This window comes from Novosphingobium sp., from assembly GCF_040398825.1.
Taxonomy (GTDB): Bacteria; Pseudomonadota; Alphaproteobacteria; order Sphingomonadales; family Sphingomonadaceae; genus Novosphingobium.
Map to the genome: position 1 here is coordinate 57672 of NZ_JBBATI010000001.1, position 115343 is coordinate 173014.

Sequence of the window (115343 nt, forward strand, 5' to 3'; positions counted from 1 at the left end):
ACCGCCAGTGCGGCGAACCCCAGCATGCTGTTCAATTCATCCACTTCGCCGATCGCGACCATGCGCGCATCGTATTTGGGACGGCGCGAACCATCCACCAGGCCGGTGCTGCCATCGTCGCCGGTACGCGTATAAATCTTGTTGAGCTTGACCACCGGGTTCCCTTTTTCGCGAAAAACGCGCGGGGCCGTGGTTACTTGTGACCGCCGCCAACCGCAAGCAGGATCGCCACCACAACGATCGCCAGACCCTGGAATTTGATGCGGTTGAACATCATCCGGTTCTGCAACATCTGCATGTCGCGGATGCCTTCGTCACCGCGATCGATCCCGGCGCGGGTGGTTTGCAGGAACGCGGCAATGCCCCGCACCAGTGACCAGACGACCAGGCCCATCAGGACCAACAGCACGGGAACCAGGACAAATATCATAGTGGAGTATCTAGGTACTCCGACAGGGAAATACCAGTGTCAAAGAGTGCGCAGCGCAGTTCGGCGGCCACCGCGCGGCCATCCTCGCCCGCGCGCCGCCGGTCCCCGATGGGATCGGCGCCGCGCCGCTTGGCCAGCTTGCGCCCGTCAGCCTCTACCAGCACGCGATGGTGGTGCCAGACGGGTTCGGGCAGCCCCAGCAGCACCTGCAACAGGCGGTGGACATGGGTGGAGGCAAACAGGTCGGCGCCCCGCGTCACCACGCTGACCCCATCGGCGGCATCGTCGATCGTCGCCGCCAGATGATAGCTGGCCGGCGCATTCTTGCGCCACAGCACCACATCGCCAAACAGCGCGGGCCGGGCGACCTGCACCCCCCGCCGTTCATCACGCCAGGTCAGGTCGCCCACCAGTTCGGCCGCCTGTTCCATATCCAGCCGCCAGGCCACATCCGGCCCGGGCGGCACCCCGCGACGCAGGCAAGTGGAGGGATAGACCGGGCCATCGGGGCCCATGCGCGTGGCGGCGCGTGCAACATCGGTGCGGGTGCACACGCACGGATAGACCAATCCCAGCGCCATCAGACCGGTCAGCGCATCGCGATACGTATCGATGCGGGTCGATTGCGGCGGGACTTCGCGCCAGTTCAGCCCCAGCCAGGCCAGATCAGCGCGAAACGCATCGGCGAGGTCAGGCCGGCTGCGCGCGCCATCGATATCTTCGATTCGCAGCAGAAATTCCCCGCCACCGGCCATGGCGCGATCGTGCGCGACAATCGCCGCATAGGCATGGCCCAGGTGCAGCGGCCCATTCGGGCTGGGGGCGAAACGGGTGATGGGGGTGGTCACGCCGGCATTATCGGCGGCCTGGCGCCAAAATGCAAAAGGCGCGTCAACACGCCAAACGGCTGCCCGGCGGGGTGCAATATTGCCCCCGTGGGTCAGCCGTCGTGCAGAGTGTACGGTTGCCGAACCGCAGTTCGCGTAAGCAAGGCTTAAGCAAGCGTTGCGGTGAACATCAGACCGCTGACGCCAGCGGCAAACAGAATCGGCAGAACATAGTTTGTAAAGCTGCGCATGGTGTGCTCCTTGGTTGGGTGCACTTTCAGGCAGTCTCTCCCGTTCATCGCGCCGGCAGGGTGTAAGTGCACGGAGCCACTGAACGAGCGTGCCACTACGTCAATCGGCGTATATCGCAATTGAGCAGAGCTCATAAGCAATTGCATTTAATGCACCTGTAATGCGATGCTGCACTGACGTGCAGTCAGACCTCCCGCCCCTCCTCCCCACCCGACCACCAATGATACCATCATGCTGTGGTGGTCGGGCTCGCGAGGCGGGGCGGGAGGTCTGATTCGCGCATGGCGCGAGATGGCAAAAGCCTTGGCGCAACGCTGGACAGTGCGCGCGCGGCCCTTTATCCGCCGGGCATGAGCATCGTTCCTTCCGAATCCATCCTGATCGTCGATTTTGGCAGCCAGGTGACCCAGCTGATCGCGCGCCGCGTGCGCGAAGCCGGGGTCTATTCCGAAATCGCCCCCTATACCCAGGCTGAGGCGGCGTTCCACCGCATGAAGCCAAAGGGCATTATCCTGTCGGGGTCACCCGCCAGCGTGCCCGCCGACGGATCTCCGCGCGCGCCGCAAGTGCTGTTTGACAGCGGATTGCCGGTGCTGGGCATCTGTTACGGCCAGCAGGTGATGAGCGAGCAGCTGGGCGGCAAGGTCGAACCTGGCGATGCCGGCGAATTTGGCCGCGCGTTCCTGACCGTGACCGAGCCGTGCGTGTTGTTCGACGGGCTGTGGCAAGTGGGCGAACGCCACCAGGTGTGGATGAGCCACGGCGACATGGTTACCGCATTTGCCCCCGGTTTCCGCATCGTCGCGGTATCCGATGGCGCGCCGTTTGCGGTCATCGCCGATGACGAACGCAAATATTATGGCACGCAGTTTCACCCGGAGGTCGTGCACACCGCAGACGGTGGCCGGCTGATCGCCAATTTCGTGCGCCATGTCTGCGGATGCCGCGGCGATTGGACGATGGCCGAATTCCGCAAGACCAAGATTGCCGAAATCCGCGCGCAGGTCGGCGATGCGCGGGTGATCTGCGGCCTGTCGGGCGGGGTCGATTCGGCGGTGGCGGCGGTGCTGATCCACGAAGCGATCGGTGACCAATTGACCTGTGTGTTCGTCGATCATGGCCTGATGCGGCTGGGCGAATCCGAACAGGTGGTCGGGCTGTTCCGCAACCATTACAACATTCCGCTGGTCCACCGCGACGCCGCCACGCTGTTTTTGAACGGCCTGGCCGGGCTGACCGACCCGGAGGCAAAGCGCAAGTTCATCGGCAAGACGTTTATCGACGTGTTTGAAGAAGAAGCGCGGCAGGTGGGCGGCGCGGATTTCCTGGCGCAGGGCACGCTCTATCCCGATGTGATCGAATCCGTGTCGTTTACCGGCGGGCCGTCGGTGACGATCAAAAGCCACCACAATGTCGGCGGACTGCCCGAACGCATGAACATGCAACTGGTCGAACCCTTGCGCGAACTGTTCAAGGACGAAGTGCGCGCACTGGGCCGCGAACTGGGCCTGCCCGACGTGTTCGTGGGCCGGCATCCGTTCCCCGGCCCCGGCCTGGCCATCCGCATGCCCGGCGAAGTCACCCGCGAACGCTGCGACATCCTGCGCAAGGCCGATGCGGTCTATCTCGACGAAATCCGCAAGAACGGACTGTACGATGCGATCTGGCAGGCGTTCGCGGTGCTGCTGCCGGTGCGCACGGTCGGCGTGATGGGCGATTTTCGCACCTATGACTATGTCTGCGCGTTGCGCGCGGTCACCTCGACCGACGGCATGACCGCCGATGTCTATCCGTTCGACAGCGCGTTCCTGTCCCGCGTCGCCACGCGCATCGTCAACGAGGTGAAGGGCATCAACCGCGTGGTCTATGACTACACGTCAAAACCGCCGGGCACGATCGAGTGGGAATAAGGCCCGCCGTTTCAAGCTCATAGTTTGATCTCGTAACTGATCAGCAGGCGGGCCTGGCCCCCGGTGTGGTCGCGCGCGCTGCCAAAGGCGCGCAGCCAGCCGGCCTCGATCTCGATTTCGCCGGGGCCGATGTGTTCGATTTCGGCCTTGATCACCGGGCCCACATAGGCGTCCTGCCGCCCGCCAAAGCGCTTGGTGGTGCCCAGATCGCCGAACGCCTGCAACCCGGCCCGCACCTCATCGCCGATCAGCGCCCAGTCGGCCGATCCGGCATAGCTCAATTCGACCGGTTCGCCATTGCGCAAGGGGCGTTCACCAATCAGGTTCAGCCGCGCGTCAAACGGCCCGGCGCGGTGTTCGATCAGCAGTTTGGCCTCCAACGCGTCGTCGTTGCCGCGCAGGCCGTGTTTGTATTCGCCATAGAGCGCGACATCGATCGCCAGCGGTTTGATCCGCCCAAGCGTGTGGATCATTTCAATCGCGGTGGCTTCGACGTGGCGCGCGCCCCCCGGTTCGCGCCCGGTTTCCACCAGGACGGCGGCCGCAAAGCGATTGGAAAAGGCATATTCGCCTTCAAGCACCAGCCCGTCGGTGGCATCGCGCGCGCCCCCGGTCAGCCGGCCAAGCCGCGATTCCAGTTCGAGCGTGCCGCGCTGCAGGGTCGCGCCATAGACCGGGTCACCCACCCCGGGATCGGCCCGCGCCGCCTGGGGCAGGCTGAGCAGAAACAATGTGGTCGCAGCAATAATGACGTTGGCGCGCATGATTCATCCCTGATTGATGAACGCACGGTATTGCGACGCATTCTCATTTGCAACAGTGAATCGTGATGACGCAGTCCGACGGTGCGCGGGCGGCACGACAGCCTGCGCACCGGCTCATCGGCCGAATGGACAATTCAGGGTGATGAAACCTGCCATCCCCCGCCCAGCGCCTTGACCAGCGCAGCATAGGATTCAAACGCGGCCTGGTGCGCCTGCGCCGCGCCGCGCGTGGCGTTGGAAAACGCCGATTGCGCCTGCAACAGCACGACCAGGTCATCCTCACCGGCGGTGTAACGCTGACGCGCCAGGTCGAGCGACTGGCGGCTGGCGGCCAGCGCGGCGTCGCGCTCCGCCAGTGTGGCCTGCCACGCGGCGTAACGGTTGATCGCGGTTTCGCTGTCGGCCAGCGCGTTCAGCACCGCCCGGGTATAGCGTGCCGCGGCCTGATCGGCGCGGGCATTGGCGCCACGGATTTGCGCATGCACACGCCCGGCATCGAACAGCGCCCACGACAGGCGCGGCCCCACGCCAAAACCGATGCTGTTGCCCGACACCAGATCGCCGGGGTTTCGCGCCTGCGCATCCACGCTGCCCGACAGCGTCAGCCGGGGGTAGAGGTTGGCGGTTTCCACCCCGATCATCGCGGTGGCGGCCGCCAGATCGGCCTCTGCCGCGCGCACATCGGGCCGGCGGCGCAGCATGTCTGCGCGCGCGCCCACTGCCAGATTGGCAGGCAGGACCGGCAGCGCGGCGGGGGCATCGATCAGGTCGGTCACCGCTTCGGGCGGGCGCCCGGTCAGCAGCGCCAGCGTGAACGCGGCGGCGCGGGCATCCGCGTCCAGCCCGGCGATCGGCGCCTGCGCGGTGCGCGCCGTTTCGCGCGCGCGGCTGTCGTCAAACGCCGCGGCTTCGCCCGCCTGATAGCGCTGGTGGATCAACTGCGCAGCGCGGCCCTGCGCATCGGCATCGGCACGCGCGGCGGCCAACAGCGCCTGATTGCCGCGCAATTGCGCATAGGCGCGCATGACTTCGGCCACGGTCTGCAACCCCACGCCCTGCGCGCGGGCCTGCGCGGCGGCAATCTGCGCGCGCGCGGATTGCACCGCACGGGCCTGGCCACCCCACAGATCCACTTCCCACGATGCGTCAAACCCCGCATCGTACAGCGAAAAATCGCGCACATAATGCGGGATGCTGGCGGCGGGAAACTGGCCGTTCAGGCTGGTCTGCGTCTGTTGCGCCGATCCGTTGAGCGATGCGCGCGGCAGCGTGGCGGCGCGTGCCACACCCAGCTGCGCGCGCGCTTCGCGCAGGCGGGCCTGCGCCTCTACACTGTCGGGATTGGCCGTCAGCGCGCGGTCGATCAGGTCGTTCAGCACCGGGTCGTGCAGGGCCTGCCATGGCGCCGCATCTGCCGGCGCCGGATCTGCGCGCGCAAGCCACGCGGCAGTGTCGCCCGCCACCACCGGCCGGTGATAATCGGGCCCGACCGTGCAGGCGGCAGCGGCCAGCGGCAGCAACAGGACAACAGGTTTCAGGCGGCGCATCGGGGTCACTCCAGGCGCGAACGGAACAGATAGGACGCGGCAGCGATCGTCACCACCGCGATCACCGCCATCGGCCAGGTGTTGGCGAACACGTCGGCGGCGGGCATGCCCTTCAGAAACAGGCCCTCGGTCACGATCAGGAAATGTTTGGCCGGGTTCGCCTCGGCCAGGATCTGCAGAAACGGCGGGATGTTGTCGATCGGCGCGGCATAGCCCGACAGCAGGAACACCGGCACGGTCAGCGCAAACATCCCCAGAAACGCCTGCTGCTGGGTATTGGCGACCACCGATATCAGCATGCCGATCCCGCTGACCGCCAGCAGAAACACCAGCAACGACGGATAGAACAGCCACAGCGAGCCGGTAAACGGCACGCCGAAAATCAGCGGATTCATCGCCAGATACAGCGTGGCATTGGCCAGCCCGACCAGCACCGGCGGCACCATTTTGCCGGCCAGGATTTCCCAAACGCGAAATGGCGACACCATCAGTTGATCATAGGTGCCCAGTTCCTTTTCGCGGGCGACTGATTGCGACACCACCGCGGTGGACGATACCAGCGAGATGATCACCACCAGCGACGGGATGCTGAACCACAGGTAATCCAGATTGGGGTTGAACCACGTGACATTGCTGGACGATCCCGATGGTGCCGGCGGCCTGGCAGTGTGGATATCGCCCGCCACCCCCGCCACGATGCGATCGATATAGCCGCTGACGATCTGCGCCGCGTTCGATTTGCGCCCGTCGTACACCACGCCGACCACCGCGCCGCGCGCCGCGCTGACATCGGCGGAAAAATGGCTGTCGAACTGCACCGCGGCAATCACCTGCTGGGTATCGATCGCGCGCGCCAGCGCGTTTTCCGAATCCAGCCGGACGATGCGTTTGACATTGGGGCTGCCCGCCAGCCGCTGCACAATCTCGTGGCTCCATTGCCCGCCATCGCGGTCGAGCACGCCGATCGTCACATGGCGCACCTCCATGGTAGAGGCATAGCCGAACACCAGCAGCTGCAGCAGCGGCGGCATCAGCAGCGACAGCCGCGATCGCGGATCGCGCAGCACCGCCCACAGCTCCTTGATGATGATCGCGGCCAGCCGTGGCCCCAGCAGCGCGGCGATCATGCGATGCGCCGCCGCGTGGCACGCACCGCCAGCACAAAAAACACCGTACCAAACCCCAGCAACACCGCGATGTTCGGCAAAAACAGCGCCCAATCATCCCCGACGATGAACACCGTCTGCAATTGCGGGATCAGATAGCGCGACGGCACCAGATAGCTGATCGCCTGAATCGGTTTGGGCATGGAACTGATTTCGAACAGAAATCCGGATAACAGCATGGTCGGCAAAAACGCCGACAGCAGTGCCAGCTGGCTGGCGACAAACTGGTTTTTGGTCGCTGCCGAAATCAGCAGCCCCTGCCCCAGCGCGGGAAACAGAAACGCCGATGCAATCGCCAGCAACGCCAGCGGCGATCCGCGGAACGGCACCCCGAACACGGTGATCGCCAGCACCGTGCACAGCGTCATCGACCCCAGCGCCAGCAGGAAATAGGGCACGACCTTGGTGGCGATGAATTCGGCCATGCCCACCGGGGTGGCCATCACCGCCTCCAGCGTGCCGCGTTCCCATTCGCGCGCGATGACCAGCGCGGTCAGCAGCGTGCCGACCATGGTCATCACCACCGCGATCGACCCGGGCACCAGGTTGTAACGGCTTTTCAATTCGGGATTGAACCAGAACCGCGACACGGTCTGGATTGGCGGCGGGTGCACTGCGCCATGATCAGTGCTGCGTGCGGCGGCCCAGGTGGCGCGCACGCCTTCGGCATAGGCGCCGATAAAGCTGGCGGTGTTGGGCAGCGATCCGTCGGTCAGCACCTGGATGGTGCCGCCGCCGTGCGCCACCGCGCGGCCAAAGCCATCGGGAATGACCACGATGCCGCGAATGCGCCCCGCCACCAGATCGGGCGACAGCGTGCTGACGCTGCCGGTGGCGACCACGTCAAACCAGCGCGATCCCTGAAATGCGCCGGCCAGACTGCTGGCGGCGGCGCTGTTGTCCTGCACCACCACGCCCACCCGGCTGCGCGCGGTATCCAGATTGACGCCATAGCCGAACAGGAACAGCAACAACACCGGCAGCACGAACGCGATCAGAAATGTCGACGGATCACGTGCGATCTGCAGCGATTCCTTGACCAGCATCGCGCGGAACCGGCGCGGATCGAACCCGGAAGTATGACCTTCGCTCATGCCGCCTGTGCCGCCTGGTCAGATGCGGCGATCAGCGCCACAAACGCATCTTCCATCGATGCATCGGCGCTGCCCGCCATCGCCTTCAGTTCGTCAGGCGTGCCGGTGGCAATCTGCCGCGCGCGATAGATCAGCGTGGCGCGGTCGCAATATTCGGCCTCATCCATGAAATGCGTGGTGACCAGCACGGTCACCCCCTGTTCGACCATGCCGTTGATATGCGTCCAAAATTCGCGCCGCACCAACGGGTCCACGCCCGACGTCGGCTCATCCAGAAACAGCACCGAGGGCTGATGCAGCACCGCGCAGGCCAGCGCCAGCCGCTGTTTGAAACCCAGCGGCATCGTGCCAGCATTGGCGTTGAGATAGCGCGCCAGGTGAAAGATTTCGATCGCGCGGTCGATTGCATCGCGCGCCGCAACCCCGCGCAGACCATACGTGCCGGCAAAGAACGCCAGGTTCTGCCGCACCGACAGATCGCCATAGAGCGAAAATTTCTGCGCCATATAGCCCAGCGACTGGCGCGCATCGGCCCTGGCGTGGCGCAAGTCGAACCCAGCCACCGCACCATTGCCGGCACTGGGCGTCAGCAACCCGCACAGCATTTTGAACGTGGTCGATTTGCCCGCACCATTGGGGCCCAGCAGCCCGAAAATCTGCCCGCGCGGGACGGTAAAGCTGATCTGATCGGCCGCGGTAAAGGCACCGAACCGGCGGGTCAGCCGGTCGGCGACAATCGCCGGCGCATCGCTGGGCGGGATCAGGCGGTATTGCACCGCCAGTTGCGATGTGCCCGACGGCCCGCCGCCCAGCAAATCGATAAACGCATCTTCAAACCGCGGGCGCGCCGGGGTGATTGCCGCATCGGCGGCCAGCCCCAGCGCCGCCGCCGACGGCTGTGCGGTATCGGCGCGCAGCATCAGCCGCAGCGCATCACCCTGCACCGTGCCATCGCTGATTGCCGCATTGTCCAGCGCGTGTTGCAGGCTGATGCGGCGCGTGGCGGAGGGCACGACCACCCGAATGACGCGGTCGCGAACGGTATCGGTCAGGCGGTCGGGCGGGCCATCGTACAGCACCCGACCCTCGTTCAGCAGCGTCACGGTGTCGCATTTTTCCGCTTCGTCGAGATAGGCGGTGGACCACAACACGCCGATGCCGTCGTTCGCCAGCCCCTGCACCATCTGCCACAATTCGCGCCGCGACACCGGATCGACGCCGACGCCAGGCTCATCCAGCAGCAACAACCGGGGCGCGCGGACCATCGCGCAGGCCAGCCCCAGTTTCTGTTTCATTCCGCCCGACAGATTGCCCGCCAGCCGATCGGTAAAGCGGTGCAGATCGGTGAAATCCAGCAAGCGTTCAAAATTCTGCGCGCGTTCGCCCGGCGGCAACCCGCGCAGATCGGCATAGAGCCGCAGGTTTTCGATCACCGTCAGATCTTCGTACAGGCCAAACCGCTGCGGCATATAGCCGATCATGCTGCGGTCGGTATCCGTCGCCGGGCGCCCGAACACGCGCGCCGCCCCGGCATCGGGATCGATCAACCCGGCCAGCACGCGGATCAGCGTGGTTTTGCCCGCCCCGTCCGGCCCGACCAGCCCGGTCATCACGCCGGGCACCACCGCCATCGACACCGCGTCCAGCGCCGGTGCGTCTGCCCCGGCGAACCGCTTGGTCAGGCCTGTGACAAAGGCGAGCGGGGCATTTTCGGCGATATCGGCCATATCAATGCGCGGCCGGCCGCGCGCCGGGCACCGCCACGGTCACCGGCGCGCCCTGGCGCAACGCGTCGTCGGGGTCGGTCACGATCACCCGCACCCGGTACACCAGATCGCTGCGCAGCGATTCGGTCTGCACGGTCTTTGGCGTGAATTCGGCCGCGGCCGCAATCGCGCCGATCGTGCCGTGATAGGTTCTGGCATTGCCGTCGGTGCGGACCGTGACCGCCATGCCCGGCGCAATCCGCGCCAGATCAGGCTCTGGAATATAGGCGCGCACGCGCATCGGCCGGTCGATCGTCAGCGTCAGCACGGTTTCGCCCGGCTGCACGATCGCGCCGGGTTCGCGCGCGCGGGTCAGGATCGTGCCGTCGTTGGGCGCGCGCAGCACAGTATCGCCCAGATCGGTGCCGGCCTTGGCCGCCTGCGCGCGGGCCTGCGCCTGCGTCGCGGCGGCGGCGGCAATGTCTTCGCGACGGGCGCCCGCCTGTTGCAAGGACAGCGCCGCTTGCGCGGCGGCGAATTGCGCCTGGGCCGAGCGATACTTTGCCCCGGTGCTGTCGAACAGCGCCTGCGCCACCGCGCCGGTTTTGACGAGGTCGGCGCGGCGGTCGTAATCCTGTTTCGCGGCGGTCAGCGCGGCCTGTGCATCGGCCAGTTTGGCGCGCGCCTGGGCAATATCCTGTGACCGGTTGCCGGCGCGGCGTTTGTCCAGCTCGGCACCGGCGACGGCCAGTTGCGCCTCTGCCGCGTGCAGCTGGTCGCGCAGCGGCGCGGGATCGAGCGTGGCCAGCACCGTGCCGCTGGCGACATGTGCGCCTTCGTCAAACGGGATCGTCGCGATCCGGCCCGCGACCCGCATGCCCAGATCGACCATGCGGATATCGACATTGCCATGCAGCGTCAGCCCGGCGGCCTCCGGCGGTGCCACCAGCCCGAAACCACGCGTGGCAAGTGCGGCCACCACCAGCGCGGCCAGCGCCACAATTCCTGCGATGCGACGACGATTCATGCGGGCGCTCCGGCTTGCAAATGGTCAATGATGGCATCAAGATTGGCGGCGATGGTGCGGGTAATCACCGCTGCCTCATCACTGCCGATATGCGTCCAGCCCATGCCGGTCATGACCGTGGCCCGGGCAATGCGAAACACCATGACCTGCCCCAGCAGCGTGATCGCGCGCATTTTCGCCTGCGGCAGGGTGATCCACGCACCCGACGCCTGCTGCAGCAGCACGGTGATGCGGTCCAGCATCATCGCCATGCACCCGGCATAGATGCGGTCGAACGCTTCGGTCGGATCGGCCTGTTCGCGCACGATGAACTGCGCCATCGCGGCGGTCTGGTCCTGCAACATGACCGCGACCATCCCGGCGATGATTGCATGCAGCGTCGCGCGCGCGGCAATGCCATCGTTCTGGGTGCCATCGTGCTGAGTGCCATCGTTCTGGGTGCCATCGTTCTGATCGCCGTACAGCCGTTCCGCATGTTCCAGCGTCGGCGCAATCTGCGCGCGCATATGCGCCGCGATATGGTCCGCCGCCGCCAGATAAAGCCCCTGCTTGCCGCCGAAATGATATGTGATCGACGACATCGGCGTGCCGGCATCGCGGGCGATTGACCGCGTGCTGGCGCCATCCAGACCCAGCCGGCCAAAATGGTCGACCGCCACATCCAGCAGGCGCGAATCAGTCGAAAGTGGCGGTATGAGTGACACAGTTCCAAATTCATTCAATCGAACGAATTAGTCAACCGATGTTTCGCCTGATACCAGGCCGTGCTCCGCGCGACTCATACCTGCCGCCCCGCGCCCCATCACGCTGTCGCTGCGCCCGGCACGTTCCAGCTTTTCAACGCGCGCAAACCCGGGGTCTTTTTGTGCTGGTTGTCGTGCATGCGCGCCAGCAGCGCCTGCAACTGGTCGATCGCCGTGTTCAGATGCGGCCCCTTGTTCAACATCACGCATTCGGCCCGCGCCGCCATCGCCGCATCGGTCATTTCGCCGCGCGATGGCATGCCATGGGCGATCAGATCGCCCAGCACCTGCGTGGCCCAGATCACCGGCACATCGGCGGCTTCGCCCAGCCACAGGATCTCTTCCTGGATTTCGGCGGTGCGCGCAAAACCGATTTCCACCGCCAGATCGCCACGCGCGATCATCACCGCGGTCGGCTGTCGGCCCGCCGCCTGCACGATGATTTCGGGCAGATTGGCAACGCCGCGCGCGGTTTCGATTTTCAGGATCATCGGCATTGTCTGCCAATCGTCCGGGCGCAGCACCGCCATCGCCGTCTGCAATTCCACCACGTCATCAGCCGATTGCACAAACGAAAACGCCACGGCATCGGCATGCGCGCAAACAAACGCCAGATCGTGGCGATCCCTTGGCGTCAGCGCCGGAATATCCAGCTGGCGGTCGGGGAAATTCAGCCCTTTTTCGGGTTTGATCGCCACGCCTTCATCGGCCACGGTGGTCACGCGCGCGACCACGCCCCAGTCGGCAACGCGTTCGATCGTGGCGACCAGCCGCCCGTCGTCCAGCATCACGCAATCACCTTGGTGCGAAACGCGCAAGGGCTCCGCCTCGGTACATTCGACCGCGAAATGGCGGCCTGCGACATCGGCCCTGTGCAGATCGCCAATGGCGGTCAGCGCGATCAGGTCACCACGATAGGCGCGGCGATGCCGCTTGGCAGAAGCATGCGATCGTCCGGGCCGGTGGACCTGCCCGGTGCGGATTTTCGGCCCGGCCAGATCCATGAATATGGCCATGCGGTGGCCGGTTGCGAGCTCTGCCGCCTTCACATAAGCGATCATGCTGGCCCATTTTTCCGGGGTATCGTGGGCGCAATTGATGCGCACGGCGGTCACGCGCCGCTTGGCCATGGCCATCATGAATTCGCCGCTGTCCGCCGCCTCTGCCGGGCAGGTCACCAGCAGCGCGATGGCGGTGGCGCTGCCAAAGATTTCGCGCGTGTTGGCGTCGAGCCGTGTTTCGCCCGCAAAGAATTCCCACGACGGCACCGGATCGCCCGTCGCGGTTCCGGCCAGGCCCGCCAGCGCATGGCTGACCGCGCCCAGATTGGGCAGCACGCGTCCCTCCAGCCGACCCAGCGACGACAGCCCCAGCGCCATCAACGGGCGCTGCAACGGGCGCAGATCGTGGCGGCGCACCGCGAGATAGCTGGCCAGATTGTGCGCGCTGGGGCGAAACGCGGCGCGGTCGATGCGCGGGTTCCACAATCCGGCCTGGGCATCGGCCGCGGCCCTGACCGTGGCGGTCAGCGCGTCGATCCGGCCTTGCAACTGCGCTGGACTGTCGATCATGGCGGGCCTTTGCGGGTGGCGGGGCGGGTAGCAGCCGTAGCAAAACGGGTGATACCGCCGTCGCCCGGCAACCGGCACCATCGGAACATACCCAAACCCGGCGCGTCCGACCTGCGCCAACAACCCGTGTTCAGCCCGCGCCGGTCACGCGCTGGCCATCGACATAGCCCCGGCCCATCGCCAGCACCGCCAGGATCAGCCGTTCACGCTCTGCCCAGGGAAATTGCGGTTTGCCGATCAGCAGCGAGGTCAGGCCATGCACCGTCGCCCAGATCGCCTGCGCAATCACGCCGATTTCATCATCATCCACCCCGCGGATCTGGACAATCTGATCGCGCAGCGCCGAAAACGCGCGCAGACCGGCCACCATGCCGGGATCAGATTGGGCCAGATCAGATTGGGCCAGACCAACCACCGCGCTGGACTGAACCGTTTCCACATGCGTCGGCATAAACGCAATGCGGTACATGTCGGGGTGTTCCAGCCCGAATTCGATATAGGCCCGCCCCAGCACATCCAGCCGCGCGCTCGGATCGGCGACAGCGGCCAGCATCGTCGCAAACCGGCCATGCAGTGTGTCGAACGCGCGCACGCACAGTTCATCGGCAATCGCATCGGCCGAGGGGAAATGCGCATAGAGCGTCGGCTGCGATATGCCCACCGCCTGCGCAATCTGGCGCGTGGTGACATTGCCCACGCCCCGTTCGGCAAACAGGCGCAGCGCAACGGTCAGAATCTGTTCACGGCGTTCCCCTGGCCGGGGCCGCCTGGCGATATCATCCATGACGCCGGTTTCGCGCGGAACGGCCCGGACGTCAACCAATCAATGATAGGTAGTTCTTGAATACCTATCATTGATTGGCTATTAGGGGCGTGTCACATGTCCCCGGGGGGAATCGCCGTCATGACCAATCGTCGTCTGCTTGTCTGTGCTGCGTTCGCCACCGTGGGTGCGGGGGTGCTGGGGCTGGCACTGGCCCAGCCGCAACACGCGCAGGCAGGCAGCGCCGCGCCGCCGCTGGCCGTGCGCGCGGTAACCGTGGGGATGGCCGATCCGGCGGGCGACGGCAGCGGCGCGCGCTATGCCGCAACCATCCGCTATGACCACGAAGCGACGCTGTCGTTTCGCCTGCCCGGCCGGATCACCAGCCTGCCGCTGCGCGCGGGCGATGTGGTGGCGGCGGGCGCGCTGGTCGCCGCGATCGAACCCGATGCTTATGCCGCGGCTGCGGCCATGCGCGCCGCCGATGCCGCGCGCACCCGCCGTGATGCCGATCGTATCGCCGGCCTGGTTGCCGATGGCGCGACCAGCCCGGCCGCCGCTGCCGCCGCACAGGATGCCGCACGCAGCGCCAGCGCGGGGCTGAACGCCGCACAGTATGATCTGGCCTCTACCCGCCTGCGGGCGCCGTTTGCCGCGCTGGTGCTGGCGCGCCAGGCCGAAGCGGGCGAAACCGTTGCCGCGGGCGCGCCGCTGGTGCGCGTGGCCGATCGCGCATCGCCGCTGCTGGCAGTGGCCGATGTGCCGGCAGACATGGCCGCGCGGCTGACGCGCGGGACGCTGGCGCAGGTGTGGCCGGCCGGCGCCACCGCGCCCCTGACGGCAACAGTCTGGCGGGTGGCAGGCGGGGCCGATGCCAAAAGCGGGCTGGTCGCGGTGCAGGTGCGGTTGACGGCGCCGATCCGCCTGGCCAGCGGCAGCCCGGCAGCGGTCGGTTTTGCCAGCGCCCCGGCATCCACGGCCGCGACCGGGCCGCGCCAGCGCATCCCGGCAGAGGCGCTGATCGATGCCAGCGCCAATTCCGCCGATGTCTGGCTGATCGATGGCGGCGGACGCGCACAGCGACACACCTTGCGCTTTTACGGGTTTGACGACCGCGATGCGCTGGTCGGCGGATTGCCGGCGGGTGCGCGGGTGATCACCACCGGTGCCGGCTTTGTCGCCCCGGGCCAGCAGGTTGCGGTGATCGGCGAATGAACCGGATCATCGCCTTTGCCGTCGAACGCTGGCAATTTTCGCTGCTGGCGACCGTGCTGGTCACCGCGCTGGGTGTGCTGACCTTTGCCACCCTGCCCCAGACCGAAGACCCGCAGCTGACCTTTCCGCTGTATATCGTGACCGCAGTCCTGCCCGGCGCCAACCCGCGCGATATCGAAGCGCAAGTGACCAAACCGATCGAAGATGCGCTGGCCGGGCTGGATGCCACGCGAGAGGTACGCTCGGTCAGCAGCGATGGCGTCGCGGTGGTCCAGGGCGAATATATCTGGGGCACTGAAACCGACCGCAAATATGATGAAGTGGTGCGCGAAGTGAATGCGCTGCGTGCGCGCCTGCCCGCCGGGATCACCCGGCTGCAAGTCGAACGCGCGCGGCCCAGCAACGTGCCGGTGGCGCAATTCGCGCTGACCAGCGATGTGCTGCCTACGCGCGCGCTGGACAAACTGGCGCGCGATTTGCGCGACCGCTTTGCCCGCATTCCCGGCATCCGCCTGGCCGAAGTCTATGGATCACCGCAAAATGAAGTGGCGGTTGCGCTGGACAGCGCGCGGCTGGCTGCGATCGGTTTGAACCCCGGCGCGGTGGTGGATGCCCTGCGCGCGGCCGGGGTCGATACCCCGATCGGGTCGGTCAATGCCGGCGACCGCCGGTTCAGCGTGCGTTATGGCGGGGCGTTTCCCGATGCGGCGGCGGTGGCTGCGGTCCCTTTGCCCACCCCTGGGGGTAAATTGCTGACCGTCGGCGATGTCGCGCATGTCGCGTGGGACAGCGCCGAACCCACGCATGTCATGCGCTTTAACGGCCACCGCGCGGTCATGGTTACCGCATCACAGGCCGATCATCAGGATATCGGCACGCTGACCAACCGCATCACCGCGGTCACAGACCAGTTCCGCCAGACCCTGCCCGGCAGCGTGCGGCTGGAAACCGGATTTCTGCAAGGCCCCAATGTGCAGCATCGCATGCACCTGCTGGCGCGCGATTTCCTGCTGGCGTTCGTCATCGTTGGGATCACGCTGCTGCCACTGGGCTGGCGCGCGGCGGGGGTGGTGATGATCGCCATTCCGGTGTCGCTGCTGATCGGGGTGCTGGTGCTGTCGGTGGCAGGGTTCAATATCAACCAGTTGTCGGTGGCGGGGTTTGTGCTGTCACTGGGGCTGCTGGTCGATGATGCGATCGTGGTGATCGAAAACGTGTCGCGCTGGCTGCGCGATGGCGCCAGCCGGACCACCGCGGCGATCGCCGGCACCAACCAGATCGCGCTGGCGGTGATCGGCTGCACCGCTTGCCTGATTTTCGCGTTTCTGCCGCTGATCGCGCTGCCCGAAGGATCGGGCGCGTTCATCCGGTCAATGCCGGTGGCGGTGCTGGGCACGGTGGCCGGGTCGCTGATCGTCGCGCTGACGCTGATCCCGTTTATCGCCAGCCGGCTGTTGCCGCGCGATGCCGACCCCGAAGGCAACGCCATGCTGCGTGCGCTGCATCGCGGGATTGAGCGGGTGTACAGCCCGCTGCTGCACCGCGCGCTTGATCGGCCATGGCCGGCACTGGGCCTGATCGCGCTGATCGCGTTGCTGGCGGTGCCGCTGACCGGGGCGATCGGCAGCAGCCTGTTTCCCAACGCCGACCTGCCGCAGTTTATCGTGCGGGTGGAAATGCCGCGCGGCACCGCGCTGGCCGCCACCGACCGCGTGGTCCATGCCGTGGCCACCCGGCTTAAACGCGAACCATCGATTGCCTGGACAGTTGAAAACAGCGGGCGCGGCAGCCCGCAGATCTATTACAACAACCCGTCCACGGCCGAAGACCCGGCCCTGGGCGAAGTCGCCGCATCGTTCCAGGCCTGGGATGCCCGCACATCGCCCACCGTGCTGGCGCGGTTGCGCAGTGATTTTGCGCAGATCCCCGGTGCGCGGATCAAGGTCATCGAATTTGTCCAGGGCCCGAATACCGAGGCGCCGGTGGCGCTGCGCATGGTCGGCCCCGACCTTGCCGTGCTGACACGGCTGGCCGATGCGGGCGAAACCGCACTGCGCGACCTGCCGCAACTGCGCGATGTGTCCAACCCCTTGCGCGCGGTGCGCACCGACCTGCACCTGACCGTCGACGAAGACCGCGCCCGCGCCATCGGCATTGCCCCCGGGACCTTGCGCAGCGCGGTGCAACTGGCGATCGGCGGGGCGACCCCGGCGATCGTGCGTGACAGTGATGGTGATCAATATCCCGTAACCGTGCGCCTGCCGATGCAGGGCCGGCGCGAAATCGCCGCGCTTGACCGCATCTTTGTGCCCACGCTGAGCGGTGGCAGCGTGCCACTGTCGGCGCTGGCGCACGTCACGCTCGACAGCGGACCGGGATCGATCCAGCGGCACCAGCGCGAACGCGCGGTCACGCTGACCGCCTATGTCGCAAAGGGCGTGCTGGTCGCCGATGCCACCAGCGCGGCCATCGCCCGGTTGAACCAGGCGGTACAAATGCCGCCGGGATACCATCTGGATGTGGCGGGCGAAGCGGAAAGTTCCGCGCGCAGCTTTGGCGGGCTGCTGCCCGCGATCGTGATCGCCACGGTCGGCATTCTGGCCGTGCTGGTGCTGGAATTCGGCAGTTTCCGCAATGTGCTGGCGGTGGCGGCGGTCATCCCGCTGGGCATTTTCGGGGCGGTGCTGGCGCTGTGGCTGACCGGCAACAGCCTGTCGTTCACCGCCGCTGTCGGCATGATCGCGCTGGTGGGGATCGAGATCAAGAATTCCATCCTGCTGGTCGATTTTACCGAGCAGCTGCGGCGTGACGGGATGCCGGTGCGCGAAGCGGTCGAACGCGCCGGCGAAACCCGGTTCATGCCGGTGCTGTTGACCTCGATCACTGCCATCGGCGGGCTGCTGCCGCTGGCGATCGAGGGCAGCGGGCTCTATTCGCCGATGGCCATCACCATGATCGGCGGCCTGGTCACATCGACCCTGCTGGCGCGGATTGCGACGCCCGCGCTGTATTTGCTGCTGGCGCACGGTGGCCGCGCCGCGCCAGCCAGCGCGGCTGTCACGCCCGATGCAGGAGTTCCGGCATGATGCGCACCACCGCCAAGGCCCGCACCCTTGCAGTATTGCTGCCACTGCTGCTGGCGGGCTGCGCCGGGGCGGGCGACTATCGCCCGCCGCAATTGCCGGTCCCCCCCGCGTGGACCGCCGCCAATGCCGCGCCGCGCAGCGCACCCACGCCCTGGTGGCACGATTTTGCCGATCCGGCGCTCGACCAACTGATCGCGGCGGGTCTGGCCGACAATCCGGATGTGGCCGGCGCGCTGGCGCGGCTGGATCAGGCACGCGCGGTCGCACGGCAAACCCGTGCGGCGCAATTGCCCAGTGCGCAGGCACAAGGCACCATCGCGCGCCAGCGGCAGTCAGTGGAAAGCGGGCTGGGGCGGCTGACTCGCTATGTGCCAACGCTGTCACGGGTGCAGAACCAGGGCGATATCGGCATTTCGGCCGGTTGGGACATCGATTTTGCCGGCGGGCTGGCGGCGCAGGCGCGTGGCAGCAGCGCTGATGCCGTGGCCGCACGCGCGGGGGTGGATGTCACGCGGCTGGCGATCACCGCCGAAATCGCCGATGCCTATATGACCTGGCGCAATGCGCGCGCCGATCACGCGCTGTTGCTGCATGAACGCGATCTGATTGCCCAGCAGGCGCAGATCGTGGCGGCGCGCGTTGCCCGCGGCGATGCCGCGCAACGCGACAGCGATGATGCCGATGAACTGCGCGACGCGATCACCGCCGCGCTGCCCGACAGCCAGGCCGCCATCGCCACCGCGCAGCACCGGCTGGCGATCCTGACCGGGCGCCCGGCGGGGGCAACGCTGCCCGAACTTGCCGCGGTCACCGACATCGCGCCGCTGCCGGTCGCGGCCGAACCCGCCGCCGGCACCCCGGCCGATCTGTTACGCGCGCGCCCCGACCTGGTGGTGGCGGAGGCGCGGTTGCGCGGCAGTCATGCCCGCATCGGCGCTGCGCTGTCGGAATATTGGCCCAAATTCAGCCTGTCGGGGCTGTTCGGGTTTTCCAGCAATGATCTGTCATTGCTGGGCACGGGCGGGGCGAATGTGATCACCGGCGCGGTTGGCCTGCGCTGGCGATTGTTCGATTTCGGCCGGGTCGATGGCGAAGTGGCGCAGGCGCGCGGTGCCGAGCGCGAGGCATTGGCCGCCTATCGCGGCGCGGTGCTGTCGGCCGGGGCGGATGTCGAAAATGCCTTTGTCGCGCTGGCAGCGGCGCGTGCAACGCTGTCCGCGCGCGTGGCTGCCGATGCCGCGGCGGCAGCGGCGCTCGACCGCATCCGTGCCAGCCAGCACGCGGGCGACATCAGCCGGATCGAACTGGTCGCCGGTGAAACGCGGCGGATTGACAGCGCGCGCGCGCTGGTGGCGGCGCGCACCGGCCTGGCCCGCGCGCTGATCGGATGCCACCGCGCGCTGGGGGGATAACGCCGGCCGCCCGCCCATTGTCTAAAACGGGACAGCAATGCGCTGTCATGCGGATTGTGGTAAAGCCGGTTTTAAGGCATTCCTTTGCGCGCCCGAGCAAAGCTCCGCGAGGGGGGGGGGCCTGCGAGGGGTGGGTCCGGCCGGGCAAAGGGTGCAGATACGTGCCGCACACGCGTCGTCATGTGGTTGCCGTGTACAGTCCAAAGGGCGGGGTCGGTAAAACCACCCTGGCGATGGATATGGCATGGCGCAGCGCGGCGCTGGGCAATGCCCGCACGTTGCTGTGGGATCTGGATGCGCAGGGCGGCGCGGCCTATCTGCTGGACCTGAAAAGCCGCGAATCCGGCAATGTCGCAGGGGTTTTCCAAAAGGAAGGGCGCCCCGAACAGCTGGTGATGCCGACCCGCTATGACCGGCTGGATGTGCTGTGCGCCGATGATTCGCTGCGCACGCTGTCGTGGCAACTGGCGCGGCTGGGGCGGCGGCAGCGGCTGGCCGAAATCACCGGGCGTTTCAAACGGCAGTATCAGCGGATCATCCTGGATTGCCCGGCCCTGCAGAACGAGGTCAGTTATCAGGTCCTGCTGGCCGCCGATGTGGTGGTCGTGCCCCTGCCGCCATCGCCATTGGCGGCCCGCGCGCTGGATCTGATGATGCGCGATCTGCGGTCGCTGACCACGCGCCATCCGCCGATCCTGCCCGTGCTGTCGATGTTCGATGGCCGCCGGCGCGAACACCAGAACGCCCGCAACGGGCATATGGCCGATTACCCCGTCGTTCCGATGTCGGCGGAAATCGAACGCATCGCCTTTCGCCGCGCGCCGATCGGCACGTTTGCCGCCAATTCGCCCGCCGCCCAGGCGCTGGACCGGGTGTGGCGCGGGGTTGAACGCAAACTGCGCGAATGCCCGTCGCTGGCGCAGGATGATGCCGCCCCACCGGTGCCAGGCGACATGGCGAAACCGGCCCGGCTGGCCGGATGGTTCAGACCGGGCTGAAAGCGGACGCCCGCGGCGTCGCACCGCCCGCGCATGAGCAAATGGTCATGTTCTTGCGCCCCGGCTGTCCATTGCCATCGGGTCGGTGCTATAGGCCGTGCGTACCAAGTCGCGCTATGGCGCGATTCATACCTCCCGCCCCGCCTTCCTTCCCGACCGCCAATGATACCATCATGGTGTGGTGGTCGGGAAGGGAGGCGGGGCGGGAGGTATGACTGCACGTCAGTGCAGCTTCGTATAAGGCCAATCCGGGAACCACAGTGCAACGTCCGATTTTCTTTGATCCCACCGGGCAGCGCCGCCGCTGGATTCGCCGCGCGCTGTTTGCCGGCATAGCCCTGCTGATTCTGACGGCGCTGGCCTTTGCCACCACGGTCGCCACGGTGCCGACGTCGCAACCGCTCAAACTGGGGTTTGAACGGCCGCAACCGTTGCCGCTGCGCACACAGGTCGGGCGGATTTCACGCCAGCTGTCATCGCTGTTCGGGCGGCGCGCCGTTCCCGCCGAACGCCAGGCGCAGAACCTGACCGTGGGGTTTTACACCCCGTTCGGCGAAGGCGCGGTTGAAAGCCTGAAGCACAAGGTGGGGGAACTGGACTGGATCGCCCCGACGCTGATGTCGCTGGACCCGCAGGGCAATTTTACCGCCGGCGATGATACGCGGATGCGCCGCGTGCTGGCCGGGCAGATCCGCCGCCCGCTGGTGATCGATGTGTTGCAAAACGCATCGAGCGGGGTGTGGGATGGCGCCGGCACCACCCGCGCGCTGGCCGACCCCGCCCGCCGCGCGTCGATCGTGCGCGGGATAGAGGCCGCGCTGGATGCCAATGGCGATGCCGGGGTGATGGTCGATTTTGAAAACCTGCCCCCCGCCGGGATCGGTCTGGTACGGCGGTTTGTGGCCGATCTGCACGCCCGGCTGGCGCCCAAACACAAACTGGTGTCGGTGACCGTGCCGATCGATGATGAAAACTGGAGCCCGCGCGCCTTTGCCGAAGTGTCCGACAAAGTCGTGCTGATGGCCTATGACGAACATTACATGACCGGCCCGCCCGGGCCGATCGCATCGAACAACTGGTTCGTCAGCCATGTGACCGATGCGCTGAAAGGGGTGCCCGCCAGCAAGGTGATCATGGCGCTGGGCAGTTATGGCTATGACTGGCACGATGGTGCGGCCGACCCGATGACCATCGAAGAAGCGTGGCTGGCCGCGCTCGATTCGTCCACCCGGCCAACCTGGGACAAGACCAGCGGCAACGCCGGTTTCGCCTATGGCGACGATACCGATGCCAATCCGGCCACCCCCGGCGTGCGCCACGATGTGTGGATGATCGATGCCGCCACCAGCTGGAACCAGCTGCAGGTGCTGCGCCAGTTGGGCGTCAGTTCGATTGCGCTGTGGCGGCTGGGGTCCGAAGATCCGGGGTTCTGGACCGCGCTGGACAGCTGGCGCAAGGGCGGCACGCGATCAAACCTGGGCCCGTTGAGCGAACTGACCAACGTCGATATCGAAGGCAATGGCGAAATCCTGCGCGTCGATGCGGTGCCACAGGCGGGTGCACGATCGCTCAGCTATGACCAGCGTACTGGTCTGATCACGCACGAAACCTATGACCAGCTGCCGATGCCCTATGTCGTGCGACGCACCGGCGACAAGCCAAAGTTGATCGCGCTGACCTTTGACGATGGCCCCGATCCGCGCTACACCCCGCAGATCCTGTCGGTGCTCGAACGGTATCATGCCCCGGCCACGTTTTTCGTGATCGGTGAAAACGGGGTGCAAAACCGCAGGTTGCTGCAGCGGATCATCGCCGGTGGTTCGGAAATCGGCAACCATACCTATACCCACCCCAACCTGGCCGACGTCAGCGATACCGGCGCCAGGCTGGAACTGAATGCCACCCAACGCCTGATCGAGGCCTATACCGGCCGATCGACGCGATTGTTCCGCGCGCCGTATTTTGGTGACGCCGAACCGACCACGCCGGACGAACTGGGCCCGGCGCTGATCGCCCAGCAACAGGGCTATACCATCGTCGGGCTGCATGGCGATCCGGGCGACTGGCAAAAACGCGGCGCCGACGATATCTATCGTCGCACGATCGATGCGATCGAACAGGCCACGCCCGATCGCACGGTCAATGTCGTGCTGCTGCACGATGGCGGCGGCGACCGCAGCCAGACCGTAGCGGCGCTGCCCCGGATCATCGAAAAACTGCGCGCCGATGGCTATACGCTGGTGCCCGCATCTCGGCTGGCCGGGCTGGACCGCGATGCGGTCATGCCCCGCGTCGAAGGCTGGGACCTGGTCGCGGTGCGGCTGGATGTCGGCATATTCGTGTTCCTGGCCGCGCTGTTGTCGGGGCTGAACTGGATGTTTTTCTTTGCCATCGCGCTGGGGGTGATCCGCGCGCTGGGGATGACCGGCCTGGCGCTGTTTGCCGATCGTGTGGCCAGCATGCGACCCCCTGCGGAGCCCGAAGGCGCGCCGTGGCGCCCGCTGGTGTCGGTGATCATCCCCGCCTATAACGAGGAACGCGTGATCGAAACGTCGATCCATCGCATCCTGGCCAGCGATTACCACCCGATGGAGGTCATCGTCGCCGACGACGGGTCAAAGGACCGCACCAGCGAAATCGTCGCGGCGGCGTTTGGCAATGACAGCCGCGTGCGGCTGATGACCATGGTCAACGGCGGCAAGGCCAGCGCGCTCAACCGTGCGCTGGCAGTGGCGCAGGGCGAAATCGTGGTCGCGCTGGATGCCGATACCCAGTTTGAAACCCCGACGATCACCCGGCTGGTGCGCTGGTTTCAGGACGAAACGATCGGCGCGGTGGCCGGCAATGCCAAAGTCGGCAACCGGGTCAACCTGGTCACCCGCTGGCAGGGTATCGAATATGTCACCGCGCAAAACATCGAACGCCGCGCGTTGACGCAGTTCGATGCGATCATGGTGGTGCCCGGCGCGGTCGGTGGCTGGCGGCGCGCGGCGCTGGACGATGTCGGCGGCTATCCCGAAGACACCCTGGCCGAAGACCAGGACCTGACCATCGCCATCCAGCGGCACGGCTGGAAAGTGGCCTATGATGAAGAGGCGGTGGCCTGGACCGAAGCGCCCGAAACGCTGCGCGCACTGGGCAAGCAGCGATTCCGCTGGGCGTTCGGCACCTTGCAATGCCTGTGGAAACACCGCGCGGTGCTGGGCCGGCGTTCGCCATCTGGGCTGGCGTTTGTGGGCATGCCGCAGGCGTGGTTGTTCCAGATCGTGTTCGCGATGATTTCGCCGCTGATCGATCTGGCGCTGGCGGTGTCGATCGGCGGCACGGTGGTGCGGGTGATGCAGCACGGCTGGGCCCAGACCCAGACCGATGTGGTGCGCATGGGATTGTACTGGCTGGCGTTCACCACGATTGATCTGCTGTGCGGATGGATCGCCTATCGGCTGGACGTGCGCGAAAAACGGTTCCCCGGGCTGCTGCTGCTGTCGCAACGGTTTGTCTATCGGCAGTTGATGTACGGGGTGGTGATCCGCGCGATCGGCGCCGCCACATCGGGGCTGGGCATCGGCTGGGGCAAACTGGAACGCACCGGCCGCGTCAATTCGCTGCAGACCCCGGCGAAGTAATGGTCTGATAGCGCGGCTGGCGGTCTGACTGCACGTCATACCAAAGTTCACTGACGTGAACTCATACCGCCCGCCCCGCCTCCCCATCCGACCACCATAACCTACTGGTATCGTTGGTGGTCGGGTGGGGAGGCGGGGCGGGCGGTATGAGTCGCGCTTTGCGCGAGTTGGTATCAGTGCAGTTCCATCTAACGCGGCAACCGGATGATCGCCTGTAATCCGCGATGGGTGGGACCAACGCCATCGGTCAGCGTCAGGGTGCCACCGTGCAGCCGGGCGACCACGCTGACCATGGCCAGGCCCAGCCCGCCGCCGGGCAGGGTGCGCGCATTGTCCAGCCGTACAAACCGTTCGACCGCGCGGGTCCGCTGATCGGGCGGAATGCCCGGGCCATCGTCGGACACCGCGATTTCCGCATATGTGGCGGCCTCGCGGGTGGTCAGCAGCACTTCGCGCGCGCCGTATTTCAGCGCATTGTCGATCAGGTTGGCAATCGCGCGCGACAGCAATTCGCGGTCGGCGATGACCACTGCCGTCGCCAGCCGGGTCTGCAGCAGCACGCCCGACATTTCGGCCAGCGGCTCGTACAGTTCGGACATATCCTGCATGACCTGCGCCAGATCGATCGCCACGCGCCGGTCGGGCACTGCGCCGCCCTCCAGCCGGGTAATTTCCAGCGCGGTTTCCAGCATGCGGTGCAATCCGTCGGCGTTTTCGCGCGCCGCCTGCAACGCGTCGATCGCACCGGGGTCGTCCACCCGTTCCAGCGCCGTGTCGATCGCCGCCGACAACCGCGCCACCGGTGACCGCAGATCGTGCGCCAGCGACACCGACACCGCACCCAGTTCCGACACCAGCGCATCGATGCGTTCGGCCATGCGGTTCATCTGCAGCCGCAGATGATCAAACCCGTCGCCGCTGCGCCGTTCGGGCAGGCGCGCGCCAAAATTGCCCGCCCCCAGCGCTTCGGCGGTTTGCGCGATGGCATGCGTGCGCCGGCTGATTTCCACCCCCAGCAGCAGCGCACTGGCCAGCGCCAGCGCCACCGCGACCACGATGGTCAGCCCGCCGGCGGTGGCAAACGCCAGATTGAACCGGCTTTCGGTGGCGCCCATCACGCCCACCACCAGCTGTTCGCCATCGGGCATCCGCCGGGCGATCGCCATGCTTTCGATATCGGCAATGCCGTGGCCCAGATGCACCATGACCGGTTCCGGGCGCGGCGCCACCGGTACCGCCGGCACGGTTACCACATTGCTGAACAGCGGGGTCGCACCGCCGGTCAGCGCGATAAACACGGTCGGATCGGCGGCGCTGCCCTGCTGGCCCGTGATGACCTGCGCCAGCGCCGCGCGACCGCCGCGCTGATAGGTCGCCAGCAGATCATCGCGCACGTCCAGCACCTGGCGCACCCGATCGGCGCGCACCACATCCACCATCTGCCCGCGCAGGAAAAAGATCGCCGCCGCAGATGACATCAGTTGCAGCACAAACACCGCCGCCACCAGCCACAGCATTGTCGGCGACAGGCGCCGCGAAGGCCGGTTCAGCCAGGGCAAGGCAGGCGCTTTCGCATCATGGTGCCATCAGCCTCTAATCCGCCGCCAGACGGTATCCGGCGCCGCGCACGGTATGGAACAGCACGTCGCCCTCACCATCGTCAATCTTGCGGCGCAGGCGGCTGATATGCACATCGATCACGTTGGTGCCAGGGTCGAAATGGTAATCCCACACCGCTTCCAGCAGCATGGTGCGCGTCACCACTTCGCCCTGGTGCTGCATCAGGTATTCCAGCAGGCGAAATTCGCGCGGCTGCAGCGCGATCTTGCGTTCGCCGCGATGCACCGTGCGGGTTAACCGGTCGAGCTGCAGATCACCGCACCGCAACACCGTGTCCTGCGCTTTGGCCACACCCCCGCGCCGTCGTGCCAGCGACTGCACGCGCGCCAGCAGTTCGGCAAACGAGAACGGTTTGCCCAGGTAATCATCGGCCCCCGCGGTCAGCCCGGACACGCGATCCTCGGTACTGCCCAGCGCGGACAGCATCAGCACCGGGGTATCGATATTCGCCGCCCGCAACGCCTTCAACAGCGACAGCCCGTCCATCGCCGGCAGCATGCGATCCAGCACGACCACATCAAACTGGCTGTCGGTTGCCATGAACAGCCCATCGCGGCCGTTGTCCGCACGATCGACGGCAAAGCCTTCGGCATCAAGCCCGCGCGCGATATAATCGGCGATCTGGCTGTCATCTTCGACCAGCAGGATTTTGGCTGACACCGTCGTTGGTTCCATTCATCGTTTCCGGACCATGCGCCCGGCCAAAAATCTGGGTGCGCGCCCGACGCACACCATGCCGCCCCGCCCACGTCGCCGCAAGCGGTTTGGCCCGCATCGTCACGGTGCGTGGCGGCGCTCCGCCTCACCCACCGCGACCAGATCACGCCATGCCACCGCCTGTGTGGCCAGCACGCCACGCAATTGACGCCGCGCGCGAAACAGCAGCGATTCCATCGCCTTGATATGCAGATCCAGCAGTTCGGCCGCCGCCGCGTTCGACAGCCCCTGCAGATAACACAGCACCAGTGCGGCGCGATAGCGTTCGGGCAAGGCCGACAGCGCAGCGGCCACTTGCGCATGCGCCTGGTCCGCCTCGATCTGCACGTCGGCCAGCAGCGCGGTATCGGCCATGTCGGGCAGATCGGGAATGGTCACCACGCGAAACCGGCGTTTGCGATCATAACACAGGTTGACGGTGACGCGGTGCAACCATGCGCCCAGCCCGGCGCCGCTGGGCTGCCACCGCGCGGCATGCTGCCACAACCGCGCAAAACAGTCCTGCACCACGTCTTCGGCCTCGTGCGCGTCGGCCAGCATGCGCGACGCCACGCGCAGCAGCGCAGGCCGGTGCCGATCGACCAGCACGCCAAACGCCGCCACCGACCCGGCTGCGACCGCCCGCAGCAGCGCGACATCATCGATGCGCGCGCTGTCGGGCGGGGGGGTCGCGCTGCGACCAGCGCCCGCGCCACAGGTGCCGCCGGGCATGGTCACCGGTTTGGCGATCATCGTCATGGTTGTCGCGGTCATGGTTGTCGCGGTCGTTGTCGATGTCATGGATTGTCACACACGCAGTCTGCTCCGTCAGTCTCCCCCCGTAATGTCCTGCCTGACTGGCACCACGGGCACGGCTGGCCGTGCCCGGTGGTCCCCTTTCAACCCCGCGATCGGGGTGCGGTCCGGGCGATGAACGCAAAATTTACAGGATTGCCGGCGAAGTTCTTTTTTTGACTGGGTTGCCTTGCATGGTTTAACGACTATCCACGTTTACCGTTCCGATGCCCCCATTGCGACACGACCTTGCGCAGCGGCGCGGGTTGGGCATGGCGGGGCAACGATCTTTCGACGGGCGGGCGGCAGGTCAATCCAGCCATCCGTCACCCAGACCACGGACCGCCCGGCACCCGCCGTGCGGGCCCCAATGCCGGATGACAGAATGCTGATGCAGCGCAAAATTTCGCAGTTCCTGGCTTCGACGGCCGCCATCGGTCTGGGCCCGGTCGTTGTTGGTTGCGCGGTGGCACTGGTTGCCGCCAGCCCCGCGCAGGCCGACACCACCGTTTCCACCGGCACGACCGGTGCGCTGCTGACATCGACCGCCGGCGCCGTGACCATTACCAACACCGGCACGCTGGCGGCGACGCCGGGCGCGGTGATCACCGTCGATTCGGCCAAAAACGTGTCGATCAACCCCGGCGGCACGATCAATGCCGGCAGCGCGAACAGCGCGGTCAATGGCGCGACCGGCATTCTGATCAATCCCGGCAACACCACCACGGTCACCAATTCCGGCACCATCAACGTGCTGGAAAATTTCACCCCGACCAACGTCAACAGCGGCTTTGTGTTCAGCCCGGTGTCGGGCGTCAGCGGTCGCTATGGCATTTATGGCGCAGCGGGCGGCACCATCAACGCAACGATCGCCAACACCGGATCGACCACCACCAACGGGGTGACCGCAGTAGGCACGATCAATGTCGATGGTGAAAATTCGGCCGGCATCCGCATCGATGGTGCGCTCAACGGGTCGCTCAACACCCAGGGCGCGATCAATGTGCTGGGCGATCACAGCTATGGCGTGAAACTGGCCGGCGTGACCGGCAATGTCACGATCGGCGGCACCGTAACCGTCACCGGATCGGGTTCGCAGGGCTATGTCCAGTCGGGCGATGTGACCGGCGCGATCGTGATCGATGGCGCAATCTCCAACGCCACCAGCTATACCAGCACCAGCGGCGCATCGCTGACGCTGGCGGATACGCTGCTCAACACCGGCAGCGCGGTGACCGAAATCGACGGCAATGTGACCGGCGGGATCCGCATCAACGCGCCGACCACGTCCACCTCGACCGACGCCAACCGTGGCTCGATCACCGCCTATGGCAACAACCCGGGGCTGCAGATCGGCGGGGCGACCGCGATCACCATCGGCGCGGGCACCACCAACAACGGGTCGTTCGCGCTCGGCATCGACGGCAATGTCACTGCCAATGCCTACAACGCGTCGACCCCGGCCTATGCGGTCGTGATCGGCGGACGGGGTGGCGCTGTCACGCTGACCAACGGCATGGAAAACTATGGCACGATATCGGCCAAGACCATCAACGACGGCGCTACCGCGCTGCTGGTCAACACCGGCGCGTCGGTCCCCACGATCCTCAACACCGGCACGATCAGCGCCACCAGCAGCCTGCAGGCGCATGGCAACATCTATGGCGTGCAGGACCTGTCGGGTTCGGTCAAGACACTGACCAACCAGGGCTATATCACTGCAACGGGCGCCACCGGCGGTACCGTCGCGGCGATCGACCTGTCGCACAGCACGACCGGGGTCACGCTGACGCAAAGCTATACCGCGGCCAATACGACCAGCGAAACCACCGACAAGGCCGCCACCGGCTATAACCCGCTGACCGCCACGCTCTATGCCGGGATCACCGGCGACATCTATCTGGGCACCGGCGCCAACACCGTCACCATCCAGGGCGGCAGCCTGACCGGCAAGACCTGGCTGGCAGCGGGCAGCACCAACACCATCGCCGTCAGCGGCGTTTCGCGGTGGGGCAGCACCAGCAGCGCGATCAACGTCGGCAATTCGGGCGGCACCGCGGCGCTGACCATGACGTTGAAGGATTATGCGCAGTTCAATGGCGCGCTCAATCTGTACAACAGCACCGGCAGCCTGACGCTGAACGACAAATCGCAGTTTCTGGGCGCGATCACCAACGGCGGCAATTTTGATGTGACCGTGACCGGCGGCACGTTTGGCGCCAATGCGGTCGGCGACAGCCTGGTACGCAACCTGAACGTGGGGGCGGGCGGCACCCTGCGCGCCTATATCGACGCATCGACCGGGACCAGTTCGCATCTGGTGGCCAACAGCGCGACCTTTGCCAGCGGGGCGAAAATCCTGGTGTCGGTCAACGCGCTGAGCACCACCGCCGCCAGCCATTCATACAACGTGCTGACCGCGACCACGCTGACCGGCGCCAGCACGCTGACCAGTTCGTCGCTTAACCTGCCGGTGCTGTTCAGCGGCAGCATCACCACCGATGCCAACAACGTCACCATCAACGTGGGCCGCGCCACCGCGACCCAACTGGGCCTGACCGGTGCGCAATCGGCGGCCTATGGCGCGATCCTCAGCGATGCCGCCGCCAACGCCTATCTGCAGAACACGCTGTTGCAGATCTACGATACCAAGACCTTGCGCACGCGGTTCAACGAATTGCTGCCCAACTATGACGGCGGCACGTTCGATGTGGTGACGCGCGCCTCGCGGCTCGCCGCACGGCACCTCGACGATGATTCGACGATGTATTCGATCAGCGATTCGGCCGCCTGGCTGGAACCGATCGTGTTCCGCGGCACGCGCAAGTCGGGCGACGGCCCGGGCTACAAAACCAGCGGCGGCGGTCTGTCGATGGGCGTTGAAAAGGTCACCACGCTGGGCAATGTCGGCCTGACGCTGGCATACCTGACGGGCACCGCGAAAGTCGCGACAACCCTGGCGAACAGCACGACCGCCGCGACCGGCCAGTCGATAAAGACCAGCGCACTGCAGATCGGCGCATTCTGGCGCAAATCCGCGGGCCCGTTCTATATCTGGGCGCGCGGTTCGGTGGGCAAGGAAACCTTCAAATCCACCCGCACCTTCAACGGGTCGTTTTCCACCGACACCGCCAGCTCGGTCACGGCAACCACCTTTGCCTATAACGCGGCCGGCAAATGGAAAGGCTGGTCGGCAGCGCTGACCGGCGGGATGTCCTATACTGCGGAACTGGGCGAACATTTCAGCCTGCGTCCGCGCGCGTTCATCGAATACGACCGGTTGAAGGAAAACAAGTACGTCGAAACCGGCGATACCCCGATCGCGCTGACCGTGGCCGGCAAGACCAGCAGCCAGACTGTGGCCACCACCACGGTTTCTGCGCTGTGGAGTTCGGGCAAGAGCACGCATGAAGGCCGGCCGTTCACGGTCGAGCTGGAAGCGGGGCGGCGCAGCTGGATTTCCGGCAACCTGGGCACCACCACCGGCACCTTTGGCACCGGCGATTCGTTCAACCTGGTCGGCAGCCACCTGCCATCGGCGTGGGTTGGCCAGTTCAGCATCATGCAGGGCGGGCTGGATTACACCTGGAAGATCGGCACCGACATCGAACGCGGCACCGACAAGGGCATGGCGTTCGGCGTAAAAGCCTCGCTCAGCATCGCGCTGTAAGGCTCGGTCCGCACTTCCCCCCTCCCCTTCAGGGGAGGGGCCGGGGGTGGGGCCTCTCAATATAGCTCGGCGCCTGGGGATAGGCCCCACCCCAACCCCTCCCCTGAAGGGGAGGGGCTTGAACGAAATTACACCCCAGATCGCGCCGCAAACCACGGGATCAGCCGGGCAATCGCGGCCTCCACCAGCGGGGTGGCCACGGCAAAGCTGATGCGGATGAACCGGTGCCCCAGCACCGGGTCGAAATCGACCCCCGGTGCGATCGCCACCCCGGTATCGGTCAACAGCCGCATCGCAAAGGCCAGGCTGTCATCGGTCAGATGGCCGACGTCGGCATAGATATAAAACGCGCCATCGGGCGGCGCGATCCGGTCCAGCCCCATCGCCGGCAGCGCGGCCAGCATCAGATCGCGGTTGCGGGCATAGGTCGCGACATGCGATTCCAGCTCATCATCGCAGTCAAACGCCACCAGCGCGGCCCGCTGGCTAAGCACCGGCGGGGTCAGAAACAGATTGCCCATCCGCGCGCGCGCCTGCGCCACCAGCGCTGGCGGCACCACCAGCCAGCCCAGCCGCCAGCCCGGCATGCTGAAATATTTGGAAAAGCTGTTCACCACCAGCGCATCGGGCGCGACCCGCAGCACCGAATGTGCCGCCGCGCCAAAGGTGATGCCGTGATAGATTTCATCGGCGATCAGGCTGATCCCCCGCGCGACGCAGACCGCCGCGATCCGCGCCAGTTCATCGGGCGCAATCACCGTACCGGTCGGATTGGCGGGGCTGGCCAGGATCACCGCATCGGGCGCGGGATCGATCGCGGCCAGCGCGGCCGCATCCAGTTGATACCGCGTGGCCGGGCCGCAGGGCACCTCCACCGGTTCCATGAACAGCGCGCGGGCATTGTTGCGATAGGCGACATAGCCGGGCCGGGCAAACGCCACCCGCGCGCCCGGGCCACCGATCAGCGACAGCGCCATGACCAGCGCCGGCGATGCCCCGCAGGTCAGCACGATCCGCGACGGATCGATAGTCACACCATCTTGTTCAAGATAGGCGCGCGCGATCCGTTCCTTCAGCGGCTGGCTTTCCCAATAGCCCATCGCATCGGTATCGAGCACATGGTGCGCGCATGCGATCGCCGCCGCCGGCGCGCCGGTCGATGGCTGGCCAAATTCCATGTGGATGACATCGCGGCCTTCCGCGCGCAGGCGATGCGCCAGGGCCGAAACAGCCATGGCATGGAACGGTTCAAGCTGTGCAATCATGCCCGGATCACTGGGCCGAATGCCGGGAATTGACAAGTGCGCGTTGGGGTGTGACCCCTGCACCAAGGCCGGGCGGCACGTATCGCCCTGCCAGCCACGGAGAGGTCAATGTCCACACTCACCCCGCCGCCCGGCACGCCCCCGGTCGTGCCTCTAAAAACCGCGCTGGTGATCACCGCGATCGCGGTCGCACTGATTGCCGGGTTCGTGGTGATCGGCGCCGTGCTGCATGTCGTACCGGTCTATGCCGGGTTCCTGCTGCTGTGGTACTGGACATCGGTCACCCATTCGGACTTGCGCGCGCTGGCGCCGGCGGTGGTCGGCGGAGTGACCGGCGCGGGATTGAGCTATCTGCTGCAGACCGGCGCCGCGCATGGCAACGTGCCGCTGATCCTGGCCGCGCTGGGCCTGATGGTGGTGGCGCTGTTCCTGGTCATTTCCGGCCGCCTGCCGCTGTTCTGCAACGCCGCCACCATGCTGTATGTCACCGTGTTCAACGCGCCGGTGATCCAGCAGGGCGAAGATTTTCGCGGCGTAATCATCGCCACGGTCCTGGGCATGGTCTGGTTCGGAGTGTGCATCGGCGGGCTGAGTAGGCTGGCGCCGACACCGGCGTCAGACCCAGCCTCTGCCCCGGCCTAAGCGAACGCCGGCATGCGGCGCAGATGCTGGTAGGCCTCAACCACTTCGCGCAACCGTTCCTCGTGCTCGCGGTCGCCGCCGTTGCGATCGGGGTGATAGCGGCGCACCAGTTCGGAATAGCGCGCGCGCAGGGCGCGGCGGTCGGCATCAAACCCCAGCCCCAGCGCATCATAGGCACGCGCGTCGGTGGGGTTGAGCCCGCGCTGTGCCGCCTCCTGACTTTTGCGATAATCACGCGCCTTGGCCCGCGCGCGGGCGGAAATCGCATCGAGCGGGTCGGCAAAATCGGCCCAGCGCGGCGCTTCATCAATCCCCGCGGTGGGCCGGAACGCGCGCGTTTCCGATGCCCAGCCGGCCAGCGGCGATTGCGCGCGTTCGATCTGTTCGGGCGTCATCCCGCGAAAAAAGTCATAGCCGCTGTTGAACGCGCGCACATGGTCCAGGCAAAACCAGCGATAGGCGCCCGGCCCGTCAAACCCCGGCGCGCGTTCGCCCGGCGCACGGAATTCGCCCGGTTCGGGGCATCCCGGTGCGTCGCAAGCGCGCGCTGTGCCTGCCATCCGGCCATGGAATCGATCGTGCGCCATAGGGTTTACCCCATGCCGCGACATCGGCTAGGATGGAAGCCATGACAGGACCCATTGCCCACGAGATCACCACGCTGCTCACCGCCGCGTTCACCCCCGATCACCTGGCGGTGATCAACGACAGCGCCAGCCACCATGGCCATGCCGGTCACGACGGATCGGGCGAATCGCATTTCACCGTAGAGGTGACCGCGGCCGCGTTCGCGGGCCAGACGCGGTTGCAACGCCAGCGGATGGTGATTGCCGCGCTGGGCGATATCGCCGGGCAACGCGTGCACGCGCTGGCCATCCGCGCACGCGCGCCGGGCGAATAGCCACGCGGCGGTCACGCCACAAACAAAGATAAAACCGGGGGAACAGGGATGGCAGGGGCGCAGACGGTCGCATGGATTACCGGCGCATCATCGGGCATTGGCGCGGCACTGGCGCGCGCCTGGGCCGCGCAAGGCACACATCTGGTGCTGTCGGGGCGCAACCATGACGCGCTGACCGCAGTGGCGGACGATCTGGCCGCGAAAGGGGTGGAAACGCTGGTGCTGCCGTTCGAAGTGACCGACCACGCGGCCCTGCTGGCAGCGGCGCAGACCGCATGGGACTGGGCCGCGACCCGCAGCGGCGGGATTGATGTGCTGGTCAACAATGCCGGAATTTCGCAACGATCGCTGGCGGTGGATACCGATTACGCGGTGTACGAACGCATTGTCGCGGTGGACCTGATGGCGCCGATCGCGCTGACCCAGGCGCTGTTGCCGCGCATGGTGGCGCGCGGCGCCGGCCGGATCGTGATGATGGCCAGCGTGGCCGGCAAAGTCGGCGTGCCGATGCGCACCGCCTATTGCGCGGCGAAATTCGGGCTGGTGGGCTATGCCGATGCGCTGCGGTCAGAGATCGCGGCGGCGGGCCTGTCGGTGCATGTCGTGGCGCCGGGTTCGGTCCGCACCAATGTTTCGCGCAATGCCTTGACCGCCGATGGCACGCCGCGCGCCACCAGCGACAGGGCGATCGAAAACGGGCTGGACCCCGATGTGGTGGCGCAGGACATCGTTGCGCGCGTGGCCGCCGGGGAACGCGAGATCATCATCGCCGAGGGGCTGGAACGCGATATCGCCGAACTGCGCCGCACGCCTGACGCGCTGTTCGACAAGATCGCAGTCCTGGCGCAGGGCTATGCCGAACGCATGGCGCGAGAGGCATGAACGCGCTGCCGCTCACCCGCATCGCGCTGGGCAACGGCATCGAGCTTGATGTGGTGGATGTGGGCCCGCGCGATGCGCCGGCGCTGATCTTTCTGCACGGCTTTCCCGAATCGCACCGCACCTGGCGGCACCAGATCGCGCATCTGGCGGGGCGTTTCCGCTGCATCGCACCCGACCAGCGCGGCTATCGCGGATCATCAAAGCCGGTCGGCGTGGAACACTATGCGCCCGCGAAAATGATCGGCGACGTGTTCCGGCTGGCCGATGCGCTGGGGGTGGAGCGTTTCACCGTGATCGGCCATGACTGGGGCGGCGCGATTGCCTGGGGCGTGGCGCTGACCGGTCAGCCGGGCGCAGCGGCCGCCGGGCGCGTGACCCGTGCGATCATCGCCAACGCGCCGCATCCGGCGATCTTTCCGCGCCTGTTGTGGACCAGCCCGGTGCAGCGCCGCGCCAGCCAGTATTTCCGCACCTTTCGCGATCCCGCGATCGATGCCGATCTGGCGGCGCATGGCCTGGCGCCCCTGCTGGCGCGGGTGCTGCCCGGCCCGGCATCGTCGCGGATGGAGCCTGAGGAGCGCGCAGCGCTGCTGGCCGACTGGGCCGATCCCGCCGCTGCACTGGCCATGATCAGCTGGTATCGCGCCAGCCCGGTCATGGTGCCGCCGCTGGATGCCCCTTATGCCCTGCCCGACAGCTTTCTGGCGCTGCCGGTGCCGCCGCTGACCGTTCCGACGCTGGTGATCTGGGGCATGGATGATCACGCGCTGCCACCCGAAAACCTGGCCGGGCTCGACCAGCATATCACCGACCTGTCGCTGGTGCGCATACCCGATTGCGGGCATTTCGTGCCGTGGGAGGCACCCGATGCGGTCAACGCCGGCATCGATGCCTTTCTGGCCACGGCGGACTGACGCGCATGGCACGGGGCCTGCTGCGCCGCGCCGGCAGCCACGCGGCGGTCAGCAACCTCGAACTGTTTTTCGACCTGGTTTACGTGTTTGCGATCACGCAGATTTCGCAATTCATGCGCGCACATCTGGGGCTGGCGGGGCTGGTGGAGGCCGCGCTGCTGTTCCTGGCGATGTGGTGGGCGTGGATCTACACCTCGTGGGCCACCAATTGGGCCAATCCGGAAACCGTGCCGGTGCGGCTGATGCTGATCGCGACGATGCTGGCCAGCCTGATCATGGCGACGGTGCTGCCCCACGCGTTTGATGGCAACCGCCAGGCGCTGGTGTTCGCCGGCGCCTATTGCGCACTGCAATTGGGCCGCACGCTGTTCATGGTGTGGGCGATGGCGCACGAAAATCCGTCCGGCAGCCGCAACCTGCTGCGCATATTCTGCTGGTTTGGCTATGCCACACCGCTGTGGCTGGCAGGCGCGCTGGTGGCATCGCGCGAAGCGCAAGTCATGCTGTGGGCGGTCGCGCTGGCCATCGAATATGCGGGGCCCTTTGCATTTTTCCGCGTGCCGGGCCTGGGCCGGTCAACCGCCGGCGACTGGGCGATATCGGGCAGTCACATGGCCGAACGCGCTGCGCTGTTCGTGCTGATCGCGCTGGGTGAAGGCATCGTGGTCACCGGCGCGGCCTTTGCCGAACGCGCGCCCGATGGCCCGCGCGTGCTGGCGCTGCTGGCCTGTTTCGCCGGGTCCGTGCTGATGTGGTGGATCTATTTCGACACCGGCGCCGAGCGCGGCGCGCGCCACATTACCCAAAGCGCCGATGTCGGCCGGGTCGCGCGCAATGCCTATACTTACATGCACCTGCCCATCGTCGCCAGCGTGGTGGCCTCTGCCGTGGCCGATGCGCTGCTGATGGCGGCGCCAGAGGCGGTGGCCAGCCCGGCACAGATCGCGGCGACCGCGGGCGGGCTGATCGGGTTTCTGGGCGGGCTGTCGCTGTTCAAACGTTTTTTCAGCCTGCGCGGCCTGCTGCCGCTCAGCCATGTGGTGGGGCTGGTGCTGCTGACCGGGCTGATTGTGCTCACCCGGTTCATCACCATGTCTGCAGTCGGCTTTTCGGCCTGGTGCAGCGCGGTGCTGCTGGTGGTGGCGGTGTGGGAATGGGGATCGTTCCACGGCGGCTGGCGCGAACGTTGGTTGCGCTGGCGCAACGCCAGCGCGAGCTGATCAGCCCATCCATTCCACCCACGCGCCGTGTGCATGCGCATTGCCCAGCACCACGTCCTCGTCCGGGCCGGGCCAATGACGCACGGTCAATTCGTGGCGGAATGTTTCGCGGTTGGTTTCCAGTCGCACCCAGGCCAGCCGGCGGCTGGCGCTGGCGCGCGCCCCGGTGGCCAAAATCCCGGCGGTGATGGCCGCACGCGTTGCCTCGGGCAGGTATTGCCACACGATCGAATGAAAAATCACCCGCGTGGTATCGGTATCCTGCGGCGCGGCCAGCCGCGCCCCGACCCAATCACCGGCATCGGCATGATCGACGCGCGGGCGCGCAGCCCGTGCCAGCGCGATCGCCGCATCCAACCGGTCCAGGCGTTGGGGGTTGTCGGCCCAGACATAACCCTTTAACCGCTGCGCGGCGTGCGGGTCGGTCAGATCGACCGGCGCGCGGTCACACCCGCGAATGGCAGTGATCACCACCGGAACTGCGGGCGGCGGCGGACCGATCCATTGCGGCACGATCCGCATTGGCGATGCTTCTGGCCCGGTGACCACGCCGCCGAGATCAAAGCGGAACCGGTCCAGCATGGTGTTGACCCCCGCACTCGCGCCCAGCTCGTTCAGTTCAAAGCGCGGTCCCAGCCGGTCGGACAGCCACAGCAGCGCCGCCATGATACTGGCCGACCGCCCCGCCTCATTGGTTTGCGGCGGGCCGTCCAGCCAGGGCAACAGATCGGCATCATGGTCGGCCACCACCGCGCCAATCACCGCATCGATCGCCGCCTGATCGGTCACTTCGCCCCGGAACACCGCGCCCAATCGATCGTCGCGCGCGGTAAGGTGCAGGTGGTGCAGCCCGCCTGTCAGCCGCAGCGGCAGCGCATCCTCCATCACGGTGTCGCCCCAGTTGGCCATCAGCCGGCCCACTTGCGTCGGCCCGGTCAGCAGCGCCAGTTGCGCACGCACCACCCGCGCGGTGATCGGCGCGTGGTTTTTATCGCCATGATCGGCCTGCCATGCGATCGCGCGGACGACGTCGGGATTTGGCGCAGGATTGGGCAAGGTGCCTGTTGGGGATGGGGTGATCGGTTCCACCTTGGGTTGCCCTTTCCGGCCCTTTGCCATAGGGCGCGTGGCAGCCATGACCGCGCCCATGATCTTTGCCCTGCCCAAGGGCCGCATCCTTGATGAAGCCCTGCCGCTGCTTGAACAAGCGGGGGTAGTGCCCCATGCGGAGTTTTTCGACAAGAGCAGCCGCGCGTTGAGCTTTGCCACCAACCGCGCCGATATCCGCCTGATCCGCGTGCGCGCGTTCGATGTGGCGACGTTTGTCGCGCATGGCGCGGCGCAGGCGGGCGTGGTCGGGTCGGACGTGATCGACGAATTTGACTATGCCGATCTGTACGCGCCGGTCGATCTTGACATCGGGCATTGCCGGCTGAGCGTGGCCGAGCCGGTCAGCCTGGTGGAAAGTGGCGCCAGCGCCAATGAAAGCCACGCGCGGGTCGCCACCAAATACCCCAACCTGACGCGCCGCCATTTTGAACGGCTGGGGGTGCAGGCCGAAGTGGTAAAGCTGAACGGCGCGATGGAACTGGCGCCGATGCTCGGGCTGGCCAGCCGGATCGTCGATCTGGTGTCCACCGGCCGCACGCTGAAGGAAAACGGCCTGGTGGAAACCAGCCCGATCATGGCGGTATCGGCGCGGCTGATCGTCAACCGCGCCGCGCTGAAAACCGACAGCGCAAGGCTGGGCGCACTGGTCGATGCGTTTCGCGAACTGGTCGCGCGGCGAAAGGCGGCGTGATGTTGCGGCTCCATTCCTCCGACCCCGATTTTGCCCTGGCCTTTGCCAAGCTGGTCGATGACCGGCGCGAAAGCGATGCCGATGTGGCGCGCGATGTCGCCGGCATCATCGCCGATGTGCGCACGCGCGGCGATGCGGCGCTGGCCGAATACACCGCGCGGTTCGATCGCTTTGTGCCGGAAACCGACGATGACTGGCGCGTGGGTGCCGATCTGTGCCGCGAAGCCTATGACGCGCTGACCCCCGATCTGCGCGCGGCGCTGGAACTGGCGGCGCAGCGCATCCGCGCCTATCACATGGCGCAATTGCCCGAAAACCGCGATTATACCGATGATCAGGGCGTGCGGTTGGGCGCGGTTTGGCGCGGGGTCGATGGCGCCGGGCTGTATGTGCCGGGCGGGCGCGCGGCCTATCCCTCATCGCTGTTGATGAATGCGATTCCGGCCAAAGTGGCGGGGGTGGAGCGGCTGGTGATTGCCACGCCAACACCCGATGGCGTGATCAACCCGCTGGTGCTGGCCGCGGCGCACCTGGCCGGGGTGGACGAAGTGTGGCGCATTGGCGGGGCGCAGGCGATTGCCGCGCTGGCCTATGGCACCGATCGTATCCGCCCGGTCGACGTGATCACCGGCCCCGGCAATGCCTGGGTGGCAGAGGCGAAGCGGCAATTGTTTGGCGTGGTCGGCATCGACATGGTGGCCGGCCCATCCGAAATTCTGGTGATTGCCGACGCGCGCAACGATCCGCACTGGATCGCCGCCGACCTGTTGAGCCAGGCCGAACATGATCCGGCGGCGCAATCGATCCTGATCACCGATGATGCTGCGTTTGCCGATGCGGTGGCGGCGGCGGTCGATGCCGAACTGGCGCTGCTGCCCCGGCCGCAAGTCGCGCGCGACAGCTGGGACCGCTATGGCACCATTATCGTGGTCGGCTCGCTGGATGAAGCGCCGGCGCTGGCCAACCGCATCGCCGCCGAACATGTCGAGATCGCGACCGATGATCCCGACGCGCTGTTTGCGCAAATTCGCCACGCCGGATCGGTATTCCTGGGCCGGATGACGCCGGAGGCGATCGGCGATTATGTCGCCGGGCCCAACCACGTGTTGCCCACCGGGCGCCGCGCGCGGTTTTCATCCGGCCTGTCGGTGCTGGATTTCATGAAACGCACGTCGTTCATCGCGCTGGGGGATGCTGCGCTGGCCGCGATCGGCCCCGCCGCAATCGAACTGGCCAATGCCGAAGGGCTGACCGCGCACGCGCGATCGATTGAAGTGAGATTTGAACCATGAGCCGCAATGACAGTCGCATCGAAGCGCGCGCGCGCTCTGCCGCGCGGCTGGCCGCCGTACAGGCGCTGTACCAGTACCAGATGGAATCGCCAGATCTCAACGCGCTGATCGATGAATTTCATCGGCATCGTCTGGGCCGCGAGATCGAGGATGTCGAATACATCGACGCCGATGTGGTGTTTTTCGATGACGTGGTGCGCGGCGCAGTGGCGCGGGCCGAAGAAATCGACACCCGGCTGACAGCGCGGCTGGCCGAAGGCTGGTCACTGGCGCGGCTGGACAAGACCATGCTGCAAATCCTGCGCGCCGCGACCTATGAACTGATCGCGCGCCCCGATGTGACCGTGGGCACGGTGATCAACGAATACCTGGACGTAACCCACGCGTTCTTTGACGCGCGCGAGGCGAAGTTTGTCAACGGCGTGCTGGATGCGGTGGCGAAGGACGTTCGGTAGAGGGGCTGTTGCGGCACCCGCGATCTGCGAATTGATCGATAAAACACCACGCCCGCTCGTCCGGAGCCTGTCGCAGGGCACGCGCTGACATTTGCCCCTTGACCAGAAACGCCCTGAATTCAACCGTATCGCGCATCCTTCGACAGGCTCAGGATGAGCGGGGGATGGGGGGTATAGTTGGCATTTGGGGGTGTAGCCGGCAATTGGCCCCCCTCACAACCGCGCGGCGTGCCAGCGGATGTGGTCTTCCATGAAGGTTGAGATGAAGTTGTAGCTGTGGTCGTAGCCCGGCTGCAGGCGCAGTGTCAGTTCGATGCCGGCCGTGTCCGCTGCGTCACGCAGCAGATCGGGGCGCAGCTGTTCGGCCAGGAAATTGTCTGCACCGCCCTGGTCGACCAGGATGTCGCCCGCCGGTCGGTGGCCATCGGTGATCAGCGCGACGGCGTCGTGCGCGCGCCACGCGGCCTGGTCATCACCCAGATAGCCGGCCAGCGCCTTGTGCCCCCAGGGTACCTGCCCCGGCGCGACGATCGGCGCGAAGGCTGACAGCGATTTGAAGCGGTCGGGATAAGTCAGCCCCAGCGTCAGCGCGCCATGGCCGCCCATCGAATGCCCGGTGATCCCGGCGCGCGCCGGATCGACGGGAAAATTGGCGGCGATCAGCGCGGGCAGTTCGTCGGCGATGTAATCCCACATGCGGTAATGCCGCGCAAACGGCGCGACCGTGGCGTTGACATAGAACCCCGCGCCCAGCCCGAAATCATAGGAACCGGCCGGATCATCGGCCACGCCATCGCCGCGCGGGGAGGTATCTGGCGCCACGAACACAATGCCCAGTTCGGCACAGGCGCGGCGGTATTCGCCCTTGTCGGTCACATTGGCGTGGGTGCAGGTCAGCCCCGACAAATAGAACAGCACCGGCAGCTTTGCACCCGCACTGGCCTGTGGCGGCACGAACACCGAAAACGTCATTTTCGTGCCCGTCGCGACCGAATCATGGCTGTGAACGCTCAGCGTGCCGCCGTGGGCCTTTGTGGTCGAAACCGTTTCCATGTCGTGTGTTCCTGCAGGGCGTGATCTGTATCGCGAAAAGCGCTGGGGCAGGATGCGCGGATGGTCAATCCCGCATCCTGCCCCAGCCAGCAGTTTTTCAGACCGGCGTTACGCGCCGATGACGTTCAGCGCGCACAGCTTGTTGCCGCTCGGATCGCGCAAGTATGCCAGGTAGTACGGGCTGCCTTCGCGCGGCCCCGGCGGATCTTCGCAGGCGGTGCCGCCAGCAGCCTGGCCGGCCGCCCACCAGGCATCGGCCTGTTCGGGGGTCATCGCAAAGCCGATCGTGCCACCGTTGGCACCGCAGGCCGGGTTGCCGTCGATCGGCTTGGTGACGATGAAAATGCCGCCGTTGTGCTGATAGACGACCCGGCCATAGGGGTCGACAAAGCCTTCCGGACCGCCGAACGCAGCAAACGTAGCATCATAGAACGTTTTGGCGGCGTCGATATCGGTCGCGCCGATCATAATGTGACTGAACATGCAGGCCCTCTCCCATAAAAGCATGGCCCGCACGGTGTGCCCGCTTGGCCGGGGTGTGGTCAAGGGGGTGTGGTCGAGACCGTTGCGACGGTTGTCTTGCCCATGGGGCCATGTTTGCCAAGCTGCCTTGACGATAATAAGCACTGCTATTATCATCACCGCATGACAGACAATGTGGCCTTTCTTGCGACCGACGTGGGGCGCCTGTTCCGCAAACGGTTCAACGTGGTGGCGCGCCAGTTGGGCGTGACCGGCGCGCAATGGCGCATGTTGGCGGCGATCCGCCGCACGCCGGGGATCAACCAGTGCGCAATTGCCGGCTGGCTGGAAGTGGAGGCGATTACCGCCGGGCGGATGATCGACCGGCTGGAAAAGGCCGGGCTGGTGGTGCGCCGCGACGATCCCGATGACCGGCGCAGCTGGCGGCTGTTCCTGACGGCAGAGGCCGATGGCCATATGGACCGGCTGGCCGGGTTTGCCGCCGGGGTGTTTGATGAAGCGCTGGCCGGGTTCAGCCCGGCTGAACACGCCACGCTGCTGGCGCTGCTGGACCGCGTGCGCGCCAATCTGTCCGCCAATATGCCCGATGACGCGGTTCTTACCCACGAAAGCATGGCCCATGGCTGAGGCCGATCCCTTTCGCGCCCAACCGGACGCCGCCACCACCCCCAGCCCCGCCGCGATGGCGGTGGCCGACCACGTGCAACGCACCCGCACCCGGCGCTGGCGGACGATCCTGATGCTGGCCGGGCCGGCACTGCTGATCGGCGGCGCGCTGTGGTACTGGTTTGGCCGGCCGGGCCAGGTCGATACCGACAACGCCTATGTCAAACAGGATATCGTGTCGATGGCGGCCGAACTGACCGGGGTGGTGACATCGGTGCGCGTGCATGAAAACCAGCATGTGCACGCCGGCGATGTGCTGTTCACGATCAACCCTGGCAATTTTGAGGCCAATGTCGATTCTGCCGATGCGCAGATCGCCTCGGCCCAGGCGCGCATCACCGCGTTGCAGGCCGAAGTCAGCGCCAACACGGTCGATATCGCCAGCGCGCGCGACGATCTGGCGCTGGCGCAGGCCAATTACGCGCGCGGCAAGGCGCTGATGGACCGTGGTTTCAACACCCGCGCCAGCATGGACGAGGCCGAACACGCGGTCGCCGCTGCGCGCGACAAAGTTGCCTCGCTGGAAGCGACGGTCACCAAATCGCGCGCCTTGCTGGCCACCGGGTCGCAAGTGCCCGGGCAAAACCCGGCAGTGGCCGCCGCGCGTGCTGCGCGCGCGCGCGCCGCGCTGGACCTGGCGCGCACCGTGATCCGCGCGCCGGCCGATGGCGTTGCCACCCAGCTTACCCGGTTGCAGGTGGGGCAGATGGCATTTGCCGGCGTGCCGATGGCGTCGCTGGTGAAGGATCAGGGCGCCCGCGTCGAAGCCAATTTCAAGGAAACCGATCTGGGCCAGATCCGCCCCGGGCAACGCGCCGAGGTGACCATCGATGCCTATCCCGGGCTGGTGCTGAAGGGTCATGTCGATTCGATCGGAGCGGGCACGGGATCGGAATTTTCGCTGCTGCCCGCGCAGAACGCCACCGGCAACTGGGTGAAAGTGGTGCAGCGCGTCCCGGTGCGCATCGCCATCGATGGCCAGGGCAACGGCAAGCCAGATCGCCCGCTGATCGCGGGATTGAGCTCCAACGTCACCGTCTATACCGGAACGCGATAGTCGTGGCAGGCGCCGGAACCGCAGCAATGCCCGGCAGGCCCGAAGTGCCTGCGCTGCTGGTAAAAAACCGGCCGCTGCTGCTGACCGGGGTCATGGCCGCCATGATCATGCAGACGCTGGATACGACGATTGCCAATGTCGCATTGCCGCACATGGCCGCGTCGCTGGGCGCGACCCGCGATACGATTTCTTGGGTGCTGACCAGTTACGTGCTGGCATCGGCGGTGGTGCTGCCGCTGGCCGGCTGGTTAGTCGACCGGATCGGCATCCGCACCATGCTGCTGGGGTCGGTCACGCTGTTCACGCTGGCATCGATGCTGTGCGGCGCGGCGCAAAGTCTGGACCAGATGGTGCTGTTCCGCGTGTTGCAGGGGATTGCCGGGGCATTTCTGGGGCCGCTGGCACAGACCGTGATCCTGGATAGCAGCACCACCGCCGAACGGCCGCGGATGATGTCGATCTATACGCAAGGGGTGATGATCGGGCCCATTTCTGGCCCGATCATCGGTGGTTACCTGACCGACAATTTCAGCTGGCGGTGGGTGTTCTATGTCAATCTGCCGGTGGGCATCGCCTGTGCGATCCTGCTGTGGCTCTATCTGCCGAAAACCCCCTTGCGCGAACGGCGGGTTGATCTGTTTGGCTGGCTGCTGATCGCAGGCACCGTCGCAGCCTTGCAACTGGTGCTCGATCGCGGGATGGACCGCGACTGGTTTTCTTCGGCCGAAATCGTGGTGGAGGCGATCGTGGCGGGATCGTGCGCGTGGATGGCGGTCGTCCATCTGACCACCACCGCCATGCCGCTGTTTCCCGCGGCCATGTTCCGCGACCGCAATTTTACCATCGGGCTGGTGTTTACCGCGCTGATCGGGCTGGTGATGATGTCGGTGATGGCGCTGCTGCCCGGGCTGCTGCAACAGATCTATGGCTATAGCCCGTTGCAGGCCGGGCTGTTGCTGGCGCCGCGCGGGATCGGCATGCTGTTGTCGATCACGCTGTTCGGGCGATGGATGAACCGGGTTGATCCGCGCCTGCAACTGGCAATCGGGCTGTGCCTGATGTCGCTGTCGTTGTGGCTGATGGCGCACTGGTCGATCGACATGCCGCGCGTGCCGATCGTGGTGAGCGGGATCATCCAGGGGGTCGGGCTGAGCTTTTCATTCATGCCGGTCAACCTGATTTCGTTTGCCACGTTGCCGCCGCGCTATCGCACCGATGCATCCGGTTTGACGATGCTGTTCCGCAATGTCGGGGCCTCGGTCGGGATTGCCAGCGGCACCGTGCTGCTGGCGCGCAATATCCAGATCAGCCATGCCGAAATCGGCAGCCATGTCACGCCAATGCTGATCCCGTTTGCCGGCGACATGAATTCCACCTTTGCGCCCGCCAGCGGTGCGGTGCTGGGGATTGCCGACGCCATGGTCAACCAGCAGGCGGCGATGATCGCCTATCTCGATGATTTTCTGCTGATGAGCGTGGGGTGCATCCTGGCGGTGCCGCTGTTGCTACTGGTCAGGACCGGCCAGCGTCCCACCGGCACCGACACAATGGCCGCCGCTGCCGAAGCGGCGCACTGATCTTCATACCCGCCACGCGCCGCTGTCAGGCGATGACCAGCCCAGCGCCTGGTACACCGCATCGACCAGACCCTGCCCGCGCGCATTGAGCAGGATGCCAGGTCCCATGCGGTTCATCGTATAGCCAAAGCCGATGCCCGCGGCAGGGTCGGCAAACCCCACGCTGCCACCCATGCCAACATGGCCAAACGCGCTTTCGCCGATCAGCAGGCTGTCGCCGCCGCTGGCCCGGTTGTCGATGCTGGCCATGAAACCCAGGCCAAACCGCATCGATTGCATCAACACGGCATCATCCAGCGTGGCGGCGCACACCCGGCCCAGACGGGCCACCGTGTCCGCACGCAGCACGCCGGCGCCGCCCCTGGCCAGCGGGGCATAGAGCCCGGCCAGGCCGCGCGCATTGGTCATGCCGTTGGCGCTGGCGATTTCGGCGGCATGGACGTCGCGCGCGTTGAAATCGGCGCCGCCCTGGTTGGTCAGAAACAGATTGGGCAGACTGCCCGATTCGCGCGTGGCGGCCTGAAAAAACCGCGAGGCGAAATTCACCTCGGCCCGATCGGGGGCAATCATCGGCGCAACGCGGCTTTCCAGCGCTGCGGGCAGACCAATATGGAAATCGAGCCCGAGCGGCCCGGCAATTTCGTCGGCGAAATAGCGCCCCAGCGGCTGGCCCGCGATCAGCCGCACCAGATTTCCGACCGTCCAGGCATACGTCAGTGCGTGATAGCCCTGGCGTGTGCCGGGCTGCCAGAACGCCGGTTCGGCGGCGACCCGATCGACCATATAGTCCCAATCGGTCAGCCCGCCGGCCGCGATCGGTTCGCGCAAATGCGGTACCGGCGACGTGTGGCACAGCATCATCGCCACCGTGGTCGCCGCTTTGCCGCCAACCGCAAACGCGGGCCAGATGTCGGCGACCAGATCGTCGTAACCGATTTTTCCCTGATCGATCAGGTGGTGCAAACACAGCGCCGCGGCGCCCTTGGTGCAGGAATAGACGATGCCAATGGTATCGTGGTGCCACGGCACCGGCGCGGCATCTGCAGTGCCGGCCTGCGCGATCCCGCCCCACAGATCGACCGGTGCATCATCGCCGCGCACCAGGCAGACGCTCGCCCCCACTTCGCCGCCGGTCAGAAAATTGGCGCGAAAGGCATCCAGCACGCCGGAAAATTCCGGCGCGCACACGCCCATGATCTGGCCCTGCGGGCCCAGATCTTCGTAAATCACGGTCATGTTATGGTGTAATCTTCCGGGGCGAAGGTGCGGGTCATCTGCCAATATTCGACCAGGCGATAGGGCAGCAACGCAAACACCCGGCCGTGATCGTTGCGATACCAGTTGGTCAGGCCCTTGTGGGTCCACACCATCCCGGCATGCAACCGGTCGACCTCGGCAATATGGTCGGCAAACACCGCCGGCTTTACATCGACCGATTGCGCGCCCTGTTCGATCACCTGCCGCAGCGCGCCCAGAATATAGCGCACCTGGCATTCGGTGATAAAGATCACGTTGCCGCCGTGGGCCAGCCCGGTGTTGGGCCCCATCAGCATGAAAAAATTGGGAAATCCCGGGACCATCGTGCCCAGATAGGCCGCCGCGTCATCCGGGCCCCAGAATGCGTGCAGGTCCTTGCCGCCGACCCCCGTGATGGTCATCGGTGCCAGCACTTTGCTCGCCTGGAACCCGGTGGCATAGATCAGTGCATCCAGCGCGATGTGCTGGCCATCGGCCATTTCAATGCCATCGGGCACGATGCGCGCGATGCGCCCGGTTTCCAGATCGACATTGTCGCGCTGCAACATTTCGAACCAGTTGTTGTCGATCAGGATGCGTTTGCCATAGGGCGGATAACCGGGCGTGACCTTGTCGATCAGCGGCGATCCTTCCCCCAGTTTGCTGCGCAGATAGCGCACCATGAATTCGCGGTGGCGCGCGTTTTTGGCATTGATCGACAGGCCGCCATCATCCCAGGCGGGATCAACCTTGAGCGTGGCGTGCAGGCCATCGGCAAAGGCCCAGAACAGCTGAAAACGGTACCACCGCGCAAAATAGGGAATATGCGCCAGCGCCCATTTCATCCCGTCGGACACTTCGGCAAAATAATTGGGGTTGGGTACGACCCAATGCGGCGAACGCTGAAAAATGGTCAGCTGCGCCACATCGGGTGCGATCGTCGGCCCGACCTGTTGCCCCGACGCGCCGGTGCCGATCAGCCCGACGCGTTTACCGCGCCAGTCAAAATCATTGTTCCACGCCGCCGTGTGCAGCGCTGGCCCGGCAAAGCTTTCGCGCCCCGGGATGTCGGGCAGTTTGGGACGATTGAGCACGCCCACTGCCGAAATCACCGCCTTTGCACGGATCTGTTCGTGCGTTCCATCGGCGCTGGCCAGCGTCAGCAGCCAATCGCTGTCACTGTCCGACCAGACCGCCGAAACCACCTCTGTGCCAAAGCGGATATGGTCGCGGATACCGAAACGATCCGCTGCCTGTTCAAAATAGGCCCACAATTCATCGCGTTTGGCGAAAAAATGCGACCAGTCATGGTTCAGGAAAAACGAATAGGAATAAAAATGGTTGGGGGTGTCAACGCCGCAACCGGGGTAGAAATTTTCATACCAGCTGCCGCCGACCGCCTGGTTCTTTTCCAGGATCACAAACGGCAGCCCCGCCTGTTTCAGGCGGATCGCGGCGCACAGCCCCGACATGCCGCCACCGATAATCGCCACCGGGAATTGCGCCAGACGCGCCGGATCGGGGGCGGCGCGCCAGACCATGCCGCGCGGATCAACCCCGGCCGGTTCCAGATCTTCGCGCATCATGGCGGTGTAATCTTCGGCCACATCCTCACCCGCCGCAGTGCTGAGCATGGCGCGCAGCGCATCGCCGGCGGGGATTGGCGGCAACGGGCGTCGCCCTTGCGCATAGTCGATCAGCACCGTGGCCAGCCGGTCGCGGATTTCGCTGCGCAGCACGTCCGGCATGGTTTCGTGGTAGTTCAGCGGGCCGGAAATATACGGTCTGGCGCGGTCGAGCAGATCGTGATCACCGGTAAACTGCACCAGCACCAGCAGCAGCGTCGCGGCATCCGCGCCATCGAGCGCCGCGCGCAACTGCACGGGATTGTGCGCCAGTTCGGCCAGGTCAGGGCCAAGATTGTCTGAAACCGGCCCGGCGGATGGCGTGACCTCACCGGGGTGGTCGGCCCTGCCCGTTGCCCTGTGCGTGTTCAATCCCACTCTCCGTCCTGCCCAAACCGTCAGCGGTGACGATTGCGACTTGCAAGCTACCTAAGATACAATATATCTACGCGATAGTATAAAAATGACGGCGCGGAAAAACGCGTTCGATCACTGGCGGGGGAGAACGATGATGGGGTTTTCGACAACGGGTGCGGCTTTGCGGGCGGCGGTTTCCTGGCATGGGCTGGTCGTAATGGGCCTGTCCGGCGCGGCGCTGATGGCCAACCCTGCCCAGGCGCAACAGGCGGCCAAAACGGATTCGGCCGCGCAACAGGGCCTGGGCGATATCGTCGTTACCGCCACGCGCAGTTCGTCTGCCTTGTCAAAGGTCGCAGCATCGGTCACCGCGGTTCAGGCCGGTGATCTTGGCGCGGGCAAGATCAAGGATGTCCAATCGCTGGCATCGTCGATCCCCAACCTGTCGGTGGGCGACCAGTTCGGGGTCAACCGCATCTTTATCCGCGGCATCGGCCTGACCAGCATCGATCTGGGCGCCGATGGCGGCGTCGCGTTTCTGCAGGACGGTGCGCAGATCCCGCGTCCGGCGGCACAGCTGGCCGGTTTTTACGATCTGGCCCAGGTCGAAGTGCTGCGCGGGCCGCAGGGCACGCTGTATGGCCGGGGCGCGACCGCTGGCGCGATCAACCTGATTACCAAGCGTCCGACCAGCGAAGCCGATGGTTATATGCGCGTCACGTATGGCAATTACAGCGCCGTGTCGGTCGAAGGCGCAGCCGGGGGTGCGCTGGTCAAAGACCGTGTGATGATCCGCGTTGCCGGCAAATATGACGTGCGCGACGGCTATGGCGTCAACGAATTTACCGGTAGCCAGATCGACAACCGCAACGCCTATGCCTTTCGCGGCAGCCTGCTGTTCAAACCGGCGACCGATGTCAGCATCCTGTTGTCGGCGGAAACCTTCCACGAAAGCGACAACAACTATGCGTTCCATTACTTTGGGCCAACGGTTGCGCCGGAAAACAAGCTGGGTGCGCTGCTGGGCGGGCAATCGATCTTTACGATCGCGGCGGCCAAGGGCGTAAAGGCCAATCTGCGCAATCTGTATTCAGGCACCGACCCGATCAACCACCGCAATGGCACCAGCGTGATTGGCACACTGGAATGGACCCCGGAAAACTGGTCGATCAAATCGATTTCATCGTATCACTATTTTGACCGGTTCAACCGCGACGATCTTAACGGTTCCAACGTCGACATATTTGGCCAGAACAATTACACCGAAACCAGCAAAAGCTACAGCCAGGAATTTGTCGGCAACTACAAGAAAGACCGCATCGATGCCGTGATTGGCGCGATGTATTTCCATGAAGACCTGTCGGGCGAAGTGCGCGTGCCCTTGACCAACCTGGGCATTCTGTTTGGCCTGCCGGCCGATACATTCAATGCGAAAAGTTATTTGCAGCAGGGCACCGTCAAAATCGATGCGATCGGGCTGTACGCGCAGGGGACTTATGCCTTCACCGACCAGTTGAAACTGACACTCGGCGGGCGGTTCAGCCATGAAAAACGCCAGGGCAGCGGCGTGTTCGATTTTCTGGCCACGCATGTGCCGACCGACAAGCAAAAGGCCTGGGACGCGTTCACCCCGACCGCAACGCTGAACTATCAGGTCGATCCCAACACGCTGATCTATGCAACGATCACGCGCGGGTTCAAATCCGGGGTGATCAACGTCGGTTCGGCCAACGCCGTGATCGATCCCGAATATGTCTGGAGCTATGAACTGGGGGTCAAGACCGCCGCGCTCAACAACCGGTTGCAGGCCAATCTGTCCGCCTTTTACATGAGCTATTCCAACCTGCAGGTCGGTTTCGTCAACGCCGCGAGCATTGTTTCAACCGTCAACGCCGCATCGGCGCGCAACTATGGGGTAGAGGCGGAATTGCGCGCGCGTCCGGCCACCGGGCTGACGCTGGAACTGTTCGGCACCTATCTCAATGCCAAATACCGCAAGTTCGAGAACGGCTATTACCGCGCAAACTTTGACCCGGTCAGCCTGGCCGGCAACACGCTGGACAATGCGCCGGAATTTTCGTTCCGGGCGGGCGCAAACTATGATCTGCCGATTGATATGCCGGGCAAGATCAACCTGCGCGGCGAAGTGAACTGGCAGGACCGGGTCTATTTCACCGAATTCAACAATGCCGACGCCACGCAGGCGCCCTATGCGCTGATCAACGCCGGGATCAGCTATACCTCGGCCGACAAACGCTGGAGCCTGGACATCTGGGGCCGCAACCTGACCAACCATTTCGTGTTTTCCAACAACATCATCACCGCCCCGCTGTACAACAGCGTGCGGGTTGGCACGGTCGCGCCGCCGCGCACCTATGGCGTTACAGTCGGCGTAAAGCTGTAACGGCCAGTTCAATCATGCTCCGGCGTCATGTGTAAACGCCGACAGGCATTGTAATACCAAAGTTCACTGACGTGAACTCATACCGCCCACCCCGCCTCCCCACCCGACCACCATAACCTACTGGTATCGTTGGTGGTCGGGTGGGGAGGCGGGGCGGGCGGTATGAGTCGCGCTTTGCGCGAGTTGGTGTAAGGCACTGAAACAAAAACCCTCCCCCTATGGGGGAGGGTTTTCAGGCTCTCCTCAATCCACTTTGATATCAGGACCGGCGTTACAGCTTTTCCTTGCGCAGCTTGATCCCGCTGGCTTCGCGATCCCAGGTTCCGGCATCGATGCCAACCTTGCGCAATTCTGCCTTCATGACTTTGGCGGTCGGTGTCTTGGGCAATTCGTCCAGCACGCGGATATAGCGCGGCACCATGAAATAGGGCAGCCGCGCGACCAGAAATTCCACGAGCTCAACCATTTCGATGGTCGATCCCGGCACTGCCGCCACCACCGCCATCACTTCATCTTCAGAATATTCGCTGGGTACGCCGATCACCGCCGCCTCACGCACCGCGGGGTGCGCCATGACCTGGCTTTCCACTTCGAATGACGAAATGTTTTCGCCACGGCGGCGAATGGCGTCCTTTACCCGGTCGACAAAATAGTAAAACCCGTCGGCATCGCTGCGAAAGGCATCGCCGGTGTGGAACCAGCCGTTGCGCCAGGCCCGCGCGGTCGCCTCGGGATTTTTGTAATAGCCGCTGTTCATCGTCCACGGCCGGTCGGTGCGCACGATCATTTCGCCCACGGTGCCCAGGGGAACTTCGCAATCGTTGCCATCCACCAGCCGCACTTCGACCCCGGCGCGCACCCGGCCACACGTGCCCGGTTTGACCGGGTTGGGTTCCGACACGATCGGTGACGAAATCTCCGTCATGTTGAAAATGGTATAAACATCAATGCCGAACCGGTCATGAAACGGCCCGGCATCGGGGGTCAGCGGCACCATGAAGGCCAGCCGCACGCCATGGTCGCGGTCGTCCGGCGCGGGCGGGCGCTTCATCAGGAATGTCGCCATCACCCCCAGCAGAAAGATCGCGGTGCAGCGGGTCTGCCGCACAAACGGCCAGAACCCTTCGGTCGAAAAATTTTCCATCACCGCGATCGAACCGCCGCGCGCCAGCATCACGAACGGAATGCCCAGCCCACCGATGTGAAAAATCGGCATATTGACCAGAAACCGGTCGTCGCCCGTGACAAAATGCCAGCTGTCGGGACCGGCATTGGTATAAAGGTGCAGGTACGATGCCAGCACACCCTTCGACGGGCCGGTGGTGCCAGAGGTATAGATGATCGCCTGGTTGTCCCACGGTTCGATCGGCCGGGTCAGCGGTTGCAGCGCACTTTCCGCGCCGATCACGGTGTCATAGGCGATAGCTTTGACCATGAGCGTATCGGTCAGGCCGTCGGGCATGTCACCCACCACCACCACGCGATCGATCAGCGCCAGTGCGATGCCCTGCAACCGTTCGATCAGCCCGGCATGCGCAATCAGCAGGCGGGCATCGGAATTGGCCAGCACATGTTCCAGGATCGCCCCGCGATAGGCAGTGTTGAACGGCACGAACACCGCACCCAGGTAATTGATCGCAAAAAACACCGTCAGCGCATCGCGGCCGCTGGGCAACCACACCGCGACGTGATCGCCCTGCCCGATGCCCAGCTGTTGCAGGCCCGCCGCCCGGGCAATCACCCGCGCGCGCAAGCCATCATAGGTCCAGCTTTCGCCGTCTTCGAACACCGCATAGACCGCATCGCCCTGCGCCGCCGCCCAATCGTCGATCAGATAGCGCAACACACACAGGCGGCGGTCGGGCAATGCCGTGCCGGCCAGCTCAGCCACGAAACGGGCGCCCCGGCGCGACCATTTTCATCACCATGGTCAGCGCATCCATCACCACTTCGGTTTCTGACCAGCTGCCGCCTTCATGATACCACAGCGCGATCCACGTCAGCAGACCGCTGACCCAGATCGCCGCGCGCGACGGGTCCTGAATGCCGAATTCCCCCGCCTTGCAGCCCTTTTCCAGCAGATCGCCCAGCAGTTCGTCAAAATGATGGCGCATCACGCGAATGGCGCGCGCGTCTTCGGGTTCCAGACTCTTTTCCTCACGCAGATAGATGCTGATATAGCGCTGGTTTTCGATGATGATCCGCGCCACCCGCTCCACCACGGCTTTAAGCTTGTCGGTGGCCGATCCTTCGACTGCCAGCGACTGTTCCAGCACCGACAGCGACAGCCGGATTCCGGTCTGGCAGATTTCGTAAAGCAGCTCACCCTTGTTCTTGTAATAGCTGTAAATAAATGGTTTTGACACGTTGAGCCGATCCGCCACGGCGTCCAGCGTGGTGGTTTCATAGCCCTCGGTGAAGAACAGGTAACTGGCCTCTTCCAGGATCCGCCGGCGTTTAAAGGCGGCGATTTCCTCTTTCAGCTGAACCGGCCGCTTTCCGGAAATTCTGGCTGGCACGTGTGGTTCCCCGATCAAGACGGCGGCGGATGCGCGTCGGCTGGTCTTGCGTCAGCCCAGCGCGGTGCGCAAGATGGCCATGACATCGTCGGCGCAGGTGATCGGGCGCGGGTTGGTCCGCCCCCAGATATCTTCCAGCGTATATTCGGCAATCTGCTGCAATTGCGCCTCGCCCACGCCCACCTCTTTCAGCGATCGCGGCATGCCCAGCCCGCGGATCAACCCGTCCAGCAGTTCCGACGCCGGGCGTGACGCATCGCCCAGGCAGGCGCTGATCCGCGTTTGGCGATCGGCATTCACGACCAGGTTATAGGCCTGCACGAACGGCGACATCACGCACGAGGTGTAGCCATGCGGCACATCGCATGTGCCGCCCAGCGTATGGCCGATGGCATGGCTGGCGCCCATCGGCACCCCGGCAATGATCGGGATCATCGATTGCCACGCGCCAACCTGGCATTTCAGCCGGGCATCCAGGTTTGACGGGTCGGCCTTTACCTGTGGCAGCCCTTCGGCCAACAGCCGCAGCGCCGAATCCGCCAGGCCATCGGCAAAATAGTTCGACTGGAACGACGCCAGTGTTTCGGTGGCATGATCGACCGAACGCACCCCGGTCGACAGCCACAGCCATTCCGGCGTGTGCACGGTGATGGCGGGATCGAGCACCACCATCACCGGCACCATCAGCCGCTGGGTATAGGCCTGCTTCTGCTTGTTGCGCTGATCGGTGGCACCCGACAGCGGGTTGAATTCACCGCCCGACAGCGTGGTCGGCACGCACACGCAGCGGATATCCGGCGCGGCATACTGCGGGATCACCATGTTGCCGGCATCGTCCACGCGCACGCGGTAATCATCAAAGTCTTCAACCGTGGTGATATTGTGCTTCAGGCAGATCAGCATGATCTTGCCCGCGTCGGTGACCGAACCACCGCCCACCGTCACCACCAGATCGGCGTCCACCGCGCGCGCGGCCGCCGCCGCGGTCAACACGTCTTCGCGCGGGGCATGCGGTTGCACGCCATCATGCGTGGCCGCATGGCGCGCGCCCAGCGCCGCTTCGATCCGGCGGATTTCATCGGTGTTGCGGTTGAGATGGCTGCTGGCCAGAATGAACACCCGGCGCGCATCGTGTTGCGCGGCCAGGCCTGCCACTGCCTCTGCCGCCGGCACTCCGAGCGACACCGCCTCGGTTGCGGTCAACACCACTTGTGTACCCTGGGTCACGATATCTCTCCCGCCTGGACGCTACCGCCCTTATCTACCCAACGGTAGCACGGGCATTTTGCGGGTCAAGTTTTCTGCCCGAAATTGCCAGGGCCGCCACAGGACTGCAGTCAGCCGGCCTTCAGCCTGACAGTACGGATTTCTGCGGGCTTCAATGATGCTGGTGGATGCCGGTGGACGGCAAGGTGGTGAAGGGAAGCCAATCCATTAATCAACGCTATGAAATTTTTAAGATATTATCCATTTTGGCCAGTAGTGGCCCCCAATCTGGCCCCCGAATGGATCGGGTGTCTGTGGAAAACCTCGGATTGTGTGGAGCAGCCGTCTGAAACGGGTAATCGTTCAGAAATCGGCCGATCACCTTATGCCGTCATCGGAATATTTTGCCAGATAATGATCGAGATTCTCCTCAGAACGTGAATGAGCTGACATCAGCGCACTCATAGCAACTCGCGCAAAGCGGGTGCGCCAATTGATCGCATTGCCCCGGATCGCGTGATCCGGGGCGAGGGCGTGCTATTTCCAGAAAACACCCGACCGCCCGATGTGCTTTCGCCTGCGGAACATGTCGAAATACATCCACATGCCAGAGACTGAAAAGAACAGCATGGCCGCGCCAAGCAGTGCGGAAATCACTTTGCCGACCGGGCCGAAGTAATTGCCCGAGTGCAGGTCGATAATGAGGTGATAGAGGTCCGGGGGGCCGCCATGGTGTCCGGGAGGTCCGTTGTGATCACCTTCACCCAACGGCGGCCCCTGGAGCTTTGGTATACCGGGCGCTGCGCCAGGCGGTGGGCCTTCGTGGTGTTCGCCACCTGCCAGGCTTACGGCTTGGCCGACCAGACCGGTCGCCGCGACCCAGACCAGGAATACACCGGTAAAAATGACCAGCCAGCGATGCCATTTGCGCATCAATCGGTCTCCCTTTGTGGCCGCACATTGCGCACCACCAGCGCGAGCGGCACCGCGAAAAACAGATGCGACATCACGCCACCGATCATCACATTGGGATCAAGATAGTTCGGGTGTTCATGACCGGCGAGCGTAATCGCGGCATGCATCACCACCCACAACACCAACGCAAAGGGCAGCGCCAGCGTGGTCGCCTCCCACCCGCGCCGCGCGAACGGCGGCCAGATCGCGGCGAAGCCGATGCCCCACACCACGGCAAAACCGAAATGGGTCAACGTGCCAAGCACGCTCGCCCATATCCCCAGCCCCTGCTGGACAGTCTTACCAAACATCAGCCCCGTGGCATTGGCTGGGATCGCGGCGAGCGGCAGCAGGTGCTGCACGCCGGCCCAGACCACCGCCTCATAGACCCAGATACACGCCCCGCCGGCCAGACCGCCGGCCAATCCGGCCCGGACGATCCTGTGCAACGGGTAGTGTGCGATCATGGCCGCGCGCCAGCCCAGTCGCTGATCCCGTTCACCGGTGCCGGGGTCACCGCGCGAAAGCTGGCGGCGTCATCCACCGGGCCAGACCCTGCGTATTGTGCGATAGCAGGATAGGCAAAGACCGGGCGACTGCGCGGGCCAAGCTGCGCCAATTCGGCCGCGTGCGCGCGCATTCCGGCAATCATTTCCGGCGGTGGGCCATCGTGGGCACTGGCGGGACCGGGAGGAGGCCCCATCGGTTTCGGCGTGGTGCGATGCGCCACGAACACCGCCGGCGCGGTGCCGCCTTGGACCCATGCCATCAGCCCGGCCAGCAGCGGAAACGCGCTCGGTCCGTCGCCGCCGCCACAATGGCCCATGCCGGGCAGCAGGAACATGCGCACGAAACCGTCGCGCGTGGTGCTGCCCATCTTGCGGCCGACGCGTTCGTAATAGTCTATCGTGTTGAGCGGGCTGATGTGCGGGTCCGACCAGCCGTGATAGAGGATCAGCTTGCCCCCATGGCCGGCAAAAGCGCCCAGATCGGGATTGTCGGCGCTGTAGAGCGCGCGCGCGGGTTCTTCGCTGGCCAACATGTCCTCTGTGAACGGAAAGCTGGCGATGGTGTAGCTGCGGTTGGGCGTGAACAGCAGGTTGTTGATGGTATCGAGCGCCATGCCCTCGCTGCCGATCCGCCCGGTCTTTTCGCGCGGCACGAACACGCCGATCCATTCCATTTCACTGCCCGGCTGCAACGGCCCGACTTCGAGCCGTTTGCCGGATGGGCTGCGCGCGCCATCGTAAATCGCACGCACGGCGGCGATCTGCGGCGCGGTCAGGCATTCGCCGGGGCGATAGTCGCTCTTGCATGCCAGCACGACCGGATCGAAATGACAGGTGCGCGGGTCGGTAATCTGGCCATCGACCAGCCCGTCCGCCCCGTCGCAGGCGGCCAGCACGGCAGTATGAAGCGGCTTGATATCGATAGCGGACAGGATCGCATGGCCATCGGCGCCGGTGTTGACCCGGGCCAGCCAGCCATGGTGGAACGAATTCTGCACGGTGAAATTCAGCGCCGGCGCACCGGCGGCAATCCCGTCAAAGTCAGCGGGATACCGCTGCGCCGCGATCAGCGCCTCACGCCCGCCATCAGAACAGCCAGAAAAATAGGCATACCGCTGCGGCTGGCCATAAAAAGCCCTGATCAGCGCCTTGGCCGCCAAAGTGGTGGCATGGTTGCCGCGATACGCGAAATCGATGCGCTGAGCGGCATCTGCGCCCCAGCCGCCGCCCATGCCGTGATGGCCCATGTCATCGCTGGCCAGCACGATGCTGCCATCGGTCACGGGCGTACAGCCTTCGTCATTGTCGGTATGGATTTGCAGATTGCCGCACAGCCCGCCGCAGCCGGTCTGCAGGAACCGCTGCGTCCAGCCTGTCAGCGGCAGGCGGACTTCGAAATGGATGTCGCGCGCGATCGTGCCGGTCACCTGGCAATAGGAATGATCGCCGGCAACCTCGCTGGCCACTTGCGTGGTCGGGCTGCCGACCGCGCCCGACAGATCGACCGTCGCCAGACTGGCGCACGATACCACCGGGGAAACCGGCGCAAGCGCGGCAAGCGCGGCAAGCCCGGCTGCCGGACCGGTCTGCGCCAGCGCCGGACCAGAGCCAAGCGCACCCAGCAAACCCACAATCGCAATCAGCAGATGTTTCAGCATGGCTCATTCCGTTTCATGGTTCAGGGCTATCATCAGCGAATCGGGTTCACTTCGCGTGACCTGCGCCGGCAAACGCCTGTCGCAGAAAGGTCGTCATGATCGCGAGATTAGCGGGCGCATCAAACGCGCTGTCAGCATGGACGGCGCCTTCGCGAAACTGCAGCACGGCGCGGCCCGGTGCCACGGCATTGACCCGGTCGGCCAGGATGCGGCTTTGCAGCGGGGGTACAATGCAATCGGCGGTCCCATGCTGAAGCAGCAGCGGCGGCGTGGCGGCGCTGGCATAAGCCAGCGGGTTGGCCCTTGCCACAGTTGCCGGGATCGTGGTGATATGCGCGCCCAGATAGCGCGATTCCGGGCTGTCGGCGGCGTTATGCGTTTGCGCCGATGCCCCGCAACCGGCCACACCCAGTTGCGCATCCATCGCCAGAAAATCGGTCGGACCATACATCGACACCACCGCGCTGACATGATCATCGGCGCCGGGGGCAATGGCGGCGGGATCATTGAACAGTGCAACCCCCGGGCTCATGCCGGTCACCAGCGCGATGTTCGCCCCCGCCGATTGACCCCACAGCGCGACCCTGGCCGGATCGATACGGTACTCTGCCGCATTGGCCCTGACAAAGCGCAGCGCCGATTTCATGTCTTGCACTGCGGCGAGAAACTTCGCCTCTCCGCTCAGCCGGTAATCGATGCTGACCAGCGCGATGCCTGCCGCGTTGAACGCGGTGACAGCATTGCGCAATCCGCTGCCCATCCCGCGCTTGTCACCAAACGCAAAGGCGCCGCCATGGGCAAACAGCACCACCGGGAACGGCCCGGCCCCGTGCGGCACATAGATGTCGAGATGCTGGCTAGGCGAAGTGCGGCCATAGGCCACATCGGCAAAATCGGGTGCACGCGCCGCCTGCAGCCAGGACCAGCCCAGCGCCCCCAGCCCCGCCAGCAGCACCAGCGGCAAAACAATGCGAATGGTCCGCACGATCATGTCAACACGCCCTTGTTCAGCCGCACGGCCATCGCGGCACAGCCGGTGGCCAGCATCGGCACGCAGAATATTCCGAATACGATGACCAGCGGCAGCCCCGCGCTCATCGCCCATCCGCCAATCAACGGCCCGAGCAACGCGCCGATCCGGCCAATGCCCATCGCCCAGCCCAGCCCGGTGGCGCGCATTTCGGCGGGGTAGATGGCTGCAGCCAGCGGATAGTTGCCGTTGACGCCGCCCTGCAAGGTCACGCCGATGAAAAAACACACCCACAACAGCGGTGTCAGCCCCATGTGCACGCCGCCAAACACCACGAACAGCGCGCTGGCGATGGCCAGATTGGCAAACACCAGTTTGCGCAAATCGATGCGCATAGCGGCAAAGCTGATCAGGATCGTGCCGACGCAAGATCCGACCGAATAGATCGCGCTGGCAATGATCGCCTGGCCTTGCGGCAAACCCGCAGCGATGGCCAGTTTGGTGATCCAGCTGGCAATGAAATAGAGCGCCATGAACCCGCCCACGGTCGCCACCCACAGCAGAAGCGTATTGCGCCGCCGCCCGCCGCCGATCGTTTGCGCAATCGAGTGATGCGCACGCTGGGCCGTTTCTGGCGCCTCTGGCAGCAGAAACCAGCACACCGGAACCAGCAACAAAGTAAGATAGCCGGCAGTGGTAAACACCGCCGCCCAGCCATGCCCCGGCAGTGCCCAGGCCGTGGCAAAGCCGGCAATCGTCGCCCCGATCGGATAGCCCGCCTGCGGCACGCCCGTCGCGACATGGCGCCAGCGTTCGGGGGCAAAACCGGCCGACAGCGCGGTAATGCTGGCCAGCACCGTGCCGATGCCCAGCCCGACCAGCAGCCGGATTGCCGCCAGGCTCCAGATATCGGGCGCATGGGCGCTGGCAATCATCGCGCCGGCCATCAGCGCCAGCGCCAACAGGATTACCGGACGGCGCCCCAGCCGGTCGGCCAGCGGCGCCAGGAACAGCCCGCCCAGCCCCATGCCAACCAGGCCTGCGCTGAACACCACCGAAAAATGCGCGGCATCGGTGCCGAAATGCTGCTGCAGCACGGGCGCGACATAGGTCAGCGTGAAAATGTTCACCCCGTCGAACATGTTGAGCACGAAGCACAGCGCCATCACGGCGATGCCGCGTGCGTCGTAGGTCTCGTCTGGCAGAACCCGCTTGATATCCATTGCTCAGCCATCAAAACGATGGCCCGCCGTACGTGGGGCACGGCGGGCCATTCAGGGAGGGAACGGAAATGGGTTGTCTTTAGAACTTGGCGCCGAGCCGCACACCAAAGAAGCGCGGCGTGTTGACACCAAAGGAAACCGAATTCGGGATCGTTTCGGTTGTCGGCACAAAATTGCCGTTGGTGCCGCCATAGCCACCGGCATAATTGTTCGGCCCGCTGGTCTTTTGCAGTTTGTTTTCGATGTTTTCGACAAATGCCTGAACGGTAATGCGATCACCCGCGGTCGCATAGGTGATGCTGGCATCGCTGCGGGTGTACGAGCTTTGCTTGAACTGCACCACGTTTGACAAATCGCTGATCAGATAGCTGGAGCTGTATTTGATCAGACCGCGCAATTTGATTTTAGCACCATTACCGATTTCAAAGGCGTGATTGATCACGCCCGTCGCCGTGAATTCGGGGCTGCGGTCGATCGGCTGGCCCGCATACTGAAACTGCGACGTGCTGACCCGGCCCGTCAGGAGATCTCCGACCTTGGAATGGCCGACCGTGAAGTTGCCGCTGATGCTGGTGGTTGGCGCCACCTGATAGCTGAATTCGTTTTCCCAGCCATATATCTTGGACTTGCCGATCGCGGTGTAGAGCACGCCGGGGGGCGTTCCGCCTGGCCCGAAAAACACCAGCGAATTGAACTGCTGCTTGGAATAATCGTAATAATAGACATCGCTGCTGAAGGTCAGGCCGGGCAGCGGCTTGCCCTTGTAGCCGATTTCATACGCCGTCAGCGTTTCCGGGCCATACGGCGCGGTTGCACCGGTTTTGGGATCAAAGTCGTTGAAACCACCGGCCTTGAAACCGGTCGATACCGAAACAAACAGCAGGTCCCTGGGCGTGATCTGATAGTTCACGCCCACGCGCCAGGTGACTTTGCTGTCACTTTCGTTGCCGTTGTTGGGGTTGCCCACGCAGTCGTTGGGATAGTGGCAAGGCTGGCCGGCGGGATCGAGCCAATAGGTCGCCGGCGAAAAGGGTGAACCCAGCGCAGGATTGAAAAAGGGCACCGCAAAGGTCCCGACCCGCACAGTCTTGTCGTTGGAATAGCGAGCACCGGCCACAATCGCGAGTTCCGGCGAAACATGATACGTGCCTTGGGCAAAGAACCCATAGGATTTGTGGCTGGTGGTGTTCAACGGATCGATGCCGTTTTGCCAGGTCGCGGTATTGGCATAGCTTCCCACCGGCGCGTTCCAGTTGTGGTCGCTCTCGTGGGTCTTTTCAAAATAGTAGTTGGCCCCCACCACGTAATCGAACGCGCCCGGATTGACGTTGGAGAGCCGTGCCTCCATCTGCGTGGTGTTGAATACCGCCTGATAATCGGCAAGCGTGAAGGCCGAACTGCCGGGAAACACCGGGCTGGGCCCCGCGCCCGTGGACGTTACCAGCGGATTGCTGGTTCCGGTTGTCTGCGTGTGATCCTTGAAGTGCTGGTGGCTGCCCAGCAGGTCAAACTGTGTACCGCCGAATTTGACATTCAGCGTGCCCACGAAATTCTGGAAATTGGTATCGACAAAGGCCGGGACCGGATTGGCCGGAATGTTGAACTGGGCCGAGCCGCCGGCATTGAGCGAATCGAGCACTGCCGCGCCAGGGCCGGTGCCACCCTGATGGCCGATCGTGGCGATGCCCGTAAACGTCACATCATCCGAAGGCTTGATCAGGATCGAAAAACGACCGGTTTGATCGGACTGATCGTTCTTGGCCTTTTGCGAGCCCGGCGTGAACGTATAGCTGCTGGTGGGCGGTACCGCGTTGGTATCGATGATGCTGAAGCCCGTCGGTTTCAGATACCCGTCGCGGCTGTTGGCATTGCCGGCAATGCGAATGGCGATAGCGCTGCTGATCGGAATATTGATCGCCGCTTCACCGCGCACGGCATTGTAATTGCCATATTCGAACTTGCCGTAACCCTCGAGCTTGCCGATCACCGGCTTCCGGCTGATCACGTTGATCGCGCCGCCGGTGGACGAACGTCCATAGAGCGTGCCTTGCGGCCCGCGCAGCACTTCGACCCGTTCGATATCGAAATACGACAATCCCTGTTCCTGGCCCCGACCGACAAACGCGCCATCAACGTTGTAGGCAATGCCAAGCTCGCCCTTGCTGGTCTGGTCGGTCGAAGTGATGCCGCGAATGCTGATATTGGTTCCGAAACCGCCAGTGCCAATGTTCAGACCGGGCACCAGGTTTTGCAGATCGATCACGCTGTTGACGCCAACGGTTTTCAGATCGCCACCACCGATCACCGACAAGGCCGCCGGCACCTTCAGCGACGATTCAGCCTTTTTCATCGCGGTCACAATGATTTCGCCGGTACCGGCATCAGCTGGCGGGCTGACGGCAGACGTCGCAGCCTGCGCATACGCTATGGCAGGCATCAGAAGCGCCAATACCGAGCTCGCGCTCAAGGCACGCAGCCGCATTGCGGTGTTCGAATTCAGCATGATTTCCCCCTTCATCATCCATCCCGGATGGTCCGGTTTTGACCGGCTCTCGCATCCAATACCTTCGGCCACCGGCAAAAGCGCCTAGACGTACGTCGAGCCGGGGCGGCTTGCCCACATCTCCCGGTACGGTATGGTTCGCCCGGTGCGAAAAACTGGAAATGGCAGGGGATGATGCGGGTTCTGCTGGTCGATGATCATCCGCTGTTTCGGCAGGCTTTGGCGGCAACGGTCAGCCAGATCGGCGTCAATGTGCAAATCGAACAATGCGATACACTGGCTGCGCTGCGCGAACGTCTAACCGACATTCCAGCGGCGGCGCTTGTGCTGCTTGATCTCAACCTGCCCGACAGCGCCGGGATTGGCGGGCTGCTAGCCATAAAGGCGCATTACCCGCGGCTCGCCGTGGCGATTGTTTCGGCGATCGACGATGCCGAAACCGTGGCGACCGCGCAGGCCTGCGGCGCGGCGGGATTTATCTCCAAGGCGGCGGGGATTGAAGAACTCTCAGCCGCCGTGCTCGCCCTGATCGGCGGCGAGACCTGGTTTCCCGAGGCCGATCCCGACGAGGCCCGCAACGGTCTGACACACACGCAGGCGCGCATCATGGATGGTGTGCACCGGGGCCTGATGAACAAGCAGATTGCCTATGAGCTTGGCCTGTCCGAAGCCACGGTCAAATATCACCTGACCGGCCTGTTCCGCAAAATGGGCGTGCAGACCCGCGCTCAATTGTTGGCGCTGGCGCGCGATCGATCGGCCTGATCGGGGCGTGTCAGCGAAAGGGCCGCCTCTGCCAGTACGGCACGCAGGGCCAGCGGCGCGACGGGTTTGTTGAACAGGCCGATCCCTTCTGTCGCCAGAGATTCTGCCCAGTCTTCTTCGCTGGTTGCGGTCACCAACAACCGCAATTTTGCACGCCCCGCCAATGCGCGCAGCGCAGCAAGGCCATCGCTGCCGCCAAGATGATAGTCAGCAAGTGCAACATCCCATATCCCGTCGGGCACGCCCTCAGCACTTTCAGCGGGGGTCACCATGCCGCCCCACCGCTCGATCAGCGCAGTGGTTCCCAAAAGTACATCGGCTTCATCATCGATGCAGAGCACGCGGAGCCCCGCCAGATCGACCGACGGACTGATCAGGCGCGGGCGCTGCGCAACCGACGGGGTGCTGCCGACAATCACGCAAAACGTGCTGCCCGCCCCGGGCCGCGAACGCACCGTTAGCGGGTGATCGAGCATCTGCGCGATCCGCGCCACGATCGATAGCCCCAGACCAGCACCTTCGGCCAGACGGCGGCCCTCGGGCAGCCGGCTGTATTCACCGAACGCCGCCGGCAGTTTATCGGGCGCGATGCCGACACCGCTGTCGCGCACTTCAATCCGGACGCATTCACCCATCGGGCGCACCGCCATAACTACCCGTCCGCTCGGGGTGTAGCGCAAGGCATTGACCAAAAGGTTTTGCAACATGGACCGCAGCAGATCGCGATCGCTCAGCACCCATGCTTTGGTTGGCAACACGATCAGTTCCAGCCCGCGTGAAACAGCCTGCCCGATAAATTCCTGTCCGAGCGACGCCAGCAAAGCGCCCACATCGACCGACTCCATACGCGGTTTAAGCGCGCCGGTTTCAAGTTGCGACAGGTTGAGCAGCGCGCGCAAAAGGCGGTGCGCGCCCTCCACTGCCTGATCGGCGCGTTCGAGCAGACCAACTTGCCCCGGATCCGCCTCTGCCCCGACCAGGGCATTGCCGATAAACAGGCGTGCAGCGTGAAGCGGCTGGACCAGATCGTGGCTGGCGGCAGCGACAAATCGCTTTTGCGCGCCGGTGGCTTGCTCGGCCAGATGCCGCGCCGCCGTGAGTTCGGCGGTGCGTTCGCTGACCAGAGCTTCAAGTTCCTCATTGCTGCGCGCCAGCACCTGTGCCGCGGCCTTGGCATCGGTGACATCGGCCAAAGTGATGAGATAGTCGGTCTGACCGAGCAACCGGCCTGCTACCTGTAATGTACGCCCGTCGACATTGCCGTGAATTTCATCGAGCAACGGCCGGCCCGATCCGATCGCATCCAGCCTGCTGGCCAGATGTGCGCGAAGCCCGGCATGTTGCGCCGTGCTGCCAATCAACGCGGATAACGACTTGCCGATATGCACATCGCTTTGCCCCAGACCCATCAGTTGCAGCCAGCGCGTATTCCAGGCGACCAGTTGCAGATCGCTGTCAACCACGCTGACCCCTTGCGCCAGACTGTCGAGCGTGGTCTGCAGCAACTCGCGGCTGAAATGCACGGCATGACCTGCCTCATCGAGGATGCGGCTGATATCGCCTGCATCCTGGCTGTCTGCGGCCAGTGCGATCGCTACCACATTGCGCGCCGATGGCGCCCCGATCACGCCTGCGAGCAGACGTTCGGCTGAACGGGCCAACGTCGGGCTGACCGGCGCGGATTCGGACAGTTCACCGGCGCGGGTCGAAATGCGGTAGTCGAGCAGTGCCTTGTCGGCCTCTGCCGCTCCCAGGAACTGTGCCAGCAAGTGCCGTAGATCGCCAATCGTCGCGCTGATTCGGCGTGATGCTGCCAGCGGCGTCGGCGCGGCACTCGCGACAAAAGTATTGGCCTGAATCGTGTCAATCAGCCGCGCCTGAGAACGCCAGGAAACCAGGACGAACAACGCGGTGTTGATGGCAAGGCTGGCCAGCACCGCGCCATACGGCATGAACCGACCAGTGTTGGGCCACAGCCCGTTGATGCCCGCTCCACCCCCGCCGCGTGCAAAGATCAGATCGGGGCCTGCCAATGTGAGTGCCCACACCGCCATACCCGCCACGATCCCGGCAATCGCGCCCCGCGCGTGCCCGCGCCGCCAATAGATTCCGCCAAGCAGCGCCGGGCTGAGCTGGGCAAAGGCCGTCAGCGCCGTCAGGCCAAGCTGCATCGTGCCTTCAAGTTCGCGGATACCAAGAAAATAGAGCCACGCCAGCAAGGCAATGCACAAAGTCGTCACGCGCCGGATTGTCAGGATGGCGCGGCCAAGATCGGCCCCTGGCGTGCCTGTACGCATCCACCTGCCGAACAGCGGCAGCACGATCTCGTTCGATACCATCGCGGCAATCGCGGTTGTTTCGACGATCACCATCCCGCCCCCCGCCGAGAGACCCCCAATCAAGGCCGCCATCGCCAGTAGCGGCCCGCCCCGATGCATCGGCACTGCCAGCACTTGCAGATGGGTTTCGACATCCGCCGCCCCGAAACCGGCGCGAATAGCGGTGGCGATGACCAGCGTGGCCACCACCCAACAGCCGAAATAGACTGGCACCGCCAGCGCTGCGACGCGGATGTCGGACACATCCTCAAGCGTCACAAAGCCAAGATGAAACTGGCGCGGCAGAGTAAAGGCAGTGACTGTGCAAAGCAGGATCAGCGTCAGGAACGACAGATCAAGGTCCCTGTCCACTGGTGGAACCGCCTGAATTGCTGCACTGGGCAGCCCGGGCAAACGCATTAACAGCACCCCGCACAGCACTGCCACGCCAAGCAAACCCGCCAGTTTGACACAAGATTCGAGCGCAATGATGCCGACAAAGCCGCGGCTGTGCTGAGTCAAGCTCGGCCGACGCGCGCCAAACACGATAGCCACACCGACCAGCACGAGCATCATGGCCAACGCTGTACCGGCGCCCGCCGTGCCGCTGGCGATTGCCGCAGGCCCCCGTACTGTGCCGCCGATCGAAAAATTCCAGGCGCTGGTCAGCACTTTCAACTGTAACGCCAGATAAGGCAGCGCACCCAGACTGGAAACGCATGTAGCCAGAATGCCCAGCGCCCGGCTCTTGCCATAGCGCGCTGCCAGAAAGTCGGCGAGCGACCCGACATTTTCCTGCTTTGACAGCACCGCGATCCGGCGCCAGACGGGATACAACAGGGTAACCGCCAGGATCGGCCCCATGGCGTTGGCCGCAAACAGCCAGCTGCCCTGGCTGGCATCGCCAACCCCGCCAAAATAGGTCCACGCCGAACACAGCGTGGCCAGCGATAGTCCATAGCGAAGCCCGCGCCAGCGCGGCGACGCCTTGCCACCACGCCGTTCCGCCCGCCAGCCGACATGGATCAGCAGCGCCAGATAGACAGTGACCGATGCCAGAATGAGCGTTGGACCGAGCATCGCGCAAGGCTAGGCGATTAATACAAGGATGTCAGCAGCCACCCGGCGTAACCGGATCATCGGCTGATTTTCGGATCAGGCAAGGCAATGGACGAGGCCCGGTTCCCGGCTCAATTGCCTCTCGACCGGTCCGCCGCAGCGGGCCACGGCAATCCCTCGATCCGGATTGCTTGCGGGCACCCGCTGGGTCCCTGCCGGACCGGCAGCAGCCCTCCGTTCCACTTTCTGCATTCCCCCAACAGTACTCCCCCGATCAAGGGATAACCGAAGATCGCGATGACCGCCTGCGCTACTGCCCGGCCGCTAGAGCGCGATATGAAAAGCGCGCGTCCGGCCAGCAGCGCTATCCTCGGAACCCACAACCACGTGCTGGGCACGATCTCAACCAAACCGGCAAACTGGTCCGTATGCTATGCGCAGTTGCGAATTAGCCGGGTTTGCGGATCAGGGCTTGGCCATCTGTATCACGGACGGGCGCGGAGCCTCCCGTCAGGCCCAACGGACGGATGACGCCTAGCCTGAGCCACCCGGCAAGCCGCTTGCGGCGCGACGGCGCGGACCTGTCCGCGGGTACGCCACCAGGCTCCGCTTAAAGCGGCTGGAGCGGGTAAAGGGAATCGAACCAACCAGCGGAGCGGCTTGCCGCGAAGCGCCACAAAACACTCGAGGGGTTCCATGCCGATGGGCAAAACCCATCGCAAGTGCCAAACCTCGCAGAAAAACTGGAGCGGGTGAAGGGAATCGAACCCTCGTCGTAAGCTTGGGAAGCTTCTGCTCTACCATTGAGCTACACCCGCAAACCGTTGTGCAATCAGGGTTTCCTGATCTGGCTTGCGATTGGTTTTCAGGGGGGTTTGCACCATTCCCGCAACGCAGCCGGCAACTGCCACAGCTGCATGACTTTGGTCAATGGATGTTTTGCGATTGTTGGCTGTGGTTATCGGCGCAGGGCTGTTGCTGGTCCCTTCATCCTGCCAGCGTGGCCAGACGCGCCACGGTTACCGGGTCGCCAGCGCCATCATCGTCCAGCGTGTCGCACACCAGCGCGGCGCCGGTGAAGTCATGCGCGGCGGTATAGTGCGATCGCGTGATCACCGTGGCGATGCCGCAGGCGCGCGCGGCAGTGAGGCCGGCGTGTGAATCCTCGATCGCCACACACGCAGCCGGTTGCAACGACAGGTTGGCCAGGACCTGCCGATACACCGCCGGATCGGGCTTTTTGGCGGACACATCCTCACCCGTGACCATGGCCGCAAACCAGCCCGCCGCGCCGGGTGCGAACGTATGATCCAGCAGGGCGATCAGGTTGGCGCGGCTGGTGGTGGTGGCGATGGCCATGGTCACGCGGCTGTCGCGGCATGCCTGCATCAGGCGGGTGACGCCCGGACGCGGCGCGATCGCGCCGGCGGCCACGGATTGTGCGTAAAGCGCGTTTTTGCGCCGGTGCAGCGCCTCCACCGCCGCTGGATCAGCGGGCAGGCCCAATTCCATCCTGTACCGCGCGATCCGTTCGCGACCACCCGTGGTGGTCAGCAGCGCGGCATAGTCGCGGTCTGACCAGTGCCAGGGCTGGCCCGCCTCCGCAAAGGCCTGGTTGAACGCGCGGCGGTGCGCCTGTTCGGTTTCGGCAAGCGTGCCATCAACGTCGAAAATGATTGCGCGCAAGGCCATGGTGGCAGACCGGTGTGTCAGGCGGACGGTTCGGCCGGATCGGCAAAGACCCGGCTGGCGCGAATATCCTCAGCCTCGATCGTAGACAGCTGGTCGGCGGTCACCACGCCATCATCGCGGTCGAACAGCCGCACCGCCTGGCGCAGCCGCGCCCGGTCCAGCGCATTGCGGATCGACCGGGCATTGGCGAAATGCGGCTGAGACCGCCGCCGCGCGACATAATCGCCCAGCGCGACTTGCGCGCCCGTGGACAGCCGATAGCCCATCTGCCCCAGCAGCGTACCGGCGATCGTCACCAGTTCACCATCATCATAATCGGGAAAATCGATGTGATGCGCGATGCGGCTGCGAAAACCCGGGTTGCTGGAAAAAAACGTGTCCATACGATCGGCATAACCGGCCAGGATCACCACCAGATCATCACGCTGGTTTTCCATGATCTGCAACAGGATTTCGATCGCTTCCTGCCCGTAATCGCGTTCGTTTTCCGGGCGGTACAGATAATAGGCCTCATCGATGAACAGCACGCCGCCCATCGCCTTTTTCAGCACGTCGCGCGTCTTTGGCGCGGTATGGCCGATATATTGCCCGACCAGATCATCGCGCGTGACCGACACCAGATGCCCGCGCCGGACATAGCCCAATTTGTGCAGGATGCCCGCCATGCGCAGCGCGACGGTGGTCTTGCCGGTGCCGGGGTTGCCGGTAAAGCTCATGTGCAGGGTGGGCGGTTCAGTCGCCAGCCCCAGCGTTTGCCGGGCGCGATCGACCAGCAGCAGCGCAGCAATTTCGCGGATGCGGCGCTTGACCGGCGCCAGCCCGACCAGATCGCGGTCAAGCTGCGCCAGTTCCGCATCCAGGCCGCTGCTGGCAAAATCGCGTTTCAGGTCGATCGCACCGGACATATCAGCATCCATATCAGCCGGAATACCGTTCACCTTCCGGCTTCATCGCCGAATAGGCGCGGGTGGTATAGGCAATCTGGCGGCCATTGCGTTCCTGCCGTTCCAGCGCAAAGCCGGGTTCATTCGCCGGCCGATCGGTGATGAACGACAGCCGCAGCGATTCCCAGCCATAGCTGCTGTCGAACGCCGACATCCGGATATAGTTCGATCCGGCATGGGCCTTGCGGCATTCGGCCAGCGCCAGCATCACGCCAGCCGCATCGGGCACATCGAACATCGGGATGCCCCACATTTCCCAATAGGTGTTCCGCGGGTGCGGGTCGTCGGTATATTCGATGTTCACGGCCCAGCCGTGATCCAGGCAATATTGCACCTGGGCGATGATCTGCTCGTCGGTCAGATCGGGCAGGAACGAAAATGTCCCCTGGGTGATACGCATGGCGGATATCCTTCAGGCAGCGGTCGGGGTGGGGACGAAATCGGCGGTGTCGGTGCTGGCATAATTGAACGACACATCTTTCCAGGTGTCGATCGCGGCGCGCAGCGGCCCGCACCAGCGCGCGGCGGCGGCCAGGATGTCGGGACCTTCGGCCAGATAGTCGCGGCCTTCGTTGCGGGCCTGGATCATCGCTTCGAGCGCGACGCGGTTGGCGGTGGCGCCGGCCTGAATGCCCTGCGGATGGCCGATCGTACCGCCGCCGAACTGCAGCACCACGTCTTCGCCCAGATAGTGGATCAGCTGGTGCATCTGGCCCGCATGGATGCCGCCTGATGCCACCGGCATGACCTTGTTGAGCGAAGCCCAGTCCTGATCAAAGAACAGCCCGTGTTCCAGGTTCATCGGCGTGCGCCCTTCGCGCAGGGTGTCATAGAACCCGGCGATCATCAGCGGGTCGCCCTCCAGCTTGCCCACCACGGTGCCGGCATGGATGTGATCGACCCCGGCCATGCGCATCCATTTGCAGATCACGCGGAAATTCATGCCGTGGTTTTTCTGGCGCGAATAGGTCGAATTGCCGGCGCGGTGCAGGTGCAGCATCATGTCGTTGCGGCGCGCCCATTTGGCCATCGACTGGATCGCGGTATAGCCGATGACCAGGTCGATCATGATGATGCATGACCCCAGTTCCTTGGCAAATTCGGCGCGTTCGTACATTTCCTCCATCGTCCCGGCGGTGACGTTGAGGTAGTGGCCCTTGACCTCACCGGTCGCGGCCTGCGCCTTGTTGACCGCCTCCATCACATAGAGGAACCGGTCGCGCCAGTGCATGAACGGCTGCGAATTGATGTTTTCGTCATCCTTGACGAAATCCAGCCCGCCCTTCAGCGCTTCATACACCACGCGGCCATAATTGCGGCCCGACAGGCCCAGCTTTGGCTTGGTGGTCGCGCCCAGCAGCGGCCGGCCGAATTTGTCCAGCCGTTCGCGTTCGACCACGATGCCGGTCGCCGGCCCCTGAAAGGTTTTGAGATAGGCGACCGGGATGCGCATGTCTTCCAGTCGCAGCGCCTTCAACGCCTTGAACCCGAACACATTGCCGATGATCGATGCGGTCAGGTTGGCGATCGATCCGCCTTCGAACAGATCGAGGTCATAGGCGATCCACGCAAAGAACTGCCCCGGGGTGCCCGGCACCGGATCAACGCGATAGGCCTTGGCGCGATAGAGTTCGCACGCGGTCAGCCGGTCGGTCCACACCACGGTCCACGTCGCGGTAGAGCTTTCGCCGGCTACCGCGGCGGCGGCCTCTACCTCATCCACGCCGTCCTGCGGGCTGATGCGGAACAGCGCGATGACATCGGTATCCTTGGGCACGTAATCCGGTTCCCAATAGCCCATCTTGGCATATTCCATCACGCCCGCGGCGTAACGCTGTTTGGGGTCGATCATCGGTTCCATGGTCATGGCGGTGGCTCCTGATTTCAAGCGGCGGCAAGAATGGCGGGCTGCGAATCCAGCGCGCCCGATGCGTAACGTTTCGCCATGTCGGCGATCGGGATGACTTTGATGGCGGCGGCGTGGCCGGCGGTGCCAAACGCCTCGAACCGGGCGCGGCAGATCGCCGCCATCGCATCCATCGATGGTTTCAGGAATTTGCGCGGGTCGAATTCGGCCGGCTGGGTCACCGCAATCCGGCGAAATTCGGCCGCGGCGGCCAGGCGCAGATCGGTATCGATGTTGACCTTGCGCACGCCCATTTTGATGCCCTTGACGATCTCCTCCACCGGCACGCCATAGGTTTCGCGCATTTCGCCGCCGTATTTGTTGAACAGGTCCTGCCATTCTTCGGGCACCGACGATGACCCGTGCATGACGATATGGGTATTGGGCAGCCGCGCGTGGATGCGTTCGATCACGTCCATCGCCAGGATATCACCGGTCGGCTTGCGGCTGAATTTGTACGCGCCGTGGCTGGTGCCCAGCGCGATCGCCAGCGCATCGACTTTGGTCAGCGCCACAAACCGTTCCGCCTCTTCCGGGTCGGTCAGCAGCATGGCGTGGTCAAGCGCGCCTTCGAAACCGTGGCCATCCTCGGCCTCACCCTGGCCGGTTTCCAGGCTGCCCAGGCACCCCAGTTCGCCCTCTACCGATGCGCCGACCATGTGCGCCAGCCGCGCAACCTCTGCCGTGATGCCGGCGTTATAGGCAAAATCGGCGGGGGTCTTGGCGTCTTCGCGCAACGATCCATCCATCATCACGCTGGTGAAACCGTGCTGGATCGCGCTCATGCAGGTGGCGACATTGTTGCCGTGATCCTGATGGATGCAGATCGGGATGGCGGGAAACATGGCCTCCAGCGCCTCCATCATCTTGGCCAGCATGATGTCGCCGGCATAGCTGCGCGCGCCGCGGCTGGCCTGCAGGATTACCGGCGCGTCGCAGGCCTGCGCCGCCTGCATGATCGCCAGGCCCTGTTCCATATTGTTGATGTTGAACGCGGGCACGCCGTAATCATGCTCCGCCGCATGGTCGAGCAATTGTCGCAGGGTGATCCGGGCCATTGGACTGTCCTCATCCTCAAACAAAACAATATGAAATTACATCAATCGCTTCTTGCGCTCGATCAGCTGCAGGATCAGCGGGGTGAGGATCAGCTGCATCGCCAGGTCCAGCTTGTTGCCCGGCATCACGATCGAATTGGGCCGCGACATGAACGATTGCGGCACCATCGACAGCAGATAGGGAAAATCGATCCCGCGCGGATTGGCAAAGCGGATCACCAGCATCGATTCATCGGGGGTGGGAATCCACCGCGCCACAAACGGATTGGACGTGTCGACAATCGGCACTCGTTGAAAATTGATGTCGGTCAGCGAAAACTGCGGGGTGATAAACCGCACGTAATCGGGCATCCGGCGCAGGATGGTATCCATCACCGCCTCTGCCGAATAGCCGCGAGTGGCGCGGTCGCGGTGGATTTTCTGGATCCATTCCAGATTGATGACCGGGACCACCCCGATCTTCAGATCGGCATGCCGCGCCACATTGACCGTGTCGGTCACCACGCAGCCATGCAGCCCTTCGTAAAACAGCACATCGCACGGATCGAAATCGACCCACGGGGTGAAATTGCCCGCGGCCATGTTGTGCTGCGTGGCCTCTGCCTCATCGTGGATATAGGTGCGCGTCTGGCCGGTCCCGGTTTCGCCGAATTGCGCAAACACCGCCTCCAGCCGTTCCAGTTCATTGGCGTCGGCATGGAAATGGGTGAAGTTGGGATTGCCCAGCCGCTGTTCTTCGGCGACTTTGGCGGCCATGTCGGCGCGGTTGTAGCGGTGGAACGCGTCACCTTCGATATAGGCGGCCTCGACCCGTTCGCGCCGGAAAATCTGTTCGAAGATCCGTTTGACCGAGGTTGTCCCCGCGCCCGAAGATCCGGTGATCGAAATGATGGGATGGCGTGCAGACATCGGCGTCAGGCCCGGAACAGGCCGCGCTTGCCAAACAGTGGCGCGCGGTCAGCCATTTCGCCAGGCAGGGCGTTGTATCGCCCGATCCGCGCGACTTCGTTGGCAGAACCAAACACCAGCGGCGTGCGCTGGTGCAGCTCTTTGGCGGCAATATCCAGGATCGGCTGGGTGCAATCGGTGGCCGTACCCCCGGCCTGAACCACCAGCATGGCAATCGGGTGCGCCTCATACACCAGCCGCAGCCGGCCCTGGGCATAGCCGCGCCGGCGATCACCGGGATACAGAAACACCCCGCCGCGCACCAGGATACGGTGCGCCTCTGCCACCAGCGATGCGATCCAGCGCATGTTGAATTCACCCTCTCGCGGGCCGTGCCCGCCTTTGATGCAATCGTCGAAATACAACCGGATGCCTTCGTCCCAATGCCGATGATTGGACGCGTTGATGGCGAATTCGCGGGTCTTTGGGGAAATGGCGACGCCGGGCATCACGCAATGGAATCCATCCCGCGCAGGCGAATAGACAAACACATGTGTCCCTGCCCCCAGCGTGATCACCAACGCGGTCTGTGGCCCGTAAATCAGGTAACCGGCGGCAATCTGGTCGTGCCCTGGGCCCAGAAAACTGCCCAGCGGGTCTGCCACCGGGTCGCCGATGATCGGCCGGATCGAAAAGATCGTGCCGATCGGCACGTTGGTATCGATGTTGGAAGACCCATCGAGCGGATCGATCGCGAGCGCCAGCGGCCGATCGACACCGATCAGCACCGGATCGGCCAGTTCTTCCGACGCATAGAGCCCCACCGGTGAATTGGCCGCCGCTGCCAGAAACAGTTCATCGGTCAGCAGGTCAAGCCCGCGCTGGCTGTCACCGTCGCTGTTGGTCGCCCCCACTTTATCCGCCAGCGCACCGCCGAACGCGCCTTCGGCAATCGTGCGGGCGATGGTTATGCCGGTTTGTGCCAGCAGTGCGATTGTCGCAGCAACCTCATGCGCATGGCGTGCGCCAGAGGCTGCATGACGTGCGAGATGCGCGTCAAGACCACGCTCGGTCATTCCACTCTCCCCACCGTCGCCGTCATCAGCGCTCTGTGGGATCAGAAAAGCCACTACGAGGACATTTGGTAAAGTTCATTAAGTTGACATTCGAAATAAAATTAATTTACTTTGCTGAATGATGCACATCACGCTCCGACAGTTTCACGCGGTGCTGGCGGTCAACCGGCTGGGCAAGATCAACCTGGCCGCGCGCGAACTCGGGCTGACCCCGTCGGCGGTTACGTTGCAGATTCAGCAGGTTGAGGCAGAGCTGAAGTCTGCGCTGTTTGACCGCACGCGCGACGGGTTTCGCGCCACCGCTGCCGGCCTGGCAGTGGTGGCGGCGGCACAGGCGATCGACGCGCGGATGAACCAGCTGGCCGATGATCTGACCGGTCTTCGCGAATCCGGGCGGGGAATCCTGCGGTTTGGCGCGGTTTCGACGGCAAAATATTTCGCGCCCGCGTTGACGGCGGCGTTCATGGCCGAATTTCCGGGGATCGAGGTATCGTTGCGCATTGGCAATCGCGCGGCGATCAGCGCCGATCTGGCCGAACGCAATGTCGATGTCGCACTGATGGGCCGCCCCCCGTGGCAGGTCGCGGTGCAATCGTTTCTGCTGGGCGAACACCCGCTGGTGATCATCGCCGCACCGGGCCATGCCCTGGCCACGGCACAGCGCATTTCGAAATGGCGGATTGCGCAGGAAACCTTTCTGGTGCGCGAACACGGTTCGGGCACGCGCAGTTCGCTGGAACTGTTCTTTGCCGATATCCCCGGACGCACCGACCGGCTGGGCCCCGAATTCGGATCAAACGAATCGATCAAACAGGCGGTGATGGCCAATCTGGGCGTCGCGTTCATTTCGGCGCACACCATCGCGACCGAGGTCGAACTGGGCCGGCTGGTCATCCTGGATGTGATCGATACACCGGTACGGCGCCAATGGTTTGCCGTGAACCTGCTGGACCGCACCCCATCGCCGGCGGCGCTGGCGTTCCGGGATTTCATCGTTCGTCGCGGCGCCGAATTCCTGCCGACGGTGGCACGGATGGAACAGCCCTTGATCACGCCAGCGTGATGGTGGTTTGTCTGACCAGACACTGTCGCGTCGGGTCAGGCGTTCAGGTCCGCGATCGGCGCTGTTCGATCAACCCGGCCAGCCGGATACTGGTCCCGACCGCGCTCAACCGCGCGTGATCGGCGGAAACCGACGGCGCGGTTGCCGCCGCTTCGGCAAACAGGCGGCCACCGACCGACACCACCAGCAGTTCGTCAGGCGAAGCGGCGCGGCACTTTTCAACGGTTTCCGCCAGGCGCATCAGCGCGTGATGGCGCGGCACGGCGTCTGACAATGCGATATCGACCGCATCGGGGCGTTGGCTGCGCAACTGGTCCGCCAGCTGTTCGTTGGTTTCGGGAAACGCGATATCGACCGACCATCCGGCATTGTTGAACAGGTCGCCCAGCAGGCTGGGGCCCAGCAGATGGCGTTCGCCCGGCGCGGTGACCAGCAGGATGCTGTACCGGCTTTTGCGGATGCTTTCGGCGCACGTTCGCGAATGGACGGCATGGCCGGCCAGCTGCAACATGCTGAGCGCGATGGTCAGATCGACCTCGCTGCACTCTTCGGCCAGCCAGGCATCCCCCAGCACGCGCGCCGTCGGTTCCAGCAGGTTTCTGACTAGGGCATTGCCCACCCACCCTTGTGCCACCAGATCACCGATCAGCGCGTTCAACTGCCGGTCATCGCCATTCATGGCAAAGCGGGCGGTGGCGGGAATGTGTTCGATCAGCGGCGCGCGTACCGTCGCGTTGACAGGCCCGGCGTCGGCAAGCATGCCCGCGGCCCGCGCCTGGCGGTGCTGCCCGGCGCGTTCGTCGACCAGCTGCATGTCCCAGCCCGAAAACAGCCGGGATGGCACGATGTGCTGGCTCAGAATTTCGATCCGACCGTGCCGCGGGTCACGCTGTATCGATGACCACACCAGTTCGACCGCTTCTGGTGGGCCTTCGATCGTTTGCAGATAGCGGCCGTCATCATACAGCAGCATGCCGGTCACGCCCATCGTGCGGTTGCGTCCGCGCGCAGATGTGACCATCGATTGCAGATCAGCCGGCGACGGCGCCACCGCTGCCTCACTGCGGTAGGTCAGGCTGGCCAGCCATTCGGACTGCATGGCTCCGTTCGATTCCGCGTGTGCCTGCATCGCATCACCCTTGCTGTGTTCATGGGCGGCCGGGGCAACGCGCAACCGGCAACCAAGGCTGCCACCGCAACGCATACCCGCAGGGTTGCCCCATCGCAGATTGCACTTTAAACGATTAACCCTGCGCCGCGGATTGCGAGCCGTCATACCGCCCGGACCCCGCCGACACATTTTGTCGGAGCATCTCTTACCCAGTAACCGCATCTGGCAGGCGTTGGCGTCAGGCCGTTGCCGGCGATCACCCATCGTCATCCATCAACAGTTTGCCGCCGTTCTTCCACGGCGTTAACCCCCGCATTTTTCCGGCAAGCTGAACGCCGGCTGACTGCAGGCCGTAACATTCCCTGATGTTTTACGGCGCGTCAAGCACGAATCCGACAGGCTGGCAGCACGCCCGGGCCCGCCGCGACGGCTTCACCACTGGGCAATGGCTTGACTCGCAGCGCCCTCCTATGCTGTCACGTGGCAGGGTTCAAAACATCCGGAAACGCTGGCTGCGTGCGGCAAGCGGCCCAATTGTTTGGATATCTTGAACACAAACAGGATTGGACAATTCGTTTTTGCGGAGTGATAATATTCCTCCCGCAAAGAGGACCTCAGTGGAGAGAACATGATGATGCGATCTGGTTCGAAGGCTCATTTTGGTCGGTTGGTGCTGTGCCTGGCGGTATCCGGGCTGGCGCTGTCGGCCTGTGCGAAAAAGGACGAATCCGCGACGACCGACACCACCACCACCACCAGCAGCACAACAACCGAAGGTGGCGCCCAGACCGCAGACAGCGCAGCAGCCCCTGCCGCTGCAGCGTCCGCACCCGCCGCGGACAACACCGACACCCTGACCGGCGTAAAGCTGGCCGCGTACACCGGTGATGCGACCGCCGGCAAAGCGGTGTTCACCACCTGCCAGACCTGCCACGCGATCGAAGTGGGCGTGAACAAGATCGGACCGTCGCTGCACGGTGTGGTCGGCCGCGCTGCCGGATCGATTGCCGGTTTCACCTATTCCGCGGCCAACAAGGGCAGCGGCATCACCTGGACCCCGGAAAAGCTGTTCCAGTATCTGGAAAAGCCGCAGCGCGTCGTTCCCGGCACCAAGATGAGCTACCCCGGGCTGACCGACCCGCAAAAGCGCGCCGATGTCATCGCCTATCTGAAAAGCGAAAGCTGATCAGCGCCAGCAATGGTGTTATGACGATAAGGCCCGGCGGTTTCGAACCGCCGGGCCTTATCGTTTGTCCCGCGTGCGCAGCACCAGATCGGCCAGGTTGAGGGGGAACGACGCCAGCAACAGCAGCGCGATCCAGCGCCAGTCCAGCCCGGTCAATGCCGCGCGCAGCGCCAGCAGCATCAGCGCGCCCGGCCCCAGGCACAGGCCTGCCCGCAGCATGGTCCAGCCGGCGCGCAGCACCAGCCAACCCATCTCGATGCCGATGACCAGCAGCACGATATCGATCGCATGGCCGCTGGAAAACAGCCAGGACATGGTAGCGGAAACCCCGGCAGACCCCATTTTCAGCCAAACGGGCCATTCAGATGAACAATCGTCATGTTGAGATAGCCCGCAAACGTGGCCCACAGCAAATAGGGCACCAGCAGCACCGCGCCGGTCATTGACCGCGGCCAGATCGCCACGATCAGCGCCGCCACCGACAGCCACAGTCCGATCGCCTCGATCATGGCCCAATCCGGACGATGCAGCTGAAAAAACAGCACGCTCCACATCGTGTTGAGAAAGCCGTTGATCGCAAACAGCCCGATCAGCCATTCGCGTTCACGCCGATTGGGCGTGGCCAGCCAGGCGTAAACCCCGGCGATCGCGGTAAAGGCATAGATTGCCATCCAGGCCACGCCATACAGCGCATCGGGCGGTGCCCAGCGCGGCTGGTTCAGCGCGTGGTACCAGGGCCCGATGTCGGTGATGGTTGCCCCCACCACGGCCACCAGCGTTGCCGCGATCGAGGCGATGAGAATCGGAAACAGCCCGGCGCGACTCATTTGCCGGCACCCGCAGTTTGCAGCAAGTGGCGCATATCCTTGAAAAAAATACGCAGGTAGGCCAGCGGATTGGAATAGACGAGCTGCTTGTTCATATAGGCAGGCCAAAGCATGTTCTGCACGTCCCGATCGTCACACATCGTCACGAAACGTTCGCGGCGGCGGTCATTGTGATACCAGAAATATTGCATGACCCCAAGAATCCAGAATACCGGGCCATGCGCCCGCATGAAGCGGCGGCGGGCCTGGCCCAGCGCCCGTGGATTGCCCGACACCAGGAATGCCCCGACCGCACGCGCGGCTTCGCGCCCGGCCAGCATTGCATAGAAAATGCCTTCGCCCGATGCCGGCGCGACCACCCCGGCCGCGTCACCGGTCACCAGCACATCGCGGCCATTGTCCCATTTGCGCAACGGCCGCAGCGGGATCGGCGCGCCTTCGGACCGGATGGTTTCGCATTGTTCCAGGCCTTCGCGCGCGCGCAGCTGGCTGACCGCGTTGCGCAGGCCAAAGCCCTTTTGGGCACTGCCGACCCCGATGCTGGCGGTATCGCCATGCGGGAACACCCAGGCATAGAAATCGGGGGACAATGCTTCCTGAAAGAACACGTCGCAGCGGTCACGATCGAACCGGGGGTGCGACAGCGCGGGCGACCGGATCACCTCGTGATAGGCGAACACGCATGGCATTTTTGCCGCATCGGGCAGCGTCGCGCGTGCCACGCGCGACCGCGCGCCATCGGCACCGATCACGCATCGTGCCGGCACACGGTGTTCGGCGCCAGTGTCGATCGCGGTATAGACCACCACCGCACCGCCCTGGTCATCGCGATCGATCCGTTCAAAGCGGCCGGTGCGGCGGTCGGCGCGTGCCGACGCAGCCCGTTCGCGCAGCCATTCGTCAAAGCTGTCGCGGTCGACCATCCCGACATAGGCCTCTCCGCCGCCGCGGTTGACCGGCATATCGACCTCATGGTCGGATGGCGCGATCATCCGCGCATTGGTCACCCGGCCCACGATCAGGTGGTCGGGAATGGCAAAATCCCGAATCAGCTTTGGCGGGATGGCGCCGCCGCAGGGCTTGATCCGCCCCGCGCGGTCGAGCAGCAGCACGCGATGCCCGGCCTGCGCCAGCTCGGTAGCGGCGGTTGCGCCGGCCGGTCCACCGCCGACCACCACGCAGTCATAGCCAGCCTGGGCAGCGGTCTGGCTCATGCGATCGACGGCACCGATTGCGCGCGCCGCGATACCCCGCGCAGCGCCAGCGATGCCGCGACCAGAAACAGCAGCGCCTGCAGCCCGAACACGATCATGAACGTGCGCGGGGTCGATCCGATCAGCGCGCGGCCCAGATCCAGCCCGACCGCGCCGGCCAGCCCGCCGCAGGCAAAGGCAATCGCCTGCGCGGCGCCCCATACCCCCATGCGAATGCCTTCACGGTTGCCGCCATCGGCCCCCGCCAGCCCCATCATCGTGCCGATTGCGGCCACCGCGAACACGCCATTGGCCAGGCCGAGCACAGCGATATTCGCAGTCAACGGCCAGCCCGGCCCGTTGGCCGACGCCGCCACCAGCCCGGCCAGCGCCAGCGCGGAACCGATGCAGCCACCAACGATCCACAACCGCATGCTTTCGATCGTGCGTTTGCCCAGCGTGCTGCCGCCAACGCCGACCACGATCATCCCGGCCAGCACCCCGGCATGCAATATACCACCCAGTTTGGTCGACTGGCCCGGGGTAAACGCGAACAACAGCCCGGCAAACGGTTCCAGAATCAGTTCCTGCATCGAATAGGCAAACATCGACAGGAACACGAACACGGTAAAACGCCGCGCATCATCATCGGCCATCATCTGGCGCAGTGCGGCGCTGAACTTTGGCGCGGCCGCCTTTTCGCTGGTGGCCGGGGCGATGGGCGCGTGGCCCTCGATCCCCCACACCCCCAGCATGGCGATCACGAACGCGGCGGAGGCCACGCCGCCCGCCACTTTCGCCAGCCGGGGCAGCGAATAGGGATCGATCAGCGCGCCGGCGATGCCCGCGGTGATAACGATGCCGGATATCATCATGATCCAGGTGATCGACGCCGCCGCCGCGCGCCGTTCCGGCCGGACCCGCGTGGCCAGCAGCGCCAGCAGCGATGTGCCCGCCGCGCCGACACCGCCGCCGATCATCGAAAACGCCAGTATCGCCAGCACGATGCCCCAGGGCGAATGGATCGCCAGCAGGCCGAGCGCGGCAATCGCCAGCATCGCGCCAGTGCCCAGCAGGGCCATGCCCATCACGATCCACGGCGTGCGGCGCTGGCCGCGATCAGACCCGTGTCCCCACACCGGGCGCGACAGCTGCGCGGCATAATGCCACGCCACCAGGCCCGCAGGCAGCGCAGCCGGCAGCGCATATTCCACCACCATCACGCGGTTGAGCAAAGACGTGACCAGCATCACGATCGCCCCGATCGCGGATTGCACCAGCCCCAGCCGCACGATCCCGAACCAGCCCAGAGTCTTTGAAATTTGGGGGTTTGTCGACAATGCTGCGGAATTCACAGTCCCGAAACTCCACCCAGCCCGAACGCCGACGCCAGCATGCCAAACACATACAGCGTCGTGCCGGTTGCGTTGTACCATGGGGTATGTTTGCGCGGATCGCTCAGCAGCCGGCGCATCAGCACCAGTTGCCCGACCAGCAGCAGCGCCACCACGCCCGGCGCGATGCGGTGACCCCAATGCACCAGCAGCGCGACCACGATGATTTGCGGCGCGGCCATCACCACGCAGGCCAGCCGCGCCGCCGGGCCGACCCCCAACACCACCGGCAACGACCGCAGGCCAGTGGCGCGATCGCCCTCCACCGCCTTGAAATCATTCAGCGTCATGATGCCGTGCGCGCCAAAGCTGTACAGCGCCAGGATGATCAGCACATGCACCGCCGGCAGTGCGCCGGCCATCACGCTGGCGCCGGTGAACCACGTCAGCCCTTCATACGTCAGCGCGACCACCGCCGGGCCCCAGATCCCGCTGACCTTGAACCGGAACGGTGGCGCGCTGTAGCCCCAGGCGCAGATCAGCCCCAGGCTGGTCGCGGCCACCACCCATGGTCCGGTGGTCCACGCCACCAGCAGCGACAGCACCGTGCCGATCACCGCAATCCACAGCCCCCAACGACCGGCGATCCGGCCAGAGGGAATCGGACGTTCGGGTTGGTTGATGGCATCGACATGGCGGTCGAACCAGTCGTTGACCGCCTGGCTGGTGCCACACACCAGCGGACCAGTGAGCAGGATTCCGGCGATCAGAAACGGCCAGCGATGCGCGATCGGCACCCCCGATGACACGACGCCGCACATGAACGCCCACATCGGTGGAAACCACGTAACCGGCTTCAGCAATTCCAGCACGTCACGCGGGTTGGGCAACGGGGTCGCTGGTCTGGAGGTGTCCGAAAAAGCCATGTGTGTCAGGCTAATCAACACACCCTGATGCGTCAAATCGAATTTACAGTGCGCACTTTGTCCAAATTTCAGGAATCGCCAACGCCCTGATTGCTCAGCCCGTGGCGGTGCAGTTTGGAATAGAGGCTCTGCCGGCTGACACCCAGAATTTCCGCGGCCGAGGCGCGGTTGTTGGAGGTATATTCCAGCGCCGCCTCGATACACAGCCGCTCGATCATATCGGTGCTTTCGCGCACGATTTCCTTAAGCGACATGCGCCCGACCAGTTCGGTCAGCTGGTCAACCGAACGCGGCACATCGCGTGCCTCGACCGGGGTGTCGCGCAGGCGGCGGGCGACATTGCGGATGGTAAAGCCGTAACAGTCCTTGCCACCCATGGCGGCGATCACACCCGAAATTTCGATCTCTTCCTCGGCGCCGGCGGCGCCGCGCAAAATCGTCGCAACATTGCGCACCGATCCATGTTCGCGCAACTGGCTGACGATCAGTTCCAGATCAATGCCCGGACGACCCAGCCACGAACCAAGCCGCATCCCGACGATGCGGTCGGTCGATGGCATTTCGGCCAGTTCGACAAACGCAGCATTCGCGGTCAGCACGTTCAGGTCGCGATCGACCAGCACAAAGGCGTCGGGCATCCGTTCCAGCACATCGCTCAACGTGGCGTCATAGCGGTGCGCCGCAACATCGGTGGCGGTCGGTTCGATCCGCACGATCAGCATGGGCGTGCGCGACTGGCGGAACAGGCGCGCGGAAAACCGCGCTTCGCCGCGCCGGTCGCTCAATTCCAGCACCACCGGATCGATGTCATCGGCGGCTTCGGCAGCACCCAGATAGGCGACCAGATCGTCACGCTGTTCGCTAGCCACGACCACGCTGGCGGGTGCGCCGACCAGCGCCCCTTCGCGCAGATCGAGCAGGCGATGGGCCGCAGGATTGGCCTCGCTGATACGGCGGGTCTGACCATCGATGATCAGCACCGGTTCCGATGCCATATCGAACAGCAACCGGTAGCGTGTTTCCGCTTGGCGCAGCCGGATATAATCGCGCTCCAGCGATTGTTGCGTCTGCAACAACCGTTGCTGCATCGCAGCAGCCGCGCGCATGTCGCGGCCGACCGCAATCAGGCGTTCGCTGTCACCCAGCGCCATGACCATGTAACGGACCGGAACATCGCCGCCGGCCACCGTGTGATTCACCTGGCGCCAGCGCAAGGGCCCGCCGGTACGCGCAGATTGCAGCATTTCGATGGCCTTGGAACGGCTTTCCACCGTCATGGCATCGACCCAGGATTCACCGACCCAGGCGGAAAATCCGTGGTTGGCCAGATCGCCCTGCGGCACCGCAACATCCAGGATTGTGCCGTCGTCGGTCAGGATAAAGGTAATGTCGCCAACCGCTGCCAGCAATGACGCTGCCACGCCCGCAGGCAACAACCCCGGCAAAACGCCAGGGGTCGAAAAGGCCGTGTTCCGGGACGGGGCAACATGCTGGGTCATCGACGAGCGACGCACTCCATTGAAAAATCAACTAAATGGTGCGTTGGCTCGTTCGCGTTCGCGGACAAGTTCATCAGCAACCTTCGGCGCTAATTTGGCATCCCGTGCGGTGCCATCGGCACCGACACGCATGGCGAGATCAGGATCCTCGCTAAAAATTCTTCCCCCGACCATCACACAGACCCGGGGGTTTCGAGAAACACTCCGCACTGCAGCAATGGTCGAACGCAGTGGCCCAATATGGCAGTCACAACTGACGGTCAATCCGATTATGTCGAACCAGTCATGCTCCACCCGTTTCAGCAGTTCAGACGTATCCGCCATGCCAATCCGATCGGTCTGCCATCCGTCGCGCCGAAAAATATCTTCAATCATGACTGCGCCGAAACTGTGCTGATCGCCTGGCATAGGGGAAAACAATGCGCGCCGACCGCCATTGGGGCCCGACCGCATGGCTGGCAGGCGTACCGAAATTTCGTGCACCACTTCCTGCAGCCGCCACAGCCCCATCGTCACATCGACAAAATCACAGATCTCTTCGTTCCAGAATTCGCCCAGCCGGCGCGCGGTCGGCGCCAGCAGATCGACCAGCACCGTTTCAAACGACACCCCGCGGGCCAGTACTGCTTCGACATGGGCCAGCAACGCGTCTGCCTCTACCTGCATGACCAGCGGGGCAAATGCCTCAACCTCGTCAGCACCGATTGCGCCATAAGGTCCATGCGCAATCGGCGCCGGCATGCCGGTCGCATGCGCCACCATCAGCCGCGGAATGATTTCGCTTTCGATCAGCGTGGTCAGCGACCGCGCGTAATCGGCATCGACATGGGCGCGAAACGCCGCGAGACTGGCCGGGTCGGGGGCGAACGTGCGTGCCCCGTTGCGGTTGTCACCTGAAACCGTGTGTGCGTCGTATTGCAGCATCGATGCCACCTCCGGCTCTCCCAGCCTGATCGACATTATAGTCATTATTGTTCTGTCGCGCCGGACCATTTCGGGTCTTTTGCGAATCACAGCGTATGCCGCTTGGCACAATGTGGCAACAGCCAACCGTGTGCAGCAGGCCAAATGTGTAATCTTTTTTGGACGTCAAATCTTGTTGACACTCTGCGAAGGCGGGCTAATCTTCCCTCATGTGGTCAACGGGGCAGGAATCGATGCGGGCGATAAACCCCAATTTCTCAATCAGCTTAACTGACAAATCGCTCGATTTGTCGCCGCCGCTTTACACGCCCGCAGAACGCGCGCGCCGCGACTCGACAGTCTGGACACTGGTGCAGGGCATCCTGGCGCCGATCCAGTTCCTGGTCTTCCTTGTCAGCATGGGCCTGGTGCTGCGCTATCTGGCGACCGGCCACGGTGCGACCGCCGCGACAGTGTCGATCATCGTCAAGACCTTTACGCTCTACACGATCATGATTACCGGCTCGATCTGGGAAAAGGTCGTGTTCGGCAAATGGCTGTTTGTCCCGGCGTTCTACTGGGAAGACGTGTTCAGCATGCTCGTGCTGGCGCTGCACACTGCCTATCTGGTGGCGCTGATCGGCAGCTATGGCACCGAACGCGGGCGCATGCTGCTGGCGCTGGCGGCCTATGCCACGTACGCCATCAATGCGACGCAATTCGTGCTGAAACTGCGGGCGGCCCGGCTGCAGGCCGCAAAGGATGCGCCGATCGCCACCGCACCGAACGCCGCCGTACCGAACGCCGCCGTACCGAACGCCGCCGTACCGAACGCCAACGTGGCCGCGAACAAAATCGCCGCCAATGCGGCCCCCCATTTGAACGATGCCATGGCGGTGGCAGGATGACCCCCGCAGCGCCCGCAGCAGCACCGACCGCGCTGGCGGGCTGCGCAACCGCGCCGGTATTGCGCGAACGCGGGCAGCGCGAAGTGTTTTGCGGCCTGACCGGGATCATCTGGCTGCACCGCAAGGTTCAGGACGCGTTTTTCCTGGTGGTCGGATCGCGCACTTGCGCCCATTTGCTGCAATCTGCGGCGGGCGTGATGGTGTTTGCCGAACCGCGTTTCGGCACCGCGATCATCGAAGAACGCGATCTGGCCGGGATGGCGGATTGCAACGAAGAGCTCGACCGCGTGGTCGACCGGCTGCTGGCGCGGCGCCCCGATATCAAGCTGCTGTTTCTGGTCGGATCGTGCCCGTCCGAAGTGATCAAGCTGGACCTGTCGCGCGCTGCCGCCCGGCTGTCGGTCAAGCATGCCGGTGCGACCAAAATCCTCAACTATTCGGGTTCGGGCATCGAAACCACGTTCACCGAGGGTGAGGACGCCTGCCTGGCAGCGCTCGTCCCGGAATTGCCTGCCGACCGGTCGGGCCGGCCCAGCCTGATGATCGTGGGCACCCTGCCCGATGTCGTCGAAGACCAGTTTTTGCGCCTGTTTGCCGAAATCGGCATCACCACCGTGCATTCGCTGCCCGCGCGCCGGTCCGATGCGATGCCGCCGGTCGGGCCCGACACGCTGTTCCTGCTGGCGCAGCCGTTTCTGGGCGAAACTGCACGCGTGCTCGAAGATCGCGGTGCGACGCGGCTGGATGCACTGTTCCCGTTCGGCGCCGAAGGCACCACCAGCTGGCTGCACGCTGCGGCGCAGGCCTTTGGCATCGACGAAATGCATTTCCGCAGCGTGATTGCACCCGGTCGCGAACGCGCCAAGCGCGCGATCGCCCACAGCCGCACCCGGCTGGAAGGCAAGCGCATCACCTTTTTGCCGGATTCGCAGCTGGAAGTGCCGCTGGCACGGTTCCTGTCCAACGAACTGGGCATGCTGCCGGTCGAGGTGGGATCACCCTATCTGCACCGCCGCCACCTGGCGCAGGAACTGGCGCTGCTGCCCGCCGGCACACTGATCAGCGAAGGCCAGGATGTCGATCTGCAGCTGGACCGGGTGCGCGCCGCGCGGCCCGATCTGACCGTCTGCGGCCTGGGTCTGGCCAACCCGCTGGAAGCCGAAGGGCTGACCACCAAGTGGGCGATCGAACTGGTTTTTTCGCCCATCCATGGTTTCGACCAGGCGGGTGATCTGGCCGAACTGTTTGCCCGTCCGCTGCGGCGGCGTGATGTGTTGAGGGTCTGATGCAGCTGACCGTCTGGACATATGAGGGCCCCCCGCATGTTGGCGCGATGCGCATCGCCACGGCGATGGAGGGCGTGCATTACGTGCTCCACGCGCCGCAGGGCGATACTTATGCCGACCTGCTGTTCACCATGATCGAACGGCGCAACAAACGCCCGCCGGTGACGTACACCACGTTCCAGGCGCGCGACCTGGGCACCGACACTGCGCAACTGTTTCAAAAGGCAGCGCGCGATGCCTATAACCGCTTTGCCCCGCAGGCGATGCTGGTGGGCGCATCGTGCACGGCAGAGCTGATCCAGGATGATCCGGCCGGGCTGATCGAGGCAATGGGCCTGCCCTGCCCGGTGGTCGCGCTGGAACTGCCCAGCTATCAGCGCAAGGAAAACTGGGGCGCAGCCGAAACGTTTTACCAGCTGGTGCGCAAGCTTTGCACCGGTACCACCCCCGCTCCCAAGGGCGATCGCACCCAGCCGCTGGTCAATATCCTGGGCCCCACCGCGCTCGGGTTTCGCCACCGCGACGACGTGATCGAAATTACCCGCCTGCTCACCACGCTGGGCATTGCCGTCAATGTCACCGCGCCGCTGGGTGCGACCCCGGCCGATCTGGCGCGGCTGGGCGATGCCGATTTCAACATCTGCCTCTATCCCGAAATCGCCGATACCGCCTGCCGCTGGCTGGAACGCACATTTGGGCAGAAAACCGTGCGTACCGTGCCGATCGGCCATGCCGCGACGCGCGATTTCATCACCGAAGTCGCAACGCTGGCCGGGATCGATGCCACCGCCGCGCTCAATACCTCAAACCTGCCGTGGTGGAGCCGGTCGGTCGATTCGACCTATCTGACGGGCAAGCGCGTGTTCATTTTCGGTGACGCCACGCATGCCGTGGCGGCTGCCCGGGTGGCGCGTGACGAGCTGGGTTTCGAAGTGGTCGGCCTGGGCTGCTACAACCGCGAATTCGCGCGCGATGTGCGCGATGCCGCGAAGCTGTATGGCATCGAACCGCTGATCACCGACGATTATCTGGAAGTTGAAGACGCGATCCAGGCGCTGCAGCCCGAACTGGTGCTGGGCACGCAGATGGAACGCCACATCGCCAAACGGCTGCGCATTCCCTGCGCGGTGATTTCCGCGCCGGTGCATGTGCAGGATTTCCCCGCGCGCTATTCGCCACAAATGGGTTTCGAAGGCGCCAACGTGCTGTTCGACACCTGGGTCCACCCGCTGGTGATGGGGCTGGAGGAACATCTGCTGACGATGTTCCGCGACGATTTCGAATTCAGCGATTCGGCCGGCGCATCGCATCTGGGTCACGGTTCGGCGCCGGCCCACAACGTGCCCGCCAATGATCTTCAGCCAGAGCCGATCGCCGCAGTGGCAACCTTGGCCGAAAGCGCCGCCGAGCCAGCCGGCTGGTCGGCCGAGGCTGAAAAGGAACTGATGAAAATCCCTTTCTTCGTGCGTGGGAAAGCACGACGGAACACCGAGCGCTATGCCACCGAGCAGGGCATAGCCGCCATAACGCTCGCCACGCTCTATGACGCGAAGGCGCATTATGCCCGTTAAATCTGCCTCAAGCGCCCGCTCCACTCCGGTCAGAGTCGTGATCATCACGCTCGACAATCACCTGTCGGGTGCGGTTGCCCGCGCGCAGGAACAGTTTACCCGCAGCTACCCCGGCGTCACGATCGGCTTTCACGCTGCGGCCGACTGGGAAGAACAGCCCCACGCGCTGGAAGCGGCGCGCGCCGATATCGCGCGTGGCGACATCATCCTGATGACCATGCTGTTTCTCGAAGACCACATCCGCGCCGTGCTGCCGCAGCTGACCGCGCGGCAAAACGATTGCGATGCGATGATCGGGCTGATGTCGGCCGGCGATATCGTAAAACTGACGCGCATGGGCGATTACCGCATGGACAAGCCCGCCAGCGGCGTGCTGGCCATCATCAAGAAACTGCGCGGCACCAACAAGGCCGGCGCCAGTTCGGGCGCAGGCCAGATGGCCATGCTGCGCCGCCTGCCGAAACTGCTGAAATTCGTGCCCGGCACCGCCCAGGATGTGCGCGCCTATTTCCTGACCATGCAATATTGGCTGGCCGCGTCGGACGACAACGTGGTCGACATGATCCGCGCGCTGGTCGATCGTTATGCCGATGGCGAACGCCGCCATCTGCGTGGCACCATGAAGGCGGTGCCGCCGCGCGACTATCCTGAAGTCGGCGTGTACCACCCCGCGCTGGCGCAGCGCATGGCCCACACCGTGACCGAACTGCCGCGCCGCCGTGACGCGCGCGGCACCGTCGGGCTGCTGATGCTGCGGTCCTATGTGCTGGCCAAGGATGCGGCGCATTACGATGGCGTGATCGCCGCGATGGAGGCACGCGGGCTGGACGTGATCCCGGCATTTGCCGGTGGTCTGGACGGCCGCCCGGCGATTGAGGCGCTGTTCATGAAGGACGGCGTGCCCACCGTCGATGCAGTGGTCAACCTGACCGGTTTTAGCCTGGTCGGCGGCCCGGCCTATAACGACACCGCCGCGGCAGAGGCCATTCTGTCCAAGCTGGACCGGCCTTATATTGCCGCACATCCGGTGGAATTTCAGACGCTGCAGGCGTGGGGCGCCAACCGCCAGGGTCTGCTGCCGCTGGAATCGACGATCATGATCGCGATCCCCGAACTGGATGGCGGCACCGTACCGATGGTGTTTGGCGGGCGTTCCGACGGTTCGTCGACGCCCTGCACCGGGTGCCAGCGCGGTTGCACCTTCCCGGCAACCGGCGCAGTCCGGGCCATGGAATCCTGCGCCGAACGCGCCGAAATGCTGGCCGCACGCGTGCTGAAAATTGTCGAACTGCGCAAGGCTGCCAATGCTGACAAACGCATCGCCGCAGTCCTGTTCAACTTTCCGCCCAACGCCGGCGCGGCGGGCACGGCGCAATTCCTGGCCGTGTTCGAATCGCTGTTCGCCACGCTGCAGCGGCTCGATCGTGAAGGCTATACGGTCGAAGTGCCAGCCTCGGTCGATGTCTTGCGGACACGCATCCTGGGCGGCAACGCGGCGCGTTACGGCACAGAGGCCAATGTTCACGCGCGTGTCAGCGCCGATACCATCGTGAGCCGCGAAACCTGGCTGCGCGAAATCGAGGCGGCATGGGGCCCGGCGCCTGGCAAATTGCAGGCCGACGGCACCTCGGTGCAGATCCTGGGCGCACAATTCGGCAATGTGTTCATCGGCATCCAGCCGGCGCTGGGCTATGAAGGCGATCCGATGCGCCTGCTGTTTGAGGGCCGGTTTGCCCCGACGCATGCCTTCGCAGCGTTCTACCGCTGGCTGAAAGAGGATTTCCGCGCGCATGCGGTGCTGCATTTCGGCACTCATGGCAGCCTGGAATTCATGCCGGGCAAACAGACCGGCCTCAGCGCCGAATGCTGGCCCGACCGCCTGATCGGCGATCTGCCCAACATCTATCTCTATGCCGCCAACAACCCGTCCGAAGGCGTGCTGGCCAAACGCCGTTCGGGCGCCACGCTGGTCAGCTATCTGACCCCGGCGCTGACCAATTCCGGCGTTTACAAGGGCCTCGCCAATCTGAAGGCATCGGTCGATCGCTGGCGCCAGGCTGAGCCGGGCAGCGACGAATTGGCGGATCTGGCCATTGTGATCGAGGATCAGGCCAGTGCGCTCGATCTGGATGGCACCGACATCACCGCACTCGCCGCCAAGCTTTACGAAATCGAACGCGAACTGATCCCCCAGGGGCTGCATGTCGCCGGTGCCGCCGCGACCCGCGAAGAACGCATCGACATGATCGCCGCGTCTGCCAATGCGCGTGGCGAAGCGCTGTCGCCGATCGTGATCGAAGGTATCGTCGATGGCACGATCAAGCTCGACACGCCGCTGTTGAAAGAGATGGCCGCGCTGAACACCGCGCTGTCGTCGAATGCCGAAATCGACGGCATCGTGCGCGCGCTCAATGCGCAATATATCCACCCGGTCAGCGGCGGCGATCTGCTGCGCACACCCGAAATCCTGCCCACCGGGCGCAACATCCACGGGTTTGACCCGTTCCGCCTGCCATCGGCCTATGCGGTGAAGGACGGCGCGGCACAGGCGCAACGGCTGATCGATCGCAGCATGGCGGATTCGGGCCATATCCCCGAAACCGTGGCGATGGTGCTGTGGGGCACCGACAACCTGAAAAGCGAAGGCGCGCAGATCGCCCAGGCGCTGGCGCTGATGGGCGCGCGGCCCCGGTTTGACAGCTATAACCGGCTCGCCGGCGCCGAACTGATCAGCCTGGAAGAGCTGGGCCGTCCGCGGATTGACGTGGTGGTCACGTTGTCGGGCGTGTTCCGCGATCTGCTGCCCTTGCAGACGCGGATGATGGCAGAGGCCGCGCTGCTGGCATCGCAGGCCGATGAACCGGTGGAGCTCAATTTCATCCGCCGCCACAGCCTGGCACACCAGGCCGAACATGGCTGCGAACTGGAAATTGCGGCATTGCGTGTGTTTTCCAATGCCGAAGGCGCCTATGGCGCCAATGTCAATCTGATGATCGACAATGGCGGCTGGACCGATCCCGACGAACTGGCCGACAGCTTTGAACGGCAAAAGGGCTATGCCTATGGCGTAAAGGGCACGCCCGTGCGCCAGAGCGCGCTGCTGGCATCGGCGCTGAAAACCGTCGATTGCGCCTATCAGAACCTGGAAAGCGTCGAACTGGGGATCACCACGATCGACCAGTATGTCGATGCGCTGGGCGGCATCAGCCGCGCCGTGACCCGTGCCAAGGGCGGCCAGACCGCACCGGTGTACATCGGCGACCAGACGCAAGGATCGGGCAAAGTCCGTTCGTTGCAGGAACAGGTCGCGCTGGAAACCCGTACCCGCGTGCTCAACCCGGTCTGGACCGAGGCGCTGTTGCGCCACGGTTACGAAGGCGTGCGCCAGATCGAGGGTACCGTGACCACCACCATGGGCTGGTCCGCCACCACCGGCGAAGTTGACCCCTGGGTCTATCAGCGGATCGGCGAGACGTATGTGCTCGACGCCGAAATGCGCGAACGGATCGCCACACTCAATCCCCGGGCGGCGGCACGCGTCGCCAACCGGCTGATCGAGGCGAGCGACCGCAATTACTGGCAACCGGACGCGGCGACACTCGCCGCTCTCCATGCCGCCAGCGATGAGCTCGAGGATCGTCTCGAGGGTGTCGTTGCGGTGGCGGCATAAAGGAATTGATGATGGCCCTGTTTGATCCCCCCGCCCGCACCCGTGACCGTATTGGCCTGGATGGAGAGGGCAGCGTGCAAGTTGCGCTCGATCCCCAAGACATGATCGAAACCGCCAAAGTGTTTGCCGTCTATGGCAAGGGCGGCATCGGCAAATCGACCACATCGTCCAACCTGTCGGCGGCGTTTTCGCTGCTGGGCAAACGCGTGCTGCAGATCGGCTGCGACCCGAAGCATGACAGCACCTTTACCCTCACCAAAAAGCTGATGCCGACGGTGATCGACGTGCTGGAAACGGTCGAATTCCACAGTGAGGAACTGCGGCCCGAAGATTACATGTTCGAAGGGTACAACGGCGTGATGTGTGTAGAGGCGGGCGGTCCGCCGGCCGGCACCGGTTGCGGCGGCTATGTCGTGGGCCAGACGGTCAAACTGCTGAAACAGCACCATCTGCTCGAAGAGACCGACGTGGTGATTTTCGACGTGCTGGGCGATGTGGTGTGCGGCGGGTTTGCCGCCCCGCTGCAGCATGCCGAACGCGCGGTGGTGGTTGCGGCCAACGATTTCGACAGCATCTTTGCGATGAACCGGATCATGGCGGCGATCCAGGCCAAGGCCAAGAATTACAACGTGCGGATGGCGGGCATGATCGCCAACCGCTCTGCCGCCACCGACGAGATCGACCGTTTCAATGCCGCGACCGGGCTGAAGCGGCTGGCACATTTCCCCGACCTGGATGCGATCCGGCGTTCGCGGCTGAAAAAATGCACGTTGTTTGAAATGGATTCGACCCCTGAAGTCGATGCCGCCTGCCTGGAATACAAACGCCTGGCCGCGCAACTGTGGGCCGGGTGCGAGCCGCTGGACGCCCTGCCGATGAAGGATCGCGAGATCTTTGAATTCCTGGGGTTTGAATGACATGGCAACGGCAACTTACGACCGGTATCGCGGCAATCTTGAAACCTATTTTGACCGCACTGCGGCCAAGGCCTGGGAACAGCTGACATCGGACGCGCCGGTCAGCGGCATCCGCGCCACGGTCCGCGCCGGTCGCACTGAAATGCGCAACACGCTGTTGTCCTGGTTGCCGGCAGACATGCACGGCGTACGCCTGCTTGATGCCGGATGCGGCACCGGCGCGCTGGCGGTCGAAGCAGCGCTGCGCGGTGCCGAAGTCGTCGCGATCGATGTGGCGGGCAGCCTGGTTGCGATCGGCCGCGATCGTGCCCCCGCAGGCCTGAACATCGATTGGCGCGTGGGTGACATGCTTGATCCCGCGCTGGGCCATTTCGACCATGTCGTGGCAATGGATTCGCTCATTCATTATAAAGCAGACGATATCGTCGCTGCGGTAACACGGCTGGCGGGCAACACGCGTGGGTCGATCGCGCTGACCTTTGCCCCGCGCACCCCGCTGTTGATGGCCATGCTGGGCATGGGCCGGCTGTTTCCGCGCGCAGACAAATCGCCGGCGATCCTGCCCGTGCGCGACCGCCATCTGCGCGATCTGATCGGCCAGGCGATGCCGCAGGCCCGCATCGGGCGCGACCGCCGCATCTCCGCCAGTTTTTACACCAGCCATGCCCTGGAGGTGATGACCAGATGAGCTATCTCCCCGCCCTGAAGGCATCTTTGGCACGGCAACCCGGCGCACCTGCGGCCGGCCGTATCGAAAGCCTGAAGACCGGTGCGTTCTGGAACCGTGTGGGCACGCGCTTTTTGCCGTTTGCCGATGCCGCGACCGCAGAACTGCCGCTGGGGCGGTTGTTGCGGCTGTCGCTGTTCCAGGTGTCGGTGGGGATGGCGGCAGTGCTGCTGACCGGCACGCTCAACCGGGTGATGATTGTCGAATTGGGCATGTCGGCCAGCCTGGTCGCGCTGATGGTATCGCTGCCACTGCTATTTGCGCCGCTACGCACGCTGATCGGGTTCAAGTCGGATCACCATGCCTCGCTGCTGGGGTGGAAGCGCGTGCCCTATATCTGGTTTGGCACGCTGATGCAGTTTGGCGGGCTGGCGATTCTGCCGTTCGCGCTGCTGGTGATGACCGGCGGCGGCCGGGGACCCGCGTTTGTGGGCGAACTGGGCGCGGTCGCAGCGTTTTTGCTGGTGGGTGCGGGCATGCATACCACCCAGACCGCCGGGCTGGCGCTGGCCACCGATCTGGCGCCCGATGATGCGCGCCCGCGCGTGGTCGCGCTGCTGTATGTCATGCTGCTGATCGGCACGATGATCAGCGCGCTGGTGATCGGGCGCCTGCTGGCCGATTTCACCCCGACCAAGCTGGTGCAGATTGTCCAAAGCGCGGCGGCGCTGACCATGGTGCTGAACGTCATCGCGCTGTGGAAACAGGAACCGCGCGATCGCCGGCCCCGCGCCAGCCGCGAAGCACAACCGTCGTTCAGCGAAGTATGGGCGATTTTCATCGCGCGGCCAAAGACGATGCGTCTGCTGGTTTCGGTCGGGCTGGGCGCGGCCGCGTTCACCATGCAGGACGTCCTGCTGGAACCCTATGGCGGGCAAGTGCTCGGGCTTTCGGTGGGTGCCACCACCTCGCTGACAGCGCTGTGGGCGGTGGGCATGCTGGCCGGCTTTGCCTATGCTGCGCGCCGTCTGGGCGATGGCGCAGAACCGCACCGGCTGGCGGGATTTGGCGGCGTTGCCGGGATCGGCGCGTTTTTGCTGGTGCTGTTTGCCGGGCCACTGCGGTCGGTGCCGCTGCTGGAACTGGGGGCAACGCTGATCGGGCTGGGCGGCGGGCTGTTTTCGGTCGGTACGCTGACCGCGGCGATGGCCATTTCCGATACCGAAGAGCTTGAAGGCCGCACCGGGCTGGCACTTGGCGCCTGGGGCGCGGTGCAGGCCACGTGCGCGGGCCTTGCCATCGCCATTGGCGCGTTCGCGCGCGATCTCGTCTCCAGCGCCGCCGTGTCGGGGCGTCTGGGTCACACGCTGGCCGATGCGTCGACCGGCTATGCCTTTGTCTACAGTTTTGAAATCCTACTGCTTTTGGCCACACTTGTCGCACTGGGGCCGCTCGTTCGGAGCGATCACAGGCATACCGTTCCTGGCGGCACGCGCTTTGGCCTGACGGAATTTCCGATATGAAAGGGGAAATCTCATGCATCCCAATGTGACCGCCGGGATCGATGTCGCTCTGCTGGTGTTCTATGCCTTTGTGCTGTTTTTCATCAGCCTGGTGTTTTACCTCCGCCGCGAAGATCGCCGCGAAGGCTATCCACTTGAAGACGAAATGAGCGGCCGGGTCGATACGCTCGGCGGGGTGCTGAGCACTGCCTCGCCCAAGTTTTTCAAGCTGCCGTTTGGCCATGGCACGGTTACTGCGCCGGTCGGCCGGACCGAAGGCCGTGAACCGGTGAACATTGCCGCACGGCGCTTTGAAAACCACGGCGGTTCGCCATATATCCCAACCGGCAATCCACTGGCCGATGGTGTTGGACCGGCCGCCTGGGCCAACCGCGCCAAGCGCCCCGATCTGGACATGGAAGGTCATCCGCGCATTGTGCCGCTGAGCACCGCGACCGGGTTCAGCGTTGCGCGTGAAGATTCCGATCTGGCCGGCTGGCCGGTGGTGGGCGCCGATGGCGCCGTGGCCGGGCATGTCAGCGATCTGTGGATCGACAAGGCCGACCGGCTGGTCCGCTATATCCAGATTGCCGGCGAAGGCGGACCGCTGCTGGCACCGATCATGATGGCATCGGTCCAGCGCAGCCGCCGCCGGGTGGTGATCGACGCGCTGAACGCGGCGCAATTTGCCGGCGTGCCCCGGCTTGAGGCAACCGACCAGATCACGCTGTATGAAGAAGAACGCGTGCAGGCCTATTTCGGCGGTGGCTATCTGTATGCCAACGCCGAACGCCAGGAGCCAATCCTGTGACCGAATATGACGACGAGCCAATCCGGGGCCTGCCCGGCATGCTGCCGGCAGGGGAAGAAATCCTGTGGCAGGGCGCGCCCGACTGGCGGGTACTGGCCCGCACCGCGTTCAGCACGCGGCTGGTCATCGCCTATTTTGCGGCCCTGTCCGCATGGGCCCTGGCATCGGCATTGACCACCAACGTGGGCTTTCTCGGTGTCGAAATGACCGTCGGGCTGGGCGCTGTCAGTGTCGTGCTGTTGCACGTGCTGGCCTATGCCTCGGCGAAATCGACGGTCTATACGCTGACCAACCGGCGCATCGTGCTGCGTGTCGGCATTGCGGTGCCCAAATGCATCAACCTGCCGTTGCGGATGATCGGTTCGGTTGACCTGGCCCAGCGCGCCGATGGCACGGGTGACGTTCCACTGGTGATTGCCGGTCCGGCAAAGCTGGGAATGATGGCGCTGTGGCCGCACGCGCGGCCATGGAAGATCGTCACGCCGCAACCGATGCTGCGCGCGATCCCCGATGCGCAGGCCGTGGCGGCGCTGGTCGCGCGGACTTGTGCTGCACAAAACCCCGAAGGCCGTATCACGATCACGCCGACCGTGCCGCAAGGCGCCGGCCAGCGCGGGCCCACCTTTGCCGAAGGAGTGGCAGCATGACCGCACACAGCCACGCCGACATGCTGCCACGCGGCACGCTGATCACCGCCGGGGCATTGGTGCTGTTCGCGCTGACCGCCGCGGCGACAGTGCGGATCGCGCATATCCCCGCAGAGGCATCGCCACTGGCGATGCGCCAGACGAACCATGTGACCGCGGTCGCATCGCGCAGCCTGCGCTTTACCGATCGCGCCGACGGGGCAGTGGTGATTATCGATGCCGACAAGGGCGACGATGCATCGATCATCCAGCCCGGGCAGAAAACCGGGTTTATCCGGGGTGTGATGCGCGGCCTGGCACGTGAACGGCGCGCACGCGGGATTGGCAATCAACCGCCGTTTACGCTGTCGCTGTGGGGCGATGGCGAATTGACGCTGACCGACAGCGTGACCGGACGGTCGATCGAAATGACCGCCTTTGGTTCCACCAACCGTGCATCATTCCTGGCGCTGTTGCCCAATGCCGCGGCGCCGGTTGCGTCGGTGCCCAGCGCCCCGCAGCACAACGACCAGGTGGCCAGCGGTCATCCGGCAAAGGGCCAGACATCGTGATGGCATTCCGCACCACCCGGTTTGATACGCCATGCACGATTGAAATCGAACATAGCGACACCGCGTTGTGCGCGCATGTCGAACTGGCAGGCGACGTCGCGGTGGGCCCGGGTGACCGGGTGCAGGTCCATGGCGCGCCGATCACCGTGCGCTTTGGCGAACGCCGCGTGCTGGAACGCATGGCCACGGTCGAACGCGCGAGCGCCGTCGGGCGGTTGTGGACAAAATTCATCGGCCATTTTGATCTGGCCGAACTCTATGAAGTCAGTTTTACCAACAGGACGATGCCATGAACGCGATCTCTTCGATCAAAGCTGCGCCAAACCGCGAAACGCTGGCCGCGGCTACCTCTGACACCGTTCTGGCCCCGCGGTTCTACACCACCGACTTTGCGGCGATGGACCGCATCGACGTGTCACCGGTGCGGCGCGAATGGGATGCGCTGATCGCCGAAATGGTGCGCGACCCCAACAAGCTGCATTTCAAGCGGACGCAATCGTTCGACGGCGTGATCGAGGCACTGCCCGATGGCCTCCGCGAAGAATTCATCGATTTTCTGGTCAGCTCGCTCACTTCCGAATTTTCGGGCTGCATCCTCTATGCCGAAATCGCCAAGCGGGTGACCAATCCCGATATCAAACAGCTGTTCAAACTGTTGAGCCGCGACGAAAGCCGCCACGCCGGCTTTATCAACGAAACGCTGAAGGACGCCGGGATCGGCATCGACCTCAGCTTTCTGACGCGTGCCAAGAAATACACCTATTTCCGGCCGAAGTTCATCTTTTACGCGGTCTATCTCAGCGAAAAGATCGGCTATGCGCGCTATATCGCGATCTTCCGCCATCTGGCGAAGCACCCGGAGCTGCGCTTCCACCCGATTTTCAACTGGTTTGAACAGTGGTGCAACGACGAATTCCGCCATGGCGAAGCGTTTGCCATCCTGCTGCGCACCGATCCCAAGCTGCTGACCGGGGTCAACAAGCTGTGGATCCGCTTCTTCCTCGTTTCGGTCTATGCCACGATGTATGTGCGCGATCACAACCGCCCGGCATTTCACAAGGCGCTGGGGATCGACCCGACCGAATATGACCACCGTGTGTTCCAGATCTGTTCGGACATCACGCGCCAGGTTTTCCCGGTCGTGCTCAATTCGGATGCGACGGCGTTCCGGCGCGGGCTGGAACAGTTGCGCCAGGTCTCTGCCCGGATGGACGCAGCACGGGCGCAGGGCGGGGTGATCGGTGCGATCAAGCGCGTGGGCCTGATGGGTGCGGCGGGCCTGGCGTTTGCGCGGCTGTACTTCACCCCGGTGCAGGCGAACGTTGCGCCGGCCAACGTGCGCATGGTCCCGGCCTGGTGAACACTCTGGTCAACCATATGGTGATCATTCCGCCGCTCGTCTTCGCATTCCTGATGTGGTTTGCGGGTACGGCCGCCATCGTCTGGCTGGACAGCCGATCGCGCGCGACTTACGCGACCAGCCTGACCCTGGCCGGGCTGGTGGCGATCTCCGCCACCGCGCTGGTGTGGAATATCCGCGATGATGCCAGTGCGGCGGGCGCCTATGTGGGCTTTGCCGCCGCGATCGTGGTCTGGGGCTGGCACGAAATGAGCTTTCTGATGGGCATGGTCGCCGGGCCGAACCACGCGGAATGCCCGGCCGATGCCACCGGTTGGCGGCGGTTCAGCGCGGCCACCGCCACGGTCATCCACCATGAACTGGCCATTGCCGCCACCGCCATCGTGCTGTTTGCGGTGACCTGGGGCGCGCCCAACCAGGCCGCGCCACTGACCTTTCTGCTGCTGTTCGTGTTCCGGCTGTCGGCCAAATTCAACCTCTACCTGGGTGTGCCCAACCTTAGCGATGAGGTGTTCCCGGAACATCTCGCCTATCTCAAAAGCTATTTTCGCAAAGCACGCTGCAATGCGCTGTTCCCGTTTTCGATCGTGCTGGGCAGTGCGCTGACCGCGTGGGCCTGGATGGCGGCGCAGGCCGCACCGGCCGGCAGCGGCGTGGCAGCGTCGGGCACCTTGCTCGCCGGGCTTGCCGCGCTGGGCGTTGTCGAGCATCTGTTTTTGGTATTGCCATTGCGCGATGCCAAAATGTGGCAATGGGCCTCTTCATCCTCAACCAGAACGGCAAAAGCCGCCGTCATTTTCGAGCAAGCGGGGAAGATCAAATGAATTTCGAAGCATTTTTTGAGACCGAACTGGCAACGCTCAAAGATGATGGCCGCTATCGCGTTTTTGCTGAACTGGAACGCCGCGCCGGCGCCTTTCCCGCGGCCGAACAGTTCGTTGACGAAGGGACCCGCCCGGTCACCGTATGGTGTTCAAACGACTATCTTGGCATGGGTCAGCACCCCAAGGTGCTCGAAGCGATCCACGAAACGCTTGATCGCTGTGGCGCCGGTGCCGGTGGCACGCGCAACATTTCGGGCACCACGCACAGCCATGTTCAGCTGGAGGCCGAACTGGCCGACCTGCATGGCAAACAATCCGCACTGCTGTTCACATCGGGCTATGTGTCGAACTGGGCGGCGCTGGGCACGCTGGGCGCGCGCATTCCCGGCTGCGTCATTCTGTCCGACGCGCTCAACCACGCATCGATGATCGAGGGTATTCGCCACAGCCGCGCCCCGGTGCACAAATTCGCGCACAATTCGCCCGAAGATCTTGATCGCCGGCTGGCCGCGCTCGACCCAGCCCTGCCCAAACTGGTGGCATTTGAAAGCGTCTATTCGATGGACGGGGATATCGCCCCGATCGCCGAAATTCTGGACGTCTGCGAAAAGCACGGCGCGATGTCGTACCTTGATGAAGTGCATGGCGTCGGGCTGTACGGCCCGCGCGGCGGCGGCGTTGCCGAACGCGAAGGGCTGATGGACCGGGTCACCGTGATCGAAGGGACCCTGGGCAAGGCGTTTGGCGTGATGGGCGGCTACATCGCTTCATCAACCGCGCTGTGTGATTTTGTCCGCAGCTTTGCCAGCGGGTTTATTTTCACCACCGCGCTGCCACCTGCGCTGGCGGCGGGCGCCACCGCCAGCATCCGCCATCTGAAGGCCAGCAATGTCGAACGCGAACGCCACCGCGACCGCGTGGCCCAGGTCCGTCGCCGGCTGCACGCGATGGGCATTCCCACCATCGACAACCCCAGCCACATCATCCCGATCATGGTTGGCGATGCGCACAAGTGCAAACGCATCAGCGACTGGTTGCTGGAACACCACGGCATCTATTTGCAGCCCATCAACTATCCGACGGTTCCGGTGGGCACCGAACGGCTGCGGCTGACCCCATCGCCCGTGCATACCGATGGCGATATCGACCGCCTGGTCACCTCGCTCAGCGAAATCTGGTCGATGTGTGAACTGGCCCGTCACGCGATGGCGGCATAATTCCTATGCGGGGCGGCGGGCCTGTGCGCCCGCGCCCCCGTTTTTCGCGGGCCAGTCCTTTGGGCCACCTTGCATGATCGCAAAATTCCACGCATCGCGCTGGCGAGATGTGTGGAGATTAAGCGTATGTCGGACAAAACAGCGGTTGTGATCGGGTCGGGCATTGGCGGATTGGCCTGTGCGATCCGTTTGCAAAGCCTGGGTTTTGCCACCACGGTTGTCGAAAAGCTGGATGATGCCGGCGGCCGTGCCTATGTGCGGCGCGAACAGGGCTTTACCTTTGACATGGGCCCGACCGTGTTGACGGTCCCGCATTTCATCGAAGAGCTGTTTGCGCTGGAACCTGGCAACGCGATGCTCGATGCTGCGGATTTTCCCGCGGAGGTTGTGGCCAGCCCGCGCATTACCAGCGGCATCAGCGGGGGCCCGCATACCAGTCGCTATCTGACCATGGTACCGATCCTGCCGTTTTACCGCATCTATTTCGACGATGGCACGTGGTTCGATTACGACGGTGATCCGGACAGCGTGCGCGCACAGATTGCCAAACTCGCACCCGAAGACATTGGCAGCTATGACCGTTTCCACGATGCCGCGCAGGCCATCTTTCAGCGCGGCTTTCTGGAACTGGGATATACCTATTTCGGCAATATCGGCGCGATGGTGCGCGTGGTGCCCGATCTGCTGCGGCTGGGGGCGGTGCAACCGCTGTTCTCGCTGGTGAAAAAATACTTCAAAAGCGACAAGATGCGCCAGGTATTCAGCTTTGAGCCCTTGCTGGTCGGTGGCAACCCCATGAATGTGCCGGCTATTTATGCCATGATCCATTTTGTCGAAAAGACCTGGGGCGTGCATTTTGCCATGGGTGGTACCGGCGCACTGATCGCCGCACTGGTGCGCAAATTTGAAGAACTGGGCGGTACCATCCGCTTCAATGCCGAAGTGGCACAGATCAACGTGGCCAAATCTGGCCGCCAGCGTGTCGCCACCGGGATCACGCTGGCCAGCGGTGACGTGCTGGCCGCCGATGTGGTGGTGTCAAACGCCGATTATGCCACGACGTATCTTAAACTGGTGGACAAGGCGTTCCGCCGCATCAACCGCGATTCTGTGGTGAAGTTCCGCAAGCACAGCATGTCGATCATGGTGATCTATTTCGGGTACAGCATGCGCGAAGGCGACCCCGATCTGCAACACCACAACATCATCCTGGGGCCCCGTTACGAAGACCTGTTGAACGATATTTTTGAACGCAAGATCCTGGCCGACGATTTTTCGCAATATCTGCACATCCCGACCCTGACCGACCCGAGCCTGGCACCCGCGGGCCATCACGCGGCCTATACCCTGATCCCGGTGCCCAATACGCTGGGCAATATCGACTGGGACGTGGTGGGTGAGGGCTATGCCGACAAGATCATCACGTTCCTGGACGAGCGCGGTTATATTCCCGATCTGCGCGAACGCATCGTCTATCGCAGCTTTGTCACGCCGGACTATTTCGAACAGACGCTTGGCTCATACGCCGGCAACGGGTTCGGGGTGGAGCCGCGCCTGACCCAGACTGCGTTTTTCCGCCCGCACAACCGCAGCGAAGATATCGCGCAGCTGTATCTGGTCGGCCAGGGCACCCAGCCGGGCGGTGGCACGCCATCGGTGATGATGTCGGCCAAGATGACTGCACGCGAAGTCGCCCGGGATTTCGGCCTGGCGTTTGGCAGCCTGCCCGACGCACCAGCCGCTTTGGCTGGTTGAGGCGGTCACACGCTATTGCAGAACGTGGCGTCGCATCCAGTAGAGCCCGGATGCGACGCTGACCAGGATGACCGGCACGGTAATCGCCATCGCCAGTTCGTGCGGGACGATGGTGACCGCGCCGAGCACATGGCCGATCAGTGCCACCAGGTAATAGCTGATCGCGACCACTGACAGGCCCTCAACCGTTTGTTGCAGGCGCAATTGCAAATGTGTGCGTTGGTCCATCGATGCCAGCAGATCGCGGTTCTGGCGGGCCAGCGCGATATCGATGCGCGTGCGCAACAGATCGCTGGTCCACGCTGCACGTCGAGAAAGATCGTCCAGCCGCGCCGAAAACGAATCACACGTGCGCACCGCCGGCATCAACCGCCGCTCGGTAAAATCATCAAGCGTCTGGTACCCGCGCACCGCGCCGATATCGAGCCGGCCAAGGCGGTCGACACTGACCTGGGCATAGGCCCGCGTCGCACTCATCCGGTAACGGGTTTCGGCCACCAGGCGCGCAAGTTCTGCCGACAGGAAGCTCAATTCATCAAGCAGGCCGTCATCCTGCGAAGAACGTTCGGACACCGCATGCGTCAATTCCGCCAGCCGCGCTTCCAGCCTGCTGACAGCGGGTGTCAGCCGTTGGGCCAGGGGCAACCCCAGCAGCGCCATGTTGCGATAATTGCCCAGTTCCTGCATGCGCAGGACCAGTTGCCCGGCCTCATCATGCAACAGACCACGATCGTGGATCAGCAAGCGGCCATAGCCATCGGCATTGAGCCGAAAATCGGACGCGATCCGCGCCAGGCCGCCGGCGACATCGCAAACAACGGTCGCTTCATCGGTAAACCAGCGTCGCAGATCGAGCGCGGCGGGGTCCCAGGCCTCACCCGCCACCAGCGCGATCTGGGTTGAACGGATGATTTCACCGGGCATATCGGCGTACAGCACGCCGCGCACCGGATCAAAATCACCGGGATCGAACAGTTCGGTGGTGTCCCCGGGACGCACCAGCGTATAGGTCGCGAATTCGGTGTGGCGTTCCCACACCAGGGTTATCCCGTCGATCAGCAGCACCGCATATTTGGCCGACAGCGGCACGATGACGGTCGCCAGCCGCTTCAGCGCCTCAATATGCGCGCGCGCCGCATCGGTGCCGGTTTCGCCCATTACCGTCACGACCTGCATCATGCGGCAGGGCGCCTGTAGCCGGGGCAGGCGGCGGACGTGCATTTCCGCCGAAAGGGCGCCGCGCAGAGGATGATCATGGATCGTCATGCGCGCATCGCCGGGAATGGACAGTTGCCCGCGCCGCCACTGTCGGCGGCGCGGGCAGTGGTCATTTGTGGCCGATCATGGCCGGCGCAACATTGTACGCCAGCGGAACCGGGCCAGCGCCAGTGGATGCCGCGGGATCTTCCTGCGGGCGGGCGGCCGGTGCTGCTGCCGGCGCGGGCATCGATGCCGGCGTCGGGCCCCACAGCGCAGGTGCCTGGTCCATCATGCTCTGCCCCGCCAGCGGCTTTGACTGGCCCTGGTGGCAGGTGGTGCAGTTGACCTTGTACGGGTCACCCTGTGGTCCCTTGCGATAGGCCGGGAACACCGACTGCAGCGTACCGATATAGTTCACGTTGGTGTCGCGAACCATGCGGATGCCGTACCAGGCCGTTGCGCGCTGCGGACGGCTGAGGTTCCAGGCGCGGAACGACTGGGTGTTGTGGCAATACGTGCAATTGACCCCCAGCGCGGTGCTGAGATGCATCATCAGACCATAGGTCTTTTCCGCTGTCTTGATCGACACCACGTGGTTGGCCGAGGGATGTTCGTCATCCGAAGCAACGCGGATATTGTTCCCGCCGTTCAGATAATCTGCATACATGTTTGATGGCAGTGAGGCATAGGCCACCTCTGGATTGGGGGTATTCTGCCCAAACTTGTTGCCCAGGATCGAATTCGGGTGCGGCGTATCGGGCAGATTGGCCCATTTGTTGGCCGGCACCGCATTGCCGCGATGGCAGGTATAGCACGTGACGCCGACCTGTTTGACGTGCGCAGACCATTTCGAATTGATGTTCTGCGTCATCTGCAACATTTTGCGCGCGACGACCTTGGTATATTTTTCGTCCGACGCCATATTTTCAGGGTTGTGGCAATAATTGCACCCCTGTTCGGGTGGCGCGATCCACTGGTTGATTTCCGCCATCAGGTGGTTGAACCGTTCGGTGCTGACCCCGCCCAGGACCTGCACGTTCTTGTACGATTCACTCGCCTTGGGTCCGCCATCGGCGGGCAGCGGATAGGGTGCCGGCGGGATCGCAGCGGTTTTGACCATGTGCCGGACATCGACAATCTGGTCGAGACCGGCGCCCCGATAACCGACTTGCGTGGTCTGCTTGTGTCCCGGCTCGCAGCCACCGAGCAGGGCAATGCCCAAAACCCCGATCGAACCAACCGTGACGCGTGCGGCGAAGTGTGTGATGAAGCGGCTCATTTTGGCGCCCCCGGCAAAGTTGCGGGATCGATGACACCGGTGCCGGGATAGCCAGGCGCATAATGGTGCATCACAGCCCAAAGATACCAATTGTCGACCACGGTGCCGGTCAGCAGGATGCCGATCGCGCCGGTCAGCGGGGTCAGCACGGCGAACCACCAGGCCCAGCGATGGATCGATTCCATCGTGGCGTTGAAACCCATCGTCCAGCGCCAGAACAGCGCGGCGCGTTCAGATGCGGTACCACGATCGGTAATCTGTTCGATTTCGCGTTCGCCGCCATAGCGACCAACCGCCAGGATCGTCGCGCCGTGCATCGCAAACAGCAGCGTCGATCCGTACAGGAACACGATCGAAAGACAGTGGAACGGGTTGTAGAACAGATTGCCATATCGGATCGAGAACGCCGCGGTCCAGTCAAGGTGCGGGAAAATGCCGAATGGCACCGCTTCTGCCCAACTGCCCATCAGCATCGGCCGGATGAAACCCAGCGTGATGATCAGGAAAATGCCGGCAAGAAAGGCCCAGGCGACGTGCGTGCCCATCCCGAGCGACCGTGCGCGGCGCAGGGTGCGCAGGAACCACAGGATCAGCGAACTGGTCATGCAAAACCCGGCGATGATCCACCAGCCACCCTTGGCCAGCGGCACGAACGGTGAAAAGCCATATTCCGGCCCCGGCGGTTCCAGCGCCAGCCACGGCAATTGCCGGACGAACTGGACCGGATTCCAGTTCACGCTGGCTGCCATGTTCAGCCCGATGATTTCGAAGGACAGAAAGGCGAGCATCAATGATGCCATGCCCAGCGTCCCAAGATAGATCGGGCCGATCTGGGCATTGCCGAACTTGCCCATCCAGTAGTTGTAGAATCCCGTGCCGGTGCGGGTAAAGGTGGCATCGCGCAGGGGGGGGCCAGCCTCAAGCGGCCCACGCAACTGCACCTGGGTAAACATGTTTTGATAGCGAGCCATGGCGCGCGTCCCTCCTTATGACCAGATCGGCAGGTTGAGCCACCACGTCCACCATTCCGGCCAGCCGCGTGTCCACAACGGGCCAGAGATGATGATGCAGATGGCGCTCCAGAAACCCGCGGACAACGCCAGAAACAGGCCGAGGCGATGGATCCCCAGCGTGCCGACCGAATAACCGATCGTATCGCGGAAGAAGCCGTCTTCGTACTCGGGTGACTTCACGTCTTCGCCTGGCGCCGGATTGACCGACGACAGCACCAGCGCGCCGTGAAAGGCGAGCGCACCACCGGTGGTGAAGAAGAAGCTGACTGCAAGCATGTGAGCGGGGTTGTAGTGGAAGTGCAGGTATTGATAGCCCGTGTTGGAAACCCAATCGAGATGGCTGAAGATGCCATAAGGGAAACCAAAGCCCCAGGCGCCGAGCAGAAACGGCCGGATCACTTCCAGGGAGACATAGGCAAAGATGGCAAAACCATAAGCAAACGGCACGTGATAGCCGATGCCCAGTTTGCGGCAGATCTCAACCTCTCGCAAAGCCCACGATACGAACGCGGCAATCGCGCAGATCGTGATAATCTGCCAGAAACCGCCTTCGCGCAACGGTGCAAGCGCCAGGCCGTAACTGATGTCTGGTGGCGCGATGCTGATCAACCAAGGGTTCCACGTCGGCCCGAGCGAGGCGGCGTAAAAGATCAACAACGTACCCAGGGTTGCGGATATCGCCGTCGTGACGCCGAAGAACCCGACATAGAAAGGGCCGACCCAAAAGTCGAACAGGTCACCGCCGATCAGCGTGCCCCCCCTCACCCGATATTTTCGCTCGAAGCTCAGCAGCGCCATAGCAATTCTCCGCATTTCCCGCAGTCCTGGCATGCGCCAGGAATTGTTCTTATGCCCCGGCTAGCGCCGGGAATTGTTCTTATGTCCCGGCGAGTGCCGGGAATCGTTCACGCCAGCATTGTAACGAGCGACGAGCCCGGGCAAGAAGTCCGGCCTCGTCCGCCCGCAATCGCGCGACAGCGCGACAATCAAACCAACTGGCAAACCAACTGGCAAACCAGCTGGACCACCCAGTCAGGTGCCCGCTGGTCCCGCCATAGCAGCCGCCACCGGCTTCTTGTGCGGGCCATCGAGCCAGTTGAACCGATCGGTGCTGAGCAGGATGAAATGAATCAGCAGTGCCAGCACAAACAGGAAGACTGCCAAGGCGACCAGCGCGCGGCGCGGATCGAATACCAACCAAATTCTCCACATAGCGTGGCTCCTTATCAATTATAGCCCATGTTCCGGGTGATCTACCCGGACGCCGGATATCAAAACCAGGGACGCCAGTTCCAGACCAGCACGTGGGCAATAACCGCCACAACGGTGAACAGCAGGAAGCTGGTCATGAACAGTTTGTGGAATTCCTTGGCTTCATCGGGGGTCAGGTAGGTGCCTGGTCCCATCTTTTCGTTTGGATCGCTCATTTTATCGTCTCCATTGTTCCCACGTGGACAGGAGCGCACAGCGCACTACCCGGCGGTATCCGCGCGGGCATGACGCCCGTGAGGATTGGTGAACCCGCGACCCGTGGGGATCAGAGCGGGAAAGGCTGACCGCGGTCATTGATCGCGGCTTTCTGTAATGGCGAGCGCCAGGCGCTCGGGAGTAACCGATGTTTCGCCGGCCCGGCGCGCGGCGCGTTCGGCCGCATCGCGGATGCGTTTGGCCATCGAAATGCGCACCAGCACCGGCGCACGTTCGACCACCGCATCCAGTTCGGACTTTGCCGCTTCTTCCCACAGCAGTTCGCGCAGGATGCGGGCGGGTGTTGCCTCTGCCTTGTCGAGCTGGCCGGCGAGCGGCAGGATGTGGAACAGCGCGTCGAACAATGCGTTGCACACTTCCTGCACCAGATACGTCGCGCCGGAATAGCCCATGAACGGCGTACCGGTGTGGCGGCGGATGACTGCGCCGGGAAAGCTGGCCGGGATATAAACGCTGCGCCCGCCGCATTCGGCCATGTACATGCGTTCGTTAAAGCTGCCGAACAGGATCAGCGGCGGATTGGTGGCGATCATGTCCTTGATCGCCTGGTTGTCGGTCTTGGTCCCCGCGCTGCGCGATACGCTGAAATTGCAGGGCAATCCCATGTCATCTTCCAGAAATTTGCGAATCCCGCGCGCATAAGTGTCGGTGGCAACGATGCCAAAGCTGGCGGTGCCAAAGAAATCCTGCGTGACCGAACGCCACAGATCCCACAGCGGTTTGATCGTCGTGTGTTTTTCGCGGGTGATGAACGGTTCGGGATCAAGCCCGGTCAGTTCACCCAGTTTGCGCAGGAACAGCGTGGTCGATTCCAGCCCGATCGGCGCCTGCAGAAAGGGGCGTTCCAGCGCTTCGCACAGGCCACGGCCAAATTCGCGGTACATGCACACGTTGACGTGGGCGTTGGCCAATTTGCGCACGTCGGCCAGATGGCTGCCCAGCGGGAAGACCATGTTGACCTCTGCGCCCACGCCTTCGATCAGCCGGCGGATTTCCGCGAGGTCGGACGGCATGTTGAACGTGCCGTACATTGGCCCGATGATGTTGACGCGCGGTTTTTCGCCGTCTTTCAGCGGGCGCAGCGCCGGCACTTTCTTGGGCCCGAACTGGGTCCACAGCCAGGTCAGCGCGCGATCGCCCGATTGCCACTGATCCTCGTCGATCGTGCGCGGCAAAAAGCGCTGTATGTTGGTACCTTCGGGGGTGACCCCGCCACCGATCATTTCGGCGATCGATCCGGTCACGACGACCGCAGGCAGATCGGGATCAAGTGTTTTCCAGGCGCGTTTCATTGCGCCTTCGGTACCGTCGCGCCCCAGTTCCTGTTCACCCAGGCCCGTGACTACGATTGGCAATTCATGCGGCGGCAGGCCATCGGTGTAATGCAGGACCGAGGTTACCGGCAGATTTTCGCAGCCCACCGGGCCATCGATGATCACCTGCAGGCCCTTGATGGCGGTGAACGCATAGACCGCGCCCCAATAGCCGCCGGCCCGGTCATGATCGAGGATCAGCGTCATGAGCCAACGCTTTCTTCGGCCTTGGCCGCAGCGATGCGTTTGGCGGCGTAGCGCGCCTTGAATTCTGGGTGATCGACCGGCGTGTCTTCCCACACGCCGGCGGTGGCACCGCTGCCAACCCCATCGAAAAATGCGGTCATGCGATCAAACCGGTGCTGGTTGGCCAGCGCGGCATTGACCACCATCGCCAGGCTGCCGGCACCGGCCGGGCCCATCAGCGGGCGCGCCGAGATCAGGTTGGTGAAATAGAGCGACGGGATCGATTTCTGTTTGGCATATTGCACCACCGGGGTGGTGCCGATTGCCAGCGCCGGGCCGAATTCTTCAACCGCAGCAATGTCCTGTTCCAGGCTGGCGCGATATTGCACGCGCGCGCCATGCGCCTCCAGCCATTCGCGGTCGGGATCGGACCACACCGTGCGCGGGCAGGCCGTGCCCACATAAGGGACATTGGCGCCGCTTTCGATCAGCAACCGCGCGACCAGCAATTCCGACCCTTCATAGCCCGATACGGTAATCCGGCCGTTGATCGGCCGTGCCGCCAGCGCCGCCGCGATCGCCGGCAGGAAGCGGTTTTTGGATTCGTCGATCTTGCTTTGCGCGATGCCACAGGCATGGCCGATGGCATCGAGCCAGGCCGCCGTGCCATCACGCCCCACCGGTGCGGAGCCGACCACAGTGCGCCCGGCCGCCTGGAATTCGCGGACGCTGGCGGTATAAAACGGGTGGATCGCGCCCACCACCGCGCAATCGAGCGCGGAATAGAGCTCACGCCATTCGCGCGTCGGCACCACTGGCCCGGCAGCCAGGCCGAGCGGCGCCAGCATCAGGCCAATGCCGGGCGGATCAGCCGGAAACATTTCGCCCAGCAGGGTGACAGTCGGCCGGTCGGGGCGTTCTTTCGGCGCGGCAACCGGCCCCAATTCGGCCTCTTTGCGCGCGTAATTGAGCATCGCGCCGGCCAGTACATCCTTCGCCTCTGCATGGGTGGGCACGCCAAAGCCGGGCACATCGATGCCGATCACGCGCACGCCGTTGATCTGGTCGGGCAGCAATTGCAGCGGTACGCCCGATGCGGTGGGCACACACAGATTGGTGACGATGATCGTGTCGTACAGCGCCGGATCGGCCAGGCCTTCGACCGCTTCCTTGATGTCTTCAAACAGTTTGCCGGTCACCAGCGTTTCGGAACTGAACGGCACATAACCCACGGTGCGCTTGGCGCCGTAAAAGTGCGAGGTGAACGTCAGCCCGTAAACACAGCAGGCAGAGCCCGACAGCACGCTGGCAGTGCGGCGCATGCGCAGACCCACCCGCAACGACCCGAATGCCGGGCACATCGATTGCGGCTGATCATGCGGCCCGACCGGATAATCGGCGGCATAGCGCGCCAGCACGCCGGATTTGCCCGCCTGTTCGGCGGCGCTGCGCATGGTATCCTTTGATCCGCAGCCACCCTCGACCGGCGCCGCCGCGATCGGCGGCGCCATCAGGTCGATCCGGTCACGCGGCCGGTCCAGGCTGGGTGTTTCTGCGGTCATACGGTGTCGTACACAACTTCGAGGCTGGGCTTCGTCACATAGGCCGCACCGCGCATGTCGGCCTGGGTCGCCGGCTTCAGCGAATAATCGGCACCCGTCACATCGGCGCTGAACAGGCCCAACAGGCCATCCTGGTCCAGCGGGGTGGGCCGCAGTGGCGGCGCAGTGGCCACGTTGATCGCCAGTTCTTCAAACAGCGATGCCCATTGCCCGCCCGGTTTGCCGATGATCTGGTAATTGGCGCTCTTCTTGCGGATATCCTCGTTGGCGGGGATCGCGGTCAGCACCGGGATGCCGACGGCCGCGGCAAAGGCGTTCGCTTCGCCCGTGCCGTCATCCTTGTTCAGGATCATGCCCGCCACGCCGACATTGCCGCCCATTTTGCGGAAATATTCGACCGCCTTGCACACGTTGTTGGCGACATACAGCGATTGCAGGTCGTTCGATGCGACCACGATCACCTTTTGGCACATGTCGCGCGCGATCGGCAGGCCGAACCCGCCGCACACCACGTCACCCAGGAAATCGAGCAGGACGTAATCAAAGCCCCATTCGTGGAAGCCCAGCTTTTCCAGCGTTTCGAAACCGTGGATAATCCCGCGCCCGCCGCAACCGCGGCCGACCTCCGGCCCGCCGAGCTCCATCGCGAACACGCCATCGCGCTGAAAACACACGTCCTCGATGCCGATTTCTTCACCGGCCAGTTTCTTGCGCGACGATGTTTCGATGATCGTCGGCGTCGATTTGCCGCCGAACAGCAGGCTGGTGGTATCCGATTTGGGATCGCATCCGATCAGCAGCACGCGTTTGCCCTGCTGCGCCATCATGTAGCTGAGATTGGCGAGCGCAAACGATTTGCCGCTGCCGCCTTTGCCATAAATGGCAATGATCTGCGTTTCCTTGGTGATCGGCCCGGTGTGCACGGGATCGGGCTCTTCATGCGCTTCATCGCGCAGCGGTCCGTTATCGAGCATACTCATATTGCACTCCAATCAAGGACCATTTTCAGACAGGCGGGGTCGGTAAATGCCTGGGGATAGGCCTCCGCCGCCTGGGTCGCCGGCCGCACGTGGCTGATCAGCCCGTCCAGCCGCAGTGCGCCGTCCGCGATCAGCGTCTTGATCGCGCTGATGTCCGCCGGCGTGAATTCGGCAGCAATCCGCAAACGCGCTTCACGCATGAAGGCCGGCGGAAAGGCAAACGACAGGCGGTCATAGAAACCGGCCAGGACAATCTCGCCACCTTTGGCCAGTCGCGGGATCAGCATGTCGAGCACATCGCCCGCGCCGCTCGCGTCGCAGATCGTGCGGTAATCGCGCCGTTCATCGGTGGTCGGGTCGATGACCTGATAGCCATCTGCATCGCGGCGCGCCGGGTTAACCTCCCACACCGTGGGCGGTGTACCGCCCAGGGCAACCACTTCGCGCGCGATCAACCGGCCAAGAATGCCGTGGCCGATGATCAGATCGGGCAGCGCCCCGCCCGCAACTGCGTGATACGCGGTGGCCGCCAGCGCCAGCAGGATGCCGTCGCGGCCCAGCGATTCGTCGATCGGCACGGCGCGTGCGGCGGGCATGATGACCGTGCGTGCGGTCCCGCCAAACAGGCCGCGTGCATCCTGGTAACAATTGGCGCCGGGCACAAACACCCATTCGCCGATCCGTTCGCGAACATCGGCCCCGGCATCGACGATCCGGCCAACCGATTCGTAACCGGGCACCAGCGGATAGCCCATGCCCGGGAAATTGGGCATGCGGCCGGTCCACAGCAGTTTTTCGGTGCCGGAGGAAATGCCGCTCCAGTCGATCTCCACGCGGACATCGCTGGCGGCCATCGGGTTCAGCACGAGCTGCCGCAGCGATAGCTGTTCTGGCGCCTCCATGATGACCGCGATCGCCTTCAACTGCTTTCCCCCGCGTTCCAGATTCTGTTGGAACCTGTGACTACGACTGTCTTTGTATCTGGACAGATTTGGTTGTCAACAAAATTGGACAGTCGAATTAACGCGTCGCAACCATAACCCTTGCCGTCAGCGGCACTGCCGTCGGAACCAACCGCGAACGCGAAAATCCTGCTGCACGCAGCATCGCCGCAATCTCATCCGGGCTGCGCGGACGGCCCGATCCCATGGCCAGCAAATAGAACCCGAAATAGGCGTCACCGGCGGGTTCGGCGCCGGGCGTGCACGCCATCGGTTCGGCAATGAACAGCGTTCCGCCAGGCGGCAGCGCGGCATGAATGTTGCGCAGCAACACCATCGCCGGCGCGTCATCATGGTCGTGCAACACGCGGATCAGCGAAATGATATCGCACCCCGCCGGCAGCGAATCGGTCAGAAAATTGCCGCCGTGAACGGTCGCCCGGTCGGCCAGGCCAGCCGTTACGAATCGGGCACGGGCGCGGTCGCACACCGCGGGCAGATCAAACAGCGCCAGCTCGATCGCGGGCACGCTGGCACCGACCGCGCTCAAGAATGCGCCTTCACCGCCGCCCACATCCAACAGGCGCCGGTGACGATGAAACGGATAGGCGGCGATCGCCTGCGCCGCGACCATCGGCTGCGAAGCGGCCATCAACGCCGAATACGCGCTGACAGCGGCACTATCCCCCAGCCCTGGCGATTCGGCATAACGCCATAGATCGGACAGGCGCCCACCACCGCCGCCACGCCGCAACAGCGCGACCGGGTCGGCCAGATCGGCATAGAGCAAGTGGTGGTGCGCCACCATTTCGACAATCCCGCGATTGCCCAGCAGGGCCGCGCCGTCGCTGCCCAGCGCCCAGCAGGTGCCCAGCGGCTCCACCAGCCCCAACGCCGCCGCCGCCCGCAACAGGCAACGCGTACCATCGATCGGCAGATCGCACCGAGTCGCGATCGTCGCGGTATCGAGCGGTCCATCGGCCAGCAGTTGCAGCAGCCGGGTTTCGACAACCGCAGCCAGGATCTGCGAATAGGTGAACCCGGCGACCAGATCGAACAGCGCGCGTGCGCGACGCCGCGCGACCGGCCTGGTCAGCGCAAAGCGCGTGGCAAAACTTTGAAAGCGCGGGCTCATCATCACGCGGTTGCGCCACGCGATCCAGCGTCCCCGCCAGCCAAAATCATCTTTTGTGTACGAAACCATGTGTCAATCATATTGGACACGTGATAGCCTTCCGTCAACGAATGGTTGCAGGTGGTGCCGAACCAACCCGCGGTCGTTGTCTGGGCCGGCATGGGTGACGACGACGGATTGACCCCAAAGGAGATCGAAACATGCACCCGGCAGATGCTGACACAGGATTCGCGAGCGGGAGTTTCGCGGGCGGGGCTTTTGCGCGATCGGGCGGAACCGACGGCGGTGACGGCCTCGTCCGGTTGCGGCAGCCGGTGTCGGTCGACGGGTGGAGCCCGTTGTGGACCGGCCTTGCACGGGTGGGCGGCATGCTTCCCCCGGCGGCCCAGCCGGACACCGATCCCTGGGCCTTGTTGCGCGGGCGTCCCGATGGCCGCGCGTTTCGGCCGACCAGCCGCCGCCTGCCTGCCCAGGGACCGCGCTTTGACGTGGCGGTGGCACCCAATGGATACGCCTGGTGGTATATCGACGCCACCAGCGCAGACGGTGCCTATGGGCTGACCATCATCGCCTTTGTCGGCAGTGTGTTTTCGCCGTATTACAAGTTGAGCGGACGCGGACGTCCCGACAATCACTGTGCCATCAATATTTCGCTGAATGGCCCGCGCGGTTCGGCCTGGGCGATGACCGAACGCCGCGAAACCAGCGTTACCCGCAGCGCCGACCACTTTGTCGCCGGCCCCAGCGCAATGCATTGGGATGGCAATGCGCTGGTGATCGACATTGCCGAAATTTCTGCGCCGCTGCCCTATAAAGTGCGCGGGACCGTGCGGGTCATTCCCGAAATGATCGGCACCACGGCATTCGCGCTCGATCCCGCGGGCCGCCACCGCTGGCACCCGGTGGCGCCGCGCGCGCATGTAGAGGTAGAGATGACCCACCCCGGCGTGCGTTGGTCAGGATCGGGCTATTTCGATTCGAACTTTGGCGATGAAGCGCTGGAAGACGGGTTTGACGATTGGCACTGGTCGCGCGCGCATCTGAAAAACGATGTTGCCGTACTGTACGAAGGCCAGCGGCGCGATGGCACCCCGTTCGATCTGGCCGTAAAGCTGGACCGGCAGGGCAACTGGCACGATGTGATCCAGCCCGCCCCCGCCGCGCTGCCGCGCACCGGCTGGATGATCAAACGCGCGACCCGCGCCGATGCGGGATCAACGCCAAAGGTTGTCAAAACCTGGGTCGATGCGCCGTTCTATGCGCGGTCGAAACTGTCCACGCGGCTGTTTGGCGAAAATGTCCATGCCGTGCACGAAAGCCTGTCGCTGGGCCGGTTCCGGTCACCCATCGTGCAGGGCATGCTGCCCTTTCGAATGCCGCGCGCGATCCGGTAGGTTATGGTTGAGACGAATCTGCACTGACGTGCAGTCATACCTCCCGCCCCGCCTCCCGCGACGAAGAGCACGAAAACGTCCGGGGGACGTTTTCGCTGAGGAGCCGACCACCAATGATACCATCATGCTGTGGTGGTCGGGCTCGCGAGGCGGGGCGGGAGGTATGAGTCGCGCTTAGCGCGACCCGGTATGATCATCGGCCTGCGCCTCGCGCGCGGCCCTGGCGGCTTTGTCACGCGCGATTTCACGGTTGACCGAAACGAGTTGCCACACCCCGAACAATATCGCCGGGATGCCGGTAATCGCCATGTCGAACAGGCTCATATACTGCATGCTCATCAGCATACCTCCGTTGCAAATTCCGTGATCAGCGCCGCCACATCGGCCGCGCGTTCTTCATGCACCAGATGGCCCAGTCCCGCCAGTGACACCACCCGCGCGGTGGGGATGATCGTCGCCGTTTCATGCGCATGGGCCAGCGGGATCGCGGCATCGGCGGCACCGTGGATCAGCAGCACTGGCACCGGCACGCGCCCCAGATCGCGCCGCAGCGCGGGCAGATCCCAATCGGCCATCATGGTGATCGCGCCGGCGCAATGCCCCGCGGTCGCAAACAGGCGTTCATAGGCGGAAACCCCGGTGGCATCGATGCGCGAAGCGGTGCTGCGCGCCAGAAACCGCCCGGTTTCGCCGGGCACACGCGCCATCCGCGCAAACAGATGCGGCGCCAGCGGATTGACGAACAGCATCCGCGCCAGCGTGGGAAAGAGCACCCCGGCCAGCCCGGGGATGGGCAGCAGCGCGGCACCAAGACCCACGACCGCGCGCGGCGCCGCCAGCCCGTCCAGCACCATGCGCAACCCGATCGCCGCCCCCGCCGAATGGCCGACAATCAGCGCCGGTGCCATGCCCAGCACACCCAGCAGATCGGCCACCGCGCGCGCCATCGCCGCCATGGTCAGGCCGGCAGCCGGGCGCCCGCGCGTAAAACCGTGGCCCGGCAGATCGCACGCGACAACCCTGAACCGTGTCGCCAGCAAAGGCGCCAGATCGCGCCAGCTGTGCGTTGCTGCGCCGGTGCCGTGGATCAGCAGCAGGACGGGCGCATTTTCCGGCCCCATGGTTTGC

98 protein-coding genes and 1 tRNA gene (2 of these 99 cut by a window edge) are annotated in these 115343 nt (G+C 64.2%); 38 read left to right on the plus strand and 61 right to left on the minus strand.

The window, feature by feature from the left end; genetic code table 11:
- The 3 genes in view from ABWP89_RS00265 to gluQRS are tightly spaced (at most 38 nt apart) and all read right to left on the minus strand, a layout consistent with a single transcriptional unit that may run on beyond the window.
- Window positions 1-155 carry the beginning of a cob(I)yrinic acid a,c-diamide adenosyltransferase gene (locus tag ABWP89_RS00265; protein ID WP_353226426.1) on the minus strand. It extends 424 nt beyond the left edge of the window, so only the first 155 of its 579 coding nucleotides appear in the window; its start codon is at window positions 153-155; its stop codon lies off the left edge, out of view.
- A 38-nt stretch (window positions 156-193) separates the two neighbouring features.
- A complete protein-coding gene (locus ABWP89_RS00270; protein ID WP_353226427.1) occupies window positions 194-430 on the minus strand; it encodes a hypothetical protein in 237 nt (78 codons plus the stop codon).
- Window positions 427-1278 carry a tRNA glutamyl-Q(34) synthetase GluQRS gene (gluQRS, locus tag ABWP89_RS00275; RefSeq protein ID WP_353226428.1) on the minus strand — a complete coding sequence of 284 codons (852 nt, stop codon included), beginning with the start codon at window positions 1276-1278 and terminating at the stop codon, window positions 427-429. The genes ABWP89_RS00270 and gluQRS overlap by 4 nt, the downstream gene beginning before the upstream one ends.
- Window positions 1279-1859: 581 nt before the next feature.
- On the opposite strand from gluQRS, the gene guaA reads away from it, so the two are divergent.
- Entirely contained in the window at window positions 1860-3419 is a 1560-nt protein-coding gene (guaA, locus tag ABWP89_RS00280; RefSeq protein WP_353226429.1) for a glutamine-hydrolyzing GMP synthase, read from the plus strand.
- 17 nt (window positions 3420-3436) lie between these two features.
- Here guaA and ABWP89_RS00285 read toward each other — a convergent pair whose 3' ends face one another.
- The 9 genes from ABWP89_RS00285 to ABWP89_RS00325 all read right to left on the minus strand — a co-directional run bounded on the left by ABWP89_RS00285 (window position 3437) and on the right by ABWP89_RS00325 (window position 13821).
- Window positions 3437-4183 carry a hypothetical protein gene (locus ABWP89_RS00285; protein WP_353226430.1) on the minus strand — a complete coding sequence of 249 codons (747 nt, stop codon included), beginning with the start codon at window positions 4181-4183 and terminating at the stop codon, window positions 3437-3439.
- 134 nt (window positions 4184-4317) lie between these two features.
- Window positions 4318-5730 (minus strand): efflux transporter outer membrane subunit, encoded by a 1413-nt coding sequence (locus ABWP89_RS00290; RefSeq protein ID WP_353226431.1) that lies wholly within the window; start codon window positions 5728-5730, stop codon window positions 4318-4320.
- A gap of 5 nt (window positions 5731-5735) precedes the next feature.
- A complete protein-coding gene (locus ABWP89_RS00295; RefSeq protein WP_353226432.1) occupies window positions 5736-6857 on the minus strand; it encodes an ABC transporter permease in 1122 nt (373 codons plus the stop codon).
- Window positions 6854-7990: an ABC transporter permease gene (locus ABWP89_RS00300; protein WP_353226433.1), complete on the minus strand. Its 1137-nt coding sequence runs from the start codon at window positions 7988-7990 to the stop codon at window positions 6854-6856. Before ABWP89_RS00300 ends, ABWP89_RS00295 begins: the two co-directional genes overlap by 4 nt.
- Entirely contained in the window at window positions 7987-9717 is a 1731-nt protein-coding gene (locus tag ABWP89_RS00305) for an ATP-binding cassette domain-containing protein (RefSeq protein WP_353226434.1), read from the minus strand. Before ABWP89_RS00305 ends, ABWP89_RS00300 begins: the two co-directional genes overlap by 4 nt.
- A gap of 1 nt (window position 9718) precedes the next feature.
- Window positions 9719-10723, minus strand: a complete 1005-nt coding sequence (locus tag ABWP89_RS00310) for an HlyD family secretion protein (protein WP_353226435.1) — start codon at window positions 10721-10723, stop codon at window positions 9719-9721.
- Window positions 10720-11427 (minus strand): CerR family C-terminal domain-containing protein, encoded by a 708-nt coding sequence (locus tag ABWP89_RS00315; RefSeq protein WP_353226436.1) that lies wholly within the window; start codon window positions 11425-11427, stop codon window positions 10720-10722. The genes ABWP89_RS00310 and ABWP89_RS00315 overlap by 4 nt, the downstream gene beginning before the upstream one ends.
- Window positions 11428-11525: 98 nt before the next feature.
- Window positions 11526-13037 carry a pyruvate kinase gene (locus ABWP89_RS00320; RefSeq protein ID WP_353226437.1) on the minus strand — a complete coding sequence of 504 codons (1512 nt, stop codon included), beginning with the start codon at window positions 13035-13037 and terminating at the stop codon, window positions 11526-11528.
- Window positions 13038-13167: 130 nt separating this feature from the next.
- Window positions 13168-13821 (minus strand): TetR/AcrR family transcriptional regulator, encoded by a 654-nt coding sequence (locus tag ABWP89_RS00325; RefSeq protein WP_353226438.1) that lies wholly within the window; start codon window positions 13819-13821, stop codon window positions 13168-13170.
- 120 nt (window positions 13822-13941) lie between these two features.
- On the opposite strand from ABWP89_RS00325, the gene ABWP89_RS00330 reads away from it, so the two are divergent.
- The 5 genes from ABWP89_RS00330 (at window position 13942) to ABWP89_RS00350 (ending at window position 24137) form a co-directional block, all read left to right on the plus strand.
- A complete protein-coding gene (locus ABWP89_RS00330) occupies window positions 13942-15015 on the plus strand; it encodes an efflux RND transporter periplasmic adaptor subunit (RefSeq protein ID WP_353226439.1) in 1074 nt (357 codons plus the stop codon).
- Window positions 15012-18101 carry an efflux RND transporter permease subunit gene (locus ABWP89_RS00335; RefSeq protein ID WP_353226440.1) on the plus strand — a complete coding sequence of 1030 codons (3090 nt, stop codon included), beginning with the start codon at window positions 15012-15014 and terminating at the stop codon, window positions 18099-18101. Before ABWP89_RS00330 ends, ABWP89_RS00335 begins: the two co-directional genes overlap by 4 nt.
- The gene (locus ABWP89_RS00340; protein WP_353226441.1) at window positions 18098-19513 is read left to right on the plus strand and encodes an efflux transporter outer membrane subunit; all 1416 of its coding nucleotides are present in this window, start codon (window positions 18098-18100) and stop codon (window positions 19511-19513) included. The genes ABWP89_RS00335 and ABWP89_RS00340 overlap by 4 nt, the downstream gene beginning before the upstream one ends.
- 161 nt (window positions 19514-19674) lie before the next feature.
- Entirely contained in the window at window positions 19675-20511 is an 837-nt protein-coding gene (locus ABWP89_RS00345) for a ParA family protein (RefSeq protein WP_353226442.1), read from the plus strand.
- A gap of 260 nt (window positions 20512-20771) precedes the next feature.
- The gene (locus ABWP89_RS00350; RefSeq protein ID WP_353226443.1) at window positions 20772-24137 is read left to right on the plus strand and encodes a trifunctional glycoside hydrolase family 18/polysaccharide deacetylase/glycosyltransferase family 2 protein; all 3366 of its coding nucleotides are present in this window, start codon (window positions 20772-20774) and stop codon (window positions 24135-24137) included.
- A gap of 188 nt (window positions 24138-24325) precedes the next feature.
- On the opposite strand, the gene ABWP89_RS00355 is transcribed toward ABWP89_RS00350, so the two are convergent.
- From ABWP89_RS00355 to ABWP89_RS00365, 3 genes are all read right to left on the minus strand, one after another.
- Window positions 24326-25696, minus strand: a complete 1371-nt coding sequence (locus ABWP89_RS00355; RefSeq protein WP_353226444.1) for a sensor histidine kinase — start codon at window positions 25694-25696, stop codon at window positions 24326-24328.
- A 34-nt stretch (window positions 25697-25730) separates the two neighbouring features.
- Entirely contained in the window at window positions 25731-26417 is a 687-nt protein-coding gene (locus ABWP89_RS00360) for a response regulator transcription factor (protein ID WP_353226445.1), read from the minus strand.
- 117 nt (window positions 26418-26534) lie between these two features.
- Window positions 26535-27227, minus strand: coding sequence for an RNA polymerase sigma factor (locus tag ABWP89_RS00365; protein ID WP_353226446.1), 693 nt, complete (start codon window positions 27225-27227; stop codon window positions 26535-26537).
- 412 nt (window positions 27228-27639) lie between these two features.
- On the opposite strand from ABWP89_RS00365, the gene ABWP89_RS00370 reads away from it, so the two are divergent.
- Window positions 27640-30918 (plus strand): autotransporter, encoded by a 3279-nt coding sequence (locus tag ABWP89_RS00370; protein ID WP_353226447.1) that lies wholly within the window; start codon window positions 27640-27642, stop codon window positions 30916-30918.
- A gap of 128 nt (window positions 30919-31046) precedes the next feature.
- Here ABWP89_RS00370 and ABWP89_RS00375 read toward each other — a convergent pair whose 3' ends face one another.
- A complete protein-coding gene (locus tag ABWP89_RS00375) occupies window positions 31047-32183 on the minus strand; it encodes a pyridoxal phosphate-dependent aminotransferase (RefSeq protein ID WP_353226448.1) in 1137 nt (378 codons plus the stop codon).
- A 108-nt stretch (window positions 32184-32291) separates the two neighbouring features.
- On the opposite strand from ABWP89_RS00375, the gene ABWP89_RS00380 reads away from it, so the two are divergent.
- Window positions 32292-32825, plus strand: coding sequence for a hypothetical protein (locus ABWP89_RS00380; protein WP_353226449.1), 534 nt, complete (start codon window positions 32292-32294; stop codon window positions 32823-32825).
- On the opposite strand, the gene ABWP89_RS00385 is transcribed toward ABWP89_RS00380, so the two are convergent.
- A complete protein-coding gene (locus ABWP89_RS00385) occupies window positions 32822-33412 on the minus strand; it encodes a J domain-containing protein (protein WP_353226450.1) in 591 nt (196 codons plus the stop codon). The genes ABWP89_RS00380 and ABWP89_RS00385 overlap by 4 nt on opposite strands.
- Before the next feature lie 41 nt (window positions 33413-33453).
- Between ABWP89_RS00385 and ABWP89_RS00390 the strand changes: the two genes are divergently transcribed.
- The 4 genes from ABWP89_RS00390 to ABWP89_RS00405 are packed head-to-tail and all read left to right on the plus strand — an operon-like array spanning window position 33454 to window position 36742.
- Window positions 33454-33726: a BolA family protein gene (locus tag ABWP89_RS00390; protein ID WP_502915196.1), complete on the plus strand. Its 273-nt coding sequence runs from the start codon at window positions 33454-33456 to the stop codon at window positions 33724-33726.
- Between the two features lie 48 nt (window positions 33727-33774).
- Window positions 33775-34608: an SDR family NAD(P)-dependent oxidoreductase gene (locus tag ABWP89_RS00395; RefSeq protein WP_353226452.1), complete on the plus strand. Its 834-nt coding sequence runs from the start codon at window positions 33775-33777 to the stop codon at window positions 34606-34608.
- The gene (locus ABWP89_RS00400; RefSeq protein WP_353226453.1) at window positions 34605-35522 is read left to right on the plus strand and encodes an alpha/beta fold hydrolase; all 918 of its coding nucleotides are present in this window, start codon (window positions 34605-34607) and stop codon (window positions 35520-35522) included. Before ABWP89_RS00395 ends, ABWP89_RS00400 begins: the two co-directional genes overlap by 4 nt.
- A gap of 5 nt (window positions 35523-35527) precedes the next feature.
- The gene (locus tag ABWP89_RS00405) at window positions 35528-36742 is read left to right on the plus strand and encodes a low temperature requirement protein A (RefSeq protein ID WP_353226454.1); all 1215 of its coding nucleotides are present in this window, start codon (window positions 35528-35530) and stop codon (window positions 36740-36742) included.
- On the opposite strand, the gene ABWP89_RS00410 is transcribed toward ABWP89_RS00405, so the two are convergent.
- On the minus strand, window positions 36743-37831 hold the full coding sequence (locus ABWP89_RS00410) for a DUF2332 domain-containing protein (RefSeq protein ID WP_353226455.1): 1089 nt from the start codon (window positions 37829-37831) through the stop codon (window positions 36743-36745). It lies immediately after the preceding gene.
- A gap of 46 nt (window positions 37832-37877) precedes the next feature.
- Here ABWP89_RS00410 and hisG point away from each other — a divergent pair, with 46 nt between their 5' ends.
- From hisG to nusB, 3 genes are read left to right on the plus strand one after another with little or no spacing between them, the layout of a single operon-like run.
- On the plus strand, window positions 37878-38543 hold the full coding sequence (gene hisG, locus ABWP89_RS00415) for an ATP phosphoribosyltransferase (RefSeq protein ID WP_353226456.1): 666 nt from the start codon (window positions 37878-37880) through the stop codon (window positions 38541-38543).
- Window positions 38543-39835 carry a histidinol dehydrogenase gene (gene hisD / locus ABWP89_RS00420; protein ID WP_353226457.1) on the plus strand — a complete coding sequence of 431 codons (1293 nt, stop codon included), beginning with the start codon at window positions 38543-38545 and terminating at the stop codon, window positions 39833-39835. Before hisG ends, hisD begins: the two co-directional genes overlap by 1 nt.
- Window positions 39832-40290, plus strand: a complete 459-nt coding sequence (gene nusB, locus ABWP89_RS00425) for a transcription antitermination factor NusB (RefSeq protein ID WP_353226458.1) — start codon at window positions 39832-39834, stop codon at window positions 40288-40290. Before hisD ends, nusB begins: the two co-directional genes overlap by 4 nt.
- Window positions 40291-40503: 213 nt before the next feature.
- On the opposite strand, the gene fghA is transcribed toward nusB, so the two are convergent.
- Both fghA and ABWP89_RS00435 read right to left on the minus strand, forming a co-directional pair.
- Window positions 40504-41343 carry an S-formylglutathione hydrolase gene (gene fghA, locus ABWP89_RS00430; RefSeq protein WP_353226459.1) on the minus strand — a complete coding sequence of 280 codons (840 nt, stop codon included), beginning with the start codon at window positions 41341-41343 and terminating at the stop codon, window positions 40504-40506.
- 108 nt (window positions 41344-41451) lie between these two features.
- Entirely contained in the window at window positions 41452-41826 is a 375-nt protein-coding gene (locus ABWP89_RS00435; RefSeq protein WP_353226460.1) for a VOC family protein, read from the minus strand.
- A gap of 174 nt (window positions 41827-42000) precedes the next feature.
- Here ABWP89_RS00435 and ABWP89_RS00440 point away from each other — a divergent pair, with 174 nt between their 5' ends.
- The 3 genes from ABWP89_RS00440 to ABWP89_RS00450 are packed head-to-tail and all read left to right on the plus strand — an operon-like array spanning window position 42001 to window position 45126.
- A complete protein-coding gene (locus ABWP89_RS00440) occupies window positions 42001-42453 on the plus strand; it encodes a MarR family winged helix-turn-helix transcriptional regulator (RefSeq protein WP_353226461.1) in 453 nt (150 codons plus the stop codon).
- Entirely contained in the window at window positions 42446-43549 is a 1104-nt protein-coding gene (locus ABWP89_RS00445) for an HlyD family secretion protein (protein ID WP_353226462.1), read from the plus strand. The genes ABWP89_RS00440 and ABWP89_RS00445 overlap by 8 nt, the downstream gene beginning before the upstream one ends.
- A 26-nt stretch (window positions 43550-43575) precedes the next feature.
- The gene (locus ABWP89_RS00450) at window positions 43576-45126 is read left to right on the plus strand and encodes a DHA2 family efflux MFS transporter permease subunit (RefSeq protein ID WP_353226463.1); all 1551 of its coding nucleotides are present in this window, start codon (window positions 43576-43578) and stop codon (window positions 45124-45126) included.
- Between the two features lie 3 nt (window positions 45127-45129).
- On the opposite strand, the gene ABWP89_RS00455 is transcribed toward ABWP89_RS00450, so the two are convergent.
- Window positions 45130-46362, minus strand: a complete 1233-nt coding sequence (locus ABWP89_RS00455) for a serine hydrolase domain-containing protein (protein WP_353226464.1) — start codon at window positions 46360-46362, stop codon at window positions 45130-45132.
- Complete coding sequence (locus ABWP89_RS00460; protein ID WP_353226465.1) at window positions 46359-48359, minus strand: flavin-containing monooxygenase; 2001 nt, start codon at window positions 48357-48359, stop codon at window positions 46359-46361. Before ABWP89_RS00460 ends, ABWP89_RS00455 begins: the two co-directional genes overlap by 4 nt.
- Before the next feature lie 139 nt (window positions 48360-48498).
- On the opposite strand from ABWP89_RS00460, the gene ABWP89_RS00465 reads away from it, so the two are divergent.
- Entirely contained in the window at window positions 48499-50748 is a 2250-nt protein-coding gene (locus ABWP89_RS00465; protein WP_353226466.1) for a TonB-dependent receptor, read from the plus strand.
- A 271-nt stretch (window positions 50749-51019) separates the two neighbouring features.
- On the opposite strand, the gene ABWP89_RS00470 is transcribed toward ABWP89_RS00465, so the two are convergent.
- The 9 genes from ABWP89_RS00470 to ABWP89_RS00510 form a co-directional block, all read right to left on the minus strand.
- Entirely contained in the window at window positions 51020-52639 is a 1620-nt protein-coding gene (locus ABWP89_RS00470; protein ID WP_353226467.1) for an AMP-binding protein, read from the minus strand.
- The gene (locus ABWP89_RS00475; RefSeq protein ID WP_353226468.1) at window positions 52632-53267 is read right to left on the minus strand and encodes a TetR/AcrR family transcriptional regulator; all 636 of its coding nucleotides are present in this window, start codon (window positions 53265-53267) and stop codon (window positions 52632-52634) included. The genes ABWP89_RS00470 and ABWP89_RS00475 overlap by 8 nt, the downstream gene beginning before the upstream one ends.
- 51 nt (window positions 53268-53318) lie before the next feature.
- Window positions 53319-54494, minus strand: a complete 1176-nt coding sequence (locus ABWP89_RS00480) for an iron-containing alcohol dehydrogenase (protein WP_353226469.1) — start codon at window positions 54492-54494, stop codon at window positions 53319-53321.
- Between the two features lie 516 nt (window positions 54495-55010).
- Window positions 55011-55406 (minus strand): PepSY domain-containing protein, encoded by a 396-nt coding sequence (locus ABWP89_RS00485; RefSeq protein ID WP_353226470.1) that lies wholly within the window; start codon window positions 55404-55406, stop codon window positions 55011-55013.
- Window positions 55406-55894, minus strand: a complete 489-nt coding sequence (locus ABWP89_RS00490) for a hypothetical protein (protein WP_353226471.1) — start codon at window positions 55892-55894, stop codon at window positions 55406-55408. The genes ABWP89_RS00485 and ABWP89_RS00490 overlap by 1 nt, the downstream gene beginning before the upstream one ends.
- Window positions 55891-57594 carry a tannase/feruloyl esterase family alpha/beta hydrolase gene (locus ABWP89_RS00495; RefSeq protein ID WP_353226472.1) on the minus strand — a complete coding sequence of 568 codons (1704 nt, stop codon included), beginning with the start codon at window positions 57592-57594 and terminating at the stop codon, window positions 55891-55893. Before ABWP89_RS00495 ends, ABWP89_RS00490 begins: the two co-directional genes overlap by 4 nt.
- A 46-nt stretch (window positions 57595-57640) precedes the next feature.
- Complete coding sequence (locus ABWP89_RS00500) at window positions 57641-58585, minus strand: alpha/beta hydrolase fold domain-containing protein (protein WP_353226473.1); 945 nt, start codon at window positions 58583-58585, stop codon at window positions 57641-57643.
- Complete coding sequence (locus tag ABWP89_RS00505) at window positions 58582-59787, minus strand: MFS transporter (RefSeq protein ID WP_353226474.1); 1206 nt, start codon at window positions 59785-59787, stop codon at window positions 58582-58584. Before ABWP89_RS00505 ends, ABWP89_RS00500 begins: the two co-directional genes overlap by 4 nt.
- Window positions 59788-59866: 79 nt before the next feature.
- Window positions 59867-62224, minus strand: coding sequence for a TonB-dependent receptor (locus tag ABWP89_RS00510; protein WP_353226475.1), 2358 nt, complete (start codon window positions 62222-62224; stop codon window positions 59867-59869).
- Between the two features lie 237 nt (window positions 62225-62461).
- Between ABWP89_RS00510 and ABWP89_RS00515 the strand changes: the two genes are divergently transcribed.
- Window positions 62462-63055: a response regulator gene (locus ABWP89_RS00515; RefSeq protein ID WP_353226476.1), complete on the plus strand. Its 594-nt coding sequence runs from the start codon at window positions 62462-62464 to the stop codon at window positions 63053-63055.
- On the opposite strand, the gene ABWP89_RS00520 is transcribed toward ABWP89_RS00515, so the two are convergent.
- From ABWP89_RS00520 to ABWP89_RS00560, 9 genes are all read right to left on the minus strand, one after another.
- Window positions 63019-66453 carry a hybrid sensor histidine kinase/response regulator gene (locus ABWP89_RS00520; RefSeq protein WP_353226477.1) on the minus strand — a complete coding sequence of 1145 codons (3435 nt, stop codon included), beginning with the start codon at window positions 66451-66453 and terminating at the stop codon, window positions 63019-63021. The genes ABWP89_RS00515 and ABWP89_RS00520 overlap by 37 nt on opposite strands.
- A gap of 723 nt (window positions 66454-67176) precedes the next feature.
- Window positions 67177-67250 (minus strand) — tRNA-Gly (locus ABWP89_RS00525).
- Between the two features lie 169 nt (window positions 67251-67419).
- Window positions 67420-68124, minus strand: a complete 705-nt coding sequence (locus tag ABWP89_RS00530; RefSeq protein WP_353226478.1) for an HAD-IA family hydrolase — start codon at window positions 68122-68124, stop codon at window positions 67420-67422.
- A 17-nt stretch (window positions 68125-68141) separates the two neighbouring features.
- Complete coding sequence (cbbX, locus tag ABWP89_RS00535) at window positions 68142-69029, minus strand: CbbX protein (protein WP_353226479.1); 888 nt, start codon at window positions 69027-69029, stop codon at window positions 68142-68144.
- Between the two features lie 13 nt (window positions 69030-69042).
- Window positions 69043-69468: a ribulose bisphosphate carboxylase small subunit gene (locus ABWP89_RS00540; protein WP_353226480.1), complete on the minus strand. Its 426-nt coding sequence runs from the start codon at window positions 69466-69468 to the stop codon at window positions 69043-69045.
- 12 nt (window positions 69469-69480) lie between these two features.
- Window positions 69481-70935: a ribulose-bisphosphate carboxylase large subunit gene (locus ABWP89_RS00545; protein WP_353226481.1), complete on the minus strand. Its 1455-nt coding sequence runs from the start codon at window positions 70933-70935 to the stop codon at window positions 69481-69483.
- 17 nt (window positions 70936-70952) lie between these two features.
- Window positions 70953-72032 carry a class II fructose-bisphosphate aldolase gene (gene fba / locus ABWP89_RS00550; RefSeq protein ID WP_353226482.1) on the minus strand — a complete coding sequence of 360 codons (1080 nt, stop codon included), beginning with the start codon at window positions 72030-72032 and terminating at the stop codon, window positions 70953-70955.
- Window positions 72033-72068: 36 nt separating this feature from the next.
- Window positions 72069-72941, minus strand: coding sequence for a phosphoribulokinase (locus tag ABWP89_RS00555; protein WP_353226483.1), 873 nt, complete (start codon window positions 72939-72941; stop codon window positions 72069-72071).
- Between the two features lie 5 nt (window positions 72942-72946).
- Complete coding sequence (locus tag ABWP89_RS00560) at window positions 72947-73996, minus strand: class 1 fructose-bisphosphatase (RefSeq protein ID WP_353226484.1); 1050 nt, start codon at window positions 73994-73996, stop codon at window positions 72947-72949.
- Between the two features lie 121 nt (window positions 73997-74117).
- On the opposite strand from ABWP89_RS00560, the gene ABWP89_RS00565 reads away from it, so the two are divergent.
- Complete coding sequence (locus ABWP89_RS00565) at window positions 74118-75059, plus strand: LysR family transcriptional regulator (RefSeq protein WP_353226485.1); 942 nt, start codon at window positions 74118-74120, stop codon at window positions 75057-75059.
- 43 nt (window positions 75060-75102) lie between these two features.
- Here the strand turns inward: ABWP89_RS00565 and ABWP89_RS00570 are convergent, their stop codons facing one another.
- Window positions 75103-76188, minus strand: a complete 1086-nt coding sequence (locus ABWP89_RS00570; RefSeq protein WP_353226486.1) for a BLUF domain-containing protein — start codon at window positions 76186-76188, stop codon at window positions 75103-75105.
- A gap of 610 nt (window positions 76189-76798) precedes the next feature.
- Between ABWP89_RS00570 and ABWP89_RS00575 the strand changes: the two genes are divergently transcribed.
- A complete protein-coding gene (locus ABWP89_RS00575) occupies window positions 76799-77356 on the plus strand; it encodes a c-type cytochrome (protein WP_502915197.1) in 558 nt (185 codons plus the stop codon).
- A gap of 57 nt (window positions 77357-77413) precedes the next feature.
- On the opposite strand, the gene ABWP89_RS00580 is transcribed toward ABWP89_RS00575, so the two are convergent.
- The 7 genes from ABWP89_RS00580 to ABWP89_RS00610 form a co-directional block, all read right to left on the minus strand.
- A complete protein-coding gene (locus ABWP89_RS00580) occupies window positions 77414-77671 on the minus strand; it encodes a hypothetical protein (RefSeq protein WP_353226487.1) in 258 nt (85 codons plus the stop codon).
- A gap of 29 nt (window positions 77672-77700) precedes the next feature.
- Window positions 77701-78183 (minus strand): TspO/MBR family protein, encoded by a 483-nt coding sequence (locus tag ABWP89_RS00585; RefSeq protein ID WP_353226488.1) that lies wholly within the window; start codon window positions 78181-78183, stop codon window positions 77701-77703.
- Complete coding sequence (locus ABWP89_RS00590; protein WP_353226489.1) at window positions 78180-79397, minus strand: geranylgeranyl diphosphate reductase; 1218 nt, start codon at window positions 79395-79397, stop codon at window positions 78180-78182. The genes ABWP89_RS00585 and ABWP89_RS00590 overlap by 4 nt, the downstream gene beginning before the upstream one ends.
- Window positions 79394-80716 (minus strand): BCD family MFS transporter, encoded by a 1323-nt coding sequence (locus ABWP89_RS00595; RefSeq protein ID WP_353226490.1) that lies wholly within the window; start codon window positions 80714-80716, stop codon window positions 79394-79396. Before ABWP89_RS00595 ends, ABWP89_RS00590 begins: the two co-directional genes overlap by 4 nt.
- Before the next feature lie 11 nt (window positions 80717-80727).
- On the minus strand, window positions 80728-81636 hold the full coding sequence (gene chlG / locus ABWP89_RS00600) for a chlorophyll synthase ChlG (RefSeq protein WP_353226491.1): 909 nt from the start codon (window positions 81634-81636) through the stop codon (window positions 80728-80730).
- A gap of 68 nt (window positions 81637-81704) precedes the next feature.
- Window positions 81705-83057, minus strand: coding sequence for a transcriptional regulator PpsR (gene ppsR / locus ABWP89_RS00605; RefSeq protein WP_353226492.1), 1353 nt, complete (start codon window positions 83055-83057; stop codon window positions 81705-81707).
- A gap of 105 nt (window positions 83058-83162) precedes the next feature.
- The gene (locus tag ABWP89_RS00610) at window positions 83163-84095 is read right to left on the minus strand and encodes a cobalamin B12-binding domain-containing protein (protein WP_353226493.1); all 933 of its coding nucleotides are present in this window, start codon (window positions 84093-84095) and stop codon (window positions 83163-83165) included.
- 197 nt (window positions 84096-84292) lie between these two features.
- On the opposite strand from ABWP89_RS00610, the gene bchF reads away from it, so the two are divergent.
- From bchF to crtI, 15 genes are all read left to right on the plus strand, one after another.
- Entirely contained in the window at window positions 84293-84946 is a 654-nt protein-coding gene (gene bchF / locus ABWP89_RS00615; RefSeq protein WP_502915198.1) for a 2-vinyl bacteriochlorophyllide hydratase, read from the plus strand.
- Window positions 84943-86232 carry a ferredoxin:protochlorophyllide reductase (ATP-dependent) subunit N gene (locus ABWP89_RS00620; RefSeq protein WP_353226494.1) on the plus strand — a complete coding sequence of 430 codons (1290 nt, stop codon included), beginning with the start codon at window positions 84943-84945 and terminating at the stop codon, window positions 86230-86232. Before bchF ends, ABWP89_RS00620 begins: the two co-directional genes overlap by 4 nt.
- On the plus strand, window positions 86232-87803 hold the full coding sequence (bchB, locus tag ABWP89_RS00625) for a ferredoxin:protochlorophyllide reductase (ATP-dependent) subunit B (protein ID WP_353226495.1): 1572 nt from the start codon (window positions 86232-86234) through the stop codon (window positions 87801-87803). The genes ABWP89_RS00620 and bchB overlap by 1 nt, the downstream gene beginning before the upstream one ends.
- Window positions 87793-91473: a magnesium chelatase subunit H gene (locus tag ABWP89_RS00630; RefSeq protein ID WP_353226496.1), complete on the plus strand. Its 3681-nt coding sequence runs from the start codon at window positions 87793-87795 to the stop codon at window positions 91471-91473. Before bchB ends, ABWP89_RS00630 begins: the two co-directional genes overlap by 11 nt.
- Window positions 91474-91484: 11 nt before the next feature.
- Window positions 91485-92390: a ferredoxin:protochlorophyllide reductase (ATP-dependent) iron-sulfur ATP-binding protein gene (bchL, locus tag ABWP89_RS00635; RefSeq protein ID WP_353226497.1), complete on the plus strand. Its 906-nt coding sequence runs from the start codon at window positions 91485-91487 to the stop codon at window positions 92388-92390.
- A gap of 1 nt (window position 92391) precedes the next feature.
- A complete protein-coding gene (gene bchM, locus ABWP89_RS00640) occupies window positions 92392-93078 on the plus strand; it encodes a magnesium protoporphyrin IX methyltransferase (RefSeq protein ID WP_353226498.1) in 687 nt (228 codons plus the stop codon).
- The gene (locus ABWP89_RS00645) at window positions 93075-94580 is read left to right on the plus strand and encodes a BCD family MFS transporter (RefSeq protein WP_353226499.1); all 1506 of its coding nucleotides are present in this window, start codon (window positions 93075-93077) and stop codon (window positions 94578-94580) included. The genes bchM and ABWP89_RS00645 overlap by 4 nt, the downstream gene beginning before the upstream one ends.
- A 13-nt stretch (window positions 94581-94593) precedes the next feature.
- Window positions 94594-95370: a photosynthetic reaction center subunit H gene (puhA, locus tag ABWP89_RS00650; protein ID WP_353226500.1), complete on the plus strand. Its 777-nt coding sequence runs from the start codon at window positions 94594-94596 to the stop codon at window positions 95368-95370.
- Window positions 95367-96017, plus strand: coding sequence for a photosynthetic complex putative assembly protein PuhB (gene puhB / locus ABWP89_RS00655; protein WP_353226501.1), 651 nt, complete (start codon window positions 95367-95369; stop codon window positions 96015-96017). Before puhA ends, puhB begins: the two co-directional genes overlap by 4 nt.
- On the plus strand, window positions 96014-96568 hold the full coding sequence (gene puhC, locus ABWP89_RS00660) for a photosynthetic complex assembly protein PuhC (protein ID WP_353226502.1): 555 nt from the start codon (window positions 96014-96016) through the stop codon (window positions 96566-96568). Before puhB ends, puhC begins: the two co-directional genes overlap by 4 nt.
- Entirely contained in the window at window positions 96568-96861 is a 294-nt protein-coding gene (locus ABWP89_RS00665) for an O2-dependent cyclase accessory protein (protein ID WP_353226503.1), read from the plus strand. The genes puhC and ABWP89_RS00665 overlap by 1 nt, the downstream gene beginning before the upstream one ends.
- Entirely contained in the window at window positions 96858-97928 is a 1071-nt protein-coding gene (gene acsF / locus ABWP89_RS00670) for a magnesium-protoporphyrin IX monomethyl ester (oxidative) cyclase (protein WP_353226504.1), read from the plus strand. The genes ABWP89_RS00665 and acsF overlap by 4 nt, the downstream gene beginning before the upstream one ends.
- Complete coding sequence (puhE, locus tag ABWP89_RS00675) at window positions 97925-98752, plus strand: putative photosynthetic complex assembly protein PuhE (RefSeq protein WP_353226505.1); 828 nt, start codon at window positions 97925-97927, stop codon at window positions 98750-98752. Before acsF ends, puhE begins: the two co-directional genes overlap by 4 nt.
- Entirely contained in the window at window positions 98749-99969 is a 1221-nt protein-coding gene (gene hemA, locus ABWP89_RS00680) for a 5-aminolevulinate synthase (RefSeq protein ID WP_353226506.1), read from the plus strand. The genes puhE and hemA overlap by 4 nt, the downstream gene beginning before the upstream one ends.
- 126 nt (window positions 99970-100095) lie before the next feature.
- Window positions 100096-101724: a phytoene desaturase family protein gene (gene crtI / locus ABWP89_RS00685; protein WP_353226507.1), complete on the plus strand. Its 1629-nt coding sequence runs from the start codon at window positions 100096-100098 to the stop codon at window positions 101722-101724.
- A 12-nt stretch (window positions 101725-101736) separates the two neighbouring features.
- Here crtI and ABWP89_RS00690 read toward each other — a convergent pair whose 3' ends face one another.
- The 11 genes from ABWP89_RS00690 to ABWP89_RS00740 all read right to left on the minus strand — a co-directional run bounded on the left by ABWP89_RS00690 (window position 101737) and on the right by ABWP89_RS00740 (window position 112890).
- On the minus strand, window positions 101737-102990 hold the full coding sequence (locus ABWP89_RS00690) for a DUF3422 domain-containing protein (RefSeq protein WP_353226508.1): 1254 nt from the start codon (window positions 102988-102990) through the stop codon (window positions 101737-101739).
- 61 nt (window positions 102991-103051) lie between these two features.
- A complete protein-coding gene (pufC, locus tag ABWP89_RS00695) occupies window positions 103052-104203 on the minus strand; it encodes a photosynthetic reaction center cytochrome PufC (RefSeq protein WP_353226509.1) in 1152 nt (383 codons plus the stop codon).
- The gene (pufM, locus tag ABWP89_RS00700; RefSeq protein ID WP_353226510.1) at window positions 104200-105174 is read right to left on the minus strand and encodes a photosynthetic reaction center subunit M; all 975 of its coding nucleotides are present in this window, start codon (window positions 105172-105174) and stop codon (window positions 104200-104202) included. The genes pufC and pufM overlap by 4 nt, the downstream gene beginning before the upstream one ends.
- Window positions 105175-105189: 15 nt before the next feature.
- Window positions 105190-106014, minus strand: coding sequence for a photosynthetic reaction center subunit L (gene pufL, locus ABWP89_RS00705; RefSeq protein WP_353226511.1), 825 nt, complete (start codon window positions 106012-106014; stop codon window positions 105190-105192).
- Window positions 106015-106248: 234 nt separating this feature from the next.
- Window positions 106249-106428 carry a light-harvesting antenna LH1, alpha subunit gene (gene pufA / locus ABWP89_RS00710; RefSeq protein WP_353226512.1) on the minus strand — a complete coding sequence of 60 codons (180 nt, stop codon included), beginning with the start codon at window positions 106426-106428 and terminating at the stop codon, window positions 106249-106251.
- A 59-nt stretch (window positions 106429-106487) separates the two neighbouring features.
- The gene (pufB, locus tag ABWP89_RS00715; RefSeq protein ID WP_353226513.1) at window positions 106488-106643 is read right to left on the minus strand and encodes a light-harvesting antenna LH1, beta subunit; all 156 of its coding nucleotides are present in this window, start codon (window positions 106641-106643) and stop codon (window positions 106488-106490) included.
- Window positions 106644-106778: 135 nt separating this feature from the next.
- Window positions 106779-108224: a chlorophyllide a reductase subunit Z gene (gene bchZ, locus ABWP89_RS00720; RefSeq protein WP_353226514.1), complete on the minus strand. Its 1446-nt coding sequence runs from the start codon at window positions 108222-108224 to the stop codon at window positions 106779-106781.
- Window positions 108221-109714, minus strand: a complete 1494-nt coding sequence (gene bchY, locus ABWP89_RS00725) for a chlorophyllide a reductase subunit Y (RefSeq protein WP_353226647.1) — start codon at window positions 109712-109714, stop codon at window positions 108221-108223. Before bchY ends, bchZ begins: the two co-directional genes overlap by 4 nt.
- 47 nt (window positions 109715-109761) lie before the next feature.
- Entirely contained in the window at window positions 109762-110745 is a 984-nt protein-coding gene (locus tag ABWP89_RS00730; protein WP_353226515.1) for a chlorophyllide a reductase iron protein subunit X, read from the minus strand.
- Window positions 110742-111668, minus strand: coding sequence for a chlorophyll synthesis pathway protein BchC (gene bchC, locus ABWP89_RS00735; protein WP_353226516.1), 927 nt, complete (start codon window positions 111666-111668; stop codon window positions 110742-110744). Before bchC ends, ABWP89_RS00730 begins: the two co-directional genes overlap by 4 nt.
- 97 nt (window positions 111669-111765) lie before the next feature.
- The gene (locus ABWP89_RS00740) at window positions 111766-112890 is read right to left on the minus strand and encodes a methyltransferase (RefSeq protein WP_353226517.1); all 1125 of its coding nucleotides are present in this window, start codon (window positions 112888-112890) and stop codon (window positions 111766-111768) included.
- A gap of 299 nt (window positions 112891-113189) precedes the next feature.
- On the opposite strand from ABWP89_RS00740, the gene ABWP89_RS00745 reads away from it, so the two are divergent.
- Entirely contained in the window at window positions 113190-114215 is a 1026-nt protein-coding gene (locus ABWP89_RS00745) for a carotenoid 1,2-hydratase family protein (protein WP_353226518.1), read from the plus strand.
- 174 nt (window positions 114216-114389) lie between these two features.
- Here the strand turns inward: ABWP89_RS00745 and ABWP89_RS00750 are convergent, their stop codons facing one another.
- Window positions 114390-114554 carry a hypothetical protein gene (locus tag ABWP89_RS00750; RefSeq protein WP_353226519.1) on the minus strand — a complete coding sequence of 55 codons (165 nt, stop codon included), beginning with the start codon at window positions 114552-114554 and terminating at the stop codon, window positions 114390-114392.
- Window positions 114554-115343, minus strand: partial view of an alpha/beta fold hydrolase BchO gene (gene bchO / locus ABWP89_RS00755; protein ID WP_353226520.1) — the 3' portion only. Its footprint extends 95 nt past the window's final position; the window shows 790 of its 885 coding nt (coding positions 96-885); its start codon lies beyond the right edge, outside the window; its stop codon occupies window positions 114554-114556. The genes ABWP89_RS00750 and bchO overlap by 1 nt, the downstream gene beginning before the upstream one ends.

Coding starts and splice junctions, on each gene's coding strand:
- ABWP89_RS00270 (WP_353226427.1), bottom strand. CDS start 430: ATGATATTTGTCCTGGTTCCCGTGCTGTTGGTCCTGATGGGCCTGGTC.
- guaA (WP_353226429.1), top strand. CDS start 1,860: ATGAGCATCGTTCCTTCCGAATCCATCCTGATCGTCGATTTTGGCAGC.
- ABWP89_RS00285 (WP_353226430.1), bottom strand. CDS start 4,183: ATGCGCGCCAACGTCATTATTGCTGCGACCACATTGTTTCTGCTCAGC.
- ABWP89_RS00290 (WP_353226431.1), bottom strand. CDS start 5,730: ATGCGCCGCCTGAAACCTGTTGTCCTGTTGCTGCCGCTGGCCGCTGCC.
- ABWP89_RS00295 (WP_353226432.1), bottom strand. CDS start 6,857: ATGATCGCCGCGCTGCTGGGGCCACGGCTGGCCGCGATCATCATCAAG.
- ABWP89_RS00300 (WP_353226433.1), bottom strand. CDS start 7,990: ATGAGCGAAGGTCATACTTCCGGGTTCGATCCGCGCCGGTTCCGCGCG.
- ABWP89_RS00305 (WP_353226434.1), bottom strand. CDS start 9,717: ATGGCCGATATCGCCGAAAATGCCCCGCTCGCCTTTGTCACAGGCCTG.
- ABWP89_RS00310 (WP_353226435.1), bottom strand. CDS start 10,723: ATGAATCGTCGTCGCATCGCAGGAATTGTGGCGCTGGCCGCGCTGGTG.
- ABWP89_RS00320 (WP_353226437.1), bottom strand. CDS start 13,037: ATGATCGACAGTCCAGCGCAGTTGCAAGGCCGGATCGACGCGCTGACC.
- ABWP89_RS00325 (WP_353226438.1), bottom strand. CDS start 13,821: ATGGATGATATCGCCAGGCGGCCCCGGCCAGGGGAACGCCGTGAACAG.
- ABWP89_RS00330 (WP_353226439.1), top strand. CDS start 13,942: ATGACCAATCGTCGTCTGCTTGTCTGTGCTGCGTTCGCCACCGTGGGT.
- ABWP89_RS00335 (WP_353226440.1), top strand. CDS start 15,012: ATGAACCGGATCATCGCCTTTGCCGTCGAACGCTGGCAATTTTCGCTG.
- ABWP89_RS00340 (WP_353226441.1), top strand. CDS start 18,098: ATGATGCGCACCACCGCCAAGGCCCGCACCCTTGCAGTATTGCTGCCA.
- ABWP89_RS00365 (WP_353226446.1), bottom strand. CDS start 27,227: ATGACCGCGACAACCATGACGATGATCGCCAAACCGGTGACCATGCCC.
- ABWP89_RS00370 (WP_353226447.1), top strand. CDS start 27,640: ATGCAGCGCAAAATTTCGCAGTTCCTGGCTTCGACGGCCGCCATCGGT.
- ABWP89_RS00375 (WP_353226448.1), bottom strand. CDS start 32,183: ATGATTGCACAGCTTGAACCGTTCCATGCCATGGCTGTTTCGGCCCTG.
- ABWP89_RS00380 (WP_353226449.1), top strand. CDS start 32,292: ATGTCCACACTCACCCCGCCGCCCGGCACGCCCCCGGTCGTGCCTCTA.
- ABWP89_RS00385 (WP_353226450.1), bottom strand. CDS start 33,412: ATGGCGCACGATCGATTCCATGGCCGGATGGCAGGCACAGCGCGCGCT.
- ABWP89_RS00390 (WP_502915196.1), top strand. CDS start 33,454: ATGACAGGACCCATTGCCCACGAGATCACCACGCTGCTCACCGCCGCG.
- ABWP89_RS00395 (WP_353226452.1), top strand. CDS start 33,775: ATGGCAGGGGCGCAGACGGTCGCATGGATTACCGGCGCATCATCGGGC.
- ABWP89_RS00400 (WP_353226453.1), top strand. CDS start 34,605: ATGAACGCGCTGCCGCTCACCCGCATCGCGCTGGGCAACGGCATCGAG.
- ABWP89_RS00405 (WP_353226454.1), top strand. CDS start 35,528: ATGGCACGGGGCCTGCTGCGCCGCGCCGGCAGCCACGCGGCGGTCAGC.
- hisG (WP_353226456.1), top strand. CDS start 37,878: ATGACCGCGCCCATGATCTTTGCCCTGCCCAAGGGCCGCATCCTTGAT.
- hisD (WP_353226457.1), top strand. CDS start 38,543: ATGTTGCGGCTCCATTCCTCCGACCCCGATTTTGCCCTGGCCTTTGCC.
- nusB (WP_353226458.1), top strand. CDS start 39,832: ATGAGCCGCAATGACAGTCGCATCGAAGCGCGCGCGCGCTCTGCCGCG.
- fghA (WP_353226459.1), bottom strand. CDS start 41,343: ATGGAAACGGTTTCGACCACAAAGGCCCACGGCGGCACGCTGAGCGTT.
- ABWP89_RS00435 (WP_353226460.1), bottom strand. CDS start 41,826: ATGTTCAGTCACATTATGATCGGCGCGACCGATATCGACGCCGCCAAA.
- ABWP89_RS00445 (WP_353226462.1), top strand. CDS start 42,446: ATGGCTGAGGCCGATCCCTTTCGCGCCCAACCGGACGCCGCCACCACC.
- ABWP89_RS00450 (WP_353226463.1), top strand. CDS start 43,576: ATGCCCGGCAGGCCCGAAGTGCCTGCGCTGCTGGTAAAAAACCGGCCG.
- ABWP89_RS00455 (WP_353226464.1), bottom strand. CDS start 46,362: ATGACCGTGATTTACGAAGATCTGGGCCCGCAGGGCCAGATCATGGGC.
- ABWP89_RS00465 (WP_353226466.1), top strand. CDS start 48,499: ATGGGGTTTTCGACAACGGGTGCGGCTTTGCGGGCGGCGGTTTCCTGG.
- ABWP89_RS00485 (WP_353226470.1), bottom strand. CDS start 55,406: ATGCGCAAATGGCATCGCTGGCTGGTCATTTTTACCGGTGTATTCCTG.
- ABWP89_RS00490 (WP_353226471.1), bottom strand. CDS start 55,894: ATGATCGCACACTACCCGTTGCACAGGATCGTCCGGGCCGGATTGGCC.
- ABWP89_RS00495 (WP_353226472.1), bottom strand. CDS start 57,594: ATGCTGAAACATCTGCTGATTGCGATTGTGGGTTTGCTGGGTGCGCTT.
- ABWP89_RS00500 (WP_353226473.1), bottom strand. CDS start 58,585: ATGATCGTGCGGACCATTCGCATTGTTTTGCCGCTGGTGCTGCTGGCG.
- ABWP89_RS00505 (WP_353226474.1), bottom strand. CDS start 59,787: ATGGATATCAAGCGGGTTCTGCCAGACGAGACCTACGACGCACGCGGC.
- ABWP89_RS00510 (WP_353226475.1), bottom strand. CDS start 62,224: ATGCCTGCCATAGCGTATGCGCAGGCTGCGACGTCTGCCGTCAGCCCG.
- ABWP89_RS00515 (WP_353226476.1), top strand. CDS start 62,462: ATGATGCGGGTTCTGCTGGTCGATGATCATCCGCTGTTTCGGCAGGCT.
- ABWP89_RS00520 (WP_353226477.1), bottom strand. CDS start 66,453: ATGCTCGGTCCAACGCTCATTCTGGCATCGGTCACTGTCTATCTGGCG.
- ABWP89_RS00530 (WP_353226478.1), bottom strand. CDS start 68,124: ATGGCCTTGCGCGCAATCATTTTCGACGTTGATGGCACGCTTGCCGAA.
- cbbX (WP_353226479.1), bottom strand. CDS start 69,029: ATGTCCGGTGCGATCGACCTGAAACGCGATTTTGCCAGCAGCGGCCTG.
- ABWP89_RS00540 (WP_353226480.1), bottom strand. CDS start 69,468: ATGCGTATCACCCAGGGGACATTTTCGTTCCTGCCCGATCTGACCGAC.
- ABWP89_RS00545 (WP_353226481.1), bottom strand. CDS start 70,935: ATGACCATGGAACCGATGATCGACCCCAAACAGCGTTACGCCGCGGGC.
- fba (WP_353226482.1), bottom strand. CDS start 72,032: ATGGCCCGGATCACCCTGCGACAATTGCTCGACCATGCGGCGGAGCAT.
- ABWP89_RS00555 (WP_353226483.1), bottom strand. CDS start 72,941: ATGTCTGCACGCCATCCCATCATTTCGATCACCGGATCTTCGGGCGCG.
- ABWP89_RS00560 (WP_353226484.1), bottom strand. CDS start 73,996: ATGACCGAGCGTGGTCTTGACGCGCATCTCGCACGTCATGCAGCCTCT.
- ABWP89_RS00565 (WP_353226485.1), top strand. CDS start 74,118: ATGCACATCACGCTCCGACAGTTTCACGCGGTGCTGGCGGTCAACCGG.
- ABWP89_RS00570 (WP_353226486.1), bottom strand. CDS start 76,188: ATGCAGGCACACGCGGAATCGAACGGAGCCATGCAGTCCGAATGGCTG.
- ABWP89_RS00575 (WP_502915197.1), top strand. CDS start 76,799: ATGATGATGCGATCTGGTTCGAAGGCTCATTTTGGTCGGTTGGTGCTG.
- ABWP89_RS00580 (WP_353226487.1), bottom strand. CDS start 77,671: ATGTCCTGGCTGTTTTCCAGCGGCCATGCGATCGATATCGTGCTGCTG.
- ABWP89_RS00585 (WP_353226488.1), bottom strand. CDS start 78,183: ATGAGTCGCGCCGGGCTGTTTCCGATTCTCATCGCCTCGATCGCGGCA.
- ABWP89_RS00590 (WP_353226489.1), bottom strand. CDS start 79,397: ATGAGCCAGACCGCTGCCCAGGCTGGCTATGACTGCGTGGTGGTCGGC.
- chlG (WP_353226491.1), bottom strand. CDS start 81,636: ATGGCTTTTTCGGACACCTCCAGACCAGCGACCCCGTTGCCCAACCCG.
- ABWP89_RS00610 (WP_353226493.1), bottom strand. CDS start 84,095: ATGTCGATCAGGCTGGGAGAGCCGGAGGTGGCATCGATGCTGCAATAC.
- bchF (WP_502915198.1), top strand. CDS start 84,293: ATGCGGGCGATAAACCCCAATTTCTCAATCAGCTTAACTGACAAATCG.
- ABWP89_RS00620 (WP_353226494.1), top strand. CDS start 84,943: ATGACCCCCGCAGCGCCCGCAGCAGCACCGACCGCGCTGGCGGGCTGC.
- bchB (WP_353226495.1), top strand. CDS start 86,232: ATGCAGCTGACCGTCTGGACATATGAGGGCCCCCCGCATGTTGGCGCG.
- ABWP89_RS00630 (WP_353226496.1), top strand. CDS start 87,793: ATGCCCGTTAAATCTGCCTCAAGCGCCCGCTCCACTCCGGTCAGAGTC.
- bchL (WP_353226497.1), top strand. CDS start 91,485: ATGGCCCTGTTTGATCCCCCCGCCCGCACCCGTGACCGTATTGGCCTG.
- bchM (WP_353226498.1), top strand. CDS start 92,392: ATGGCAACGGCAACTTACGACCGGTATCGCGGCAATCTTGAAACCTAT.
- ABWP89_RS00645 (WP_353226499.1), top strand. CDS start 93,075: ATGAGCTATCTCCCCGCCCTGAAGGCATCTTTGGCACGGCAACCCGGC.
- puhA (WP_353226500.1), top strand. CDS start 94,594: ATGCATCCCAATGTGACCGCCGGGATCGATGTCGCTCTGCTGGTGTTC.
- puhC (WP_353226502.1), top strand. CDS start 96,014: ATGACCGCACACAGCCACGCCGACATGCTGCCACGCGGCACGCTGATC.
- ABWP89_RS00665 (WP_353226503.1), top strand. CDS start 96,568: ATGGCATTCCGCACCACCCGGTTTGATACGCCATGCACGATTGAAATC.
- acsF (WP_353226504.1), top strand. CDS start 96,858: ATGAACGCGATCTCTTCGATCAAAGCTGCGCCAAACCGCGAAACGCTG.
- hemA (WP_353226506.1), top strand. CDS start 98,749: ATGAATTTCGAAGCATTTTTTGAGACCGAACTGGCAACGCTCAAAGAT.
- crtI (WP_353226507.1), top strand. CDS start 100,096: ATGTCGGACAAAACAGCGGTTGTGATCGGGTCGGGCATTGGCGGATTG.
- ABWP89_RS00690 (WP_353226508.1), bottom strand. CDS start 102,990: ATGACGATCCATGATCATCCTCTGCGCGGCGCCCTTTCGGCGGAAATG.
- pufC (WP_353226509.1), bottom strand. CDS start 104,203: ATGAGCCGCTTCATCACACACTTCGCCGCACGCGTCACGGTTGGTTCG.
- pufM (WP_353226510.1), bottom strand. CDS start 105,174: ATGGCTCGCTATCAAAACATGTTTACCCAGGTGCAGTTGCGTGGGCCG.
- pufL (WP_353226511.1), bottom strand. CDS start 106,014: ATGGCGCTGCTGAGCTTCGAGCGAAAATATCGGGTGAGGGGGGGCACG.
- pufA (WP_353226512.1), bottom strand. CDS start 106,428: ATGTGGAGAATTTGGTTGGTATTCGATCCGCGCCGCGCGCTGGTCGCC.
- pufB (WP_353226513.1), bottom strand. CDS start 106,643: ATGAGCGATCCAAACGAAAAGATGGGACCAGGCACCTACCTGACCCCC.
- bchZ (WP_353226514.1), bottom strand. CDS start 108,224: ATGACGCTGATCCTCGATCATGACCGGGCCGGCGGCTATTGGGGCGCG.
- bchY (WP_353226647.1), bottom strand. CDS start 109,714: ATGGCGCCGCCGATCGCGGCGGCGCCGGTCGAGGGTGGCTGCGGATCA.
- ABWP89_RS00730 (WP_353226515.1), bottom strand. CDS start 110,745: ATGAGTATGCTCGATAACGGACCGCTGCGCGATGAAGCGCATGAAGAG.
- ABWP89_RS00740 (WP_353226517.1), bottom strand. CDS start 112,890: ATGGTTTCGTACACAAAAGATGATTTTGGCTGGCGGGGACGCTGGATC.
- ABWP89_RS00745 (WP_353226518.1), top strand. CDS start 113,190: ATGCTTCCCCCGGCGGCCCAGCCGGACACCGATCCCTGGGCCTTGTTG.
- ABWP89_RS00750 (WP_353226519.1), bottom strand. CDS start 114,554: ATGAGCATGCAGTATATGAGCCTGTTCGACATGGCGATTACCGGCATC.